Origin of the sequence: Vibrio sp. SCSIO 43086 (assembly GCF_051132235.1) — a bacterium.
Taxonomy (GTDB): Bacteria; Pseudomonadota; Gammaproteobacteria; order Enterobacterales; family Vibrionaceae; genus Vibrio; species Vibrio diabolicus.
Map to the genome: position 1 here is coordinate 173015 of NZ_CP072678.1, position 115343 is coordinate 288357.

102 protein-coding genes and 1 pseudogene (2 of these 103 running past the window's edge) are annotated in these 115343 nt (G+C 43.8%); 54 read left to right on the forward strand and 49 right to left on the reverse strand.

Annotated features, from left to right (window positions below; genetic code table 11):
* Window positions 1-657 carry the 5' end (the start) of an anaerobic C4-dicarboxylate transporter gene (locus tag J8Z23_RS17035; RefSeq protein ID WP_301606502.1) on the reverse strand. It extends 675 nt beyond the left edge of the window, so only the first 657 of its 1332 coding nucleotides appear in the window; the start codon lies at window positions 655-657; its stop codon lies beyond the left edge, outside the window.
* Window positions 658-1077: 420 nt separating this feature from the next.
* On the opposite strand from J8Z23_RS17035, the gene J8Z23_RS17040 reads away from it, so the two are divergent.
* Window positions 1078-1815: a siderophore ferric iron reductase gene (locus tag J8Z23_RS17040; RefSeq protein WP_164665658.1), complete on the forward strand. Its 738-nt coding sequence runs from the start codon at window positions 1078-1080 to the stop codon at window positions 1813-1815.
* Between the two features lie 89 nt (window positions 1816-1904).
* A complete protein-coding gene (locus J8Z23_RS17045) occupies window positions 1905-4076 on the forward strand; it encodes a TonB-dependent receptor (protein WP_258459933.1) in 2172 nt (723 codons plus the stop codon).
* 54 nt (window positions 4077-4130) lie between these two features.
* Here the strand turns inward: J8Z23_RS17045 and J8Z23_RS17050 are convergent, their stop codons facing one another.
* Entirely contained in the window at window positions 4131-4322 is a 192-nt protein-coding gene (locus J8Z23_RS17050; RefSeq protein ID WP_012842232.1) for a DUF2986 domain-containing protein, read from the reverse strand.
* A gap of 136 nt (window positions 4323-4458) precedes the next feature.
* Here J8Z23_RS17050 and J8Z23_RS17055 point away from each other — a divergent pair, with 136 nt between their 5' ends.
* Both J8Z23_RS17055 and J8Z23_RS17060 read left to right on the forward strand, forming a co-directional pair.
* The gene (locus tag J8Z23_RS17055; protein ID WP_301609994.1) at window positions 4459-4968 is read left to right on the forward strand and encodes a GNAT family N-acetyltransferase; all 510 of its coding nucleotides are present in this window, start codon (window positions 4459-4461) and stop codon (window positions 4966-4968) included.
* A 13-nt stretch (window positions 4969-4981) separates the two neighbouring features.
* Complete coding sequence (locus J8Z23_RS17060) at window positions 4982-5371, forward strand: nitrous oxide-stimulated promoter family protein (protein ID WP_109170309.1); 390 nt, start codon at window positions 4982-4984, stop codon at window positions 5369-5371.
* Window positions 5372-5419: 48 nt separating this feature from the next.
* On the opposite strand, the gene J8Z23_RS17065 is transcribed toward J8Z23_RS17060, so the two are convergent.
* Entirely contained in the window at window positions 5420-6580 is a 1161-nt protein-coding gene (locus J8Z23_RS17065; RefSeq protein ID WP_256952979.1) for an MFS transporter, read from the reverse strand.
* A gap of 176 nt (window positions 6581-6756) precedes the next feature.
* A complete protein-coding gene (gene trxC, locus J8Z23_RS17070) occupies window positions 6757-7191 on the reverse strand; it encodes a thioredoxin TrxC (protein ID WP_104972630.1) in 435 nt (144 codons plus the stop codon).
* 162 nt (window positions 7192-7353) lie between these two features.
* Between trxC and J8Z23_RS17075 the strand changes: the two genes are divergently transcribed.
* Window positions 7354-8448 carry a ketoacyl-ACP synthase III gene (locus J8Z23_RS17075; RefSeq protein ID WP_170902529.1) on the forward strand — a complete coding sequence of 365 codons (1095 nt, stop codon included), beginning with the start codon at window positions 7354-7356 and terminating at the stop codon, window positions 8446-8448.
* Between the two features lie 86 nt (window positions 8449-8534).
* Here the strand turns inward: J8Z23_RS17075 and J8Z23_RS17080 are convergent, their stop codons facing one another.
* From J8Z23_RS17080 to J8Z23_RS17125, 10 genes are all read right to left on the reverse strand, one after another.
* Complete coding sequence (locus J8Z23_RS17080; protein ID WP_434635592.1) at window positions 8535-9860, reverse strand: DUF1501 domain-containing protein; 1326 nt, start codon at window positions 9858-9860, stop codon at window positions 8535-8537.
* Between the two features lie 9 nt (window positions 9861-9869).
* Window positions 9870-11438 (reverse strand): DUF1800 domain-containing protein, encoded by a 1569-nt coding sequence (locus J8Z23_RS17085; protein WP_434635594.1) that lies wholly within the window; start codon window positions 11436-11438, stop codon window positions 9870-9872.
* A 406-nt stretch (window positions 11439-11844) separates the two neighbouring features.
* Entirely contained in the window at window positions 11845-13107 is a 1263-nt protein-coding gene (locus J8Z23_RS17090; protein WP_432609345.1) for a hydroxymethylglutaryl-CoA reductase, read from the reverse strand.
* 350 nt (window positions 13108-13457) lie between these two features.
* Window positions 13458-14675 carry a mannose-6-phosphate isomerase, class I gene (gene manA / locus J8Z23_RS17095; RefSeq protein WP_434635595.1) on the reverse strand — a complete coding sequence of 406 codons (1218 nt, stop codon included), beginning with the start codon at window positions 14673-14675 and terminating at the stop codon, window positions 13458-13460.
* Window positions 14676-14799: 124 nt separating this feature from the next.
* The gene (locus tag J8Z23_RS17100; protein ID WP_005480243.1) at window positions 14800-16140 is read right to left on the reverse strand and encodes an MFS transporter; all 1341 of its coding nucleotides are present in this window, start codon (window positions 16138-16140) and stop codon (window positions 14800-14802) included.
* Window positions 16141-16146: 6 nt separating this feature from the next.
* Window positions 16147-17649, reverse strand: coding sequence for a signal transduction histidine-protein kinase/phosphatase UhpB (gene uhpB / locus J8Z23_RS17105; protein WP_434635596.1), 1503 nt, complete (start codon window positions 17647-17649; stop codon window positions 16147-16149).
* On the reverse strand, window positions 17649-18257 hold the full coding sequence (uhpA, locus tag J8Z23_RS17110) for a transcriptional regulator UhpA (protein WP_104970830.1): 609 nt from the start codon (window positions 18255-18257) through the stop codon (window positions 17649-17651). The genes uhpB and uhpA overlap by 1 nt, the downstream gene beginning before the upstream one ends.
* 138 nt (window positions 18258-18395) lie before the next feature.
* Window positions 18396-19790, reverse strand: a complete 1395-nt coding sequence (gene uhpT, locus J8Z23_RS17115) for a hexose-6-phosphate:phosphate antiporter (protein WP_104970731.1) — start codon at window positions 19788-19790, stop codon at window positions 18396-18398.
* Window positions 19791-20195: 405 nt separating this feature from the next.
* On the reverse strand, window positions 20196-21026 hold the full coding sequence (gene fdhD / locus J8Z23_RS17120) for a formate dehydrogenase accessory sulfurtransferase FdhD (protein ID WP_434635597.1): 831 nt from the start codon (window positions 21024-21026) through the stop codon (window positions 20196-20198).
* Window positions 21027-21079: 53 nt separating this feature from the next.
* Window positions 21080-21964 carry a LysR family transcriptional regulator gene (locus J8Z23_RS17125; protein ID WP_005460961.1) on the reverse strand — a complete coding sequence of 295 codons (885 nt, stop codon included), beginning with the start codon at window positions 21962-21964 and terminating at the stop codon, window positions 21080-21082.
* A 667-nt stretch (window positions 21965-22631) separates the two neighbouring features.
* On the opposite strand from J8Z23_RS17125, the gene J8Z23_RS17130 reads away from it, so the two are divergent.
* The 4 genes and pseudogenes from J8Z23_RS17130 to J8Z23_RS17145 all read left to right on the forward strand — a co-directional run bounded on the left by J8Z23_RS17130 (window position 22632) and on the right by J8Z23_RS17145 (window position 27514).
* A complete protein-coding gene (locus tag J8Z23_RS17130) occupies window positions 22632-24956 on the forward strand; it encodes an FdhF/YdeP family oxidoreductase (protein ID WP_434635599.1) in 2325 nt (774 codons plus the stop codon).
* 297 nt (window positions 24957-25253) lie between these two features.
* Complete coding sequence (locus J8Z23_RS17135; protein ID WP_434635600.1) at window positions 25254-25730, forward strand: DM13 domain-containing protein; 477 nt, start codon at window positions 25254-25256, stop codon at window positions 25728-25730.
* A 141-nt stretch (window positions 25731-25871) separates the two neighbouring features.
* Window positions 25872-26673: pseudogene (locus tag J8Z23_RS17140) on the forward strand (PhzF family phenazine biosynthesis protein).
* Between the two features lie 145 nt (window positions 26674-26818).
* Window positions 26819-27514 carry an aspartate/glutamate racemase family protein gene (locus J8Z23_RS17145; protein WP_434635602.1) on the forward strand — a complete coding sequence of 232 codons (696 nt, stop codon included), beginning with the start codon at window positions 26819-26821 and terminating at the stop codon, window positions 27512-27514.
* A 76-nt stretch (window positions 27515-27590) separates the two neighbouring features.
* On the opposite strand, the gene J8Z23_RS17150 is transcribed toward J8Z23_RS17145, so the two are convergent.
* Both J8Z23_RS17150 and J8Z23_RS17155 read right to left on the reverse strand, forming a co-directional pair.
* Window positions 27591-29294, reverse strand: a complete 1704-nt coding sequence (locus tag J8Z23_RS17150) for an FAD-dependent oxidoreductase (RefSeq protein WP_434635604.1) — start codon at window positions 29292-29294, stop codon at window positions 27591-27593.
* Between the two features lie 71 nt (window positions 29295-29365).
* Window positions 29366-29551, reverse strand: a complete 186-nt coding sequence (locus J8Z23_RS17155) for a YgaP family membrane protein (protein WP_012842250.1) — start codon at window positions 29549-29551, stop codon at window positions 29366-29368.
* A 178-nt stretch (window positions 29552-29729) separates the two neighbouring features.
* On the opposite strand from J8Z23_RS17155, the gene J8Z23_RS17160 reads away from it, so the two are divergent.
* Genes J8Z23_RS17160 through J8Z23_RS17180 form a run of 5 tightly spaced genes read left to right on the forward strand, consistent with a single transcriptional unit; the run spans window position 29730 to window position 35344 of the window.
* Window positions 29730-30038 (forward strand): ArsR/SmtB family transcription factor, encoded by a 309-nt coding sequence (locus J8Z23_RS17160; protein ID WP_012842251.1) that lies wholly within the window; start codon window positions 29730-29732, stop codon window positions 30036-30038.
* Window positions 30039-30066: 28 nt separating this feature from the next.
* On the forward strand, window positions 30067-30486 hold the full coding sequence (locus tag J8Z23_RS17165) for a YeeE/YedE family protein (protein WP_434635606.1): 420 nt from the start codon (window positions 30067-30069) through the stop codon (window positions 30484-30486).
* Between the two features lie 10 nt (window positions 30487-30496).
* Window positions 30497-30955 carry a YeeE/YedE family protein gene (locus J8Z23_RS17170; RefSeq protein WP_046875443.1) on the forward strand — a complete coding sequence of 153 codons (459 nt, stop codon included), beginning with the start codon at window positions 30497-30499 and terminating at the stop codon, window positions 30953-30955.
* Between the two features lie 28 nt (window positions 30956-30983).
* Window positions 30984-34292 carry an efflux RND transporter permease subunit gene (locus J8Z23_RS17175; protein WP_434635607.1) on the forward strand — a complete coding sequence of 1103 codons (3309 nt, stop codon included), beginning with the start codon at window positions 30984-30986 and terminating at the stop codon, window positions 34290-34292.
* Complete coding sequence (locus tag J8Z23_RS17180; RefSeq protein WP_021454455.1) at window positions 34289-35344, forward strand: efflux RND transporter periplasmic adaptor subunit; 1056 nt, start codon at window positions 34289-34291, stop codon at window positions 35342-35344. The genes J8Z23_RS17175 and J8Z23_RS17180 overlap by 4 nt, the downstream gene beginning before the upstream one ends.
* An 88-nt stretch (window positions 35345-35432) precedes the next feature.
* Here J8Z23_RS17180 and J8Z23_RS17185 read toward each other — a convergent pair whose 3' ends face one another.
* Window positions 35433-36299, reverse strand: a complete 867-nt coding sequence (locus J8Z23_RS17185; RefSeq protein ID WP_301659106.1) for an endonuclease/exonuclease/phosphatase family protein — start codon at window positions 36297-36299, stop codon at window positions 35433-35435.
* A 309-nt stretch (window positions 36300-36608) separates the two neighbouring features.
* Here J8Z23_RS17185 and nrdD point away from each other — a divergent pair, with 309 nt between their 5' ends.
* Complete coding sequence (gene nrdD, locus J8Z23_RS17190) at window positions 36609-38729, forward strand: anaerobic ribonucleoside-triphosphate reductase (protein ID WP_301659105.1); 2121 nt, start codon at window positions 36609-36611, stop codon at window positions 38727-38729.
* Between the two features lie 84 nt (window positions 38730-38813).
* Entirely contained in the window at window positions 38814-39284 is a 471-nt protein-coding gene (gene nrdG, locus J8Z23_RS17195; protein WP_005394529.1) for an anaerobic ribonucleoside-triphosphate reductase-activating protein, read from the forward strand.
* An 84-nt stretch (window positions 39285-39368) separates the two neighbouring features.
* Here the strand turns inward: nrdG and J8Z23_RS17200 are convergent, their stop codons facing one another.
* A complete protein-coding gene (locus tag J8Z23_RS17200) occupies window positions 39369-40754 on the reverse strand; it encodes an MATE family efflux transporter (RefSeq protein ID WP_434635609.1) in 1386 nt (461 codons plus the stop codon).
* A 120-nt stretch (window positions 40755-40874) separates the two neighbouring features.
* Between J8Z23_RS17200 and J8Z23_RS17205 the strand changes: the two genes are divergently transcribed.
* From J8Z23_RS17205 to J8Z23_RS17215, 3 genes are all read left to right on the forward strand, one after another.
* A complete protein-coding gene (locus J8Z23_RS17205) occupies window positions 40875-41732 on the forward strand; it encodes an AraC family transcriptional regulator (RefSeq protein ID WP_029802109.1) in 858 nt (285 codons plus the stop codon).
* A gap of 155 nt (window positions 41733-41887) precedes the next feature.
* The gene (locus tag J8Z23_RS17210) at window positions 41888-43075 is read left to right on the forward strand and encodes an aromatic amino acid transaminase (protein WP_301659103.1); all 1188 of its coding nucleotides are present in this window, start codon (window positions 41888-41890) and stop codon (window positions 43073-43075) included.
* An 11-nt stretch (window positions 43076-43086) separates the two neighbouring features.
* Window positions 43087-43770 carry an ATP-dependent zinc protease family protein gene (locus tag J8Z23_RS17215; RefSeq protein WP_054867620.1) on the forward strand — a complete coding sequence of 228 codons (684 nt, stop codon included), beginning with the start codon at window positions 43087-43089 and terminating at the stop codon, window positions 43768-43770.
* Window positions 43771-43883: 113 nt separating this feature from the next.
* On the opposite strand, the gene J8Z23_RS17220 is transcribed toward J8Z23_RS17215, so the two are convergent.
* Complete coding sequence (locus J8Z23_RS17220) at window positions 43884-44420, reverse strand: hypothetical protein (protein WP_005394515.1); 537 nt, start codon at window positions 44418-44420, stop codon at window positions 43884-43886.
* 153 nt (window positions 44421-44573) lie between these two features.
* Window positions 44574-44948, reverse strand: coding sequence for a YgiW/YdeI family stress tolerance OB fold protein (locus J8Z23_RS17225; protein ID WP_085343791.1), 375 nt, complete (start codon window positions 44946-44948; stop codon window positions 44574-44576).
* 155 nt (window positions 44949-45103) lie between these two features.
* Here J8Z23_RS17225 and J8Z23_RS17230 point away from each other — a divergent pair, with 155 nt between their 5' ends.
* The 4 genes from J8Z23_RS17230 (at window position 45104) to modC (ending at window position 49200) form a co-directional block, all read left to right on the forward strand.
* Window positions 45104-46555: a cobyric acid synthase gene (locus tag J8Z23_RS17230; RefSeq protein WP_074190172.1), complete on the forward strand. Its 1452-nt coding sequence runs from the start codon at window positions 45104-45106 to the stop codon at window positions 46553-46555.
* 69 nt (window positions 46556-46624) lie between these two features.
* A complete protein-coding gene (modA, locus tag J8Z23_RS17235) occupies window positions 46625-47380 on the forward strand; it encodes a molybdate ABC transporter substrate-binding protein (protein ID WP_301659102.1) in 756 nt (251 codons plus the stop codon).
* A gap of 27 nt (window positions 47381-47407) precedes the next feature.
* Entirely contained in the window at window positions 47408-48094 is a 687-nt protein-coding gene (gene modB / locus J8Z23_RS17240) for a molybdate ABC transporter permease subunit (RefSeq protein WP_005394498.1), read from the forward strand.
* Window positions 48094-49200: a molybdenum ABC transporter ATP-binding protein ModC gene (modC, locus tag J8Z23_RS17245; RefSeq protein WP_104970716.1), complete on the forward strand. Its 1107-nt coding sequence runs from the start codon at window positions 48094-48096 to the stop codon at window positions 49198-49200. Before modB ends, modC begins: the two co-directional genes overlap by 1 nt.
* Window positions 49201-49271: 71 nt before the next feature.
* Here the strand turns inward: modC and J8Z23_RS17250 are convergent, their stop codons facing one another.
* A complete protein-coding gene (locus tag J8Z23_RS17250) occupies window positions 49272-49709 on the reverse strand; it encodes a DUF3069 domain-containing protein (protein ID WP_005394495.1) in 438 nt (145 codons plus the stop codon).
* Between the two features lie 273 nt (window positions 49710-49982).
* Here J8Z23_RS17250 and J8Z23_RS17255 point away from each other — a divergent pair, with 273 nt between their 5' ends.
* Together J8Z23_RS17255 and J8Z23_RS17260 are read left to right on the forward strand one after the other, a co-directional pair.
* Window positions 49983-50942: a GGDEF domain-containing response regulator gene (locus tag J8Z23_RS17255; RefSeq protein ID WP_046875455.1), complete on the forward strand. Its 960-nt coding sequence runs from the start codon at window positions 49983-49985 to the stop codon at window positions 50940-50942.
* The gene (locus J8Z23_RS17260) at window positions 50939-51931 is read left to right on the forward strand and encodes a Solitary outer membrane autotransporter beta-barrel domain (RefSeq protein WP_047009190.1); all 993 of its coding nucleotides are present in this window, start codon (window positions 50939-50941) and stop codon (window positions 51929-51931) included. The genes J8Z23_RS17255 and J8Z23_RS17260 overlap by 4 nt, the downstream gene beginning before the upstream one ends.
* 24 nt (window positions 51932-51955) lie before the next feature.
* Here J8Z23_RS17260 and J8Z23_RS17265 read toward each other — a convergent pair whose 3' ends face one another.
* Window positions 51956-53194 (reverse strand): GGDEF domain-containing protein, encoded by a 1239-nt coding sequence (locus tag J8Z23_RS17265; protein WP_048625059.1) that lies wholly within the window; start codon window positions 53192-53194, stop codon window positions 51956-51958.
* Window positions 53195-53448: 254 nt separating this feature from the next.
* Here J8Z23_RS17265 and J8Z23_RS17270 point away from each other — a divergent pair, with 254 nt between their 5' ends.
* The 10 genes from J8Z23_RS17270 (at window position 53449) to J8Z23_RS17315 (ending at window position 63401) form a co-directional block, all read left to right on the forward strand.
* Window positions 53449-53817 (forward strand): late competence development ComFB family protein, encoded by a 369-nt coding sequence (locus J8Z23_RS17270; RefSeq protein ID WP_048625058.1) that lies wholly within the window; start codon window positions 53449-53451, stop codon window positions 53815-53817.
* 41 nt (window positions 53818-53858) lie between these two features.
* Window positions 53859-54140 carry an HlyU family transcriptional regulator gene (locus tag J8Z23_RS17275; RefSeq protein WP_005394488.1) on the forward strand — a complete coding sequence of 94 codons (282 nt, stop codon included), beginning with the start codon at window positions 53859-53861 and terminating at the stop codon, window positions 54138-54140.
* Between the two features lie 435 nt (window positions 54141-54575).
* The gene (locus J8Z23_RS17280; protein WP_005394487.1) at window positions 54576-56132 is read left to right on the forward strand and encodes a Re/Si-specific NAD(P)(+) transhydrogenase subunit alpha; all 1557 of its coding nucleotides are present in this window, start codon (window positions 54576-54578) and stop codon (window positions 56130-56132) included.
* An 8-nt stretch (window positions 56133-56140) separates the two neighbouring features.
* Window positions 56141-57517, forward strand: a complete 1377-nt coding sequence (gene pntB, locus J8Z23_RS17285) for a Re/Si-specific NAD(P)(+) transhydrogenase subunit beta (protein ID WP_005394484.1) — start codon at window positions 56141-56143, stop codon at window positions 57515-57517.
* Window positions 57518-57672: 155 nt separating this feature from the next.
* The gene (gene vxrA, locus J8Z23_RS17290; RefSeq protein WP_005394482.1) at window positions 57673-59127 is read left to right on the forward strand and encodes a sensor histidine kinase VxrA; all 1455 of its coding nucleotides are present in this window, start codon (window positions 57673-57675) and stop codon (window positions 59125-59127) included.
* Window positions 59102-59764, forward strand: a complete 663-nt coding sequence (gene vxrB / locus J8Z23_RS17295) for a response regulator transcription factor VxrB (protein WP_005394480.1) — start codon at window positions 59102-59104, stop codon at window positions 59762-59764. Before vxrA ends, vxrB begins: the two co-directional genes overlap by 26 nt.
* A gap of 6 nt (window positions 59765-59770) precedes the next feature.
* Window positions 59771-60652, forward strand: a complete 882-nt coding sequence (locus J8Z23_RS17300) for a DUF2861 family protein (protein ID WP_005394478.1) — start codon at window positions 59771-59773, stop codon at window positions 60650-60652.
* Between the two features lie 60 nt (window positions 60653-60712).
* Complete coding sequence (locus J8Z23_RS17305) at window positions 60713-61834, forward strand: conjugal transfer protein TraF (RefSeq protein ID WP_301659099.1); 1122 nt, start codon at window positions 60713-60715, stop codon at window positions 61832-61834.
* Between the two features lie 42 nt (window positions 61835-61876).
* A complete protein-coding gene (locus J8Z23_RS17310; RefSeq protein ID WP_005394474.1) occupies window positions 61877-62038 on the forward strand; it encodes a YoaH family protein in 162 nt (53 codons plus the stop codon).
* 973 nt (window positions 62039-63011) lie between these two features.
* The gene (locus J8Z23_RS17315; protein ID WP_301659098.1) at window positions 63012-63401 is read left to right on the forward strand and encodes a universal stress protein; all 390 of its coding nucleotides are present in this window, start codon (window positions 63012-63014) and stop codon (window positions 63399-63401) included.
* A gap of 102 nt (window positions 63402-63503) precedes the next feature.
* On the opposite strand, the gene J8Z23_RS17320 is transcribed toward J8Z23_RS17315, so the two are convergent.
* On the reverse strand, window positions 63504-63716 hold the full coding sequence (locus J8Z23_RS17320) for a hypothetical protein (RefSeq protein WP_012842272.1): 213 nt from the start codon (window positions 63714-63716) through the stop codon (window positions 63504-63506).
* 306 nt (window positions 63717-64022) lie between these two features.
* Window positions 64023-64862, reverse strand: a complete 840-nt coding sequence (locus J8Z23_RS17325; RefSeq protein WP_048625053.1) for a LysR family transcriptional regulator — start codon at window positions 64860-64862, stop codon at window positions 64023-64025.
* An 81-nt stretch (window positions 64863-64943) separates the two neighbouring features.
* Here J8Z23_RS17325 and J8Z23_RS17330 point away from each other — a divergent pair, with 81 nt between their 5' ends.
* Window positions 64944-65300, forward strand: a complete 357-nt coding sequence (locus J8Z23_RS17330; protein ID WP_434635613.1) for a hypothetical protein — start codon at window positions 64944-64946, stop codon at window positions 65298-65300.
* Between the two features lie 452 nt (window positions 65301-65752).
* Entirely contained in the window at window positions 65753-66013 is a 261-nt protein-coding gene (locus J8Z23_RS17335) for a hypothetical protein (RefSeq protein ID WP_301659096.1), read from the forward strand.
* Between the two features lie 262 nt (window positions 66014-66275).
* On the opposite strand, the gene yciH is transcribed toward J8Z23_RS17335, so the two are convergent.
* From yciH to J8Z23_RS17355, 4 genes are all read right to left on the reverse strand, one after another.
* A complete protein-coding gene (yciH, locus tag J8Z23_RS17340; protein WP_012842285.1) occupies window positions 66276-66587 on the reverse strand; it encodes a stress response translation initiation inhibitor YciH in 312 nt (103 codons plus the stop codon).
* A gap of 1 nt (window position 66588) precedes the next feature.
* Window positions 66589-66975, reverse strand: a complete 387-nt coding sequence (locus J8Z23_RS17345) for a DUF3319 domain-containing protein (RefSeq protein WP_005395460.1) — start codon at window positions 66973-66975, stop codon at window positions 66589-66591.
* A gap of 128 nt (window positions 66976-67103) precedes the next feature.
* Window positions 67104-68093 carry a D-alanine--D-alanine ligase gene (locus tag J8Z23_RS17350; protein ID WP_301658993.1) on the reverse strand — a complete coding sequence of 330 codons (990 nt, stop codon included), beginning with the start codon at window positions 68091-68093 and terminating at the stop codon, window positions 67104-67106.
* 149 nt (window positions 68094-68242) lie between these two features.
* Window positions 68243-68812, reverse strand: coding sequence for an SPOR domain-containing protein (locus tag J8Z23_RS17355; RefSeq protein WP_258639570.1), 570 nt, complete (start codon window positions 68810-68812; stop codon window positions 68243-68245).
* Between the two features lie 236 nt (window positions 68813-69048).
* Here J8Z23_RS17355 and J8Z23_RS17360 point away from each other — a divergent pair, with 236 nt between their 5' ends.
* Window positions 69049-71682 (forward strand): bifunctional acetate--CoA ligase family protein/GNAT family N-acetyltransferase, encoded by a 2634-nt coding sequence (locus J8Z23_RS17360; RefSeq protein WP_301658994.1) that lies wholly within the window; start codon window positions 69049-69051, stop codon window positions 71680-71682.
* Window positions 71683-71758: 76 nt separating this feature from the next.
* Here J8Z23_RS17360 and J8Z23_RS17365 read toward each other — a convergent pair whose 3' ends face one another.
* Complete coding sequence (locus tag J8Z23_RS17365; protein WP_005395465.1) at window positions 71759-72646, reverse strand: LysR family transcriptional regulator; 888 nt, start codon at window positions 72644-72646, stop codon at window positions 71759-71761.
* Window positions 72647-72878: 232 nt separating this feature from the next.
* Here J8Z23_RS17365 and J8Z23_RS17370 point away from each other — a divergent pair, with 232 nt between their 5' ends.
* Window positions 72879-75017, forward strand: coding sequence for a TonB-dependent hemoglobin/transferrin/lactoferrin family receptor (locus tag J8Z23_RS17370; RefSeq protein WP_301658995.1), 2139 nt, complete (start codon window positions 72879-72881; stop codon window positions 75015-75017).
* A 335-nt stretch (window positions 75018-75352) separates the two neighbouring features.
* Here the strand turns inward: J8Z23_RS17370 and galE are convergent, their stop codons facing one another.
* The gene (gene galE / locus J8Z23_RS17375) at window positions 75353-76369 is read right to left on the reverse strand and encodes a UDP-glucose 4-epimerase GalE (RefSeq protein ID WP_170901688.1); all 1017 of its coding nucleotides are present in this window, start codon (window positions 76367-76369) and stop codon (window positions 75353-75355) included.
* Window positions 76370-76423: 54 nt separating this feature from the next.
* A complete protein-coding gene (locus J8Z23_RS17380; RefSeq protein ID WP_434635615.1) occupies window positions 76424-78382 on the reverse strand; it encodes a diguanylate cyclase domain-containing protein in 1959 nt (652 codons plus the stop codon).
* 319 nt (window positions 78383-78701) lie between these two features.
* Here J8Z23_RS17380 and J8Z23_RS17385 point away from each other — a divergent pair, with 319 nt between their 5' ends.
* Genes J8Z23_RS17385 through J8Z23_RS17395 form a run of 3 tightly spaced genes read left to right on the forward strand, consistent with a single transcriptional unit; the run spans window position 78702 to window position 81072 of the window.
* Window positions 78702-79457: a 5-oxoprolinase subunit PxpA gene (locus J8Z23_RS17385; RefSeq protein ID WP_258652252.1), complete on the forward strand. Its 756-nt coding sequence runs from the start codon at window positions 78702-78704 to the stop codon at window positions 79455-79457.
* Window positions 79457-80140: a 5-oxoprolinase subunit B family protein gene (locus J8Z23_RS17390; protein WP_047010395.1), complete on the forward strand. Its 684-nt coding sequence runs from the start codon at window positions 79457-79459 to the stop codon at window positions 80138-80140. Before J8Z23_RS17385 ends, J8Z23_RS17390 begins: the two co-directional genes overlap by 1 nt.
* Window positions 80137-81072, forward strand: coding sequence for a biotin-dependent carboxyltransferase family protein (locus J8Z23_RS17395; protein ID WP_258505199.1), 936 nt, complete (start codon window positions 80137-80139; stop codon window positions 81070-81072). The genes J8Z23_RS17390 and J8Z23_RS17395 overlap by 4 nt, the downstream gene beginning before the upstream one ends.
* A gap of 27 nt (window positions 81073-81099) precedes the next feature.
* On the opposite strand, the gene J8Z23_RS17400 is transcribed toward J8Z23_RS17395, so the two are convergent.
* The 3 genes from J8Z23_RS17400 to J8Z23_RS17410 form a co-directional block, all read right to left on the reverse strand.
* Window positions 81100-82539, reverse strand: coding sequence for an FAD-dependent oxidoreductase (locus J8Z23_RS17400; protein ID WP_434635616.1), 1440 nt, complete (start codon window positions 82537-82539; stop codon window positions 81100-81102).
* Between the two features lie 353 nt (window positions 82540-82892).
* Window positions 82893-85349, reverse strand: a complete 2457-nt coding sequence (locus J8Z23_RS17405) for an ABC transporter permease (protein ID WP_301578139.1) — start codon at window positions 85347-85349, stop codon at window positions 82893-82895.
* Window positions 85349-86041, reverse strand: a complete 693-nt coding sequence (locus J8Z23_RS17410; RefSeq protein ID WP_005395482.1) for an ABC transporter ATP-binding protein — start codon at window positions 86039-86041, stop codon at window positions 85349-85351. Before J8Z23_RS17410 ends, J8Z23_RS17405 begins: the two co-directional genes overlap by 1 nt.
* Between J8Z23_RS17410 and tesA the strand changes: the two genes are divergently transcribed.
* The 4 genes from tesA to J8Z23_RS17430 all read left to right on the forward strand — a co-directional run bounded on the left by tesA (window position 86040) and on the right by J8Z23_RS17430 (window position 91742).
* Entirely contained in the window at window positions 86040-86642 is a 603-nt protein-coding gene (gene tesA / locus J8Z23_RS17415; RefSeq protein WP_005395483.1) for a multifunctional acyl-CoA thioesterase I/protease I/lysophospholipase L1, read from the forward strand. The genes J8Z23_RS17410 and tesA overlap by 2 nt on opposite strands.
* An 82-nt stretch (window positions 86643-86724) precedes the next feature.
* On the forward strand, window positions 86725-87924 hold the full coding sequence (gene fabV, locus J8Z23_RS17420) for an enoyl-ACP reductase FabV (protein WP_012842298.1): 1200 nt from the start codon (window positions 86725-86727) through the stop codon (window positions 87922-87924).
* Window positions 87925-88104: 180 nt separating this feature from the next.
* Window positions 88105-90015 carry a bifunctional diguanylate cyclase/phosphodiesterase gene (locus tag J8Z23_RS17425; RefSeq protein ID WP_053808423.1) on the forward strand — a complete coding sequence of 637 codons (1911 nt, stop codon included), beginning with the start codon at window positions 88105-88107 and terminating at the stop codon, window positions 90013-90015.
* A gap of 71 nt (window positions 90016-90086) precedes the next feature.
* Window positions 90087-91742, forward strand: a complete 1656-nt coding sequence (locus tag J8Z23_RS17430) for a P-loop domain-containing protein (protein ID WP_434635618.1) — start codon at window positions 90087-90089, stop codon at window positions 91740-91742.
* Window positions 91743-91828: 86 nt separating this feature from the next.
* Here J8Z23_RS17430 and J8Z23_RS17435 read toward each other — a convergent pair whose 3' ends face one another.
* Complete coding sequence (locus tag J8Z23_RS17435) at window positions 91829-92449, reverse strand: DNA-J related domain-containing protein (RefSeq protein WP_012842300.1); 621 nt, start codon at window positions 92447-92449, stop codon at window positions 91829-91831.
* 203 nt (window positions 92450-92652) lie between these two features.
* On the reverse strand, window positions 92653-93492 hold the full coding sequence (locus tag J8Z23_RS17440; RefSeq protein ID WP_005376329.1) for an isopenicillin N synthase family dioxygenase: 840 nt from the start codon (window positions 93490-93492) through the stop codon (window positions 92653-92655).
* 242 nt (window positions 93493-93734) lie between these two features.
* On the opposite strand from J8Z23_RS17440, the gene J8Z23_RS17445 reads away from it, so the two are divergent.
* Entirely contained in the window at window positions 93735-94331 is a 597-nt protein-coding gene (locus J8Z23_RS17445; protein WP_005395495.1) for a DUF2238 domain-containing protein, read from the forward strand.
* On the opposite strand, the gene cutA is transcribed toward J8Z23_RS17445, so the two are convergent.
* The 5 genes from cutA to J8Z23_RS17470 all read right to left on the reverse strand — a co-directional run bounded on the left by cutA (window position 94293) and on the right by J8Z23_RS17470 (window position 97338).
* Window positions 94293-94625 carry a divalent-cation tolerance protein CutA gene (cutA, locus tag J8Z23_RS17450; protein WP_253644493.1) on the reverse strand — a complete coding sequence of 111 codons (333 nt, stop codon included), beginning with the start codon at window positions 94623-94625 and terminating at the stop codon, window positions 94293-94295. The genes J8Z23_RS17445 and cutA overlap by 39 nt on opposite strands.
* 14 nt (window positions 94626-94639) lie before the next feature.
* Complete coding sequence (locus J8Z23_RS17455; RefSeq protein ID WP_434635853.1) at window positions 94640-94849, reverse strand: hypothetical protein; 210 nt, start codon at window positions 94847-94849, stop codon at window positions 94640-94642.
* 25 nt (window positions 94850-94874) lie between these two features.
* Window positions 94875-96584: an SgrR family transcriptional regulator gene (locus J8Z23_RS17460; protein ID WP_256898635.1), complete on the reverse strand. Its 1710-nt coding sequence runs from the start codon at window positions 96582-96584 to the stop codon at window positions 94875-94877.
* Between the two features lie 79 nt (window positions 96585-96663).
* Complete coding sequence (locus tag J8Z23_RS17465) at window positions 96664-96897, reverse strand: DUF3389 domain-containing protein (protein ID WP_054867596.1); 234 nt, start codon at window positions 96895-96897, stop codon at window positions 96664-96666.
* A gap of 6 nt (window positions 96898-96903) precedes the next feature.
* Window positions 96904-97338 (reverse strand): hotdog fold thioesterase, encoded by a 435-nt coding sequence (locus J8Z23_RS17470; RefSeq protein ID WP_012842307.1) that lies wholly within the window; start codon window positions 97336-97338, stop codon window positions 96904-96906.
* Between the two features lie 203 nt (window positions 97339-97541).
* Here J8Z23_RS17470 and J8Z23_RS17475 point away from each other — a divergent pair, with 203 nt between their 5' ends.
* A complete protein-coding gene (locus tag J8Z23_RS17475) occupies window positions 97542-98330 on the forward strand; it encodes a M48 family metallopeptidase (protein WP_237285079.1) in 789 nt (262 codons plus the stop codon).
* A gap of 74 nt (window positions 98331-98404) precedes the next feature.
* On the opposite strand, the gene J8Z23_RS17480 is transcribed toward J8Z23_RS17475, so the two are convergent.
* The gene (locus J8Z23_RS17480) at window positions 98405-99433 is read right to left on the reverse strand and encodes a site-2 protease family protein (RefSeq protein WP_047010406.1); all 1029 of its coding nucleotides are present in this window, start codon (window positions 99431-99433) and stop codon (window positions 98405-98407) included.
* Between the two features lie 423 nt (window positions 99434-99856).
* Here J8Z23_RS17480 and J8Z23_RS17485 point away from each other — a divergent pair, with 423 nt between their 5' ends.
* The 4 genes from J8Z23_RS17485 to J8Z23_RS17500 all read left to right on the forward strand — a co-directional run bounded on the left by J8Z23_RS17485 (window position 99857) and on the right by J8Z23_RS17500 (window position 104722).
* Window positions 99857-101101 carry an outer membrane protein transport protein gene (locus tag J8Z23_RS17485; protein ID WP_005395507.1) on the forward strand — a complete coding sequence of 415 codons (1245 nt, stop codon included), beginning with the start codon at window positions 99857-99859 and terminating at the stop codon, window positions 101099-101101.
* 20 nt (window positions 101102-101121) lie between these two features.
* On the forward strand, window positions 101122-103530 hold the full coding sequence (locus J8Z23_RS17490) for a VolA/Pla-1 family phospholipase (RefSeq protein WP_193447292.1): 2409 nt from the start codon (window positions 101122-101124) through the stop codon (window positions 103528-103530).
* A gap of 135 nt (window positions 103531-103665) precedes the next feature.
* A complete protein-coding gene (locus J8Z23_RS17495; protein WP_301659001.1) occupies window positions 103666-103875 on the forward strand; it encodes a YgdI/YgdR family lipoprotein in 210 nt (69 codons plus the stop codon).
* Window positions 103876-104164: 289 nt separating this feature from the next.
* A complete protein-coding gene (locus J8Z23_RS17500) occupies window positions 104165-104722 on the forward strand; it encodes a PhnA domain-containing protein (protein WP_005395511.1) in 558 nt (185 codons plus the stop codon).
* A gap of 191 nt (window positions 104723-104913) precedes the next feature.
* Here J8Z23_RS17500 and J8Z23_RS17505 read toward each other — a convergent pair whose 3' ends face one another.
* From J8Z23_RS17505 to J8Z23_RS17515, 3 genes are all read right to left on the reverse strand, one after another.
* Window positions 104914-105105, reverse strand: coding sequence for a hypothetical protein (locus tag J8Z23_RS17505; protein ID WP_005376351.1), 192 nt, complete (start codon window positions 105103-105105; stop codon window positions 104914-104916).
* A gap of 278 nt (window positions 105106-105383) precedes the next feature.
* Window positions 105384-106403, reverse strand: coding sequence for a TerC family protein (locus J8Z23_RS17510; RefSeq protein WP_301659002.1), 1020 nt, complete (start codon window positions 106401-106403; stop codon window positions 105384-105386).
* A 626-nt stretch (window positions 106404-107029) separates the two neighbouring features.
* Window positions 107030-108772, reverse strand: a complete 1743-nt coding sequence (locus J8Z23_RS17515; RefSeq protein ID WP_434635619.1) for a bifunctional metallophosphatase/5'-nucleotidase — start codon at window positions 108770-108772, stop codon at window positions 107030-107032.
* 271 nt (window positions 108773-109043) lie between these two features.
* Here J8Z23_RS17515 and J8Z23_RS17520 point away from each other — a divergent pair, with 271 nt between their 5' ends.
* Window positions 109044-110678, forward strand: a complete 1635-nt coding sequence (locus tag J8Z23_RS17520; protein WP_237309301.1) for an ATP-dependent endonuclease — start codon at window positions 109044-109046, stop codon at window positions 110676-110678.
* A 151-nt stretch (window positions 110679-110829) separates the two neighbouring features.
* On the opposite strand, the gene J8Z23_RS17525 is transcribed toward J8Z23_RS17520, so the two are convergent.
* A complete protein-coding gene (locus J8Z23_RS17525; protein ID WP_005395520.1) occupies window positions 110830-111312 on the reverse strand; it encodes a DUF1097 domain-containing protein in 483 nt (160 codons plus the stop codon).
* Between the two features lie 442 nt (window positions 111313-111754).
* On the reverse strand, window positions 111755-112660 hold the full coding sequence (locus J8Z23_RS17530; RefSeq protein WP_005395522.1) for a LysR substrate-binding domain-containing protein: 906 nt from the start codon (window positions 112658-112660) through the stop codon (window positions 111755-111757).
* 304 nt (window positions 112661-112964) lie between these two features.
* Between J8Z23_RS17530 and focA the strand changes: the two genes are divergently transcribed.
* On the forward strand, window positions 112965-114416 hold the full coding sequence (gene focA, locus J8Z23_RS17535) for a formate transporter FocA (RefSeq protein WP_203347438.1): 1452 nt from the start codon (window positions 112965-112967) through the stop codon (window positions 114414-114416).
* 138 nt (window positions 114417-114554) lie between these two features.
* Here focA and J8Z23_RS17540 read toward each other — a convergent pair whose 3' ends face one another.
* Window positions 114555-115124 (reverse strand): YceI family protein, encoded by a 570-nt coding sequence (locus J8Z23_RS17540; protein ID WP_005395526.1) that lies wholly within the window; start codon window positions 115122-115124, stop codon window positions 114555-114557.
* Window positions 115121-115343, reverse strand: partial view of a cytochrome b gene (locus J8Z23_RS17545; protein WP_048625024.1) — the 3' end only. The gene runs 317 nt beyond the window's last position; 223 of the gene's 540 nt are visible here — the last part of the coding sequence; the start codon falls outside the window, past its right edge; the stop codon is at window positions 115121-115123. Before J8Z23_RS17545 ends, J8Z23_RS17540 begins: the two co-directional genes overlap by 4 nt.

Genomic DNA, 115343 nt, shown 5'->3' on the forward strand with positions numbered 1-115343 from the left:
AGTGGTGTTGAGGATCTTGTCACGCCACACCGGATCTTTTAAACGCTCTTGGTATTCTTCATCATCTTCCAGTTCTTTACCGCGTTTTAGGCTGTAAAGTGACATCAGCAACGTACCGAATAGCGTCGCTGGAACAGTAACGAGCAAAATAGAAAGCAGAGTGATCTCGTGCTGAATATCAGAGAGTTGTGCCAAGTAGTAAACCACTGCCGCTGAAATTGGAGAGGCCGTAATCGCGATTTGCGAAGCGACGGAAGCGGCTGCCATTGGACGTTCCGGACGAATGCCGTTTTTCAGTGCAACGTCGCCAATGATTGGCATGATGGAGTAAACCGCGTGACCTGTACCGAGCAAGAAGGTCATAAAGTAAGTAACAAAAGGAGCGATCAGGGTGACGCGTTTTGGGTTTTTACGAAGCACACGTTCGGCAACTTGCAGCATGTATTTCAAACCACCAGCCGCTTCAAGAATGGATGCACATGTTACCACTGCTAGGATGATCAACATAACGGTGACAGGAGGGGAGGTTGGCGGCATCTTAAAGATGAAGACTTCAATCACCAAACCAATACCAGATACGACCCCAAGGCCTATACCACCATAACGTGAGCCGATATACAGCATCACGAGCAAAAATAGAAACTCAAGATACAACATGTGGATTTCCTTATTCAAAACAGGGGGCTATATAGCCAAATTACTTAATTACATTGTCCCGATATTCAGAAAGAAAATACTTCATGTTGTTCACACTCCTTTGGATAAGAAACAGCAATATTCAATTATTGGCAATAACTCACGCTACACAGGGAAACTGTTAACACAGTTTTATCAGGGTGTTTTTATGCTGTGTATTTTTGCGATCATGTCAGCGCTAAATGCGAAGAGGTTTAAGAGTTTGTTGCTATTCATCGCATACGTAACCAGACCTTACGGGCGCAAAGAGCTTGAAAATAGAGGCAGAGACCACAGATGAGAATAGGCTTTTGTTATGTGAACACAAAGGATAATAGTTTGCATTGCGATTAGTGCTTGGGTATAAAGGTGTCAGAATGACTACACCAACAATAAACCATCATGTCTGAGCAATTTTTCCCGCAACTATTTCAAACTTCGAGTGAGATTACGCCTTACCTTCACGGTGATATTGGCGAAATAGGGCAAGAAGTTATTCATATCGAAAATGATATAAATCCGATCATTCAAGGCCTTTACCAACAGTTGTCTGAGGCTCATCCGGAAGCGGGAAAAGCGTATTGGTTGACGAGAACGTGGGATTTGTTGTGTTGGCAGCCTGTTTATGTTGCGTTCATTTCTATCTACGGTTTCCACACGTTGCCAAACATTCGTGAGATGGCGCAGCACCTCAAGCCTTGTTTTGTGTCTGGATATCGATTCGCTGACGAAACACATATACATGGTAAGCCAGAAGAATTAATAAAAGAGGCCGGACGTCAAATTCGAGAGTTGTTCGATTTCTACCAACAAGAAATGAGTCAATGGACGCGCATTCGCCCAGGCTTCACTCATCAATTGATGTCGGATGGGATCATGGCTTGTTTGATTCGTCTTCAACAGCGTTTTCCGCAAATGACCAACACAACATTACGTGAGCATGCCATCTTGTGGTTACAGGCATTGGGTTTAGATGCCAACAATAGTCATTCACTTTATGAGACGTCACTGGATCAGCCGCTAAAATTGGTCAGAAAAAGCTGTTGTTTAGTCTATAAGTGTGAAGGCAGAAAGCTTTGTGAAGATTGTCCTCGTTTAGAAAAAAATCGACAGCTTATGAGCAAGCATAATCCTAATTAACATTTGGTTAACTTATGTAACAGTGCTCGATTTGAGAGTGAGAATAAGTATCATTGCATGCTCTTGTTGACAACAAAAAGATAAATACAATGATAAAAAGGACGTTTTCTCTTAATCTCATCGTACTTGCGATGAGCAGTGGATACGCAGTTAGCTCAATAGCTGCGGAAGAACTTCAACAAACATCAACACCAAGTGATGAACAAATGGTGGTCGTGGGCAGTGTGATGCCGAAATCGATCTCTGATATTCCAGGAACGGTTTGGTTTGTAGGGCAAGAGGAAATTGCCCAACAATATCGCGCGGGTAAGACACTTGGTGACATTCTTTCTGCGACCATTCCTTCGTTAGACGTTGGTACGGGTGGTCGAACTAACTACGGCCAGAACCTGCGTGGCAGAGCGATGTTGGTGATGATTGATGGTGTCTCACTGCAGTCTTCTCGCCCAATTAGTCGTCAGCTTGATGCGATTGACCCATTCAACATCGAGCGAATTGAAGTACTATCTGGTGCAACTTCCATTTATGGTGCAGGCGCTACTGGTGGTGTTATTAACATTATCACCAAGAAAGCTTACTCGGATGATTTGTCGTTTGAATCCTACGTGAGTGGCACTACAGGTTTTAACAGCAGCGATGACTTTGATTATAAACTAGCGCAGTCTATCTCAGGTGGTAATGAGCGAATTGCCGCTAGGGGTTCGGTTGTGTACACCGAGACACAAGGTGCATTTGACGCAAATGGCGACATTGTCACGCCAGATATTTCCCAAGGTTCTCTGCAATACAACTCGACGCTTGATGTGATGGGATCGACAGAGATTCAAATCTCCGATGCCAGCAAGTTAAACCTTCTCGCACAATACTATGACAGCCAGCAAGATTCGCCATACGGCTTGTACATTGTTAACAATAAATTTGTTGATGTACGAGAGGGATTCGATTCCGATCGTGAACACGGTACAGAGCGAGTTCTCTTAAGTGCGAACTACGCTCACGACAGCGTATTCGGCCATCAACTGATTGGCGAGTTGTCTTACCGAAGTGAAGACCAAACGTTTACTCCTTATTACCAAGGTGCTTCTCAGCAAAAGACAGAGGTTTTTGCTGGACGTTTGGCACTGGCAAAAAACTGGGAATCATTCAATCTTGTTTATGGTGTTGATACGTATTTAGACCGTTTTGAGAGCAATCAAGCTCTATTCGATCCAAGCATTGCAAACAACTCTGGAAACTTGATTAATAAAACGTACGCCGAAGTTGGTCGTTACCCAGGTGTAGATGTAACGTCTTACGCAATGTTTGTTCAAGGTGACTATCAAATTAATCAAGATTGGTCCGTTCAAGCAGGTTACCGCTATCAATACATGGACAATAAGATTGATGACTTTGTTGCCTATAGCGTACAAAAGAAGATTGCCTCGGGTAAGGGGGTGTCAGCGGATGCGGTACCAGGTGGCAGCACCGACTACTCTGTAAGTCTGTTTAATTTGGGCACCATTTATCAGCTTAATGATGAATCTCAACTTTGGGCAAACTTCTCCCAAGGTTTCGAACTTGCTGACCCTGCGAAGTACTATGGTCAAGGCAGCTATGATGCTGTGGATGCAAACGGTCATTATGCGTTGAACAACAGCATTAATGTGTCTGACTCAAAAATGTCAGGTATTAAAACGGACAGCTATGAGATCGGTTACCGTCTTGATACCAACTCTCTTGCGCTTCAGGCGGCAGGCTATTACTCGCTTTCAGACAACTCCATCAAGTATGATAGAAAAACGTTGTTGATTACGAATGTTGACGACGAGCAGCGTGTTTACGGTGCAGAAGCAAACATCAATTACTGGGTGACCCGCGATATCCTGTTAGGGGCATCAGGACACTACGTAGTTTCTGAGCTGAAAACCGATGGTAAATGGGAAGATTTGAGCGCAGGTAAAGCCAGTACGTCTAAGGCTAATGCATGGGCTGCATACTACCAAGATTCGTACTCGATTCGTCTACAAAGTCAGACGATGTTTGATTACGAAGATGACGCCAACAATAAGTTGGAGGGCTACACCACGTTTGATCTTCTGGGTAATGTAACACTACCTGTTGGGCAGTTAGGCTTTGGTATTCAAAACCTATTTGACGAAGACTACACAACCGCTTGGGGTCAACGTGCGCAGATTCTTTACGCGGCACACTACGATGCAGCAGCTTACGACTACAAAGGAAGAGGTCGCACATTCACACTGAACTACAGTGTTGAATATTAAAGTCAATTCTCCTCGTACAACAAACAAAAAAAGCCGCATAAAGCGGCTTTTATTTTAAGCTTGATCTGTCGGCACTGTGTCTACAACATTTTCCGTGCTTTCCGAGGCTTGGTTTTGCTCTTCAGCTTCCATTTTTGCACGTTCAGCTTTGGAGATATAACGCGGCTTATTGCTCTTATGTAGCTTAGCGTTATGCTTCTTCTGCTTCGCTTTTAAGATCTGATTGATTTTCTTCTTGCGGTTCATGGTGGTGGTCCTTTAATTTAGCGGGGCAGGATAGTTATTTTTTTATCAAGTTACAACTAAATAAGCCCTTACGTCGGTCGCAAGATTCAAGTACGTTTCTATGTCCAATCATCTCTCGCGTTTTAATGGAGTCCAAATGAAAACACTGATCACTGAACGTTTGATATTACGTCTTGTGAGTGTAGATGATGCACCATTCATATTAGAACTTTATAACCACCCAGACTTTTACCGTTTTGTCGGAGATAAACAAATTCGTACTGAGTATGAAGCGGCGCGTTATATAAAAGAAAACATGCTACGCATGCAAAAAGTTAAAGGTGTGAGTTTACTCGTAGTAGAGAAAAAAGACGATGGACAACCGATTGGTATTTGTGGGCTAGTTAAGCGTGACACATTGCAACACTACGATCTCGGGTATGGTTTTTTACCTTCCGCTTATGGTTGCGGCTACGGAGTCGAGTCGGCAACCGCGGTGCTGGAATATGCTCGAGGGGAAATGAAACTCGATAAGTTGGCTGCCATCACCAACAATGACAATATTCGTAGTATAAGTTTGCTCAAAAAACTGGGCTTTGAGTTTGAACGAGTTGAGCAGCAATACGATAATGGTCGAATGTTAGAACTTTACACAATGACGTTGTGATTTTTGGAAGCTCATGAGCGATATTTTACTTGGCAAGCTCGCCACTGAATTTAAGACGGTAAAAGCCATGGTAGAGGTTTACTGTCACGATCACCATGGAAAAAAAAGTGACTTGTGCTCAGAATGTCGTGAGCTGCTTGAATACGCAGAAGTTCGTCTTGACCGCTGTCCTTATGGAGAGAATAAACCTACGTGTAACAAGTGTCCGATTCACTGTTATAAACCGGATCCGAAAGAGCAAATGCGTTTGGTCATGCGTTACTCTGGCCCCAGAATGCTACTGAAACATCCCATCTTGGCGGTTCGTCATTTACTTCATGAAAAGCGCGCGGTACCGGAAAAACCTGCAGCGAACGCGTCAAACCGTCACAAACGTTTATCTAAACAAAAAAGCGAAGAATAAAAAACGAGGGCGACATGCCCTCGTTTTCGTTGAGTAGAAGTTGCGTGGTTAGAGGCCAGCGGCCATACGCTGCTTAGTTTTGCTCGCTGCAAGTAGCATGTATACGCCAGTCGCAACCAAAGCGGCAAACAAGTAGCCTAGTAAGCCATGTTCTTGGCCCATAAATTTATCAGCCACAACCGGGCCAGCAACAGAGCCAATGCTGTAGCTGAACAGCATGACTTGTGTGGCAGAGACAATAAAGCGCTCATCAAGTCCTTCGCAACCTAAGTTGATCGCAATTGGGTACAAGGCAAAAGTAGCTGCACCTAAAAAGAATAATGCAGCAGCTAATACCACGGCTGACGATGAAATAAAGGTCAAACCGATCGAAAAAATACCCAAAATACAAAAGAACGCCATTAGCACTGTGCGGCTCATGTATTTGTTCAATGTGGTCACCATTGGTTGAACCAACATGCCACCTAGGATCACTAGTGCCATCAATGTACCAATGTCTTGATGGTTGATTTTACGGTTAGTGAGCTCAACAGGCATTAATCCGTAGATCGCGCCTAAGGTCAAACCTGATACAACACAACCAATAATTGCAGCATGGTTTAGCTTGGCAATTTGCTTAAATGACAAAGCGGTTGATTCATGGCTGTTTGGTTGTTCACACTCAATAAACATCAGCACCAACATCGCCATTAGGATCAGCGTTGTGATTGCAATGAACGGAACACCGCCACTTACGCCAAGTACACCAATGCCAAATTGGCCTAATGCAGAACCGCCATAAAGCGATAGCATGTACAAGCTCAAACGTTTTGCACGTGATGCTTCGTCGCCAGACATTAGCCAAGATTCAACAATGACAAAAACGCCCGCAACGGCAATACCTGCGATAAAACGAGCAGCAAGCCACACTAACCCATTAGCCAAAACGGGTAGCGTGACAATCGTTAGCGAAAATGCCGCTAAGCAGCCAATAAACGCTTTACGGTGACCCACTTGACGCACGACACGTTCAATAAACATCGCGCCGACCAATAAGCCGCCATAAAAAACACTCGCCAACCAACTCGCATAATCTGCTGAGATGTTGTATTCACCGAGCATGAGAGGGATCAAGCTCATTAAATAGCCCGAAGCCACCGCATAAAGAGACAGTGCGACGACTGGAACTGTAACTCGTGGTGATGCTGCAGGAACGACTGTGTTTTCCACTGTTTTGCGCCTATAAGTTAAATGAAATCTATGGGTTATTCGGCGCGAATATGAGGCTAATAGTTAGGCAAGTAAAATGATTAATTTAAGTCGTTTCGACAAATAATATTTGTTAAATAGATAGGTCGATAAGTTGCATAAAAACGCCAACCTACCAGTGAGGTTGGCGTGGAGGATTACTTATTAAGTGCTTGATTTAACCATTGATCAAACTGACTTTTAGGTAGCGCACCATTGATCATATCAACACGTTGACCGTTCTTGAAAACCATGATGGTAGGAATGCTTCGAATGCCAAATTGTGCAGCGAGCGCTTGCTGTGCTTCTGTATCAATCTTTACAAAACGAGCCGTTCCTGCTTGTTCATGAGCGACATCCGAGAAAATAGGAGCAAAACCGACGCACGGATTACACCAAGGGGCCCAAAAGTCGACGACAACAGGCGTATCACTTTGTAATAGGGCAGAAAAGTTATCTTGCGTTCCTTCGATAGGCGCGCCATCAAAAAGTGCACTTTTACATTTACCGCAAGTTGCAGACTCTGCAACACGCTCATTAGGGACACGATTCAGACCGCCGCATGAAGGGCAGCGAGTTTTAAACGATGACATGACTTCTTCCTTTATTACGTATTGATGAAAACATGACTTACCAGTCAGCCTCATTATTTGTATACTTATTTTTTAACCTGCCGAGATAACGCAGAGCAGGTTTGTATTTGAGCCTAAGGTTCTAAGAAATTTTATTAAAATACAACAATAAATAGGTCTGCGATGACAAATTACTACGCTGAAATTACAGGTTGGGGGAAATGTGTTCCTCCTGCCGTGCTCTCTAACGATGATCTTAGCACTTTCCTTGATACTTCAGATGAGTGGATTCGTACCCGTACCGGTATCGAAAACCGCCGTATTAGCCATGTAAATACTTCAGACATGGCAACCGTTGCTGCCAAACACGCATTGGCGCGCGCGGGCGTTGACGCCAGCGACGTTGATTTAATCATTGTGGCGACTTGTTCTCCGGATTCACTTATTCCAAACATCGCATCTAAAATACAGCAGAACTTGGGCATTCGCTCTGCGGCGGCCTTTGATTTAAATGCCGCATGTACGGGATTTGTCTACGGCCTTGAAACGGGCACACGTTTGATTCAATCAGGTAACTATCGCAACGCGATCATTATTGGCGCGGAAAGATTGTCTTTCTACATCGATTGGGCCATGCGAGATACCGCTGTTCTATTTGGTGATGGCGCGGGCGCCGTTGTGTTATCAAGAACAGAAAAAGAAACGGGTCTATTGCAATCTCAAATTGGTTGTGACGCTAAAGGTCGCGATATTCTTTCCGTACCAAAGTTTGGTACTTGTATGGACCGTTTTGCGGAAGACAACGGTTACTGGGATTTCAACTTCGTAGGACAAGAAATTTTCAAACGTGCGGTAAAAGGCATGGGGCTAGCTGCGAAAACCGTGCTTAAAGCATCACAGTTAACTACCGACCAAGTCGACGTTGTTATTCCTCATCAAGCGAATATTCGTATTATTCAAACCCTATGTGACCTATCTGGGATCCCACACGACAAAGCGTTTGTGAACATCCAAAACTACGGCAATACTTCTGCAGCGACGGTGCCAATTGCATTGTGTGAAGCGGTAGAGCAAGGCCGAGTTAACCCAGGTGATAACATGCTTCTTGCTGCATTTGGTGCAGGTTTGACATGGGGTGCGGCGGTATTGAAATGGGGTGACCGCGTAACGCCAATTGGTGAAAGTGATGCGGTTCTGCCTGAATGTGAGCAATCCGCGCTAGAATTGCTTGAGCGTGCCATTAAGCTGTGTAACGAGCGCCGTCGCGACGAAGCGTAACGGACACTCAGCGGAAATGATATTGAAAAGGGAGCGTAAATGCTCCCTTTTTCATAACAAGTTAATTAAGAGCTCATTAAAGCAGCTTAAGCCATAAAGCCAAGGTTTGAATTAGCGAAGTTGCGGATATTCGGGAACACGTATTCCAATGCCGCGTTATCACTCACGCCCATCCATTGCGCGAGAGTTGAGCCCACCTGATCTGCTGCAATTTGGGGTATGAGTCGACCTTGAGAATAGTCATCGTTTCCACCCAATACTAGTTCAGGCCATGTGCCGATAGCTCGCTGACCATTCACCGCGCCCCCAATCAATAGTTGATGACCACCCCAACCGTGATCGGTGCCGTTACCGTTGCTTGTCATCCGTCGACCAAAGTCAGACATTGTAAAAGAGGTGACTTGCTTGTTTAGCCCCAACCGCGCAATCGCACGATACATTGCTAAGAGGTTAGTTGCTAGATCTTCGAGTAGTATGGGGTGTCGAACTAATTGAGAATCGTGTAGGTCGTAGCCAGAGTGTTTAACGAAGAAGACTTGTCGTTGTTGCTTTAACACATCTTGGCTTGCGATCAATTTGTAGACGGTTTGCATCTGCTTGCCGAGCGTTGATGAGGTGAACAGCGGCGCGTCATCAATATGATTGAGTTGCTCGCTTAGCACGCGGCTCATCATCATCGACTCATCAACCATCAAATTAAAGTGACCACTAAACGGATTCTCTGTTTGATGAGAAAGCAGTTGGTCATAGATCCCCTTGTATAGCGGGTTATCAATCGCGGTAAGCTGAACCGCACGGTCTTTTTTCAGCACGGTTTGGCGGTGTTCCATCGCGCGTAACCAAAGCGAGTTCCCGTGCACACTGTATAGTGGGGTTATTTCTGATTCAGAAGTTAATACGTCCAACATTCTTCCTGCCCAACCCAAGTTGCTAGATTCTTGCATACCACCAAGTAACCAAGCGTCAGTTTGTGAATTGTGGGAAAACAGTTGCTCGGGAAGTGACGCTTCACCTAGCTCAATCGCTTGTTTTGTAACGGGATGGTTGAGAATGCCGCTATTGAGCACGATATTGGCATCGCCTTGTTCGAAAATTGAAGACAGCGCCTTTAGTTTGGGGTGTAAGCCAAGTTCTACCAGATTATCCGAGCTATCGGCGGTACGCAAATTGATAGGGAGTATGTCGTCTTTGGCGACAGAAAGAGTACCTCTGACTTTGGCATATTGGTTATAGTGCGCGTCAGACAACGGCAGTATGGTGTTGAACGCATCATTTCCACCTGCTAAATAGACACATATTAATGCTCGAAAGTCATTAGATGGCACCGCGAGAGAATAACCCGGTAGACCAAGCGAAGCTAAAGCGCCCATCGATGCAGTGCTTTTTATAAAATGTCGTCTTGAAATATCCATAATCCACTCCTAATCCTGAATATAGAATTCATCGCCGGAAATGGCGGTAAAAATCACCAAGGCGAGCTTTGTTGTTGGCACATAGTCCTCACGATATTCATCTAACACGGTGAGCATGAGTTTTTTTAATTCCGCCGAGGCCGTTCCTGCAAAGAAGCGTTCGTTAACCAGCTCGACTAAGGCATCGTGATCATCCAAAAGAAGATAAAACTCGCCGAGATCGAGTGTGTAGGAATCACCGCCGCCTCTGCGAGTGCTGGTCAACATATAGTTGACCAAATCGGTATAAACAGACCAGTTCAGTAGCTCATACTCCGGAGAGCTAATACCAGACTCCGTAAACTCGTTAGATGGTTGGTAATCAGGAGAGTAAAAATTAAATACGGAAGGAGAACGAAGAGGTCCTTGATTGGCGATATTCATCATCGTAGTGGCGTCTTCGTAACGTGTAGATTTGATTGTAAAACCCGCGGCTCGATGAAAATTAGTTAGGACTAGTATTGGCTCTTTCACTTTTATTGGAGGGGTATCTGTCATGCCTAGAGCCTCAGAATCGAGCAAGATGGCATGAATGACCGCGTTTAAATCTCCTTTTTCTCCTTCGCCATTGTTATTGAATACCGAAGCAACACGTGCGATGTACTCCGGACTTGGATTCGAAGTTACAAAACGTTGGATAAGTAGCTTAGAAACAAACGGCGCCATGTTTGGATGAGACATCAAAATATCGATCACTTTTGAAAGCTCTTCTTGCGCAGTTAAACCAGCAGGAATTGTGTTACCAAGCAATCGTTTCTCGCCATCATCGTGTCGGTGGCTGATGACTCGCATCGGTTCGACAAACGCTAAATCGGCATTTTTCCACCCAGTTAATGCTCGAGCGAGCTCTTGAATATCCGTTTGGGTATATGTGGGGATAGGCTTACCCGTTGTACGATCAAGCTTTTTACTGCCATCGATATTCAGTTCATACAAGCCTAGGGTGAACAACTGCATCAACTCTCGAGCGAAGTTCTCATCAGGTAATGCACCCGTCGTGTTGTTCTCTTTTGCGCTACCGAGCATGGACAAATAGCTGCCCATAACAGGATGAATGGAAACGTCATATAATAAATCTCGGTAGTTGCCAAAAGCGTTAGCAATCAATACATCATAGTAGTCGACTAGACCAGTGGGCTTACTGGAAAGGACACCGCCATAGCGAGAGACCACTAAGATCTGGCTTAATGCATACGCCATGCGCTGTCTGAGTTGATCATCAGCGGTAATAACAATTTGATACCAAGCGTTTTCTCGATTGGATTGTGCGCCTTTGGAAAAAGGTGTCCGATAGAGCGGTTGATGATAGGTGGCAGGAAGGTAGATTTGTTGAGATATCCAACTTTCCATCCCGACTTCTTCTACCTCATCAATTAATGTTGGTGTTGGCCCAAAAGTGCTCTGATAGAGGAAACGCGCAACGGTTTGATCGGAGGGCGTTAGTTCCATTTCTGCTGGTACTGAAGGGACGTAACTTAGTAATAAGATAATCAACCCTAGTACCCAACAAGAGATTTCATTCTGTTTCTGACGTCTCATAGTTAACTCGCTTACCCGAGGGAACGACTTAAATCCATTTAACGGGAGTGATTAAGCTCATTTGAGCTAAATAATAAATTTAGAAAAATCAAGCAGCTGCAGGAACGAGTATAGTCTCTATAAGTGACTAACAAAAAACTCAATCTATGAATTTGGTACTTTAGTGCTAGATGTTTTTGATACTTATTTAGGTAACGTACTGATATTTAATATCGCGTGAGAATAGGGTCAAACAGTGATATAGCGAGGAATGTGTGGTGATACTGCAATAATGCGGTCAACGTGAGAGTGATGCAATTATTAAGTCTGCAATATAACTTAAACTAATTTGTGAGCTAATAAATAAAGTTGTTTTATTGGCACAAGAGAAAACCGCATGGGTGTTCTCTTGTACAAAGTAAAAGGATTATTTTCTAGCAAGTTTATGGTGAGCCCGGGAGAAGTGATCGGCACAAAATGCGCCCACAATCGAGAGTTCGCCAGCCAGACAAAGCGCGGCCGCGACTTCGGCTAAGGCTTTCGCATTGCCGTTGCCGTGCAAACCCAAAATATCCAAACATGCCTTTTGCGTTGGAAGGCCAGTGCCCCCACCAACCGTGCCAACCATGATGTTTGGCAAGGTCACGCACGCGTACAAGTTGCCTTGAGCGTCCACATCCATACGAGTGATGCCAATGGCAGACTCTGCAACGCAAGCGGCATCTTGACCACAAGCAATGTAAAGCGCGGCAAGGGCGTTTGCGTAATGCGCGTTGACACCAATTGTCCCGCTGAGTAAACCACCCACCGTGGTCATTTTGCCAAATTGAACCATAGACTCTGGCGTGGTATGCAGATATTTTTCCACCAACTCAGCAGGAATGGTGACTTCGGCGGATACTTTCTTACCGCGTACCGAGCGCAGTGTGTGCGCGTTTGGTTTTTTGTCGCCTGATAAGTTGCCATCCAAGAAGGCTTGAGTTGGTTTGATTGGGCTGGTCGCCAAAATATGATGGAACACTTCGTTTGTTGCGATGGTCACCATGTTTTGTCCGGAAGCGTCACCAGTCACGTATTCAAAGACCAAATAAACGTGGTTTCCTTCGATATTTACATTGATGTCTTTGAGTTTGCCATGTGAGGTGGTGGATTCCGCTATTTGACGAAATACGTCAAATTGGGTCACAACCCAACTGACGAACTGGCCAGCGTTTGCAAGGTTATTAAAGGCGAACACTGGTGTTCGGCTCACTCCTTCACTTAGTAACAATGCGCTCGCGCCACCAGCGGCGGTAATAAGATTTGCGCCACGGTTGTAGGAAGCGACTAACGCGGCTTCTGTCGTTGCGAGCGGAACCAAAAAGTCATCGTTCGCATACAAACCGTTGACGCGTAAAGGGCCTGCGATGCCGACCGGCACATTGACAGTACCAATGAAGTGCTCGATGTTGTTGGAGTAAGCGTCGCAATGTGACTGCGTGAAAGGATCAAGAAGATGATCTTTATTGGTCACGTGTTCCAATACTTGCCAACGGCGCGCCAAATGCTTATCCGATAGGCCAGGGCTTAAGCAGAGACGTTTGTCTGGCTTGTGAAACTTCGGTTCTAATGCCGATTGAATCTTACTGCTGGTTTCGATATCGGAAAGGGCGGAGCTTTGAACAGGGTTATCTTGGTTTAACTTCGGCATACAAACGTTAACTGAAAAATCGAACCAGAGATTGTAGTGATTGGGGCTTTGATTACAACGTTGATTATACGTTTTGCAACAAATACCACTGTGTGAGCGCCTTTGTTATCCAAGTAATTTGATATTGGAGCGGAGGATTTACCGGAAATAAATGGGTTTTGACAATGAGTGCTGTAGTGAAAAGAAGAATCGGGGGTAGAGAACTTAGATGGCTTAGGCCGCTGCGGATTTGAGTCGAAAAAGTGTAAGCATGAGTACCTTAAAAGCGGACTGGCTCAATCTATGAAAGGAATAAATTGTCTAACCCAGTCCCTTGGGTCAGACGCTAGTTTGAATCAGTTGTTCAAAAACTAGTTGAAGGCGCGAGCCACACGTCCCGCACTTTGAATACGGTAATGGCCAACGTAAGCAGGAACAAATACAGATTGTCCTTTCGCGGCGGTTAACGTCTCACCGTTATCACTGATGAGTGTCAGGTCGGCATCAATCGCCATCAAAATCTCTGCGCTGTTTGCCTCAACCACTTCATTGCTCGGTTGGTTAAGAATGCTGAAACTAAAGTCTGCCACTGGAACGGGGTAAAGGCTCTGGCAACCATTTGCATTGGGTTCAAGAACAAGGCTGTTAAACGGCTTAGGCACAAAGTCTGTGCATTTAACCAGTTCTTTAACATCCATGTGTTTCGGCGTGAGTCCTGCACGCAAAACGTTATCTGAGTTCGCCATGATCTCTAATCCCGTACCTTTAATGTAAGCGTGTGGCGTTCTTGCGCTCAGGAACATCGCTTCGCCAGGTTGCAGCGTGATGACATTCAACAGTAATGGCGCAAACAAGCCGACATCGCCGGGGTATTGAGTGGATAGATCCAAGATGAGCTGGAAAACGTCGCTGTCAGTGCCTTGCTCCGATTGACGTGAAGCGTGGGCAAGAAGCTGTTTCAGTGCTCGCTCTTTTGTTTCTCCTTCCATGGTCAGAATGTGCACAAAGAAATCTCGCAAACCTTGTGAGTTGATTTCGCGTTTGAATGCATCTAATGGCGCGCGTAGCTCATCGATATCACAAAGGCTAAATGCCTCAATAATCTCGCCATACGAGCGAAAACCGTTCATGGCTTGGTAACTTGTCAGTGCGTATACCAACTCAGGTTTGTGGTTTGGATCCTTGTAGTTACGATGGCTCGCGTTTAGTGGGATGCCAGCACTTTGCTCTTTTTCGAAACCTATTTCAGCATCTTGTTTACTTGGGTGAACTTGAATCGACAGCGCGTGTTCGGCCGCTAAGATCTTAAACAGAAAGGGCAGGTCGCCAAATTTCGCTGCGGTTTCTGCTGATAAGTAAGCGGGTTGGTTTTGTTTGATCAGTTCAGACAAAGGCAGCGTGTTTTGCTCCACCTGAACTTCAGAGCAGCCGTTTGGGTGAGTACCCATCCATACTTCTGCTTGAGGCTCATTCGTTTCGTTAGAAAAGCCAAACAAATCGTGAATAGAAGAGGTGCTTCCCCAAGCGTAGTTTTGGATTTTGTTGTTCATTTGAAAGAAGCTATGCGATGAAATAGTGTTCAAATTCATGAATTTTTCCCATAGTTAACCCTCCGAACTGAATCGGAAGAAAAATTGAGCAGAGATACGTTAAATAAGGAGGGCGAGCGCGGTTAGGTCACTCGCCAATTTGCCCTAAGGGCGATAAGTCGATTTACAACCGAGGTTTTGGTTCGAGTGGTTTTCGTGATGGTTGCGCTTGCAAAAATGGCAGCAACAAAAGGCCAATGACGGCTGCACAAACTGAAATAGTGATGAAGAAACCCGTCCAATGATATTCTTCAAGAATTAACGCCAGTGGATAACCAGACAATGCTGCGCCCATGTAGGCGAACAAGCCCACGAATCCTGTCGCCGCGCCGGCAGAATCTTTGTGAGAGCACTCCGCCGCCGCCATACCGATCAGCATTTGTGGCCCAAAGACAAAGAAGCCGATGGAGAACAATCCCGCCGCTTGGAATGCAAAGTTGGTCAGGGGCATCAGCCAAAGCGCAGAGACAGATAAGAAAATCCCAATCGCGAACAGCAAGTTCATTGGCCCACGGTTACCGCCAAAGAGTTTGTCTGAGCCCCAACCTGCAACCAATGAACCAACAAAACCGCCGATTTCAAACATAGAAAGGGCAGCGTTGGCGTTAATCAGGCTATAGTGATGCTGCTCGGTCAAGTACAGGTTTCCCCAGTCATTGATTGCGGTTCGGACGATGTAAACCAACACATAACTGAACGCGAGCAGCCAGATGTATTTGTTGTTAAATACGTACGATTTCAGAATTTCGCGGTAGGTGAGGCCACGTCCGTAATTTTCTTGCGCAAGTTCTAGTGCGTCGTTGCGCCATTGTCCGACACTTGGTAAGCCCATTGTTGTGGGTTTGTCGCGCAATCGCCAACAAACGAATAGACCGAGTAATACCCCGATGATGCCGGGTAGAATAAAGCCTTCACGCCAGCTGTAGTGCAACGTTAAATAGCCCACCAAAATAGGGATCAGCGCGCCACCAACGTTGTGTGCGGTGTTCCAAATCGCCCATAAGAAGCCACGCTCGGAGCGTGAATACCAAGTGGTTAACAGCTTGGAGCATGAAGGCCAGCCCCAGCCTTGGAACCACGCGTTTAAGATCCATAGAGTAATGAAAGCCGCGAGTGAGCTAGAAAAACCGAACGCGATATTGACCAGACCTGTCGCAATCAATCCTAATCCCATGAAATAACGAGGGTTAGAGCGATCTGAAATCGTACCGGAAATAAATTTCGAGCAGCCGTAAGTAATGTAGAAAAGCGTACCGATAAGACCCAAATCGCCTTTATCTAAGCCAAGATCGGTAATCATCGCTGGTGCGGCGTAGTTAAAGGTCTTACGGGTAAAGTAGAAACCTGCGTAGCCGATGTACATCCCCAACATAATGTGCAAACGCCAATGGCGGTAACGCTGGTCGATTTGCTCGTTGCTCAGACTCGGTTGAGTAAATTTAGGTGAACGTAAAAATCCAAACATCTTGAGTTACACCTTAGGTAAAGTAATGCTGATTTGTGTGCCGATCACTTGATCGTTGGTGGAGTAGATAACCATTTTCCCACCCAATGCGTGCACACGCTCTTGCATGCCGCGAACGCCCATGCCTTTCATGCTGTCCTGAACTTTGAAACCGACACCATCATCGTGAATCCTCAGTGACACCGCCGTTTCTCCAATTGTCAGTTCAATATTGATCAACTGCGCTTCTGCGTACTTGGCTGCGTTATTTAATGACTCTTGGCATAAACGGAATAGGGTGACTTTGAGTGTGTCACTCAGGCTTGTGTAATCGCCCTGCCAGTTCAGTTGAACAGTCGTTCCGTGATTGGCGAATTCCATCTCTCGCGTCAGTTGCTCGACGGATTCTTTTAAGTCCAAATCATCCAGCATTTTGGGTCTTAGCTTGCTTAACAGTCGCTTAGTGGTGTCGTACACGTTGAGGGAAAGCCCTTCGATGGTGTCGGCGCAACCGACGCTTGTTTCTGCGTTATTTACCCGCTTGATGATGTTGGCTTGTGTGCGGATCGCCGTGATGTTCTGGCCGATTTCGTCATGTAGCTCGCGCGCAATATCGCGTCTTACGGATTCTTCCGCTTTGATAAGCTGGCGAGACAAATTCTGATTGCGTGCAAGTTCGCCGCGCAGTTTGTGATTGAGGTCTTTTTGTTTCTGAACCCCTAAGCCGAGCATAATGCCAGTGATGGTTTGCGCTGAGAGAGATAATAACAAATCGGTTATTTCTAGATTCGATACGCCGCTACGAGCCGCAATCAGCGCAATGCTGTTGAGCATGGTGGCGAGCAGGGCACCTTGCCAGCCGTAACGCAGAGCAAGCACGATGATTGGAATCGCCATACAAAATGGCGCAAATCGTTTTAGCTCTTCAGGCAAACTGGTTTGCACCAAAATACTGCCGATCAAAAGCAGCGCATAAAGCACGATATGACGCACCTGAAATACAACGGTATTACTAAGTAGGAGAGAGCTAAGCGGAGACCAACGACTTTGGAACAAATAACTCCATAACAAGTAGCACATAGGCACCACGAGCAAGCCTCCAGAAATGCTAGCCAGCCATACCATGTAAACCGAAGGAACGTGAAAACCAACGGCCATCACATTAATAAACGCGCTAATGATAATGACTGCGCTCATCACGGCTAAATGGCGGTTTTGGTCTCCGTAGTAGTATTTTTTCGCAATCAGAGTGACCGGGATACTGGCAATGCTCGCAATCAGCACGGTAAGCCACTGCGGTTGACCCAGTAACATCGCAAGTGCGATGGAAAGCCCCCACTCTGAAAGATAAATCGTTGGCCAATAAGCGGTGCGAGTGTGTAGGGCGACACCTAATCGTAAAGCGAAAGGAAACAATAAGATCGCCAGCTCGGGATCATTGACAAAGTAATAGGCAATCACCCACAAGCAAAACCAAGCGCAAGCCATAACAAATAGTCCGCAAATGGTAGTAACAGCGTAAGCTCGCATTAAAAGGACTCTTGAGAAAATAGTTTGGCGAGCTCAACGTTGTTTTTCACGCCGAGTTTGTCGATGGCATTTGCACGATGCACATGCACGGTCTTGTGGCTCAAGCCAAGCTCTGCAGCGACAGACTTTACATCCAACCCGGTCGCAAGTAGCTGACAGACCTCGTTTTCACGTTTTGTCAGTTGGCATAGAGAGGTGGTGTTGTCGCTAGGCGTTGCAAGTTTAAGTGCAATATCTGATGTGAGGTAACAGCCGCCAGAAGCACTGGTTCTCACGGCTTGAATAAGTTCGTCTGGGCTACAGCGTTTACTAAGATAGCCTTTTGCACCTAGCTTTAGTGATTTTTCTACCATCGCAGGGGAGTCATGCACGCTAAGCATCACGCAGGCAATGCCAGTTGGTATTTCGCTAAGAAAGTTTAAGCCGCTTTCATCTGGCATGGAAATATCTAGGATGACGACGTGTGGGTGTACCGAAGGCAAGCCTGTGCGTGCTTCTGCGACAGAGCCGAACTCACCAACAACGGTAATATCACTTTCTAAATTTAATAATTGTGCGAAACCCGAACGCACGATGACGTGATCATCAACTAGAGCAACATGAATCATTATTACAACCAAATAGAGCAGACGACTAACAACAACAAGCTCCAACAGGAGCCAATAGAAAAATCTTTAATGATACTGAATTGAACCATGCTTTTTAATGATCTTGCGCGCTTTACCGAAGTAAAGCGCGCAGAGAAGTTAGGCTTGGTCTTGTGCAAGTTGAAGCTTCTTCGCGTGTCGAATCTTCTTCTCTTCCGCGATAGCGACGAAAGCAAGCAAAACAATACAAATCATGGCGGAGGTATCTAGGGCTGCGAAGGTACCTTTCCAACCTGTTAAGCCGAAGATAGGTGTACCGTCTGCAATCATACCCAAGCCTAGTTTTGCAAAGCTATCGCCGATTAGGTAAGCGAAAGTACCTTTTACGCCGTCAGCCACACTGATTGCTTTTTTAGGGACAAAACCAACCGCGGCAACACCGATAAGAAGTTGCGGACCAAACACCAAGAAGCCCAATACAAATAGAGAGGCCAAGTACATGAACTCGCTAGTGGCGTGCTGGTAGAACTCAAGCGATACGATGATCAAACCAAGAGACACACAAGCAACCAATGCGCGGCGACCGTTTGCTAGGTCAGACAGGTAACCCCACATCAACGTACCCACAAGTGCACCGACTTCGAACAGAGTAAAGCCAGAGATTGCCGTTTCTTTTGACAGACCAAGCTCTTGGTACGCGTATACCGTTGACCATTGGTCGATACCGATACGAACGATGTAAAGGAAGATGTTGGCAAAGCAAAGTAGCCAGATAACTTTGTTTTTAAGAACGTATTCAACAAAGATTTCTTTTTTGGTCATCTGGTTTTCTTCTGCGGCGGTGTCTTCTTCACTCACTGCTTCATCGAAAAGTTCTTCTACTTTACCTAGACCATAAGCTTCTGGAGAGTCGCTACCAAAGCGCATACCGATAAAGCCAACGATGATCGCGATGATAGAAGGAAACACGAACATGCCGATTACGTGGCCGTCGAATAGGTAGTTAGCACCGAAAAGAGCAACACCCGCTGCGCCAGCACCACCAACGTTGTGTGACATGTTCCACAAGCCTAGGTAAGAGCCGCGTTTGTTACGAGGTGTCCATTTTGTAATGGTTGAGTAACTAGAAGGGCCACCAGTACTTTGGAAGAAACCACTCAGAGCGTAGAAAGCCACCATCAAGAACAGGCTTGCACTACCGCCGCCCATGCTGAAGCTGAAACCAAGCATTGCAAGACCAGAAAGGATCAGCATAAAAGGGAGGAATTGCTTGGTGTTCTTACCGTCAGCGTAGTAAGACACAACGGTTTTACCGATGCCGTATGTGATGGAGAAGCCAAGGCCAATAAGACCTAGGTCTGTCATGCTCAAACCGTAAGTTGAGATCATGTCGTTTTGCGCGACATTGAAGTTCTTACGAATCAAGTACATGGTTAGGTAGCCGATGAATACGACCAAGTAAGATTGGATGAACGGTTTAAACCACATCTTTCTTCTAACTTCGACAGGAAGATCGAGGGTCGGCTTCCGCACCTGTTCGAGGAATTTTAACATGATGAACTCTCTTGTAATTGTTTTAGAAACACAACGGAGACCGTTATGCGCTCTTGTTACCTTTGACTGAGCGGAATTCTAGAGAGTGGTTTTGTGAGGCACATGAGATGGTTGCCTAGATCGGCTAGGAAAAATTCCTAGAAATGCCTAAGAAGGCGGAAAAGCGTGAAAAGAGTCACACAAAGCCCTTACTAATATATGGGTTTTTGACTGAGTTTTTATCGATTGGAAAGCGTTCAAATGCAAACGGATTAATATGCGTAAGCTTAGTGGTGACAAGGGGTGAGCACGTTTGGTTGGAGAGAATAGTGTCTTGTCGCTAAGTATCAATTGGGAGTGAGAAGCAAACAAAAGAGACCCAGAGGTCTCCGTTAGAAATATTAGGAATTCGGTTAGGTCGACGTGTTAAGGCGCAGGGCTGTATAGACGCGGCGAGCCGTGTTTTGGCAAGTGAATTAGGTTCAAATGGTTTCTTCTTGCCCATTCGACGGTTAACGCTGTAGGTGCAGATAAGCAAACCAGTGTGGGGATGCGCGCGCGAACGGCTTTGTGGATCAACTCTAAGCTGCAACGGCTTGTCATGATTGCGAAGCCACTTTGAGGTGCGATGTGATTGTTGGCCAATGCGCCAATCAACTTATCTAGCGCGTTGTGACGGCCGATGTCCTCTCGGCACAACTTGATGTTGCCTTGTAAATCTGCAAATAAAGCGGCGTGTAACGCACCAGATTCACGTGCGGCTTCTTGATGCTGTGCGACTTTGTCTCGCAGCCCTTCGAATACATCGGAGCGCGGAGGAAGAGACAGTGTTAGCGGCGCCAAATCAGGCAAAGCTTGTTCCAGAGCCTCGACACCACAAATGCCGCATCCGGTTGTGCCGGCAAGATTTCGGCGCTGTGTTTTTAACGCCCAGAAAGCTCGGTTGCTGATTTCCACTTCCGCATAGTGAGATTCGTGATCGCCACCAATTTCAATGTCTTTGATCTCTTTGAAGTCGTGGACGATGCCTGTGCTTAGGCTAAATCCTTTCACGAAGTCTTCCAGATGGCCTGGCGTCACCATCATGACCGCTTGGCTAATGCCGTTATAGCTGATAGCTAAGGCGGATTCACTCGCCAGCGACATTTGTTGCACTGGGCGGCCATCAATCAATTCTCGGTAATTGAACGCACTTGGTTGAGGTGGTGCTTGATTGAAATCGGACAGTTCAAAATAAGATTGAGTAGTACATCTCATGAAATCACCTCATAAGCCGTTATGTATGCCAAAAATTGACGTGTGGATTCTTGTTATCGATTGAATATGTTTTTTGCTTCTGCAAAGCACTGATCGGTTAGCGCGGAGAAGGGTTCTTGTTTTCTCTTTAACAAACCTAGCGGGGCGTGAACGGCGGCTTCTTCGATAGGGATAATGCGAAGCGTATCGTTCAGCTCTTCTAATCCACAATTCAGCGGCATAATGGCGCAACAAAGGCCACTGGTTACTGCTTGGATCAAGTGAAAGGTGGAGTTACTTTCAATGACGGTTTGTGGAACTAGCCCTTTACTCACAAAGCTAAGATCAATCGAGTGGCGATAGTGCATGCCCTTCGAAAGCAGCCCTAGCGGAATGTTATTGAGTGACTCCCACAACACTTCAGATTCGGCAAAATCAAAATGACGCTCATCGAATAAAACGCCAAGTTTTGTCGAATCTAGCTCGATAACATCGAAGTAAGCGGTGTTAACTTGATCGACATAACACATGCCCAAATCAAGCTGATTGCGATTGAGTTGGTCTATGATCTGTTCGGTCGTCATGGAGAGTATTTGAAAGCGTAACTCAGGGAACTGTTGAGCTAATGGTTTGAGCAATTGCATCGGGTTTTGGCTGGCGAGTGGCACCATTCCAAGCCGAAGTGAACCGACCAACTGACCACGGCAGTTAGCAGCCTCGGCTTGCAATCCATCATGAGCGGCTAAGACGGTTTTCGCCCAAGCTAAAATGCGTTCTCCGGCTTCAGTAAATCCTTCAAATCGTTGACTTCTTTGGATTAATTCGAGGTCGAGTTCTTCCTCTAAGCTTCGGATTCTCATGGACAAGGTAGGCTGCGTAATGTGGCACAATGCGGCGGCTTGACCAAAGTGTTTGGTCTGTTCAAGTGCGATGAGATATTTAAGTTGTTTGATATCCATAATGGCTTGTTAACCTTGCGTTGTGAGTCACATGTACGGGGGACCTCCCTAAATAAGGGCACAGCACTACCGTACTTTTTAAGCGCTGGAGCGTTTTAACTGGGAAATGTAAAACCAAAACCAAGTCAAGAATAAAACCACACTCAAAATTGATCTGAATCAAGGCTATTCCTGATATTAATTAGGGTCAAATTTAAAGTATCTATAGTGTGATAGATACTATCTATTATCAAGAATGCCGATTTTATTGAGTTCGTTAAGCTAACTAGGTGGAATCGAATGGGAAAACGATTAACCTCATAAACTGTATTGATTAAAAATGTGATGAGCGTCAGTAGAAAAATTCGTCATAGATTTTGTTTATCACTCGGTCAGGATTATCAATTGGACGCATATTGAATAACGACTTAATCTTTGATTTAGATCAAGGCGCAACAATGCGAATTGAATCTAACAGTCTTAGAAACAGTAGGCGGGTATCCGATATCAAGAATCTAGATAAGTAAACGCTCGGACAAGCGAGAGCATGTTGAGTAGTTACTTATTTGGATTAAAAAATACATGGATTAGAAACTAAGCCCTTCAATACTTCCGCATTATCTCAATAAATAACGCGCTTGTTTTCACGGGCACCCTGCTTGCTGGTATATCTGCGAGGAGTAAAGTCGTGAGCCAAAAAGAACAAATAAAAGCATACAAAGGTCCTGCTGGTGGTTGGGGGGCATTGAAAGCCGTAACCAGAAGTTGGTGGGGCAGTGAAAATGCAGTGAAGAACATTCGCACTATGCTCAAAACCAACCAAAATGGCGGTTTCGACTGCCCGGGATGCGCATGGGGTGAGTCGCCAGATAGTGGTAAAGTCAATTTCTGTGAGAATGGCGCGAAAGCGGTAAACTGGGAGGCGACCAATCGTCTGGTTGATCCTGAGTTTTTTGCCAATCACAGCGTTTCATCTCTCTCAACGCAAACCGATTACTGGTTGGAATACCAAGGCCGTATCACGCACCCAATGCGATACGATGCCGAGTCCGACCACTATGTGCCTGTCTCTTGGGATGAGGCTTTTTCTCTTGTGGCGAAACATCTCAATCAATTGGATTCACCGCACCAAGCGGAGTTTTATACCTCTGGTCGTGCAAGCAACGAAGCGGCGTTTTTGTATCAGCTATTTGTGCGCGCATTCGGTACCAACAACTTCCCAGATTGTTCCAACATGTGTCACGAAGCCAGTGCAATCGGGATGAAAGACACCATTGGTGTTGGTAAAGGCACAGTGATCTTTGATGATTTTGAAGAAGCTGATGCGATTTTCGTGATTGGTCAAAACCCGGGCACGAATCACCCACGAATGCTCGAACCTCTGCGCGAAGCGGTAAAACGTGGTGCACAGGTTATCTGCCTAAACCCGCTGAAAGAGCGCGGATTAGAGCGTTTCCAAAATCCACAAATGCCGATTGAGATGTTGAGTAACGGCTCAGAGCCTACAAACACGGCGTACCTACGTCCTGCTTTAGGCGGAGACATGGCAGTGTTTCGTGGCATCGCGAAGTTCTTGCTGCAATGGGAACGCGAGGCATTGCAAAACGGTGGCAAAGCGGTATTTGACCGTGAATTCATTAAGCAACACACGATAGGTATTGATGAGTATTTGGCTGAAGTGGACGCAACCTCTTGGGAACACATCGCGGAACAATCGGGTCTTGATTTAAGTGAAATCGAGATGGTGGCGAGCATGTATCGACGTGCAGAACGTGTGATCATGTGTTGGGCAATGGGGTTGACTCAGCATCGTCACTCTGTGCCAACCATTAAAGAAGTCGCAAACGTGCAAATGTTACGAGGTAACGTTGGTAAGCCGGGTGCGGGTCTTTCACCAGTGCGTGGTCACAGTAACGTTCAGGGCGATCGTACGATGGGCATTGATGAAAAACCTTCAGATCTGTTGTTGGATCGCATTGAAAGTCGATTTAACTTTGCCGTCCCGCGTGGTGAAGGCCACAACACTGTGCAAGCCATTAAAGCGATGGAAGAAGGGCAAGCGAAAGTATTTATCGGTTTGGGCGGTAACTTTGCACAAGCAACGCCAGACACAGAACGTACGCACAACGCGATGCGAAACTGTAATTTAACCGTACACATTTCGACGAAGTTAAATCGTTCTCACCTTGTCACAGGTAAAGATGCGCTTATTCTTCCGTGCTTAGGCCGTACCGAGATTGATCAGCAAGCGACTGGCCCACAAGGTGTGACGGTTGAAGATACTTTCAGCATGGTACATATCTCATTTGGTCAGCTAAAACCGCGTTCGGAGCATTTGCGTTCAGAACCAGCGATTATTGCCGGTATTGCTAATGCCACACTCGGGGTAAAACCAATTGATTGGTTGTGGGCGATTGAAGATTACGACCGTATTCGCGATTTGATTGCCGACACGATTCCGGGCTTTACCGACTTTAACCATAAGCTTAAACACCCGGGTGGATTCCACTTGGTAAACCCAGCTGCCGAGCGTCGATGGAATACACCAAGCGGCAAAGCACAGTTCAGCTCTAGCGAGTTGCCGAAGCAGTTGATCAGCGAAGCGATACTCGAAAAAGGCCAAAAGCCAGATTTGATCTTGCAAACCATGCGCTCACACGACCAATACAATACGACACTTTACGGCTTGAATGACCGTTATCGTGGAGTATTTGGTATGCGCGAAGTGCTGTTTATCAATGAAGCGGATATTCGTAAACTCGGTTTTGAACCGGGAGACAAAGTGGACATGGTGTCATTATGGGAAGATGGCGTAGAGCGTCGCGTGAGCGGATTTACGCTTGTTGCCTATGACGTACCAACAGGTCAGGCGGCGGCTTACTATCCAGAAACGAACCCATTGGTTCCTTTAGATAGTTATGGGGATAGAACGTTTACGCCAACCTCTAAGTTTATTGCGATCAAATTGGAAAAATCGACATCCGATAAGATCGCTTTGGTGGAAGCAGAATAGTTCCCAAACCAGCACAACGACATTCCAGATAAGCAAACGGCTGATATCAATTATCAGCCGTTTTTAATTGCTCACTTTGCCTTTAGATCATTTCGTCGAAGGAGTGTAGGGGGCTGAATTAAAATAGTTATTTTCGTTAATAACGGGGTTATTGGATAGCACTCTAAAAGGCAGCAATTAAGGCGCATTGGTCCAGCTTGTGTATAATATTAATGAAATTAGGCTATTGGACGTATAACCTGACGGATGTCTGTATTTGAGCCGAAATCTAAGCTGATGAAACTAACAAGAAGATAGATGACCTTGAAAAGTATAATTAAATTAACGTTAAGCCACTTAGTGGCTGTTGCGATTGGTATTGCGATAGGTATCTATACTTTACCGATTCTTATTGCACCGCCTGCGCCGACCGATGAGCAAGTTTCTGAGCGCATGCAAGGTGCAGAATACAATGCAGTTGTCACGAGGGACCTCAAAGATAGCGATGCTTTTCATTGGGGAGAAGGTGAAATTCATTTGAGTTCCCAAGCTATTACGCTGGTAGGAAAGCTCGCTCCCGGGCCTGACTATAAACTCTATTTATCTCCTAAATTTGTCGAGACTGAACAAGCGTTTAATGACCTTAAATCTGAGATGAGCTTGGTTGGTGATGTCAAAACATTCAATAACTTCGTTGTTGAGGTTCCTCAAGGGATTTCCATTTCTGAATACAATACTGTTGTTGTTTGGTGTGAAACATTCGGTGAGTTCATTACTTCGGCAAAATACCAATAAATCCCATCAGAAGAAAAAGTGGTTTCTTCTTAGTTAATAAAGGTTTACTGCTCAAAGAACTGGTGCAATACATTACGTGGTACAAATGCACTAAGTGCTGCTAATGGTTCTACAGTGGTTGATAGAACTTAAGGATATTTTGTGGAAGTTAAAATTTTTCAGGTCGACTCGTTTACATCAGATGTGTTCAAAGGCAATCCTGCAGGTGTGTGTATCACAGAATCAAGCCTTGATGAGGAAATGATGTTGGCCATAGCGGCAGAGATGTCACTATCTGAAACCGCGTTTCTGTCATTAAACACAATGCAACTTCGTTGGTTTACACCTGAAACGGAAGTCGCTTTGTGTGGACATGGCACATTGGCCACGGCGCACGTGCTGAGAGAGCAAGGGTTATATAGTACAGGGGATACCATTGAGTTTGGCACGCTATCCGGCGTTTTAACTGCACAACTTGATCATGACGACATTCATTTGGTGTTTCCTGCTCCTATTTTAGATATGCGAGCAAGTATTAACACAGACTTGCTTTACGGCTTAGGGCTCGATGTGGCTGATGTAAACGCTTATGGTCAGTTTGATAATAAGCAGTTGATCGTCATCAATGATGAGTCTTTGATAGAGCAACTCGAACCTGATTTTAGTTGCGTTACTTAAACAAAAAGGTCGTGGAGTTGTTATCACTGCTCAATCAAGCACTGACGCTGATTTTGTCTCTCGCTATTTTGCCCCTTGGGTGGGTGTTGATGAGGACCCAGTAACAGGTTCTGCTCATTGCGCTTTATGTGTTTACTGGGCCAAAGAGCTCGGTAAAGCGCAATTAAAAGGCTTCCAAGCATCCAAGAGAAGTGGAGTTGTTTATACAGAACTATTGAGTCCGGAATACGTTAAGCTTTCTGGAAGTGCGGTAACAATGTTGCGAGGAGATATGAGAATCGCGTAGTCGTCCTTTTTGGTTCTCGTTTTTTCTGATTGCAGGTTTATCCAGTTTTCACTAGTAAAAAAGCTAGAAGGCTGTCTATTCACGTAGTTGATTTTGTTTGTAAAAACACCCCTGCCACGGTGGTGTATAACGATTGGAGAGTTATATGAAAACTATCGGTCTTCTAGGCGGCATGAGCTGGGAGTCGACGCTTAGTTATTACAAATTGATCAACGAAGGAGTCAAAGAGGCGTTAGGCGGCCTAAATTCCGCAAAAATTTGTATGTATAGCGTGAATTTTTCAGAGATAGAGAAACTTCAACACCAAGGTAAATGGGAAGAAACGGCAAGTATTCTATCTGATGCTGCATCTTCAATAGAAAAAGGGGGCGCTGATTTTATTCTTATTTGTACGAACACAATGCACAAAGTTGCTCCTCAAATTGAAGCCAGCATTAATATCCCCATACTACATATCGCAGACGCGACTGCTGAGTTACTTCGTGAGAAAGGGGTTCAAAAGATCGGACTCCTTGGTACTCAATTCACAATGGAGCAAGACTTTTACAAAGGACGGCTTTCCGACCTCTATGGGCTGGATGTCATAATTCCCGCTCAAGATGATCGCTCTATAGTGCATAACATTATTTATAAAGAGTTATGCCAAGGTGAAATCAAAGAAGAATCGAGAACGATATACCTGCAAATTATTGAAAAACTAAAAGAGCAGGGAGCTGAAGCCGTGATTCTCGGGTGCACTGAAATTGCCTTACTTGTAAACCAAAGTCACACAGATGTTACGCTACTTGATACCACTTCTATCCATGCTCAAGCAGCAGTCCGTTTGGCGATAGAAGGTTAATGAGTTAGATTTGAGTCCATGTAAATAAACAAAAGAGAAAACCAATTCCTCGGTTTTCTCTGTTTTTATTATCCCGTTATAAGCGCGAGAATTTGAGTGTTCTGTATCCACCAATCAAGTTACGAGCTTTGTAACCATTGTTGACCAGTTGACGGTATGCCACGTTACCGCGCAAGCCTACTTGACAGTAAATCACAATCTCTTTGTCTTTTGGTAGTTCACCCATACGATGGCGTAACTGGTCAACCGGAATGTTGATTGCCCCTTCAAGATAACCAACAGACTCCAATTCACCCTGGTTACGGACGTCGAGGAGAATTTGATCTTCAGTCAGGTTGTCGATTTCATCGTAATGAATCGCCGCTGCGTCACCTTTGATGATGTTATTTGCCACAAACGCCGCTTGGTTGATCACATCTTTTGCACTGCCGTAAGGTGGCGCGTAAGTCAGTTCAAGATGCTGTAGTTGTTCAACCGTCATGCCAGCACGTTGTGCAACAGCCATAACGTCAATACGTTTGTCGATACCGTCTTTACCAACTGCTTGAGCACCTAAAATCTTGCCTGATTTTGGATCGAACAACATTTTGAACGACACGACTTCAGCGCCAGGGTAGTAACTCGCGTGGCTTGCGGTATGCACGTACACTTTGTCGTATGCGATACCAGCGCGTTTTAGTTGCTTCTCGTTTTTACCGGTAGAAGCCACTGCAAGGTCAAAGATCTTACAAATCGCTGTCCCTTGTGTACCTTGGTAGGTTTCTTTGCGGCCGAGCATATTGTCCGCTGCCATACGGCCTTGACGGTTTGCCGGGCCTGCAAGTGGCACTAGAGTTTGCTCGCCAGTCACGAAGTCTTTCTCTTCTATCGCGTCGCCGACAGCGTAGATCGAAGGATCGCTGGTTTGCATGTATTCGTTCGTGTAAATACCGCCTAGCGCACCAATTTGAAGGCCAGCTTCTTGCGCCAGTTTTGTCTCAGGACGTACACCGATTGCCATGATCAGAATATCGGTAGTGAGTTTTTCACCGTTGTTCAGTGTTAACTCCAATTCACCTTCTAGGTGTTGGTGTTTCTCACTCTCACCAGAGTCGAAACTTGCAACGTGCTCGTTAGGTACGAATTTCACAGATTCAAGCGCGACGCCAAGTTTTAGGTCGATACCTTTGTCACGAATTTCTGCATGAGCAAAGCCTGCCATTTCACGGTCTACTGGCGTCATGACTTGGTCTGCCATTTCGATCAGAGAGGTTTTAATGCCAAGTTGGTGGAAGGCTTCCATCATTTCTAAACCGATGAAACCGCCGCCAACAACCGTCGCATGCTCTGGCTTGTTCATTTGGATCGTTTCGATGATGCGATCCATATCTGGAATGTTACGTAGCGAGTGGGTGAGCGGGTTATCGAGACCTGGAATTGGCGGAACAATAGGGCCGGCACCTGGGCTAAGCAGCAGAAAATCGTACGATTCTACGTATTCAGACTCATCTAACAGGTTTTTGATCGTAACGGTCTTGTCCTGTCGGTTAATAGAAACCACTTCATTCATCACGCGAACATCAACGTTAAAGCGTGCTAAAAAGCTTTCTGGCGTTTGTAGTAGTAACTTACTGCGTTCTTGGATATCGCCGCCGATGTGATAAGGCAAGCCACAGTTGGCAAATGAAACGAATGGGCCACGTTCAAACATGATGATTTCGGCATCTTCGCTTAGACGACGAGCACGCGCCGCCGCAGATGCACCACCTGCAACACCACCGACGATTAAGATCTTAGTCATTTTTAACTCCAAGTTTTAGGGCGAACTGACCTTTCACGAATAGCCAGTGTGAAAGGTCACTACGCTCTAGATTATCTAAAACCAAATTTCTTTAAAAAATAAGCAGCAGGGCAGATTCCCGTGTAAGCACTTTGAATAAGATTAACGCCGATAAACACGGTGAACCAAATGAAGTTACTGTGAACGAACACGGTTAGTATGACCGAGATCAATACCATCGTGCCTGCAAAAATTCGTACTGCATTTTCTAACGTCATAACTCTTCTCCTTCGTACTCTCAAACTGAGAACGCCATCCTTTGATATTCATCACTATAATTATCTAAATTAGAAATGTCTAATGTTAATTTGTCTAAATTCATAATTGCTAATTTAGCGTTGACTAAATGCTTTGTTTTAGTAATATCTAATTTAGTTTTTAATGTAGAGGTTAGTCATGAGCTATACAGATATGGATGTAGCAGCAATGAAAGGCAATGCCAATGAAGCTGCTGATCTCCTAAAAGTAATGGCACATCCGGAAAGGCTAATGGTGTTGTGCCAACTGACCCAAGGTGAGGTTGGTGTTGGGGAGCTGCAAAAGAACTCGTTCCTTAGCCAATCCGCCTTTTCACAGCACTTGACGGTGCTTCGCAAACACAAATTGATCAAGGCTCGTAAGGCATCACAGCAAGTGTTTTATTCGTTGTCAGAACCGAGAGTTGAGTCATTAATCAAGGCGCTTCATAGCGTTTTCTGTAACTAATTCGTAGCTAAGATTTTAGAGGTAAATAATGTTAAACGTTATTCCATGGGAATCGTTGTTTGGTGGCATTTTGTTAGGGATCTCCGCCACTATATTGTTGTTGGTTAACGGGAAAATTGCCGGATTCAGTGGAATTATGAATGGCATTATGTCACCGAAAAAAGGCGATTATTCGTGGCGATTGCTTTTTGCGGTTGGAATGATAGCTGGTGGCTTGATTAGCGTTCTGATGTTGGGCGTTGCGGTTCCTAGTACCGCGAACCTTTCTTTAGGGATGGTGATTGCCGCTGGTTTATTGGTAGGAATCGGAACCAGACTGGGTAACGGATGTACTAGTGGGCACGGCATTTGTGGCATGGGCCGTTTGTCTAAGCGCTCTATTGTGGCGACCTGTGTATTTATGGCTGTCGCTGGCCTAACGGTATTCGTTCGACTTCACCTAGTTTAAGAGAGATTCCATGAACAAGACTATTTTTCGTTTTTCTGCTCTTTTGAGCGGTGTGTTATTCGGTATGGGCATGGCGGTGTCTGGTATGATCGACCCAGCTAAAGTCATTGGATTTTTAGATATTTCTGGCAGTTGGGATCCAAGTTTGGCTTTTGTGATGGGCGGCGCACTCGCGGTATTTATGCCAAGCTATTTTTTAATCATCAAGCCGAGAAAACAATCAGTTAGCGGTGAAGCGTTTTGCACACCAACCAATAAGAACATCGACGGACGTTTGTTATCTGGTGCGGCCATCTTTGGTTTAGGTTGGGGTTTGGCAGGTATTTGCCCTGGCCCTGCGGTTGCGAGTCTGGCATTAGGCAACGTGAGCATTGTGGTGTTCTTCCTTGCGATGTTAGTTGGATCTCTGTTCGCGAAGGCGATCATTACTTACCGTAACGCGAAGAAGATGAAAACCGCGAACGCGTAAACAATCAATCTGATATGGAGGGGAAAGGATGCCCGACAAACTAAAGCGAAGTTTTGTTCAGTCCGTGATGAACAGCTTTTTCCCTCCGATCATGATTTTACTCGCGCTTATGGTCGGTGCCGCGGCTTTGTGGCTGACCCCGAAAGAGGAAGACCCGCAAATCGTTGTGCCGATGGCGGATGTATTGGTTTCGGCTCCCGGACTAAGCGCTTCTCAAGTCGAAAATCAAATCACTGAACCATTAGAAAAGCTTGTTAGCCAAATTGACGGTGTGGAATACGTTTATTCTTCGTCAATGGAAGGTGCTGCGCAAGTCATCGTTCGTTTCTATGTCGGCGAAAACCGCGAAGATGCTCTGGTTAAGCTTTACAACAAACTCTACTCCAACCAAGACAAAGTTCCTCCTTCTGTCACTAACTGGCTTGTAAAGCCTGTTGAAATCGATGATGTACCCATTGTTGTTGCCGCAATTTATTCCACCGATCCAGACATTCTCGATCGCCATCAGTTGAGACGTATTGCAGACCAAGCCACGTTAGGCATTAAATCATTGGATGCCACCAACAAGGTGGAAGTGATTGGCGGTGAGCCGAGAAAAATCCAGATAGAGCTTGATTCCGTTGCGATGGCAAACTTCAAAGTAACCATCGATGACCTCGAACAGGCCATTCAGCTCAGTAATAGCAAAACCCAAGGCAAGAACGTTCGCGTAAACGGGCAAAATTACACATTGGAGTCGGGACGGTTTCTGACTAACGCCGAAGAGGTTGGCGATCTTGTTATCGCGGTGCTCAATGGCAAACCCGTTTATTTGAAAGATGTCGCGCGTATTTACGACGGTGAAGGTGAGGCAACATCCGATACTTGGTATCGCGATAAAAACCACGATGAAGCATACCCATCGGTGTTCATTTCTGTCGCTAAACAAAAAGGCTCGAACGCGGTTAACGTCGCTCAGTCTGTTCGGGATAAACTGGCGGCGCTTCAATCCGAGCAGTTTCCTCCACAAGTTCAAGTTGCAGTCATTCGTGACTATGGCGAAACGGCGAATGCGAAAGTAAACAACTTGGTATCAAGCCTTGGCATCTCTATTCTAACGGTCGTGGTGTTTGTCGGTTTGTTTTTGAACTGGCGAAGCGCATTGGTGGTTGGTATCGCGATTCCGATTAGCTATGGTGCCGCGCTCGGGATGGACTTGGCATTTGGCTATTCCATCAACCGAGTCACGCTCTTTGCATTGATTTTGGCGCTAGGTTTGATCGTGGACGATCCGATCGCGAGTATCGACAACATTGAACGCTACCTCAAACGCAAAAATCTAACACGAACCAACGCGATTGTTCTCGCCATGGCAGAAATTCGTAGCGCCTTGTTAATGTCGACGGTCGCAATCGTGATCGTGTTTACGCCGATGTTTTTTATCACTGGGATGATGGGGCCTTACATGGCGCCACTGGCGTTCAACGTTCCGATCAGCGTTATCTTTAGTACCGTTGTCGCGTTTATGATCACGCCTTGGCTTGCCAAGAAGCTACTCAAAGGTGCTGAGAAAAACGGCCACTATGACATCCAATCGTCGCCGATGTATCGTTTGTATCGTGGTGTGTTGATTCCGCTACTTGAAAGCCGCAAGAAAGCATGGCTTTTCCTTGGTTTGGTTGCCTTGTTGTTCGTCTTGGCAGCATTGTTGCCAGCACTTCGCTTAGTTCCACTCAAGTTGCTGCCTTATGACAATAAGAACGAGTTCCAATTGGTATTAAACATGCCAGAGTCTTCAAGCTTTGTGGATACCTCCAACGCGCTGTCGAACTTTACGGACTATTTAATGACGGTGCCGGAAGTGACAAGTGTGTCGGGCTTTGCAGGCACCACTTCCCCAATGGATTTCAACGGCATGGTGCGCCACTACTTTATGCGCAGCGAACCATACCAAGGCGAGCTTCGAGTCGTTCTTGCAGAGAAGAATCGCCGCGCAATGCAATCACACGAATTGGTGACACGACTCAGGGCGGATTTAGAGCAGATTGCAGATAAGTTTGATGCTGATGTGCAGCTAGTCGAAGTGCCGCCAGGCCCGCCTGTTATCGCCACCATTACGGCAGAAGTTTACGGTGATGAAGCGACATCTTATGAAGATCTGATGATTCAAGCAGAGAAAGTCGCGGATAGGCTTCGCAAAGAACAGTTGGTTTCTGAGGTGGATACCAGCATCCAAGGTGATTTAGAAACGTGGCAATTCATCGTTGATCAAGAAAAAGCGGCGCTGTCTGGCGTTTCTGTTGCTGATATCAATAACACGCTTATTACCGCCGCGAACGCCAAAGTGCTCGGTTATATAGCCGATCCAAGAGAAGTGGATCCACTACCTATCGAAGTGCAGCTCCGGCGTGAAGACAGAGATAACCTGAATCAACTAGAGCAGCTTTATGTGCGAGGCCGTCCTGGCATTGCAAAAGTAGAATCCAATGGGGCGGTTGTGGATGCTCCTCAGCCTATCGTGCAGTTGTCTGAAGTCGGTCATTTTGTGAAACGTGCAGCGGACAAACCGATTTTCCATAAGAACCTCAAGCCTGTTGTGTATGTCTACGCCGAGATAGTTGGGCGTGTTCCGGGTGAAGTGATTGCCGATGTGATGGCTGACCAAGATACAACTCACGCGGAAGATGTGCATCGTCACTGGCAAGATCGCACGTACTTGAGCAATGGAGCTGGTGTCACTTGGAGCGTGCCAGACAACATCGAAGTAGTTTGGAGTGGTGAGGGGGAATGGAAAATCACAGTAGACGTATTCCGCGATTTAGGCATTGCTTATGGCGCTGCGCTGCTTGGCGTATTTGTGGTGATGTTGATTCAAACAGGTTTACCTGCGGTATCGGGCATCATCATGCTGGCGATACCTCTGACCGTGATTGGGATTATGCCGGGGTTCTGGATTTTGAATGTGTTAAGCAGTGATATCGGTAATTACCCGAACCCGGCTCTGTTCACGGCGACCGCGATGATCGGCATGATTGCGCTAGCAGGGATTGTGGTGCGTAACTCACTCGTTTTGATTGAATTTGTTCAGCAATCGCTGGCTGAAGGTCGTAGCCTACATGATGCGTTGATTGAATCTGGTGTTGTTCGTATGAGACCAATATTACTGACCGCGGGTACAACGTTACTGGGTAACGTCGTGATTACGTTAGACCCAATTTTTAACGGTTTGGCTTGGGCAATCATATTCGGAATTACCGCCTCGACCATCTTTACGTTGCTTGTGGTTCCGGTGGTTTACAACCTTGCATACCAAAACACCAAAGGACATGGATTACCTCAGATGGAGGAAGAGCAATGAAATTAGATACCAAATGGTTAGGCGTGATTCTGTTTGCCATACTCGCGCTTCTTTTTCTCTATATGGCTGGATTTTTTACAGAAAAATTGCCGACAGAACATGACGCGAAAACCAACCAGATTGATGTAAATAACGCAGAGACACATCAACTGATGTTAACCAGCGAACCGGTTGTTCGAGAATTTCCGGGCGTCGTCGTTGCAGAGCAGCACGCCGATATCGCGGCACGGTTAACGGCATCGGTGATGGAGGTATTGGTGAAGGTTGGCGATAGAGTGAGGCAAGGAGACGTGTTGGCGCGGCTAGAAAGCGATGATCTCGACGCGCGAGTTCGTCAAAGTGAGCAGGCTTTATCCTCTGCACAAGCGCAGCTTAACGCGGCGAGAAAGGAGTTTTCTCGTGTCAGAGCGCTTTTAAACAAAAAACTGATCCCTCAATCGCAATTTGACCAAGCGGAAAGTGCGTTGCAAACCGCACAAGCCAACTTTAATAAAGCGCAGGCGGCGGTCTCTGAGGCGGAAACGACCTTTGGCTACAGCATCATTACTGCACCGTTTGATGGTTTGATCACGCAAAAGCCCATCAACAAAGGTGATACCGCGACGCCGGGGGCTTTGCTTTTATCAATGTACAATCCAAACTCGTTGGAAATAGAGGTGAACTTTGCTGAGTCTGTCATGCCTTATGTGACTTACGATAAAGAAGTGGACGTTGTTTTTCCGTCTTACAACCTCAACGCGCAAGCGGCAGTAAAAGAAGTGACGCCGTCGGCAGATGCCAACTCGCGTAGTTATACCGTAAAGCTTCAATTCGAGCCGCCAACGGCTATCTATCCAGGTACATACGCCAAAGTCGCGTTGACCTTGACCGACGATGTTGTACTTCGCGTGCCAAAAGAGGCGGTTTACCAAGTTGGCCAATTGGACTACGTAAAAGTGGTGCAAGACAGCGGTGAGGTAGAAACTCGGCTTATTCAGCTTGGAGAGTTGGGGAGAGTGCGAACGGGGTTGAAGCAGGGTGACGTCGTACTGCTGAATCCAAGAGCGCTTTGATAGAACGGTTTCTTTTGTTAACTAGTTAAACGTCTATCTAACAAAGAACATAAAACAGCCCAGCATGATGCTGGGCTATTTTGTTCGTTCAGTTAAGCGTTACCGTTGCGTTTACAGGACAATGGTCGCTCAGTTTGTAATCCAAAACATCTTGTGAGCTGAACAGCGTTTGATGTGCGTTTTTCGCTTTTATTTGCGGGCTAACAATAATGTGATCAATCAAAGATCGGAATTGGTGTGTTTTTCTTGGGTTCTTATTTGAGCGAACCTTGCAATCCGCTTTGGTATCTCGCGTTACCAATTGTGCATCGTTACCAAGCGTCATGATCGCCCACAGCCAATCACGTTGATACGACAAGTTGTGATTGAAATCGCCCATTACGGCGTACTGCTCTTTTTTCTTTTCTCTCTCGCTCATCCATTTCGCAAGTGCTTCTCCTTGTTGACTCAGTGTCTGGCAATCACGACTGTTTTTGTACGCTCCGCTGCATCCTGCTTTTAGATGCACAGAGAGCAGGTGAAGCTCGTCCTTTTGGCTTGGGTTAACGACGATGTAACTGGCAAAGCGCAACTTGCTATTACCACGCGTGATTGAGAAGTCTGCTGGGTCAGACACTTCAATGTCTTTGCGCACAGCAAAACCGGTGTACTGGTTGGTATCAGAAAACTGAAGGTGCTTATTGTTTGATTGAGCTCGATCAGAGAGGTAAATCGCGTAGCCATCGCCTACGGCTTTTTGAACGGCGGCTTTGGAGTCGACCTCTTGAAAGGCGATGATGTCGGCTTGAGTTTTATCCACATATTGATTGAGTTTGACGAAATCTTCACTGGTTCTAGAAACCTTACCTCCATTTATAGACAGCCATTCTATATTCCAACTGGTTAAGTTGATGGAGTTTTGAGCAAGTGACGTTGAACTAAAAATTAATAAGGCAGTAACAAATAGTGATCGCATATTGGCTTGTTTCACTCCTGGATTTTAGCGTATTCCTTTCCAACCTTTATCCTATAAGCGCTCTAAAAAAAGCAAGTAGATTTCGTACCAATTTTGCAATTTTCATGGTTTTCTTCTCAACTGAGATCAGTACCAATAAGATCGATTTGTTCTTGTCCGCTAGCCGATCTTTATTGATCAAAATCAATGTTTTCAAGTGGTGCTTTTCGTTAAATACGCCACAATATATTGTGTTAGCAGAATAAAAAATAACCCCATATAGTGTGTTTGTGGATAACTCTGTGAGTATGCTGGGGTAAGGAGAAGAAAGTGAAACCAATCGTAATCAAGCGTGACGGCTCAAGAGCTCCGTTCAACAGGGATCGTATCCAAGCAGCAGTTGAAGCGGCAGCGGAAAACAAAGATAAAGATGTCGCCATTTATGCTCTTAATGTCGCTCTTGCTGTCGAGTTACAGCTAAAAGATCACGATGAAGTTCACATCCATGAGATTCAAAACTTAGTTGAGAATGAGCTCATGCAAGGTCCTTACAAAGCCCTAGCACGTTCTTATATTGAATATCGCCATGACCGCGACATCGCGCGTGAAAAGCAAAGTGCACTAACTCGTGAAATCGAGGGTTTGATTGAAGAAAGTAACCTTGATTTGATCAACGAAAACGCGAACAAAGACGGCAAAGTTATCCCAACTCAGCGTGACTTGTTGGCTGGTATCGTGGCGAAGCACTACGCGAAAACGCACATCCTGCCTCGTGATGTGGTTCAAGCACACGAAGTGGGTGACATTCACTACCACGATCTGGATTACGCACCATTCTTCCCGATGTTTAACTGTATGCTTATCGATTTGAAAGGCATGCTAACGCACGGCTTCAAAATGGGTAATGCAGAAATCGATACGCCTAAATCGATTTCAACTGCGACCGCAGTAACAGCGCAAATTATTGCTCAAGTGGCTAGCCATATTTATGGCGGTACAACCATCAACCGTATCGACGAAGTGTTAGAACCTTACGTCATCACGAGCTATGAAAAGCATTTAGAAATCGCGAATGAGTGGAACATTGCTGAGCCAGAAGAGTTCGCTAAAGCTCGCACTGAGAAAGAGTGTTACGACGCATTCCAATCGCTAGAGTACGAAGTAAACACACTACACACGGCAAATGGTCAAACGCCATTCGTTACGTTTGGTTTTGGGCTTGGTACAAGCTGGGCGTCTCGTCTTATTCAGCAATCGATTTTGAAAAACCGTATCGCTGGTCTTGGCAAAAACCGTAAAACCGCCGTATTCCCTAAATTGGTGTTCGGTATTAAAGACGGCCTAAACCACAAGGCAGAAGATCCTAACTACGATATTAAGAAGCTTGCACTTGAGTGTGCTTCAAAACGTATGTACCCAGACATTCTTAACTACGACAAAGTCGTGGAAGTAACGGGTTCATTCAAAACACCTATGGGCTGTCGTAGCTTCCTAGGTACTTACGAAGAGGATGGCGAACTTATCCATGAAGGTCGTAACAACCTTGGTGTAGTTAGCTTGAACTTGCCACGTATCGCGCTTCGCGCAAAAGGCAGCGAAGCGAAGTTCTATGAACTGCTTGATGATCGTCTACGTCTTGCTCGTAAAGCACTAGAAACGCGTATTTCTCGTCTAGAGAACGTAAAAGCGCGCGTTGCCCCAATTCTATATATGGAAGGTGCATGTGGTGTGCGCTTGAAAGCGGACGATTCGATTGCAGAAATCTTCAAAAACGGCCGTGCGTCAATTTCTCTAGGCTACATTGGCGTGCATGAAACTATCAACGCGTTGTTTGGTACTGAAGCGCACGTTTACGATGATGCCGTATTGCGTGAAAAAGCGGTCGCGATCATCAAACATCTAAAAGATGCGGTGAATCAATGGGCTGACGAAACTGGCTATGGCTTTAGCTTGTACGCAACACCAAGTGAAAACCTATGTAGTCGTTTCTGCCGCATCGACACCAAAGAGTTTGGTTTGATTGAAGGCGTAACAGACAAAGGTTACTACACCAACAGCTTCCACTTGGATGTTGAGAAGAAGGTTAACCCTTACGACAAGATCGACTTCGAGATGCCTTACCCAGAAATCTCAAGCGGTGGCTTCATCTGTTACGGTGAGTTCCCGAACATGCAACGTAACGTAGAAGCGCTAGAAAACGTGTGGGACTACAGTTACACCCGCGTTCCTTACTACGGAACCAACACTCCGATTGATGAGTGTTACGAATGTGGTTACACCGGCGAGTTTGAATGTACAAGCAAAGGCTTTACTTGCCCAAGTTGTGGCAACCACGATTCAACCAAAGTATCGGTGACACGTCGCGTATGTGGCTACTTGGGCAGCCCAGATGCACGTCCGTTTAACTTCGGCAAACAAGAAGAAGTTAAACGTCGAGTGAAACACCTATAAGGTTAATTACCACTCGATTCAACACTTTGAAAATCAACCTGCTTTAGGTTGATTTTCTTTTTCGCGATAACAAAGAGACGCATTATGAACTACCACCAATATTATCCAATTGACGTTGTTAACGGACCGGGTACGCGCTGCACATTGTTTGTGTCGGGCTGTGTACATCAGTGTCGTGGCTGTTATAACCAGTCGACGCAACGCTTGGATTCGGGAGTGTTGTTCACGCAAGAAGCGGAAGACAAGATCATCAATGACTTGAATGACACGCGCATTAAGCGTCGCGGTTTGTCGTTGTCTGGCGGAGATCCGCTTCATCCTGCTAATGTGCCTCATATTTTAAAGATCGTGAAAAGGGTGAGAGAAGAGTGTCCCGGTAAAGACATCTGGGTTTGGACAGGCTACACGCTGGCTGAACTGGATGACGCGCAAAGAGAAGTGGTGCAATACATCGATGTTTTGATTGATGGTAAGTTTGAACAAGACAAGAAAGATCTCAATCTCGAATGGCGTGGCAGTTCAAACCAAATCATTCATCGCTTTACGGATATTTAATCAAGCATTCTCCAAACATAAAAAGGGCTCACGCGTGCATAACGGGTGAGCCCTTTTGGTGTGAGTTCGTTAGTGTATTTTCAGTTACGCTGTCACCGTTTGGTCATCCTCGACCATATTATTTATCCAACGTTTAGATTGGATACGATAAGTCGTCAGTACGCCTTTCACAAATTCTTCAGCTAGCAGAGACATCAAGACAAAATGCAAAGGCAACCCGAGTACCATACCAGTGTAATAGGTAAGGGGAATACCAATAGCCCACTGACCGAACGTATCAATAAAAATGCTGTAGCGAATATCTGCGCCACTCTTTAGTACGCCGCCAATCCCTACCATGTTAAACACTCTCAAAATCATACCCAGCGCCATGACTAAGCATACGTTAAGTGCCATTTCTGCATCGGTTAATGGGCTCAGTACCAATAGATGATGAATCAGAGGCGAGCTCAACCACACTAGGAAAAACAATAAGGTGGCTAAGATTGCGCTGGTTAACACATACCACCACGCCGTTATTTCGACCCGATCATAACGTTTTGCGCCAATATCATTCCCAAGAAGAACGGATGCAGCGACCGCAAATCCCATAAAGGTTGAAATCAGTACGCCTTCAATCGGGGATAAGAATGAGATGATCGCAAGTTCTGAAACACCCAATTGACCATAGATGATGCTGTAAACGATCAGCCCACCAGTCCAGAGCGCATCGTGGACCAACATGGGTAGAGAAACCTTAAAGTATTTTTGACGATACTGCTTTAAACGGCCTTGCGCCCAATCGAATTTGGTCGGAATCAGGTACGCATAGCGTTTACAGAAAAAGTAAATCAACACTGCCGTTTGGAAAAATCGAGAAACAAAGCTGCCTACGGCTGCTCCAAATACGCCCCATTGAGGGAAGCCGAATAAACCGAAAATCAAAACATAATTAAGCACGACATTCACGACAATCGCGGAGATACTAACGTTGGTTGCCAGTTTGGTTTGGCCTACGGAGCGCAATACCGCTTCAATCGGTACCACTATCGCCGTTGCAATAAGACTAAAGCCCGTAACCACAAGATAATCACGTGCATAAGTGACGTATTCAGGATCGTCTGACATGAAAGAGACGATCTCTTTATCAAAAATCGCATAAAGAACAATAAACGGCAGCGTCACTAAAATGGAAATAAACCAAGATTGCGCCAATGTTCTACGGATTCCTGCCATATTCCCTGAACCGTAATATTGAGAAGCCAGCACCGTTACTGCACCGCAAAGACCGAAAATGACTGCAAGGTTAAAGAAAAAGATGCGGTTTCCGACACCGACTGCAGCCGTTGCGGATTCGCCGAGTTGGCTCACCATGAAAATATCCACGACGCCGAGTAACGCAAAAAGCATGGATTGAAGTGAAACAGGAAGGCCAATCGCAATCAGCTTTTGCCAAAATGCTTTATCGATGTATTCGCGTGTTAAGAGCATCGCATTTCTCCTTAAAGATTAATGCGAGTAGTTTATCCCTATGATTTGGCGGTGTATTTTTCAAAGGCATCCAAAACCTTTGTAAAACTCTCCACTAGTGTATATGTGAGCCAATAAATCATGGAAGATAAACAAGAACGCTACGCGATTTCAGAAAAAACCTATCAAGAGTTTATTGATCACAGTCGAGTACTGGCATTGGAGGAGAGAGGCATTGTGCAGTGCGGAATTGCAACCTGTCGTGACTTCTTCTCTGTTTATCGTAAAAACCAAAAAAAACACATGCTGCTTTACACCGTGCGCGGTAAAGGTTGGTTAGAAAGTGGGGCGTGTCGATATGATTTGGAGCCTGGCTCGTTGATCACGGTGCCAGCAGGTGTTGAAAACGGTTTTGGTATGGAAGAGGAACTCTGGCAGATCGCATGGCTTTTTCTTGCTCCTGATAGAGCATGGCCAATGATAGAGAGTAATATTAGTTACCAGCTCACATCTGCACCTGAGGTGATGTATGCGTGTATCCAAACGTTGTTACGCAGTATTAATCTTCCTATTGATTATGGTGGTGCGGTTGGTGCACATAGCGTGGCTCAGTTAGAGCTGATGTTAAACATGCCGCCCTCAGAGTCGATATCACGCAGCCAATTGAGGCTTCGGCGCGTATTCGATCTTGTCCAGCGTCAGCTGCATAAGGATTGGAGTGTCGAGCAAGTGGCAGCTTTATATCCATGTTCGGAGCCACATTTGCACCGTCTGACTCAAAAGCAGTTTGGTCGAAGCCCGATGGCACATTTAACACGTATGCGCATGGAATACGCTGCTAGGTTACTTCGTTCAACAGAATGGCCGATTCAACATATTGGAGAGATAGTCGGATATCCAACTAGTGCCAACTTTAGTACACGTTTTAAAGCGTGGTCGAGCATGACGCCAAGAGAATTTAGGAAAAACGGAAGAGTGGATTGGTATATTGAGGAGTGAATCGTTCTTTTTATAACCGATAGAGCGCACAAAACTTATCGTAACCCAGAATTTTGTTCTCTAATTGATGAAATAAGTGAAAAATCATTTCGCCATTTTTTGCGATGGTGTTAACGTGAGGTTCGGTACTTGAATTTCAAAGGGTTATGACTTTCATGTTTTCTAATCTCCCAACTCCCGTATTAGATCCTATTTTATCTCTATCCGTTGCATACCGTAACGATGACCGTCCAAACAAGGTTGACCTTGGTATTGGCGTCTATAAGAACAGCGCAGGCGAAACGCCGATCATGAAAGCCATTCAAATGGCGCAGGATGTCGTTGTTGAAACTCAAAAAACCAAATCTTACGTTGGTCTTGCGGGTTGCGAAGAATTTAATAAAAGCATGATCGATTTGCTACTGACGGGAACGTCAGCAATGGATCGTGTTGCTGCCATTCAAACACCAGGTGCAAGTGGTGCGCTGCGTATGTTAGGTGACCTAATGAAGGTCGCACAGCCAGATACGACGGTTTGGATTTCAAACCCTAGCTACGTAAACCATAAACCAGTGATGGAAGCGGCAGGTCTTAAAGTTAAGTTCTACGATTACTTTTCTCCAGAAACGAAACAAGTAGACACAGCAAAAATGATGGATGATCTTGCGAAAGCAGGGCCTTCCGATGTTGTATTGCTGCATGGTTGCTGTCACAACCCAACAGGCGCAGATATCGATTTTTCTGCTTGGCAAGCCATTACGGAATTGTCACAGAAGAACGGTTTCACCCCATTTGTTGATATTGCCTACCAAGGCTTTGGTGATGGCCTAGAGGAAGACGCAAAAGGGCTTCGCTTCATGGCAGATAACGTTGAAGAGATGTTAATAACGACGTCATGTTCGAAGAACTTTGGCCTATATCGCGAGCGCACAGGTGCGGCGATTGTCGTTGGTAAGAACATGCAAGACGTGACGAATGCAAAAGGCAAGTTACTGACGTTAGCGCGTTCTACTTACACGATGCCACCCGATCATGGAGCGGCTTTGGTTAAGACGATTCTTCAAGATGACAACCTGACTTCCGTTTGGAAGCAAGAGTTGAGTGAAATGCAACATCGTTTGGTTAGTCTTCGTCAAAGTTTGTGTAACGAATTGAGAAACAACCATAATACCGATCAATTTGACTTCATTGAGGGTCACAAAGGCATGTTTACTGTGCTAGGCTTTAGTGAAAACCAAATGGCGCAACTGCGTGAAGATTATGGCATTTATGGTGTTGGCGATGGTCGAATTAACATCGCTGGACTTACCGAAACTCATATTCCATACGTAGCGGACGCAATTAAGAAAGTATCTCAAGCTTAATTGGAGTGTGGATGAAAAACTGGAAACTGATTCTGCCGCTTATGATGAGCGGCAGTTTAATTGCTTGTACGTCAACTCAAACGACGCAGGAACCTGTTGAGCCTGAGTCGCCGAAGGTCGAAGAACCTGTCAAAGTAGAGCCAGAAGTGAAACCAGAGGTTGATCCAACGCCTGAGGTTGAGCCTAAGCCTGAAGTAAAACCTGAGAAAAAGCCCGAGCCAAAACCGACAAAACCAGCCAAAGTGACAAAGACACCAGACGGCATGTTGATTCTTGGTTCTGAAGAGTGGGTTTACGTTCCTGAAATTGATCAAACCTTCAAAGCTAGGGTTGATACAGGGGCGACAACATCATCAATTAGCGCGACAGACATTGTTCCGTTTGAGCGTGATGGTAAAGATTGGGTTCAGTTTAAGATCGACTTGGGCGATAAAGAAACTAAAGAGTTTAAAGTACCTGTAGAGCGCTGGGCTAAAATCAAGCAGTCATCGTCAGAAGAGGTGGATAAACGAGCGGTAGTAAAAGCGTATATTACCGTCGGTGACCACAAAGAAAAGACAGAGTTTACGTTAGCTGAGCGTGGGCATATGAAGTTTCCAATTTTACTTGGTCGAAGCTTTTTTAGAGATATCGCCGTTGTGGATGTATCGAAAAAGTATGTCCAAGATAAACCTAAAAAATCCGGCAAAAATTAAAGCCTTGTTACTAGTTCCTGCTAACAATCGGTACTTAACAAAAATGGCCTCCGAAACCGGAGGCCATTTTTATTGAATCACACACTTATTAATGCAACTGCTTAGTTACTTAATTAAAATGCAAAACGAGCAGACATCACAATTTGTTGGCCATAGACACCATTATTTTTGAAATCCGCGCCAAGTGATAGTTGCTGAGTAGAGTGGAATCTTGCGCCAAAATTATAAACGGTATTGGAATCGTCGTTATCCATTATTTGACCGATACGGGCATGTAGCTCAACATTTTGCATGAACCAAATACGAGTACCAATATTCACCTCAGTGCGCCACTCGTCACCCACTTTATCACTGCCGTTTTCTTTAATGTTGTGTACTAACATTTGGCCATAAATATCTGCAAATTGGCCTGCTGGGCCGTTAAAGCCAATACCACCAGCAATGTCCCAGTCTCCGCTGAATTCACTGTCTGCGCGAGCAATGAAGTGGGTGTTTTCCGTAAAGTAGGTATTGAACTCGCCACCAAATGTACCAGGGCTAGTGCCCATGCGAAATTCCATCGTGTTGTAGTTGAAATTATTTGCATGTGCGGAAAGTGGCAAAACAGCGCACAAACCAAAGGCTGCAACCTTTAGAGCTTTACCTAGCATGGTGTCTCCGGGCAAGATGATTAAAATGAACAAAAAAATGGTCTGCAAAAAGCAGACCAAGATTGATAAAGCTATCATTTTAAGTGCTTGCCGTCACCATTTAGCTGTAATGGTCACCACATCATGCTGATATCCAAAGCCATCGGGGTTGTTTTACATGATCACCAGTTGCTCGACTTCAATTTCTGGCTTATTTCCGCCTTCAAATTCGCCAAACAGACGGACTTTAGTCGTGTGATCAATCGGAGTGTTTAGCTGAATATCGTCATCGAATTCCACCATCACTTCACCGGAACCGTCGCTAAAGACAAACTTATCCGCGCGAACTTGACGTAATAAGTTACCTTCAACGACTACATCTTTTTCAGTAAACATATTGGAGTCGTTTAGCAAGGCGTCCAATTTTTCCACAGTGACAGGACCATTAAACTGCAAGTTTGATTGGTTTTGAGCGTGATCTTTCGCGAACGCGATAGAAGGAGCAATAACTAAGGCGGCGATTGTTGCGATAATTGTATTCTTTTTCATGTTACATCCTCATCGGTTTGTTTTGATGGGTTCATTAAAACAGAGCTTGTTTGAACCAATGATGATTTCAACATTCATATTCTATTCATTTGCTTGAGTAAGTGGGGACGATGACGTTATGATTGTTCATCTTCCTCTATTCTTTACAAATGTTCATGAAATCAGCGATCCCATCTTTAATGGTTCAAGGCACCACTTCGGATGCCGGAAAAAGTGTCCTTGTGGCAGGTTTATGCCGTGTATTAGCGAGAAAAGGGATAAACGTTGCCCCATTTAAGCCACAAAACATGGCACTAAATAGTGCGGTAACCAAAGATGGCGGTGAAATAGGTCGAGCTCAGGCAGTTCAGGCACAGGCGTGTAATATTGAGCCAACCGTGCATATGAATCCGGTTTTGATTAAACCTAACAGTGATACAGGTGCTCAGATCATTTTGCAGGGCAAGGCGCTTTCAAATATGGATGCGGCTGGCTTTCATGATTACAAGAAAGTTGCGATGGATACGGTGTTAGATTCCTTCTCTCGTCTGACTCAAGAATTTGATTCGATCATGATCGAGGGTGCAGGGAGTCCTGCTGAAATCAATTTACGTGAAGGCGATATCGCGAACATGGGTTTTGCGGAGGCCGCTGATGTTCCGGTGATCATTGTTGCTGATATTGATCGTGGTGGTGTATTTGCGCATTTGTACGGAACACTCGCGTTACTTTCTGAATCTGAACAAGCGCGAGTAAAAGGATTTGTTATCAACCGTTTTCGAGGTGATATTCGTTTATTGCAATCGGGCCTCGACTGGCTAGAAGAAAAAACAGGCAAACCTGTACTCGGCGTGCTTCCTTTTCTTCATGGTTTGAATTTAGAAGCAGAAGACGCGATCACCGCGCAGCAAGAGTTGCACTCTGAGGTAAAACTGAATGTCGTTGTGCCTGTTTTAACCCGGATTAGTAATCATACTGATTTTGATGTGTTGCGATTGAATCCCGACATCAATCTACGTTATGTAGGCAAAGGCGAGAAAATAGATAAAGCCGACCTTGTTATTTTGCCTGGGACCAAATCAGTTAGAGACGACTTAGAGTATCTAAGAAGCCAAGGGTGGGATAAAGATATCTTACGTCATATTCGTCTTGGTGGAAAAGTGATTGGTATCTGCGGTGGCTACCAGATGCTTGGAAGCTTGATTGATGATCCAAATGGCGTCGAAGGCCAGCCGGGTCAAAGCGAAGGGCTTGGCTTACTAGACATCACCACGACGCTAACTAACAGCAAACAGCTTACAAATACGCAAGCACAGCTTTCTCTTAATGGCAAAACAGCCAATGTAAAGGGTTATGAAATCCACGTAGGACAAAGTGAAGTGCAGGGCATTCAACCTCTTACATTGAGTACTGGTGAAGCAGAGGGGGCTATCAGCAAGTGTGGCCAAATCATGGGAACCTACCTTCACGGGTTCTTTGATGAGGCAGATGTCTTAAGCCTGGTGTCAGAGTGGGTAAACGGCACTCAAATCAAACAACAAGACTTTGAAGAGTTAAAGGAACAAGGAATTAATCGTATTGCAGATGCGATAGAACAACATATGAACCTTGATTTTTTGTTTAAATAGCACATTAACTGATTGAACTTTCAACCCAAATAACCAGTTCTTTCGCTTGCCTTGTATTGGAGTTTCTCTATGAAAGCATGGAAAACGCATGCTTGCCTCGCGGCAATATTAAGCATTTCATTTTCAGCTAACGCAGCTACGGACCTCAAAGTGTATGCGGCGTCTTCAATGACGAATGCGATCGACGAAATCACACAAAACTTTGAAGAAAAGTATGACGTTTCTATCACTCCCGTTTATGGTGGTTCTTCTTCTATCGCTCGACAAATTATCAACGGCGCACCAGCGGATATATTTATTTCTGCGAATACAAAATGGATGGATTATTTGGTCGATAAAGACGTTATTTCTCGTGACAATGTCACAAGCTTGGTGCGCAATAGCTTAGTGTTGATTGCGCCTCAGTCTTCAGAATTAACCTCATTTAACTTCTCTGATGCAACAGCATGGGAAAAGGCATTGCATGGAAATCGCCTTGCGTTAGGCAATCCGACGTCAGTGCCTGCTGGTATGTACGCGAAAGAATCACTGACTACACTGGGTGTATGGAAAGAGATTCAAAATCAAATCGCACCAGCAAAGAATGTGCGCCTAGCTTTGGCGTTGGTTGAACGTGGGGAAGCACCTTTAGGCGTGGTCTACAAAACCGATGCGCAGTTAACCGACAAAGTCAAAATTGTCGGTGAATTTACGAGTGATACGCATGCGGCTATTGTTTATCCGGCTGCGGTTGTGAATGATTCTACTGAGTCTGAGCAGTTCTTCCAGTACCTAAAATCGGACGAAGCCGCACGCGTTTTTGCTCAATATGGCTTTCAGCAATAAACCGGCTTTCAATCATAGGGACGAAGCGTGACAGAACTGGAATACCAAGCCTTAATGTTAAGCCTCAAAGTGGGCGCGTACGCAGTACTTTGGCTCATTCCTCTCGGCGTTTTTCTTGCTTGGCTACTTTCTCGAAAAACGTTCTTCGGTAAATCGATTCTAGATAGCTTAATTCATTTACCACTGGTATTGCCGCCGGTGGTTATCGGCTATTTGTTGTTGATTTCTCTTGGGCGGCAAGGGTTTCTTGGCAAGTGGCTCTATGAACATGTAGGGCTAGTCTTTAGCTTTAATTGGAAAGGAGCAGTAGTCGCTTGTATTGTGGTGGCCTTGCCTTTGATGGTTCGGTCTGTGCGGTTAAGTTTAGAGAACGTTGACCCTAAACTGGAACATGCCGCGTCAACGTTAGGCGCTTCTCCTTTAAAAGTTTTTCTCACCATTACGTTACCACTGACCATTCCCGGAATTATTACTGGGACGATGCTGTCCTTTGCTCGTAGTCTTGGTGAATTCGGGGCGACGATCAGTTTCGTCTCTAACATTCCGGGAGAAACCCAAACGATTCCACTGGCAATGTACAACTTTATTGAAACGCCAGGCGCGGAAATGCAGGCGGCTCGCCTATGTATCATTTCTATCGCGCTAGCTTTGTCTACATTAATGATCTCTGAATGGCTAAATCGCAAAGCGGCAAGTCGGTTGGGTGCAAAGTAATGACGATTAAAGTTCAATTTAAACAAATGCTTGGTGATACTGATTTCGATATCAAACTTGAGTTACCTTGTAACGGAATTAGCGCTTTGTTTGGGCGATCTGGTGCGGGAAAAACCACGTTAATTAATATTATCAGCGGATTAGTTGCACCAAAACAGGGACATGTTGCGATTGGTGATCACGTTTTGTTTGATAGTGAAAAGGGGATCAACTTACCAACACACAAGCGCGGTATTGGTTACGTGTTTCAGGATTCACGTTTATTTCCTCACTATTCGGTTCAAGGCAATTTGTTGTATGGCGTTAAAGAAAAAGATGACGAGTACTTTGATGCAGTCACCGAACTCTTGTCTATCAAACCGTTACTAAAGCGCTTCCCGATCTCACTGTCTGGTGGTGAAAAGCAACGTGTTGCGATTGCGCGCGCATTACTATCAAAACCCAACTTGCTTTTGATGGATGAACCACTTGCGTCGCTTGATATGCCGAGAAAACGTGAGGTGATGCCATTTCTGGAGGAATTGTCGGATAAGGTTAATATTCCGATTATCTATGTCACGCATAGCCTGCAGGAGATCTTAAGACTCGCTCAACACCTCGCTATTATCGATCAAGGTAAAATTACGAGTTCAGGTAAGCTTGAAGAAGTGTGGGCTTCTCATGCGATGCGTCCATGGCAGTCTTTCTCGGATCAAAGCAGCTTATTTGAAGGCCGAATTGCTGAACATCATGAGCGTTATGCGCTGACTTGTGTCAGCCTTGCACCTAATGCATCACTATGGGTGCAAAAGATTGATGGTGAGCCAGAGACGCCAATTCGCTTACAAGTGCGTGCCAACGACGTTTCTATTACGCTAGAGCAACCTAAGGCGACTTCTATTCGAAATATCCTGCCTGCGACGGTCGATTCAATCGAGGTGTTTAACGCGGCTGATGATAAACAGAGTATTAATGTATCGCTAAAGCTAGATGAGGGATGTTATTTGTGGGCAACGATAACACCTTGGGCGCTTGATGATCTCGACTTAAAGGCAGGTGATAGTGTATTCGCACAAATTAAAGGTGTCAGTGTCACGCAAAAAGACGTGGCGTTAGCGCCGCATTAATCGTTTAAAGCTACGCACGCTTAATGATCAAAAAAGGCCGCAAACGCGGCCTTTATTTTGTCGGAAAAACGTTATTTTGCGAACACTTCTTTGAATTCGCGTTTAAGAAGTGGGTCGCGACGTGCTTTCTTAAGTTGCTTAACCATGTCTTTCACGCAGTTGTGAAGCACATTATCAAGTAATTGAGCGCGGTATTCTTCTTTATCTTCATCTGTCATGTTTTCTGGCAGATTAAGAGTAGGGAATTCTTCCATCACGTTGATACCAGCAAATGCTTGGCCAACAGAAACTAGAGCATGAAATTGCTCGAAGTTATCTAGAATGTTCTGAGCACTTGCAGGCATTTCGTCCCAAGACTCACGCACTGCTTCTTCAGACACTTCATGGATAGAGGTAACCATTTCGAACATTTGCTCTGGAACTTCGTCAAACTCAATAACTTTACGTAGTTCAGGAGAAATGGTTGCTAGATCGATTTTTTTGCTTTCGCTGTTAGTTGCTTCTGACATGGTGTGTCTCTCATTACAAAAAGGCGGGAATATTAATACCAAATGCATCAAATAGCTATACCCATGTGTCCGTAAGATGACCAGAACACGTGAGTTTATTGAACTAACGTTCGTTGGTCATGTTTTGGTAGGGCAATTCTCAGTGTAATCGTTATAGACAATTGATTCCGTGATATTTAAACAAAAATATAGCACTTAATTATGAGTCGAATGCAACAACTCTATGAGTATGGTATATGTTTAATAAAGACAAAATAAGAAATGGAACGCGTTATGCAACCGACAGGGACATCAATGCGAATCCTCCTGGTTGACGATGTTCAGCTAGACAGGATGCAGTTGGCTATTCGTCTTAAGCAACTTGGACATATTGTAAAAGCGGTGGGGAGTGGGCTAGAAGCACTAAACACCTACGAGAGTTTTGATCCTGAACTGGTATTACTCGATATATCGATGCCAGATATGAACGGTTTTGAAGTCTCTCTTCATATCAGAGAAACCTTTCCCGACTGGATCCCAATAATTTTCCTGAGCAGTCACGAAGAGCCAGAAATGATTGCAAAAGCCATAGAGGCCGGCGGTGATGATTATTTAATTAAACCCGTAGATAAACTCGTACTGAACTCTAAGCTTATCGCAATGCAGCGTATTGCCCATATGAGACGAGAGCTTAAACAAGCGACAGCTCAATTGGAGAAAGTGAATCAACTTTTGACCCAGCAAGCGAATGAAGATGGCTTAACCAAACTCTATAACCGTCGTTATATCGATCATAAGTTAGAATCGATGGTTGCATGGCATGGCCGTCACAACATGCCAATGGCTTTGATTTTATTAGACGTCGATTTTTTCAAACCGTTTAATGATAATTACGGTCATATAGAAGGAGATCGTTGCTTGCAAGCCATTGCGAACCAACTTAAAGCAACATTTTGTCGCTCTGGTGAATACGTAGGGCGTTATGGCGGAGAAGAGTTTGTGGTGTTACTGGGTTGCACAGACGCCCAAACCGCAGAAAGAGAAGCAGAACGTATACAAGAGGCCATGTATTTTCTGGATTACCCACATGAGTATTCTAGTGTGTCTAATAGGGTGACAGTGTCACAAGGTGTTTTTGTTTTTCAACCAACGGGAAAAGAGCTGCAGTCTGATTTGTATGCGACGGTGGATAGAGCGTTGTATACCTCAAAATCTTTAGGAAGAAATACACATACGGTGGTAAATGCAAGTTGAAACAAGCTGTTATCAATAGTTACGCCTTAGCTACACTGTCACTTTTTTCATTATGTTCTAAGGCTAATTCGATTCAAGATCAGATACAAAAAGAGTATGAAAGGAATTTTGCTATTGGGATCGTTCTGTCAGATAGCGATGTCTTTACGGTAGGATTTCATGATTTCGATCCGAACGAATATTTCAACATAGATAACGAAGACATTGGTACTCAAGATTCGGTTGATCTCAGAAAGAAGATCGCTGTATCAACGCTACCATTTAGTTTTGATTTGTTTGAACAAGAGGGAATACAAACTCACTACCTATTAAATGGCCGAGTTTATGCCTTAAGTACAGAGCAAGATGTGTATGTAGACCAAAAAGGACAGATTCCAGATAAAAGTAAAGAGTTAGTCATGGGCGGATATATTGAGTTTGCTGGAGAAAAACACCTCACAGACAAACTAACGCTTAGTGGCGCAATCGGCTCACACTTAATGTACTATCAAAACGATTATAGTTATCGTAGTAATGCACTGAATGACCTAAAACCATTTCTAGAAGGTGTATACCTAAACACCAGTGCTTGGGCCGTTGTTGGAGAAGTCAACACAAAGCTCAAATACCTAGAGCATGAATCGTGGGGGAAATGGTACCTCTGGTCGGCTCCTCACTATTTTTATGGCACTGGCTGGGGTAAAGCAAATAATGGTGATATTGGCAATCCGGAAGGCTGGTATTGGGTCAATGGAATAAAGGTGTTTTATGATTTTACCCACATCGGAGATACTGTGCAGTCAGTGTATTCGAGCTTCAATCGAGTTGATATTGGTGGTGATACAAGAAAACCCATGAATACTGTACACTACTACGAAGCCAGTGTTGGATGGTTAATGACACCACCATTTGACTCCGATTGGATAGATAATATCGGGATCGGATTAACGATCAATTATGGCAGTGCGTTAAAAGGAGGAAGCTTAGTCTTGTTCTTTAATCAAGATTAGTCAACTAACTTTCGTTCAGGGGTATTAATGAAGCCTCACGCAATTGCGTCCAGCTTTTTTCGCTTTGTAAAGCGCTTCGTCCGCTAACTTAATCACGTCCTGAGGTGCTTGCCCGTTTTTGCTGTCGGCCGCTCCGAAACTTGCGGTAACAAAGACCGACTTTCTCCTCGAACTGTCGTTACCACGCTTTTTTTGACCTTGTTTATGGTTATCAGGGCGGGATTCTTCATCACGTAAAATCATCTCATACTCTGCAATGGATTTACGTGCTTCTTCTAAAAACTCTTTACACTCATCTGCGTACTTGCCTTTAAAGACGATGGTAAATTCTTCTCCGCCAAATCGATATACTTTTGCGCCACCGGGAGTTTTAGTTAGACGCGAAGCGACCATTTTTAATACGTCATCACCCGTATCGTGACCGTAGGTATCGTTAAACTTTTTAAAGTGGTCAACATCAAGCATTGCGATCGTGAACTTTTTGCCCATGTGTTTTAAGTCAAGGTCGAGTGCGCGCCTACTCGGGATCCGCGTTAAGCTATCTGTGAAAGCCAATTGATGGCTGGCAGAGGCAGCATAAATAATGATAAGCAATCCCGTTAGGGTAAACATGGTGCTAGATATGTATTGCACATCAAAGAAAATGAACGTCGCGGACGCCAGCACCATTGCAGAGTAGGTCATCGCATGGATGATTTCATTCTTCTTTAAAACAAGAATTCCGAGGAAGCAGACAATACCCACACAATATAAAACTAGAATAAAAGGCAGTTTAGAAACCGTAGGTACGATAAATAAAATGCCGCTTGTCCATTGTTCAAACCCACCTTCAACGTAATACGCTAACGTAAGGTAAGACCAAAGAACGAACATCGTTAACATCAAGAGGTAAGTAAACATGGCTCTTGAGTCGAAACCGTCTTTACTAAACAAAAATACCGCAAGAAAAGAAACAGGAAGTAGCGTGGCTAAAATGGTCAACTCAAGTAAGGCTGTACCACTTTGAAGTGGGACTTGTAGCCTGTGCTGTATCACGAAATAGGCCAGTAACATCGCTAAGCACACCATTGACTCCCGACCTTGCTTAAATGAATAGCAAAGGAGCAGTGCACAGCCTAACAGTATGTACGGCAAATTTGCGGCAATACCCCAGTTTGACTGAGTCATCTGAATGATGTTGTTCATGCTCGAACTCACTAATCCCAGCAACATAAATGGGAAAAGGAATCGAAAGCCTGATGAAGTCATTGATGATGAGGACATCTATTACAAATTGCCTGAAAATAGTTGATTATATAATTGGTTAGGTTAAGCGTTTCATCAATATAGATATTAATCTGCTATCGATTTTCATGCTTCGAGAACTAGCAAGAATACGTCTATTTGCTCATTTTCCCAAGTATTTTGGGAGACATTACGACAAAAAGAGAGAGATTGATTAAATTAAGAGCAATCAATAAGTTGTTATAAACAAGTCGTTGCTATACTTGTTTTCATAGAACAAGGGAGATTTGCCAATGCAGATAAGTTCAGATGTGCATAACTACATGGAAACACTTGTTGGACAAGTGCTCAGTTTGCCTCAGTTTGTAGAGCAGTATAACAACGAGCAGCTCGCAGATATTGCGTGCCTTGCACTTATTCAGCTTAAACCTGTCTATATTCGTCATGATATTGATTTTCTATCTTCGCTTCCGGAACAAAAGCTCACCCAATTTAAGCAAAGTGCAGATATCGCGGTGAAAAACGCGGCAGAAATGGTGAAAGAAGACCGGCGTAAAAACCGAGATCATGATGTACCTGTAATTTTTACCCATACCAGTTATGATGAAGACAAAGAATTGGACTGGTATGAAAAACCAATCCTCAATGTCAATATTAAGTGATACAAGCTTAATCTATCGATGAGCTTACCCAAGGAGGAACCGTGGGATTTTTTTCGCGTTTGTTTGGTGGTAGTGAAAAAACTGCTGAAGTAAAAACTGTGGAACCAGTTGAGTACAAAGGTTTCCTTATTTACCAAGAGAGCCTTTCAGAGGGTGGGCAATACCGCATTGCCGGTCGAATAGAAAAGCAATACGACGATGAAGTGAAAACTCATCGATTTATTCGTTCAGATTTGCTCGGCTCGGAACAAGATGCCAATGAACTTATGTTGAAGAAATCTCAAATGTTTATCGATCAAATGGGCGATAAAATCTTCGACTAACAATTCACCGCAACTTGATTCCAATCATCTTAAAAAGAGCCATTAGTGTATATGCTGATGGCTCTTTCTTTTTTAGAGCTTAAATGTTTGTTAAGTCAGCATTTAATTATGATCTGGTTAGACCTCAGTCTAGTAAGGCATGGCGTTGTTATTTTTCGTGCTCAGAGCGACAATCATTCATTACTTAGCGTTATATGTAATGAAATTTAGTATTTAAATTACAAAACACTTGAAGTAATGAGACGCGTTCGATACAAACAGAATAATAACAGGGCTGTTAGTCAAGGTGTTATTGTGCAAATGGGTGGCCCCAAACACCATCTTTCGTTTGCAATTGTCTTGCGTGGTAAACAGATAGAAATAAAAAAGAGTTAGAGTAGAGCGACGCTCTGTTTTGGGACTAATTTATTGATATGTATACAAGGAGTATGCGTTTTGCAAATCGGTGTACCTAAAGAGATACTTGCGGGTGAATCGCGAGTAGCTGCATCGCCGAAGTCGGTTGAGCAGTTAATAAAGTTGGGATTCGATATCGCGATTGAATCCCAAGCGGGGGTGCTTGCGAGTTTCGATGATGCTGCTTATGAAGCTGCTGGTGCGAAAATCGTTTCTAGTGAAGAAGTTTGGGCATCTGGTCTTATTCTAAAAGTTAATGCGCCAATCGTAGATGAAGAACAAGGCATTGACGAAATCGCACTACTACAAGATGGTGCAACACTTGTTAGCTTTATTTGGCCTGCTCAAAACGCAGAGTTGATGGAACAACTTTCAAGTAAGAACATTAACGTTCTTGCCATGGATTCTGTTCCTCGTATCTCTCGTGCACAAGCCTTAGACGCGCTCTCTTCGATGGCTAACATCGCTGGGTATCGTGCGGTTGTTGAAGCAGCTCATGAGTTTGGTCGTTTCTTTACAGGTCAAATCACGGCTGCCGGTAAAGTACCACCAGCGAAAGTATTGGTCGCTGGTGCGGGTGTGGCTGGTTTGGCTGCAATCGGTGCTGCGGGTAGCCTAGGGGCTATTGTTCGTGCATTTGACGTTCGCCCAGAAGTAAAAGAACAAGTTGAGTCCATGGGAGCAGAGTTCCTGACCGTGGATTTCCAAGAAGACTCTGGTTCTGGTGACGGCTACGCAAAAGAAATGTCCGATGACTTCAACAAAAAAGCGGCAGAGTTATACGCAGAGCAAGCTAAAGATGTTGATATCATTATTACGACCGCGCTCATCCCTGGTAAACCTGCGCCGAAGTTGATCACCAAAGAAATGGTCGACAGCATGAAAGCGGGCAGTGTAATTGTTGACTTGGCAGCCGCTAATGGCGGTAACTGTGAATACACAGTGAAAGACCAAGTTATCATGACAGATAATGGCGTAAAAATTGTTGGTTACACTGACATGGTCGGCCGTTTGCCAACGCAATCTTCTCAACTTTACGCGACAAACCTTGTTAACCTTCTAAAACTGCTGTGTAAAGAAAAAGACGGTAACATCAATATTGATTTCGAAGATGTTGTTATCCGTGGTGTCACCGTGGTTAAAGAAGGTGAAATTACATGGCCTGCGCCACCAATCCAGGTTTCAGCGCAGCCGCAAGTGAAACAAGAGCAACCTGCGAAACCAGAGCCTAAAGTAGAAGAACCTACCTCTCCAACGAAGAAAATTATTGGTGTAGCCGCGGCAGTAGGTGCTTTTGCTTGGATTGCATCGGTTGCGCCGGCAGCGTTCCTTTCTCACTTTACTGTATTTGTTTTAGCTTGTGTTGTCGGCTACTACGTGGTTTGGAATGTTACCCATGCACTTCATACTCCGCTGATGTCGGTAACGAATGCTATCTCCGGCATTATTGTGGTTGGTGCATTACTGCAAATTGGGCAAGGTAATGGGGTCGTTTCATTCCTATCCTTTATTGCTGTATTGATCGCCAGCATCAATATCTTCGGTGGTTTCACCGTCACCAAGCGTATGCTTGAAATGTTCCGCAAAGATAAATAGGAGTTACAATGTCTGCAGGATTAGTACAAGCAGCTTACATTGTTGCTGCATTATTTTTCATCATGAGTTTGGCGGGGCTTTCAAAGCAAGAGTCCGCTCGTAATGGTAACTACTATGGTATCGCAGGTATGACGATCGCGCTGATCGCGACGATCTTCAGCCCTGATGCTCAAGGCTTTGGGTGGATCATTATTGCGATGGCGATAGGTGGGGCGATCGGTATTTTCTATGCGAAGAAAGTAGAAATGACCGAAATGCCAGAACTGGTTGCGATACTGCACAGCTTTGTAGGTTTAGCTGCGGTTTTAGTTGGCTACAACAGTTACCTTGATGCGCCAGAAGCAGCAACTCATGCTGAACATGTTATCCACCTTGTAGAAGTATTCTTGGGTGTCTTCATTGGTGCCGTAACATTCACGGGTTCAATTGTTGCATTTGGTAAGTTACGTGGTGTGATTTCTTCTTCGCCGCTTAACCTTCCCCACAAGCACAAAATGAACCTTGCAGCGGTTGTGATTTCTACGCTTCTTATGATCTACTTCGTAAAAGCAGATGGCAGCATGTTCGCTCTGATTGTGATGACACTGATTGCGTTCGCGTTCGGTTACCACTTAGTTGCTTCAATTGGTGGTGCTGATATGCCAGTTGTCGTTTCAATGCTGAACTCATATTCAGGTTGGGCAGCAGCAGCAGCAGGTTTCATGCTCGCAAATGATCTATTAATCGTAACAGGTGCGTTGGTTGGTTCTTCAGGTGCGATTCTTTCTTACATCATGTGTAAAGCCATGAACCGTTCGTTTATCAGTGTTATTGCTGGTGGCTTTGGTCAAGAGATTGTAATTTCAGGTGACGAAGAGCAGGGCGAACATCGCGAAACAACGGCAGAAGAAGTCGCTGAAATGCTGAAGAACTCAAAATCAGTAATCATCACTCCAGGATACGGTATGGCTGTAGCGCAAGCGCAGTATCCAGTGCATGAAATTACTGACGTACTTCGTTCAAAAGGTATTGAGGTTCGCTTTGGTATTCACCCAGTAGCAGGTCGTCTTCCGGGACATATGAACGTGTTACTTGCTGAAGCGAAAGTACCGTATGATATCGTTCTTGAAATGGATGAAATCAATGATGACTTCGCTGAAACCGATACCGTACTGGTTATCGGCGCTAACGATACGGTAAACCCAGCAGCTCTTGAAGATCCGAACAGCCCGATTGCTGGTATGCCTGTACTGGAGGTTTGGAACGCGAAAAATGTAGTGGTATTCAAGCGTTCAATGAATACTGGTTACGCAGGTGTACAGAACCCACTGTTCTTCAAAGAAAATACATCAATGCTATTTGGTGATGCGAAGGAAAGTGTTGAGTCTATTTTTAAAGCACTCTAACCATTCTTGATTTAAAACTATACAGGGTCAGCAATCGCTGGCCCTTTTTTGTTCCGTTTCAATGTTATAGTAATGCAAATCCTTCTGTTAGCAGATGTCAATTGCTTGTAGATTGATGTATAGTTTTGGCTAATGTAACAAGTGACGGTAACAGTTTGATTAAAAAGTTTTTGCTCGGTTTTGCAACTGTATTGCCGCTTTTTTCGGCACCTGCATTTTCCGATTCACTACCAGAAAGAATAGATACGTTTACAGAGCTATTTAATTATGAAGTAGCTCTTAAATCGTATGATATTCGTATTCTGCAATCAAATTATCCTACCAAGTTACTTGCGCCAGATTCGCTTCTGCCGCAAACGTCTGACTATCCGTTAAAAGATATACAACAGCTTTACAGCTTAGCGAATACTTGTCGTGGTAAATTGCCACTAAGTCCTTTAATTACTGAGCCGTTAGTATTTACAAGAGCTATCTGTAAAGGGACGCAACTTACACCACGTTGGTTCTCGCGTAGTGGCCTCATTCACCCTGGTGGTGGGACTTATGCTGCACGCTATGTGGATAAGTATCCAGAACTCAAACCCAAGCTTGCTCAATACATGCATATTAAAGAGCGTGACAATGAGGAAGGGGATGAGTTGTTAGAAAGCTTGAAAAACATGGACGACGACGCCATTAATGCTTTGATTGCAGGCGCGAGCATGTTTATCGAAGGTAACGAACTTTGGTTACGACGTGGTGACCGTTACTTTGTTTTCGAGAAAGATATCTGGGAAGAAAACGTCGCTAATGCGGGTTTATCGTACGCTCTAGCGTCTCAAAGCAAAAGTTGCTTTGTTAAACGAGGCAATATTTGTTGGGATGTAGAAGATCACTCACAAGTTTTGCGGATCAGTATGATCATACTGGTAATCGCAAACATTCTTCTAGTGATTGGTTGGGCTGTATACCGCTGGAATAGTAAGCGAGAAGAGCTCCGTAGTAGAATGCTTGTGTTGCAAATTTTAACGCATGAGCTCAGAACACCGATTGCATCTCTATCACTGACGGTTGAGGGCTTTCGCCGAGAGTTCGAGCACCTACCTGAAAGCGTATATGACGAGTTTCGCAGATTGTGTGAAGATACACGTCGTTTGCGTCAATTGGCAGAAGCGAGTAAAGATTATTTGCAATCTGATAACCAAATGCTTGCAACAGACTGGGTTCCGTCTGTCGCAGACTGGTTAGAATTTAAGATCGAAGAAGAATTTGATAGTGCCGTGCTTTTCAACATCAATGAAGATGTGGCTGCTAAAGTTAATGTGTACTGGTTAGGAACTTGTATCGATAACTTGCTTCGTAATGCGCTTAAGTACGGTATTGCACCAGTTGAATTGGATGTTTCAACTAGTGAAGAAAAAATAGTATTCCAAGTCCGAGATGCTGGTGGCCTAACGGCTAAAGATTGGGCAAATTTGAAGAAACCGTTCGTCAGTAAGAGCGGGTTAGGACTTGGGTTAACAATCGTTGAATCTATGGTAGGCCGCATGGGCGGAAAAATGTCCCTGATGGGACCACCTACAACCTTTATATTGGAGATACCTTGTGAAACAGACACTGCTTCTCGTTGAGGACGATAAAAACTTGGCTGATGGCCTGTTAGTAAGCCTGGAACAAGCAGGATATGAGTGTTTACATGTGGAACGTATTGCAGACGTAGAACCACAATGGAAAAAAGCTGACTTGGTTATTCTCGATCGCCAACTCCCAGATGGTGACTCTGTACAATGTCTCCCAGAATGGAAACAGATTAAAGACGTACCAGTTATCTTGCTAACGGCACTTGTTACCGTAAAAGATAAAGTTGCAGGCCTTGATTCCGGCGCGAACGACTACTTAACGAAGCCTTTTGCTGAAGCGGAACTCTTTGCGAGAATCCGTGCACAGCTACGAGCACCGGATTCAGCAGAGCAAAGCAGCGCTGATAAAGTGATCACAAAAGACTTAGAAATTGATCGTTCAACTCGTGAAGTTACCTATAAAGATGAGCTAATTACGTTAACTCGTACAGAGTTTGATCTACTGCTATTTTTAGCGTCGAACTTAGGTCGCGTGTTTACTCGTGATGAGCTACTTGACCACGTTTGGGGTTATAATCACTTCCCAACAACACGTACTGTGGATACGCACGTATTGCAGCTTCGTCAAAAACTGCCCGGACTGGAAATTGAAACACTTCGCGGTGTTGGCTACAAGATGAAAGCATAAGTCATAATGAAAACACTACTCCCCGTAGTTCTCTCATTAGCGTTAGTGAAACCAGTCCATGCAATGGACTGGTTTCAAACCAACACGCCTTTAACGCAGGCACATCAACACTTACTTGAAGATGATCTTGCCGGTATGTTCAACTCTCTTGTTGAACTGTGGCAAACGGAACCAAGCAAAGATTTGACTCCTCATCTCAATGATCTTCTTGGTCAGTCACTATCTAAAAACTGTGGCAAGTCTCTCACTGGTGTAACGCTGCCTGAATGGATAAGTGGCGTGAACGTTATTCGTCAGACCATCCAAAGCCCTGGGCGAGATACATTTAGGTTAGTGATCAAGCTAAGAGCTACAACTGACATCGAAAATATTTCATTTAATAGATGGGTGGATGATTCTATATCCGCAGACAGTTCATTCAGTTATGAAGAACAGCCGAGCGGTACGGAATTAGCCAATGAGCGTAGTTATTCGAAACGCTATAACCTCACGGGTAAGCTTGAAGCAGGCTTGTATCACTTAACTATTGTTTCTAAAGATAAACAAGAGTATCGAACTTGGGTAATATTAGGAGATTCCAATTCTTCGCAATATGTTCGTTGGACATCTAAAGAGAATTGGAAAGTAGAAAAGAGCGCACTTCGTAATCCCCATTGTCCATTACCGCAACTTGAGGTTGGTTTATATGACTACATTGATGGTCAATACGAGCAAATGTGGAAAAAGACGTACGAGTCTAACTATCCCAATTCACTAGAGCTTGCGGGCGTCCCAAATGATAGATACGTGCTAGCAGTGAGTATCAACAGTCGTCGTTGGCAGGGCGATATAATTGTTGAGCAAGCTCAAACTATTAGCCGAACCTATGATCTTTCCCAAGAAGAATAGTTAAAGAAATACCATTTGTGCCGATAAAGTTTCAGGAAGAACCAAAATCACAAGTGTAGTATGAAAAACAAATATAAAATTCTAGCCACCTCTGTTGCCACCACACTTTTCGCAAACGTTGCTTCGGCTGCCACTTATGCGATAGAAGCTCGTAGCGATGCGATGGGTGGTGTTGGTACGGTATCAGCAACTTATCTGACTGCTCCTTTTTTCAACCCCGCACTTACTGCAATTTATCGCCGAAACGACGACGCAGGAATGATCGTGCCAAGTTTTGGTGGTAACTACGATGATCAATATGATCTTGTCGATGAAATCGAACGCATCAGCAAATTGACCGATGTCGATGAAATCAAAAAATCGATGAATGCCATAGATGGAAAAAAAACTGACTTTGATCTTGGTGGCGTTGTCGCTATAGGTATTCCTAATAAATTTTTATCTGCAACTGCATACGGTAAGTTATACACTGAATCATTCGTACAACCAAAAGTAGATACGTCAGGTACTAATCCGTTAGATGATAGCTACGTACAAGGTGTTTCTATTGGTGTTGCTGAAGCAGGTGTATCACTTGCTAAATACACCAACTTTATGAATCAACACCTTTCATTTGGTGTTACGCCTAAACTTCAGCGTATTTATACGTACTCTTACGCCACGAGTTTTCAGAATTTCGATACCAAAGACTTACGTGAACATGAGACAGCGGAAACGATGTTTAACTTGGATGCGGGCGCGCTTTGGTTCTTTGGCCCATACCGTGTCGGTATTTCAGCAAAAAACTTGATCGGAAGAGACGTTAAAACAAAATCGTTCATGTATGGCAGTGATACGATTAAATCATACGAATACAGCATGCGTCCCGTATATACGGTCGGGGCAGGGATTGTTGCCGATTACTTTACTATGAGTGTCGACTACGATCTTAATGAAGAAAAACGTTTTTCATCCTTTGATGATAATACGCAAATGATTCGAGCTGGTATTGAATTTGATATCTTGCGTCAACTGGCATTGCGAGCGGGTTATATGAAAAACTTAGCTCGAAGTAGCGACGAAGGTACCATTACTGCGGGTATTGGACTGTCTCCACTTAAGTTGATCGAATTAGATATTGCTGCTCAGTACACGAACGAGAACGCAATGGGGGCATCCATTAATTTCCTTGCGACCTATTAATTGAATCGTTATAGTCTGCTCCTCAAAATGAGGAGCTTTTTTATGTTTGACGATTTACCCCCTCTATCTCACCAAGAGCAACAACAAGCTGTAGAGAAAATTCAAGAATTGATGGCGAAGGGCACAAGTACAGCAGAAGCCATCAAAATTGTTGCCGAACAGATTCGATCTGAGTACGCAGAAAAACAACAGCAACAAAACTAATTAATTCATATCAGGGCTTTGGCCCTGTTTTTTTTGGTCTCATATTATCCTCAAATATTTTCACACCTTAACGTAGTTACGTCGTAACGTTATTTCTATACCTTTCAATTTATTCAACTTCCTCTATTCCGTACTAAGCAATTGGTAAAATTTTACTTATTCAACTTCCTCTATTCCGTACTAAGCAATTGGTAAAATTTTACTTATTCAAGTTAACCTTGATGCGTTCTGGCTTGAACGAATGTGGGGTGAAATGCTATCTTTTAAATTAAAATTAATAAATTCAGTAACTTGTGTTGGTCTTTTTATCTTGCGGTTATGTTTTAAACATCTTTTGGTGTAATTAAGTTACAAGATGATGATTGGGTATGTTTTCAAGTAGAGGATTATGCTGCAAAGATAAAAAAGACACGTTGTAACAGAAAAATAAAATCTGAATATAGTTATATAGTGACGTTATATAGACAGTAAGTGCTCGCAGACGTATGTCGGTTTTAAGTTGAACATAGGAGTGTTGGACTCTGTTTTAACTCTAAATCTTGTCTTTAATTCAGTGTTGTCTATGAAATAACTCTTAATCTTGATCGATGGATTACACGAAAAAATTACTTATTGCCAAGTGGTTTTACTAAACTAGGCGACGTTGTAATTAGGAATATAAAACAAGCTGCAATAGAAATTGACAGGGTTTAGAAGCGTAGTGACGGCGTAACGTGGGCTTGTTTGCTTTAGTTACATAGTTATGTACATCTTAAGGAGGAGAACAAAATGGGCCACATATCAATAACTGGTTCCTAAGTCACTAGTTGACTTCACGAGCCTTCAATGGCTATTAGATAGCTGATCGCTCGGCTGTTTCCACATTCTTATATCAAACTCCCATATTTTCATGAAATATGAGTTTAGACATTGCATTCGCTCTTAGTGAACTAGACTTACTATAAGCACATGAAAACTAACTAGGAGAGAAAGAATGAGTTACAAGCACGTTTTAGTCGCTGTTGATTTATCTCAATCTAGCCAAGTCGTTATCGAAAAAGCAATAACTCAAGCAAAGAACTCGAACGCCAAACTTTCATTCGTTTATGTGGATGTTGATCGTGTGATCATGGAGCCGAAAGAAGAACAAAAGTTGCAAAAGGAGCTACAAGAACTCGCTGATAAATGCCTATATCCAGTACACGAGACGATGGCAGTTATCGGCGACCTGCATATCAAATTGTCGGGAATCGTAAAAAAAGAAAAAATAGACCTCGTAGTCTGCGGTCATCATCATAATTTATTGAGCCGTTTCTTTTCATCGGTACCAAAGGTAGCGAATGAGGTTGAAGCGGATTTATTGATTGTTTACTTGGATGAGTAACAGTAACGCAGGTTTGTGCCACATCTTATGTAATCCCGTTTTTCGTATATTAAAAAGCCGAACGTTTGTGTTCGGCTTTACGCATGATTGACGACAAAGTAATTAACCAGGAATGGCAGAAGCTTCTTGGGATAAAATAGATGCAGACTCTGCGTTTGACTGCAAATCAAAATGCACGTTAACTTGCACACCTTCTCGCTCAAAAGTGACATCATCAAAATCGGTCATAGCGATTTTGAATCCATTTCTAGCAAAAAAGCCAGTCACCATAGTTCGCTGCTTAATTTCTAGTGCAGACGCGAGTAGCTTATCCATGGCATTCTCCTTGGTTATTGTGGGGATATGGGTAGAAGATACACGCAGAAAGGTATGAAATCAATTTAATATAAAGCTGCTTTCGATTAAATTTTTAATGTAAGTCAATCTATCGTTTAACCCACGTGATTTATTCCACGCAAAGCCTTGATAATGAAACGGTATAGCATCTCATGTTGTGATAACAAGCATAAAGATGGGGATTTTCATAAATGCCTAACGAGACTCTTTGAAACAATACGTTACAAAGCTTCTCGCTAGACCTCATGAGTTATCAAAGGAAAATTATAAACTTGAAAAGCCATCCTAAAGTGATTCATTTTTCAATATTTTTGATAACTCAGACCTAATAAAAGTAGATATTTCAGCTAGCTTTCTTGGTAGAGGGTTTTGATAAGGGTAGGCGATATACATGGAGCGTTCTATATCAAAATTTTGTGAAATTTGGATATTGTTATCTATATGGTTACCTTTTACAAGATAGTTTGGAATGACGCCAACCCCAACCCCCTCAGAGACAAAGTTTATTAAAATAGAGGTATTATCAACTTCGATAACGTCAGTGTACTGCTTTTTAATTGATTCCTTATTCGAGTGATTCTTGTAGATTAATAGCGTGTTGTTATTGGCATTGTTAACTGTAGATATTAAAACATCGTTATAATTACCAATTTTATGTGCAATCAGAGTGTCATCAATAATGTTATTAAGCCTAATCGCTAAATCTACATTGCTTTCTAATAAATTCTCAACATTGTTACTTGATGATATTTCAAAGTTCACTGCTGGATATCGTTCTTGTAAGCCTTTAAGAACAGAGCCAAAAATAGAAGAGGCTATAGAGTTGGGCATTGTAATTTTAAACTTTCCATTAATGCATTCACTCAACGAGCTAGCTCTGTAATTCAACTCCTGCAAGCTCTCTAACGTTTTGATGGCTAGCTCTCTAATGCTTTCGCCATGATCAGTTAAAACGAGTTTTCTTGTTGTCCTGTGGACGAGTGTTACACCAAGTTGTTTTTCTAATGCCGCTAGCTGCCTGCTGACTTGAGCTTTCGACTTTCCAAGTTCTTTTGATGCCTCTGTAAGAGAGAGGTGTTTACAAATGGCTGCAAAGCAGACCAGCTCATTGTTCATCAATTCCATGATTGTTACCTTTTTGCAACTCTGAGTCACGTTGTCTTTTAAGGGGAGGGAAAGTATAACTTGCATCAACGGAGGGGGACAATGATATTTAAAAGCCGTCATGAAATAATGGCAGACTACTATCTTAATAAAACCATATTGGATATTAAGTTAAACAAATATCCTGAAGAATTTAACTCAATCGACTTAAATAACGAAACGGAAAATTTAAAAATAAAAATTCTCTCTCGTGAAATTACTAAGTTAGATTCAGGTGATTTAATTGTCGATTGCGCATCAGTGATAATGACTCATTCAATATCGACAAAAGTAATAATAAAGATCGAACTTGAAAATAATTCTTTAAATTATAAAGTTAAAAATGTGAGAATATTTAAATATGAAGACTGCAATACAAAATTCGAAAAGATCTGTTTATCAGAAAGGTACATTGTATAGAATAATAAATAATATTAGTGCTTTGTATACAAAATCATTAGTAAAATTATTTGGTGAAGAGTTGAGAATCCATCATTGCAAACATAAAATTAATGTAAGAACCACTAGCGAGTTGAGTGAACATATGAAGAAAGATCTAGGTATAGATTGAAAAGTAGAGAGTTTACATCTAATGGATGCCTTGTTCCTGTAAAGCTAATGTAATACTTACACTTTTGGGATGAACAATATGTGGCCATAAGTGAGAACATTGAATTTTCTCATCCTTTCGATAACTTAAAACATAAGTTATCGAAAGGATATAATGAGATTTGAAGACAAAGGCTTTAAGCAATCGTTAGGTTGCTTATCTGATATAACTTAAACACTAGCTCATGCCCAGCAGAGTTAGTATCAGAACTTCAAGAACGCCAGCAAAAGATCTTGTTAACTCAGAAAGTTGCAGAGAAATAATGGAATATCCAATCCAACTGTTCGTCTACTTGAATGAGCAAGATGCAGAACAAACGCGTATAGTGTCGAACGTAATCAAAGATACAGTGCAGGAACTTAATCAGCTACACGGTTTTAAAGTTGATGACTGGTTCTTATCAAGTGGCCGCTGCGGTGAAATCGAAGTTCATGGTCCATACAATACAGCCGATGAAGCCTGCAAGGCCGAAAAAGCCAAATACGGTGTAACTAAGCTGACATCGCCACTGCTAATCTTCTAACTCCAAAGTGCGTATTATGTATATTATGTTAAATTTTATATAATCGTACGCCAAATGTTGCCAATGAGCGCTCCTATTCCCCCTGTGAATTTGAAATTTAAAGACTTTAATGTGAGTATTAAACATAATGGCTATTTACCATAAAATAGCTAATATCGATCTATCAATCTGCGATTGCTTGTTCTTCAATTAGCGTATTACTTACTAAAATAAAAAATGGCGTCTATTTTTAGACGCCATTCTGAGTTTCCCTGAATGTAAATTAGCCACCGGCTAATTTGACTGTCATGCCTTTCTTTTCAAGATGCGCTTTGATCTTGTCTCTAGCATCACCTTGAATTTCGATATTGCCATCTTTTACCGAGCCACCACAGCCGCAGACTTTTTTGAGTTCTGCAGCTAATAATTTTAAAGGTGCATCATCCAAGTCTAAACCTGTAACGATGCATACACCTTTACCTTTACGTCCTTTCGTTTGGCGCTGAATTCGTACAATACCGTCGCCTTTGGGGCGAGATGTTTTTTCTTCTTCCGGCTTAATTCGACCGGTTTCTGTTGAATATACCAGAGTCATTCTATTGTTTCTTTTGTTGTTGAGCTTGCATCGCTTTTTGCTTTGCAACTAAATAAGCTTCGATATGACGTTGAATAGCAGTTTTACTACCCTTAATCAGTTTACCATTAAACATACAGTACCAAGAGTTGGGCTGACCTGTATCATTTTGAATCGTATAACCGTTAAAGACTTCTGATTTTGCACCACCAACTTGCTGCGCTCTTTGTCCAAGGGCGGCAAACTCTTTGGGATCAATAATTGATGCGGTGTCGCACCACCAATCAATGCTTTTCTTTACCGCCGTCAAACTGCCTTGTAAGACGTGGTTTTTGATTTTAACCTTCCAAATACTGCCATCTGGTCCGCCTGACTGCAGGTTAAAACCTCTATAGTTTGAAATCGCCATACCACTGAGTCATCTGTTTAATGCGTTGATATAATCATAATTGCTACTGAGCAATATTCAAATACGGCTTGAATAAACCTTGCTCTAGAAAACAATTTCTATCATAAAACGCGCCTTGATAACGTTAATCACTTTGCACTGTTTATACAATCTTCCAAGAACTCATGGAATTTGTGCCCGTTATTGTGAAGCATTTTAGGGAACATCGAGATCGGAGTCATACCTGGGAATGTGTTTACTTCGTTTAAGTAAATCTCATCATCTTCCGTTAAGAAAAAGTCGATACGAGACAAATGGCGAAGATTCATTTGCTTAAATACCCTCTCAGATGCGTGCTGAATTGCATCTAATTGTGCTTGGGTTAGATTCTTCGCTTCAACTTCAGTGAGCGAGTGACTTGAACTGCTGTACTTTTCATCGTACGAGTAAAAAGCACCGTCAGGTGCAATAACCTCGCCTGGTTTGGTTATGTGCAGCTGGCCATTCATCTCATATGCAGCAACTTCAAGCTCTCGTGGTTTTACTGATTTTTCAACCAACACTTGGTCAGAAAACCCAAACGCATCATTTACTGCATTGGAAAGTTTATCTTTTTCTGTGACGCTGTAACATCCAACAGATGACCCTTGACGAGCGGCTTTGACAAAGACTTTTCCCCACTTTTCAAATGCTTTATGAGCTTGAGTATGAGCTTCTTCATCGTTGCGCGTTAAGAATAAGTATGGCGTATTGGGAATACCGATAGCGTCGTACCAAAGCTTAGATGTGATTTTATTGAAACTATTGCTACTCGCTTCTGGCCCGCAGCCAAGATAAGGAATACCTGCGATTTCAAACAGAGATTGAATGTCGCCTGTCTCGCCTGGAAAACCATGTATACAAGGCACAATGAAATTGATGGTTTGATTAGATTCACTTGAGCACAACTGCTTGGTATTGAGATCCAAGTAAACCAACTCACCTTGGTTGGTCATCCAACCTTCGTTTTTTATTTCTACGCGTGTAACGTGAACGTCTTCAATAAGATTTAATTGTTGTTCGACAAAGTTTGCAGACAATAATGAAATCTCGTGCTCAGAAGAGCCGCCGCCGCATAGTAGAAGAATATTTTTAATCATGAATCAATCTTTCCGTGACCTACAAAAGATACTATTTATTATGATAAACCTTTGAAGTGTGACGTACAGTAATTTTAGTGTGAGGAATTTTGTTCGAGTAGGATTTGAACAAATAAATAAGGGAGCTATTCGCTCCCTTATTTGATGTGTTAGTTTAATTTGTTAAGCGTTGGGTAAGCTGAGTTTTTAATGGCGTCAATGCTTTTAACAAATGGTCTTAACTGCTGAAATTGAGCAGGCAAAGTCGAAATCGCATGCTTGGCTTCCGCGCTTGTTGCGTAGTCTCCGTATAAAACTGAGAACCATTTAGTACCGTTGACGACTTTGTAGTTTTCCCAAATTGGCTGACCGTTCTGTGGCAGCTTATTTGCAAACTGATCGACTTTCGCTTGGCTACCCACAGCCGCGACTTGAATGGTATAGCCGAATCGTTGAATACCTGCTTGCTTTTTACTCGGTGGTACGATCTTAACTGGCTTCGCCTGCTCTTTTGGCGTTAGCTTGACTACTTTCTTCTCTTCAGGCTTTGCCGTCATTTTCACAACAGTTGGTTGTACGTCTTTTTCTACTACAGCGTTTTCAGACGCCATAATTGGCTTAGAGATACGATCTGATTTGTAGTCCTCTCGATAACTTTCAGAAGTTACGTCTGTGATGTAAGTTTCAGATGCACAAGCAGAAAGCAGGACTGACAAGCCGATGATTGCGATTTTTTTCATGAAGTAACAAATGCTCTGGATAAATATTACGATAAATCATGCCGATAGCAGGGCCGTTTATCAAGCATCAAATACAATAATCTGTGATTTTGATGTGATGAATAACACAAACTCCATAAGCATCGCCCACATTTTATGCAATGTCTGGTCTGAAGGCGTTTTATCAATAAATTATTCGTTTATGATTGATATGAAACCGATAGGCAAACGTTACTAGCAAACGGCTAGGAGTCAGCATGAATAAACTACATAAACTCTTTAAACCCAACTCTGTGGCCGTTATTGGTGCATCTCAAAAAGCATTGCGAGCAGGGCATGTCGTTATGCGTAACCTTCTACAAAGCGGATTTGGTGGCGCGATTATGCCAGTAACGCCGCGATACAAAGCGGTATCCGGAGTTATAGCCTACCCTGATGTGGCTTCCCTACCCTATACGCCAGATATTGCGATTTTATGCACGAACGTTTCACGCAACGAGCAACTGCTTAAAGAGTTAGATGAGAGAGGCACACCGTTTGCGATTGTTATCTCTGATGACGCTCAGCCTTTAAATATTTCATCATTGAATATTCGAGTTTTAGGACCGAACAGCTTAGGTATTATCTTGCCTTGGCACAAATTTAACTGCACGTTTTCTCCTGTTGCGGCCAAGCCCGGAAAAATTGCGTTCATCTCACAATCTGCGGCGGTTTGTACCACAGTGTTAGACTGGGCAAATGATAAGAATATTGGCTTTTCTTCGTTCATTTCGATTGGACGCGGACAGGATATCGATTTTGCAGATTTGCTTGATTACTTAAGTATGGATGGGAATACGGAAGCTATTCTGCTTTATGTGGATAACATCCAAGATGCTCGACGATTTATGTCTGCTGCGCGAGCTGCTTCACGTAACCGCCGTATATTGGTATTAAAAGCTGGCCGCTCTAAAGAGATGAATACTTTCGAACAGCAAGATGGTGATACGCTCGATGTAATTTACGATTCTGCCATCCGTCGAACTGGTATGTTACGAGTCAGCAATACGCATGAGCTCTTCGCTGCGGTAGAAACACTCACGCATTCTGTTCCACTTCGTGGGGAGCGTTTAGCGATCGTCACCAATGGCGGCGGCCCTGCAGTTATGTCCGTTGATACTTTGATTGAACGTGGTGGCCAGCTCGCAACGCTTGATGACGCTTCCATTGAGCAATTACAAACTGTACTCCCGTCCAACTGGCGCGCTCGAAATCCGATTGATCTGTCTGGTGACGCAACAAAAAAACGCTACATTGACACCATTAACGCACTGATGAATAACGACTGTGCAGATGCGATCTTGATTATGCATAGTCCTTCTGCGGTTTCCGACCCTCTTGAAACTGCTCAAGCTGTCATTGAGGCGATCAAGGCTCACCCTCGGCATAAGCATTTTAATATCTTGACCAACTGGTCAGGAGAACAAACGTCGAGAGAGGCACGACTGGCATTTACTCAAGCTGGCATTCCAACCTATCGAACGCCGGAAAGTGCGGTCGTTGCATACATGCACTTGGTTGAATATAGACGAAACCAGAAGCAATTAATGGAAACGCCAACGACGGCTGAGCCATTGCACTCTGGAAGTGTGAGTTCTGCAAAAGAATGGGTAAATGAACGACTACTGGATAAAAACACAGTTACCTTGGATACGCATCAAACCAGCCCATTATTTAAGCTGTTCGGGTTTAATGTTCTGCCAACATGGATTGCATCTGACGAAATTGAAGCCGTGCATATGGCAGAAAATATCGGATACCCTGTTGCGGTTAAGTTGCGATCTCCAGACATTCCTCATAAATCGGATGTACACGGTGTCGCCCTGAATTTAAGAAACAGTCGAGAAGTTTCCAACGCAGCGCTATCCATTCTAGATACCGTAAAGCTAAGTTACCCTTCTGCCAATGTACACGGTCTGTTGGTACAAGGTATGGCAAAGCTCGGCAGCGCTGAAGAGCTACGGATTAGTATTGCAGTAGATAAGGTCTTTGGACCTGTGATTTTGCTTGGTCAAGGCGGCTCGGAGTGGAATATCGCCCAAGATGCCGTCGCTGCACTTCCTCCTTTGAACATGACGCTTGCACGCTACCTTGTCGTTGTGGCTTTAAAGTCTGGAAAGATTCGCCTGCAGAAACACAAAGATGCGCTCGATATTAGTGAGTTGTCGAAATTCTTAGTTCGTATCTCCCAAATGGCGGTTGAGTTGCCAGAAATACAAAGACTGGATATCCATCCAGTATTAGTGTCGGGAAGCGATTTAACTATCCTCGATGCGGACATCACACTGTGTAAATACGAGGGAGATGCGCAAAAACGTCTGGCGATTCGTCCTTTTCCGGCAGAATTTGTCGAAACTGTAACGCTTCGAGATGGCCAACCTATCCTGCTTCGCCCTATCCTGCCTGAAGATGAGCCGCTGCATGCTCAATTCATTAATAGCGTATCGAAAGAAGATCTCTATAAGCGTTTCTTTTCTGAGGTTGGTGAGTTCAACCATGAGGCTTTGGCAAACTTCACTCAAATCGACTATGACCGCGAAATGGCGTTTGTTGCGGTAGCGTTTAATACCGACGGACCGTCTATCATAGGCGTAGCCCGCGCATTGATTACACCAGATAATAGTGATGCTGAGTTTGCTATTTTGGTTCGTTCAGATTTGAAAGGAAAAGGCTTAGGTAAAGTGCTGATGCAGAAAATTATCAGCTATTGCAAGATTAAAGGCACAAAGCAAATGTCTGGAATGACCATGCCTACAAACAGAGGGATGTTGATGTTAGCTCAAAATCTGGGATTTGAAGTCGATGTTCAGTTTGCCGATGGTACGGCAGATATGGTGCTCCCTTTAAATTGAAAAATAAAGCATTAGCGATAACTTTACTTCTTAGATTCGATAAGCAATGGGAACCTAAGAAGTAAAAGTTACGTTGTTACTTTAGTTTCCAGTTCTTTTTCAAGTATTGAATACACCAGGATTTCGCCTCACCCATGGTATTTCGGCGCCATGCTAAGATAATATCCATCGGCTGCTCTTCTGTACCTTCGATTCGCTTCAATACGCCACTATCAATCAAAGGTTGTGCAATTTGGCTTGGTAACGTACCAATGCCTAAACCTGCAGTGAGCGCATCTACTTTTGCCGTAAAGTTGGTGACGGTCAAGCGAGGCTGTTTTTGAATGATATTAATTGAGAGCGCAGGTTGTTCGCGTGCAGTGTCTGCAATGGCAATGATTCGGTACTTTTCTCGCGCCGCCTCATCAAACTTACCACTACGCTTGTGAACATAGTGATCAGCTGCCGCTACCCAAAACATGCTCATTTTACCAATTTTTTCTGATTTGACTTCTTGAGGAAGTGTATCCAGTGATGGGCAAATCAGTAAATCTGCTCTACCTGTATTCAGCGATTCCCAGCTACCAGCCAAGATCTCTTCTTGCAGTCTGACTCGTGTTGAGCTTACTTCAGCCAATGCATCAACCATAGGGAAGAAATTGGATATAGGAATAATGCCATCAAAGGCAATGGTAATATCCAGTTCCCAGCCATTCGCCAATAACGTTGCATCATTCACTAACTTTTCACTGGCTTGTAAAATGGCTCGTCCTCTTTCAAGGATGAGCTTTCCTGCTTCAGTAAAATGGGCTTTGTGACCAGAGCGATCGAAGATAATGATGTCTAAGTCTTGCTCGAGTTTCTGGATCTGATAACTCAGTGATGACGGGGCTCTATCTAACTCATTCGCAGCAGCTGCAAAACTCCCTCTTCGGTCAATGGCATCCAGAATATGGAGCGCTTCTAACGTAATTGGACTCTGCACATGGCCTCTCTTAATGTGACTTTTGTCACATTGATTGTATTTGGATGATCTTACCAAGAACTAACGTTAAACAATATAACACACTGATAACTAAAGACTAGAAATGCTCATAACCTAAGAGTTCTACTCAAGATAAAACTACAAATGACAATGGTAATGATAGTAATTACCATTTAGATCCATTAGTATCCCGTTTGTTGTTACCTATTATGGATCTAAGGTATTGAAGCCAATGTATAAAAAATCAATTTTGTCAGCCTCTATTCTGATTGCCCTTTCCCAGACTGCTTATGCGGAAGAAGTTTCTAAGTTTGAAGAAGTCGTTGTGTCGGCAACCCGTACCAACCAAACCATGGATACGGTTGCTGCGTCTGTTGCCGTTATTTCTGAGAAAGAAATCGAAGAAAACATGGTAAAGGACTTGAATGATCTATTCGAGTATACGCCAGGAGTTACTGTTAATGGCACTCAACGCCAAGGCGTTCAAAGTATTAACATTCGCGGGACGGAAGGTAAACGAGTTAAAATCTTAGTAGACGGTGCATCTCAACCAGGTGTATTCAGCGGTGGACCATATTCGTTTATCAATTCTAGTGCCGTTACTGTTGACCCTGATATGCTAAAGAGTGTCGAAATTGTTAAAGGTGCAGCTTCTAGTCTACATGGTAGTGATGCAATTGGGGGTGTTGTCGCATTCGAAACAAAAGATCCGAAGGATTTCCTCAAAGATGGTAAAGACTTTGGTGGTCAAGCAAAACTTTCTTATTCATCGGAAGATAACTCTTTTAGTGAGCACGTAGCTTTAGCAAAGCGTTTCGGTAATACAGAAGCACTTGTTGCCTTTACACGACGTGATGGTGCAGAGCTACAAAATTTCTCTAAGACACCTTACGATAACTATTCTGTGGACAACCAAGATTATTACAAAAACGATCTATTGGTAAAACTTCAATCTCAATTGAATGACGCTCATCGCTTGGAGTTCTTGGGAGAAGTTATTTACAACGAGACTGACTCAGAGATCGCACATAAAAGTTACAAAAATTTCAACGCTGAAGACACAACCAAGCAAAATCGCATTGGGCTCAAGCACATTTGGTTTGCTGATGCAGCTATCTCGGATACGATCACGTCCAAGCTTACATGGATTGGTAAAGAAGAAAACGGCGTGTCTAATCGCTTTATCGAAGCCAGCCCAGGTTATCCACCTTACGTACCGCCTAGTGGTGACAACCAACAGAAAAAAGATTACGAATATACTGAAGACAAATTTGAATTCGAAACTCAGTTAGATAAAGAGATTCTAAATCACTATATTGTTTACGGAATATCGTATAAACATAGTGACATCAGTAATACCAATCGCGAGTTGAATTCCGATCCCGGCACGCCAGATACCGTTTACGTTTACACTCCGGATGCAAAAGAAGAAAGCTTTGGTTTATTCTTGCAAGATGAAATTTCACTTCTTAATGACAAGCTAATTCTGACTCCAGGTGTGCGTTACGATTACTTCTCTACTAATCCTTCCAATACCTCTGAAGAGTCATTCGAGAAGTTTAGCGACTCTGCATTAACTGGTCGTTTAGGAGCAACTTACTCTATATCGCAACCTGGCACGATCTTCGCGCAAGTGAGCCAAGGGTTTCGAGCGCCATCGTTCGACGAGCTTTATTACACCTACGATAATCCGTCTCATGGCTATATTAACCGCCCTAACCCAAATTTAGGCTCTGAAAAGAGTGTATCTTATGAGCTTGGTTACCGTCATAACACTGTAGCGTCGGTAACTGAAGTGGCGTTCTACTACAGCGATTACAGTGACTTTATTGAGCAAACTTCATCAAATAATGGTGGTTTAACTGAATTCACAAATATCAATATTAATGAAGCAAATATTAAAGGGGTTGAGCTCTCTAACCGTCTTGATTGGCATGCTATTGCCGGTCTTCCATCAGGCGTGACAACTCGTTTTGTTGCAGCATACACAGAAGGTGAAGATGGTGATGGTAACCCATTGAACAGCGTCAACCCATGGAATGCAGTGGCAGCGGTAAATTACGATTCACCAAATGCACTTTGGGGGACAAGCCTAAAAGTAAACTACACGGCTAAGAAATCGAACAGTGATATCAACTCTGATGGTGATAAAGGCGGAATCAAAGACCAAGTTGCTTTGCCGTCTGCGACAGTCGTTGACTTAACGGCGTACTACAAACCAATGAAAGATATAACCATTCATGCTGGTGTTATGAATCTGACGAATGAAGAATACCATCTTTGGAACGATGTTCGCGGTAAGACTGAGTTAAGTCGAGATAAAACGCAAGCTGAGCGTAATTACAACATTAGTGTTAAATACGAGTTCTAAACCTTAAAAACACAAAAGCCAGCGTAATGCTGGCTTTTTTTTATGGCTTTCATTTCAAAAATGTAAAGAAAAGTATGAAAAATGAAAGTTTACTGTTTTGCCATCTCTTTTTTCACCATTACTGCTGCTGCAATGATAAAAGTGATGATCAGACCGAGTTCCATGAACTACCCCAATAGCTATGAGAAAATTTATAACCCAAATTAAGAGTCGGACATAGTTTAACAGCTCTATATAGACTTGCTACCTTTTAACCAGTAATTTACGATTTTTTCCGATTTGGATCAAAAAAGACGCAATTACGCGTCTTTTTGTTATTATTGTGTAAATCAAAATTAGGCGTCTGGATAACCTTGAGGGTTGTTAGATTGCCAACGCCATGTATCACCCGTCATTTCTTCTAGAGTGCGAGACGCTTTCCAACCTAACTCATTCATTGCTTTTGATGGATCAGCCCAGCACTCCGCAATATCGCCTGGACGACGTTCAACAAGTTGGTATGGAACATCTTTACCACTTGCCGCTTCAAATGCTTTCACCATTTCAAGCACACTGTAGCCATTGCCAGTGCCAAGGTTATAGACATGAAGGCCAGCTTTGTTGCCTACTTTTTCCAAAGCAGCGACGTGACCATCGGATAAGTCCATCACATGAATGTAGTCACGCACGCCGGTGCCATCTTTCGTTGGGTAGTCGCTACCGAATACAGAGAGGAACTCTCGGCGGCCCACTGCAACTTGAGAAACAAACGGCATTAGGTTATTTGGAATACCTTGAGGATCTTCACCTAACTCACCAGTTGGATGTGAACCTACAGGGTTAAAGTAACGAAGAAGTGTGATGCTCCAATCTGGATTCGCCTTTTGGAAGTCTGTTAAACACTCTTCCACCATTAATTTACTGCGTCCGTAAGGGTTAGTTGCGCTAGTTGGAAAGTCTTCTGTGATTGGAACAGATGCAGGATCGCCATAGACAGTTGCTGAGGAGCTAAATACCAACGATTTAACTCCAGCTTCGCGCATTGCATCAACCAATACCAAAGTGCCATTCACATTGTTGTCATAATACTCTAGGGGTTTTGCTACGGACTCACCGACGGCCTTTAAACCTGCAAAATGGATAACCGCTTCGATATCGTGCGATTTTAGAACCTCTACCATTGTCGATTTATCTCTGATGTCGGCTTGAATGAAGGTTGGCTTTACGCCACATACCTTTTCAATGCGATCTAAGACCGTAGACTTACTGTTGTACAGGTTATCTAGAATCACTGGCGTCATACCAGCTTCGATCATTTGAATACATGTATGGCTACCAATATAGCCCATACCACCCGTAACAAGTACTTTCATTTTATCATTCCTTCTGACGCGAATGGGTTTAGTTTAAAGCTTTGACGTTACGATTTAAACTGTCTCCTGCAATTCGCATCCCATTAATATTGCTTGGCCTTTTCCGGCTTTTTTAGCTTGATACATTGCAGTATCTGCACTTTTTAAGACTCGAGTGGCATCTCGCTCATTAACACCGACCAATTTTACGCCGATGCTAACGCCAACCTTGAGCGAGTTACCTTTGTACTCGATCGGTGTGCATACGCTTTCGAGCAGTTGTTCTGCAATTCGGGTGACGACTTTTTGGTTGGCAGGATTAACCAACATGACAAATTCATCACCCGAAAGTCTTGCGATTAAATCACTATGTCGAGTCGCAGATGTTAGACGCTCGGCTACTTTTTTCAGAACTTCATCACCTGCGTCATGGCCATAGGTATCATTAACCTCTTTAAAACCATCGAGATCGAGGTAAAGCACCGCAAATTCGTCACGTAAGTATCCCGACCGTTGTACTAATTCTTCCAACTCTAAATGGAACTTGGAGCGATTCGCTAACCCCGTTAGTGCATCGTGATGAGCTAAGTACTCAAGTCGTTCCATCTCTTTTGCACCAGAAAGATCGGTAAGAACAATGACTAGGTCGTAGAACCCATTGTCTTCACACTTAACGATACGATTAACCCTTGCAAACATCGGCACAAACTGGCCAAGATGGTTCTGTTCAATAACTTCCCCTTGCCATACCCCGTAGTTTTCTATCGATTCAATGATGCTAGGCATCATTTCCTGCAACTTGCGCCACTTAAGTGTTTGGATAAATGACTTCCCAATAAGCTGCTCCATCTCTAGCCCAACTAACTTAGTGACCGCAGGGTTAGCCATTGTGATAACACCTCGATGATTAAGAACGATGAGGCCATCTTGGCTGCTCTCAAACACACGCCCCGCAACACGCTGCCTGCTCATGGCCTCTTCAATTTCGGTGATATCTTGAATCGAAAACAATAAGTGTCCATGTGTGGACAAACGACGACTGGTTAAACTCAATTGCTGTTCGTTATCTGCATTTTTGAGGTGAATATCATCGCATTCTAACCCCCTACTTAGGATTTGGCTCAGCTCATTCGGTGTTTTCGTTTTAATTAGATCACGGATATTGGCATGGTCAAGTTCCTCTGACTTTTTTTGAAATATTTGCCGAGTCGCAGTATTACAGTAAATAACACGCCCGAAGTTGTCGGTAATAACTAATGCGTGTTGAACAGATTCAATGACTTCTTCTGAAAACGCCCGCTTTTGTTCTAACACTTCTAATGAATGTTGCCGCTGTTTCTCGCGTGTTGTTAACTTGTTCATCATTTGATTGAAGGAATGTGCGAGTTCTCCAATTTCATCCTTGGAGTAATAGTGAACTTGAGTATCCGTATTTTGTCCGTGTGTCACACTCTCTATCGTATGACTCAGTTCTATAACAGGTTTGAGAACAAGCCTATCGATACTTATGTAAAAGATAGTGCCACCAGCGAACAGCAACAGAAGAAGTACAGCACCATCTCGAAGTAAAGATTGTTGGGCTTCTATGATTGGACGATGGGAAAGCGTAACCCTCATACTACCAATGACACGACCATCGTGAATAATCGGCTCTAGAACATAAAGAAATTTGGCTGATAAGGCATAACCTAGCGCGTGTAACTTGCTTCTTTCAGTTTGATTAGGGACGGGAGCTGATACCCCACTTCCTTCAAGAACAACGAAAGGTTGATCATCTTGGTCGTAAAGTTTGACCCGCGTAACATTTGGCTGGTTTAAAAAGTTGATGAGAGTAGTTTGAGCTTTTTGCTTGTTCTTTGTCGTTAGCGCATCTTTAATTGAGAAAGAAACATTGTTAATCAACTTTCTCGTTTGTTCGACCAACTCATGCTTAGACGATTGGTATGCAGTATACGAGGTATAACCTTTTGAGATAACAAAGATAGCCGTTATAAAGACCAAAATTGGCCAAATAAGCTTTGCTCGTAATGACATATGTATTCCTGTCGCAGACAACCACTAAAAATGACAGAAGCGTTGTTATGCAATCTATTACCCATTAAGGGCGACAAGATTAACACGATGCCAATGCAAAATAACCTTAAATTCTCAAAAATTGGATGGAAAAGGAACGAAATACCTTAAAATTCGGATCAACTCAAATAACGGCAACATCTTTATGGACTAAAGTGATCTTTTTCGTCAGCCATCAGATCATAAACCTCGCTTTCATGATAGAAGAATGAAGTGAGTCACTGAACCTAGATGCATTTTCCTGCATCGTGAACCCATTGCTTGTGTAGAAATAAAACGTATGACATTGAATAAACAGCAACTTACATTGAACTGTGACATGGGTGAGAGCTTTGGCTCTTGGATTATGGGGGCAGACGAAGATGTTATGCCTCATGTTGATATGGCAAACATCGCGTGCGGTTTTCATGCTTCCGATCCTAATGTCATGCACGACACTATCACTCTCGCCAACGACAACGATGTTGATATTGGAGCACACCCGGGCTACGCCGACCTCCAAGGCTTTGGCAGGCGCAGTATAAACATGACGGGTGATGAAATTACTAACATGGTTATATACCAAGTAGGCGCTTTACAGGCACTTTGTCGGGCTCAATACACAGATATCAGCTATATAAAGCCTCATGGCGCGTTATACAACGACATGATGAAAAGTGATGCGATATTTAGATCAGTCGTAAAGGCGGCAGCTTTGTTCAAAGTGCCGTTAATGATTCTAGCGTCACAGGAAAACGAAAAATACTTAGAAATCGCAGATGATTATGACGTTCCCTTGCTGTTTGAAGCATTTGCAGACCGTTTGTATCAAGATGACGGATTACTTACACCTAGGACACAGCCTAATGCCGTATTAAAGAGTGAGCATGCGATACTTGAGCAAGTCCGTACGTTAGCAGACTCTGGGCGTGTCAAAACCGCTTCTGGCGGCTACATTTTACTGGAAGCCGATACGATTTGTGTTCATGGTGACAATGAAGAGTCGATCGCGCTGATCCAAAAGATCCGTCAAAGCCTATACGCGGGAGGAAATTAATGCATAAAGAGAAATTTAGTATCTCTTTGATCTCTGAGTGCAGTATTTTCATTAAGTTTGACGAGAATATCTCTGAAAATGCGGTCGGAGAACTTGCTCGAAACATCAAAGACACTTTAGCGTCAATCATTATGAACGTGGTCCCCTCCTATCAAACCATCCTCATTGATTACTTGCCTTTTCGAATCAATGAAAAAGATTTAGTGCATAAACTGCATCAAATGATCAGTAAGTTTGATACTCAATCGCTCAGCCTTGTTCAACCTAACCACATCACTATTCCCGTATACTACTCCGAAGAAACCGCGCTAGATTTGCCCCGCTTTCAAGATCGTGGACTATCATTAGACGCGCTCATTTCCTTACATACTCAAGCCGAGTATGCGGTTTCAGCGATTGGTTTTGCTCCAGGTTTTGCATTCCTCTCCGATGTCGATACTCAATTACATATGCCAAGGTTAGCTACACCAAGAACGCGAGTACCAGCCGGAAGCGTGGGAATCGCAGACTCTAAAACGGCCGTCTATCCATCAGATAGTCCTGGCGGATGGAACATTATCGGTAGAAGCCCGCTTCCCCTTTTCTCTGATACGCCACCTTTTATACCGTTTGAAGTAGGTGATAAGGTCACGTTTAATGCCATTTCCAAACAAAAGTTTATCGAGTTAGGAGGTGTTCTATGAGTTACGCTGGATTGCTGGTGGAAAAGTCAGGGCCACTTTCTTTGATTCAAGACTTTGGTCGTTTTGGATTAGCGCATATTGGCGTGACTCAAGGTGGCCCCGTAGATGATTACGCCTACAGTTGGGCAAACCATTTACTTGGTAACGTAGTCAATTGTGCTGCGATTGAAATTACTTTGGGTAACGCTTGCTTTGTCGCACTACATAACTGCCATCTTGCAATATGTGGTGGTGATTTGAATGCAAAAATAGATGGTGAGCCTATCTCAAATTGGTCTGACTTTACATTGAAGAAGGGGCAGAAGCTGCAGTTCGGAGTCGCAAAAAATGGACTTCGATCCTATCTTGCGGTTAAAGGTGGGTTCGATATTGCTCAGCACTTAGGAAGTGCCTCTACCGTCACGAGAGAATCTCTTGGTGGTTATGACTCAAATGGTGGCGCTTTAAAAGCAGGCGATATTCTTCCCTTTTTTCCTCATAACTTACCGAAACACAAACCAAGGCTGATGACATTTCGCTTTAAGCCGGATTACAACTTACCTATCAAGCTGAGAGTGATTGAAGGCTATCAAAATGAGGACTTTGATGAAGACGCTCGCCAAGCCTTTTATAGCAACGCATTCACCATATCCCCTGATTCAAATCGAATGGGCTATCGTCTTGAGGGAAACAAAATCAAACCGCCTTACGAAGGCGTACTGTCGGAAGGAATTGCGCTAGGATCGATTCAAGTTCCTAACGATGGTAATCCTATTGTGTTGCTCAACGATCACCAAACCATCGGTGGCTATCCTAAGTTTGGCTGTGTAGCACGTATTGACCTGCCAAGGTTGGCACAGGCGAAACCCGGGCAAAAAGTGAATTTTGTGAAAGGAGATAGACAAGGCTTGCAAGAAGTATGGTGCCAATGGGCTCAGTTTTTTGGATATTAATACAACCTCTGAGCCCATACGTAACTGTTATGCCGGCATCCCATAACGCTCAGCTAACGCTTGCGGATAGTCTCGCTCTTGCGCGAGTTTAATCGCGTACTGCTCAATTTCTTGTTCAGACCAATGCACAGCGACAGGATGCTGGGATTCCACGTTTTGGTTAGGTTCGATATCAAACCAGAACTGAAGCATTTTTTGCGCTGCGAGTAGTGTTGATGACGCTTTTACCACTTCTATTCGTGCGTAATGGTTGTCTTCAAAGGTCACGTCGGCTGCCCTGAGTACCGGATCCGTTCCAGGAATTTGCTGGGCACCAAACAGGGCTTTTCCCCCTTTGATAGCAGAGTGATAGTCGGGAATGAACTGCGCCATGTGTTTGATAGCATTATTGGTTCGTTCTTCTAAGACTTCTTCTCGCCAACCGTTACGTATCTTTGAGAGTAAAGGAACTGGCAGTTCGGGCTGAGCTGAGGACGGCGTACTCTCAACTAAGCCATCTTCAAATAGCGTAATGCCTTTCGTCATGCCGTGAAGCTGAAAATAACCATCACCATAGGGGGTCAGTTGAGCCATTCCTTTATCAGTTCCACGCGGTCCATGGAAAATAACTTCTGGCCACAGTTGTTGGCAGTCTGCCCACTTGGTTACATAAGCGGCTTTAAACTCAACTAACCTATCACGCTTGGCACCGATGGTATTGTCAATGGATCCTGTTTCAAAACCACATGCATTGACCAAGTAGTCACATGTCATAAGATAATCAATACCATCTCGTTCGTAACCAAGTTGCCAGTGATTACCCATCCAGTCCGCTTGTTTGAGCGTTGCTTGTGTGCATACTGAGGCGTTTGGCAGAGCGTTCAACGTTAAGTTGGCAATTGCGGCAAGGCGAAAAACACTCCAGCCATATTCCTGAACCGCCACAACTGGGTACTTTAGCGCTTCTAGATCAACATGTTGAGCAAAAGGAATACACCACTCATCGAAGGTTGCAGGGTGACTTGGTTGAGTGCGTTGTGCGAGTGCTTCTAGATCCTCTTTTGAATACAATTTGTAGTATTCACTTGGTTCACCAAGCACTTTGTTGCTTTGATCTTTATCAACGAGCGTTTTATACGCATTTTTCACCACCTCTAGTCGAGGAATAAGTGCGGATGGGTCTCCACCATCAGAATAAGGAACTGCAATGATCGTCGGGCGAATATTCAGTGAAAGCGGATATAGGCGAACGGTATCAATGGATTGTGCTAACAAATCTAAACATTGTTGCTCAGAAATCTCTCGATATAAGTTGCCACCTGCATGTAAATGGCAAATGGGCGGACCATTTACCAGTGATACGCCCTTCTCTATTACGGAAACTTTAAAACCCAGCTCCGCAAAATGAATTGCTGCTGTTGCACCTGCGACACCGCCACCAACAACAGCGATGTGCTTATCTTTGTAATTTGGAAACTCAGACTTCATTGCTTCACTAAAAATTTTATAAGGAAAATTCTTTACTAACGGTGGATTCTACTCGTGTTTGGGCTTGATTAAAATCACAAAAAGTTCATGGGTTTGCGAAATATCCAACTGCGCCTTTATGGTGCGTTAAAGTAGAAAAAAATTGCAAAAAAAGTACTTGACGACATGGTTAGGAAGACACTTTTTTATGCCTATGTGAATAACAATTTCACTGTAAGACCCATGGCGCAAAGCCTGCAGAAACACCCCACTTTTTACCCCATTTAGTTATCCCAAAAGTTATCCACTGTTTTTGTGGATAACTAAAATAAAAGTGTCATGGAGTGTTCCACATTTAATAACATTTGCAGTGATTAAGTGTTTACTGGCGTTAACAATCTTTTCAACAAACTCATTACGACAAGTGCCAACGTAACAAATGTTGCCAGTGGTAAAGCTATCCACAATTCGGGGTGAATTTGTGCGTTCAGATCGAAGCCATATGTCATTACCGCGGCCACACAAACTTCCGCAGCGAATACCGCAACACCGCTAGCTATCAACGCCATAATGCCGTATTCGGCCCACAGAGTCGTATTGATCCGTTTTTTACTTGAGCCTAATGTGCGATACAAACGGATCTCCTGCTGACGTTGGGATAAGCTTAATCTCAATAGCGTAAAGATAAGTAGCAACCCCGCAACCACGCCTAAAAGAGCAAGAATAGTGATTGCCGATACGATTTGTTGAATCAAGTCCTGGATTTTTTCGCCCATGGTACGAATATCTAAAACAGATACCGTTGGGTGAGATCGAGACATAGACGTTAATAGTGCTTCGTTCCCTTCATCAATTCTATAACTGATGAGGTAAGAACCCGGTAGATTAGCCATAACGTCGGATGAGAAAATAAAGTAAAAGTTAGGCTTCATATCACGCCATTCAACATAACGAATGGTATCTACTACCGCATCGTAGTTCTGGCTATTAATAACAAAGCGCAGTTTGTCACCAAGTTCGATGCCCAAGTCATTTGCTACATCGGCTTCTACGGAGACACTCCCCTTATTTGTCCATTCACCCGCAAGCACATCATTATACTCTGGCAGTCTGTCTCCCCACGTAAGGTTCAATTCACGACGTATTGCGTCAGAGCCTTCTCCTTCATATTCAATCTCTTTGACGTTTTGACCATTAATCTCTGTCAATCGACCACGAATAATTGGATAAGCTTGTGACCGTGTAACCCCATTTTTATCTAAGGTTTCTAGGTAGCTATCGAGTTCGTAATCACCAATATTTAATGCGAAGACATTTGGCGCGTCTGCAGGTAAGGTTTTCTCCCAATCCGCGAGAATATCGCTGCGCACAAGCCAGATAATAGATAGCAGCATCAAAGACAACGCCAAAGCACCAAACTGCAGGCCACTGGTTACTGGCGTGCGGTTGATACGACTCAACGCAAGCTTCATGGCAGGTTGTGTTGAAATACGCGCAAACAATTTTGTGAGTGCGACGCTCACTGCAGCAAGCACTACAAAAAGTACTGCAATACCAATAAGAACAATCCAAACTAAGGTATTATCAGCATAAAGCAAAAGTAATGGGACGACGGGAACTAGAACAAGCAACATTCGCTTCCAAGAACGTTGAGCTTTGCCCTGCTGTAGCACTTCTAAGGCTGGAGTTTTAATCAAACCTAGCAATGGTATGCCAAGGGCAGGAACGGTGATCAGGACTGCTGAGATAAACGACACTAGATAAGGAGTGACGCCGTAACTAGGTAGTGGCTCTGGTAATAAGTCTTTGAGTGGAATGCGCAATAAGTACTCCAGCCCACTCCCCAACAATAACCCAACGACACTGGCGCTAATGAGCAGGATTGTGACTTGAATAAACAGCCATTTTTCAATCCATCGTCGACTTGCGCCAAGGCTTTTTAGCATCGCAATGGTTTGTGTTCGACTATTCACATAGTTTTGGCAAGTAAGAACCAATGTTGTCGCCGCCATAATGATGACAATCGCTACGGTCAACGACAGATACTGCGTCGTACGTTCAAAAACCTCATTGCTACGACTGGCAGTATCTTGCGTGCGCCAGCGATCACTAGGAGAAAGAACAGTATCTTCTTGCAGGCCTTTTAGCGTTTTATCATCGGCTTGTAAAAACAGACGGTATTGAACTCGACTCCCGACTTGAATCGCTCCCGTTTTCTCAACGTCTTTTTGATGAATGTATGCAGAAGGCATTTGCTGAAATGGGTTAAAGCTTAATCCAGGTTCCATCAGCACTGCACCTGAAACCGTAAAATCGGCATCGCCTATAGTGACGCTGTCACCCGACTTGACGTCTAGTTGAGCCATAATCCGCTCATCAAGCCAGAGTTGGTTCTCTTTAACGCGACCGGATGGGTTGTTGTTTAGTACCAGTTCTCCCATTAAAGGGTAATTGTCGTCCACTGCCCTTACGGAAATCAACTGCATACCATTGTCGCTAAATGCCATCGTGGCAAATCGTGTCATCGTCGAACGTTCTAGGTTTTCAGTCGAGGATAACAACGTGTCAGGTATAGGATTAGCAGACACAAACACCGCATCCGCTGTCAATGCATCCTTCCCCTGTTTGACGATCACCTGCTCCATTCGCTCCGCTAATGCAGAAAGCGCAAAGATGCTCGCAATCACAAGAATAAGAGCAACGCTAATAGGCCAAAGGTTCCCCTGTCTTATTTCGCCGAAACTCCAACGTATTAGGCTTTTGTTTGACGAGTGTTTTATTGCACTGCTTCTTTCTGTCGATGTTGCTTCGCTTGATGATACTGCAGACATTACACCTCCTCCTTAAGCTCACCCGCCTCCATACGATAAATACGGTCACATCGACTTGCTAGATGACCATCGTGTGTAACTAATATCAGCGTTGTTCCATGCTGCTCATTAAGATCGAATAGCAGCTCAATCACTTTGTCTGCGGTTTGATGGTCAAGATTGCCGGTAGGCTCGTCTGCGAATAACAATTCAGGCTGTGTCATAAAGGCACGTGCTAGCGCGACACGTTGTTGTTCACCACCAGATAATTGACTTGGAAGATGATCGACACGTTTTTCCAATCCAACAGCGGTTAATAATTCCGCTGCTCTTGCTTCATCTTCGGCTTCACCACGTAAAAGACAAGGAAGCGTGACATTGCGTAATGCACTCAAGCTCGGGATTAATAAGAAACTTTGGAAAACAAAACCCAGAGAGTCAGCGCGAATTTTTGCGCGAGCTTCATCGTCAAGTTTTGATAACTCATGACCTAACAAGGTAATTTCACCTGATGTTGGTGTATCAAGGCCAGCTAACAACGTCATCAACGTTGACTTACCCGCACCGGAAGTACCGACGATGGCGATTTTTTCTCCTTTCCTGATGTCAACATTTACATCTTTGAGGATTGTTAATTGCTCTTGATTAGTAGAGACTTGTTTAGAAACCAAATTGGCTTGAACAATAGGTGCATTAAGTACAGGTGTTTGCATGATTCGTATACTTTCCTTAGTTCTATTTTTTTGTTTTTCCGCTACTGCACATGCGAGCGAAAAGCTACTTGTCTTAGGTGATAGCCTGAGCGCGGGCTATCAGATGCCGATCGAAAAGAGTTGGCCTAGCTTACTCCCTGATGCCTTGTCAGAACATGGTCAAGATGTAACAGTTATTAATGCCAGCATTTCTGGCGATACCACAGGCAACGGCTTAGCTCGATTACCACAGCTGCTAACCCAGCACAGCCCTGATATGGTGCTCATTGAGTTAGGTGCCAACGATGGCCTAAGAGGTTTCCCTCCTAAACTTATTACGTCGAATCTCTCAAAAATGATTACCATGATAAAAGATTCAGGTGCGGACGTTGTCATGATGCAAATTCGAGTGCCACCTAATTATGGTAAGCGCTATAGCGATATGTTTTACGATATCTACCCTAAGCTTGCACAACATCAACAAGTTACCCTGATGCCATTCTTCTTGGAGCATGTGGTCATCAAACCCGAGTGGATGATGGATGATGGCCTTCACCCAAAGCCTGATGCACAGCCTTGGATTGCTGACTTTGTTGCTCAAGAATTAATTAAACATCTCTAATTTTAATGGTCTAGCTCAATAAGTTTTACTTAACTTTACGTTAATCTATTTTCAATTCCACTCATCGAGGATAGATAACAACATGCGAATAGATCCTTTAATTCAAGGTGTTGTTGCTCGCTCTGCTCACCCATACGGGTGTCATGCATCCATTAAAGAGCAAATTGAATACGTAAAACACGCCCCGCAGATCAAAAGCGGTCCAAAACGGGTTTTGATTATTGGTGCTTCCTCTGGTTTCGGGTTAGCGGCTCGTATTGCCCTCACCTTCGGAGGTGCTAAAGCTGATACCATTGGTGTCTCCTTTGAGCGCGGGCCTTCAGATAAAGGCGTTGGAAGTGCGGGTTGGTATAACAACATCTTTTTTAAACAAGAAGCAAATCACGCGGGGCGTACCGCCATCAATATTGTTGGTGACGCATTCTCTGACTCTGTCCGCAATCAAGTGATTGAAGCCATTGAAACGTACTTTGAAGGTGAAGTTGATTTAGTCATCTATAGCTTAGCGACGGGTGTTCGACCTAAACCAGAATCTGATGAGTTTTGGCGTAGCGTCATTAAGCCTATTGGTGAGCCTGTCACTGGCGCTTCAATTATGCTGGAAAACGATCAGTGGGTAGAAACCACTTTAACTCCCGCAACAGAGGAAGAGGCCGAAGCCACTATCAAAGTGATGGGCGGTGAAGACTGGGAAAGCTGGATTGATACACTGATTAATAACGACTCGATTGCACAAGGCTGCAAAACCATCGCGTTTTCTTACATGGGACCAGACGTTACGCACCCTATCTATCTCGATGGTACGTTAGGTCGAGCGAAAATCGATTTACACCAAACAAGTCACTCGTTGAATCTAAAACTTGCCAACTTTGACGGCGGTGCTTACGCAACAGTGTGTAAGGCGTTGGTGACGAAAGCCAGTGTGTTCATTCCTGCGCTAAGTCCCTACCTTTTAGCACTGTATCGAGTGATGAAGGAAAAAGGTACTCACGAACGTTGTATTGAACAAATGCAGCGACTGTTTACCACTAAATTGTACGATCAAGATAAAGTGCCTGTTGACGGCGAACGCTTAATCCGAATAGACGACTTAGAGCTTGACCCGCAAGTACAACAAGAAGTCCATGCTCTTTTAGAGCAAATGAACGCGAATAACTTTAAAGAGATTGGTGATTACCAAGGCTTTAAAGATGAGTTTATGAAGCTAAATGGCTTTAACTTTGAAGACGTCGACTATTCGCAAGACATTTCTATTGAGTCGCTAAAATCGCTTAAACCTTAATGCTTGTTATCTGTTTCAAGTATGAGATATGTGATAACTATTCCTAGTCCTGAACACTTTTCAGGACTTTTTTTTGTTTCAAGCCCCAGCCACCCTATACTTAATTAAAAACCGAGAACAAGATAGAGCAGTCTACATTTTAAATTCACAGGAAGTGAAACCACGTAAAGGATGACCTATATGGGGAGATTGCAAACATTAGATTATGAAATCCCTGAGTCTATGCAAAAAAGTTGGCAGGAAATCGTCAACTTACTGGCTCAAATAACACATGTACCCACCACATTAATCATGCGTATCCATCCAGATCGTATTGAAGTCAACACATCCAGTGAAACTCAAGGTAACCCCTATCGTACCGGCGATGCTGAACTGCTCGGCAACGGTTTATATTGTGAGCATGTCATTGAGCATAAGAGCGAACTCATGGTTCCTAATGCGCTCGAGGATGAAGAATGGTGCAATAACCCTGACATCAAACTAGGCATGATATCTTATTGCGGTTTACCGTTATTCTGGCCAAACGGAGAGACGTTTGGAACCATCTGCATGCTTGATTCCAAGAAGAATGAATACAGCGACACTTACCGCCAATTGCTCGGAACTTTCAAAGACTCAATCGAAGCGCAGCTCTCCGTCGTGTATCAGCAACACAAACTCCAGCGTCTTAATAATGAACTCAAAAATCGAGTTGAGAACCGTACTACGGACTTAGCGCAGTTGAGTTACTCCCTAACAAAAGAGATTGATCGTCGTAAGGCCGCAGAAAAACAAGTGAGCTACCAAAAAACACACGATCAGGGAACCGGATTCTTAAACCGCGCAGCACTGGAAAGTGTTGTCGGAGAAACGCTCGGAACGTTGGATCATAGTCAGCAATCACTGCTCGTGATAAACATTGGCTTTAGTAATGCTCGCAGTATCCAAACCCGTTATGGCTTTGAGGCCTTTGACGAGATATTAAAAGAATTTCGGTATCGCCTTGGTAAACGAGAATCGAGTTATTTTGTTACCGGGAGGCCGAGCTCGAATGACCTTGTATTACTCATTTGGGGCAACGATATTGATATGAAATTGCGTAAGCTACTGGATGATATCACCAATATTGGCTTGGGAAGCTTTTATATAAAAGACACAGAGGTTCACCTCAACTCTTATATTGGTGTTGTACAAGCCCACCAAACCAGCAATGCCAAACAACTTCTTCAAAATGCATGCTATGCCATGCTGCTGTGTAAAGAGTCTGGCGAAGCGTATAGTTATTTTTGTGAAAGTCATTCGAATGAGCTAAACAACCACAATCAATTAGAAAGCTACTTATTGCAAGCGGTAAGAAATGACGACCTGATGCTGTACTTTCAGCCCAAAGTTCATCCCCATACCCACAAATGGATTGGCGCAGAAGCATTGCTGCGCTGGAGACACCCAATACTGGGAGACGTCTCTAACGAAGCATTAATACATATGGCTGAACAAAACGGACTTATTTTTGAAGTTGGCTCTTTTGTTCTTCGTACCGCGATAGACAAAGCTAAACAGTGGTCGGAGTTAATTGATAATTTCAAAATTGCCGTTAACGTCTCTCCAATTCAATTACAAAACGTGAACTTTGCGGAGCAAGTGCAACACCTACTCGAATCCTTCCATTTACCAGCACATTTTCTCGAACTCGAGGTGACCGAGAGCGCTTTAATTGCCGATGAAATAGTAGCACGCACAACGCTAAACAAATTGCATGAACTAGGTGTGACATTGTCACTTGATGACTTTGGTACAGGGTACGCCTCTTTCAGCTATTTGAAGAAATACCCATTTGATGCCATAAAGATTGATAAGAGCTTTGTCCAGCAAATGGAAAAGTCGGACGATGATCGTGCGATCATTTGCTCTATCATACACATAGCTAAAAAACTGGACCTCCAAGTGGTTATTGAGGGCATTGAATCACCCCAACAAGAGCAGTTTCTTATTGGTGAGGGTTGTGATATTGGGCAAGGCTTTCTCTATGGTAAACCGATGCCTTGTAATGAATTTGAGCAAAGTTTGTTTAATCAGCGTCTTTCAGGCGGACAATACGCCTACTCTTCCTAAGCATTCTCTTTACTAAGGTGGCGGTGGTTTCTATAATCGCCGCCCGCTTCTATTAAAAGGCCAATATCTTCATGGATCAGTTGACTGCCACGCTTAAGAAAATTGAAAAGCAGAACTACCGCGCTTATCAGCAAATCAAAGGTCAATACGACTTCACTGATTTCACTTTGTTCGTCGATCACGTACAAGGAGATCCGTATGCTTCCGCGTCACGTTTTCGTGCAACTCGCGCCTGGTCCTTGACTGGTCTGGAATGGTTAAAAGACGAGTCCCCTGCTTTTCAACGAGCAGCACGTGACTTTATTGCGCGCAGTTTTGAGCAGTTTGCTAAACAAGAAAACTCCGTATCCATTTCATTGAATGGCCAAACTGTGTTGGATAGCACCGCAGTATTGTTTACCGAGGAAGGTATTGAACTGCGTTTTCGAGTTAACTTGCCTGCTGAAGGTCGTTCAGTGTTGGGGAAAAAAGCCAACAACATACTGACTTTCCATTTGCCTAAGTTTATCCGTCGAGCTACCTTAGAACGTGAACTCGACAAAGCAGCATTGATTGAGCATTGCCAAGTTGTTGAAGACCAAGATGCCCTGCGTGCACAGTTGGAAGCCAATAACCTAGTTGCGTTTGTCGCAAATGGCAGCATTCTCCCTCGAATTGCTGGCAACTGTGATCTCCCAATGAAAGAGGCGGTTGAGTTCAAGGCCCCTGAATCGCTGCAAGTGACTTTACATGCACCAAACAAAGGCCATGTCACGGGATTAGGGATTCCAAAGGGCATTACGCTAATCGTTGGTGGCGGTTTCCACGGTAAATCTACCTTACTGAATGCGATTGAGCGTTCGATTTACGACCATATTCCAGGAGATGGTCGTGAATACATCGTAGCTGATGACAAGGCAATGAAGATCCGCGCCGAAGATGGTCGATGCGTGCATCATTTGAACCTGTCGAATTACATCAACCATTTGCCAATGGGTAAAGATACAGCGGACTTTTCGACTCAAGATGCATCAGGCTCAACATCACAAGCCGCTTGGCTTCAAGAGTCTATTGAAGCGGGTGCGAGCACGTTATTGATTGATGAAGACACCTCTGCGACGAACTTCATGATTCGAGATGAGCGTATGCAGGCATTGGTGGCAAAAGGTGATGAACCAATTACCCCTCTTGTCGATCGCATTGGTCAATTGCGAGATGATCTCGATATCTCTACCATTATCGTTATGGGTGGTTCAGGCGACTACTTAGACGTTGCCGACACAGTCATTCAGATGCACGACTACCAAGCGGTTGATGTGACAGAAAAAGCGAAAGAAGTGATCGCTCAGCACCCTACTCAACGTCATAACGAATCGGAAGAACGTTTACAAACCTTCCCGCCTCGCGCCCTGAATCGCGTTGCTTTGATGAATATTCTCACTGACGGTAAATTTCGTGTGAATGCGAAAGGCAAAGAGTCACTTCGATTTGGCAAAGAGTTTACTGACCTTAGCGCTTTGGAACAGATTGAGTCCGCTGATGAAGTCAACACGATTGGCTGGTTGTGGTTCCAAATCGCTCAGCTTCCAGGCTGGTGTAATCATCCAGCGAAGGAAATTGAAGAAATGCTGTCTGGTGAGTGGCATGCATCGCTTCCTAAGCAAGGGGACTTAGCCAAACCACGCACACTAGACGTAATGGCTGCGCTTAACCGCATGAGAAAATCTCAGTTTAAGCCATCATGCTAGTTTTGATACGCTGATTGAGACAATCCAATGAAAAAAGGCAGCTAATAGTTAGCTGCCTTCCTTCCTTTATCTTTATTCATACCGAATCATTCGTTTCTCAGTACATTCCACGCTTCACAAAGAATTCTAAACCTTTCTGCATCACCATTCTCTCTATCTGGGTGCCAACGAAGCGCGAGCTTTCGCCACTGCTTTCTAATTTCTGCTGGTGTTGCATCAGGGTTAAGCTCAAACAGTGAGAGTGCTTTTGTTTTATCCACACTGACTGTAGACGAACCACCAATGAATTTTTGATAAGTGGTCCAAAATTCATTCAACAATCGACGCACTTCATCTTCGTCCGCTTCGTAGTTGCGCCAATCCAGATAATATTCACGCAAAGGATCGTTAATATCAACGATATGCCTCGAAGCTTCTAACGAAGACATCAGCTGGATATTCATCGCTTCAACTTGAAGCCAGGCATCTGGGTAAAGCGTTTCTTGCAGTTGGTATAGCGCGTTCATGATTAAGAAATTTCGTTTGAATAAATCCTTATCAGGAGAATCATCCAATTTCGAAATGTAGCCCTGTTCACTCAACTTGCTTGCTAAGGTGTGAACTTTCCAATCGGAAGGCTGCTTTCTAAGAATTTCTAGCATTGGCCAAAGCAACGGGTTTTCTATTGCGTGAGTCTCAATACTACTGACCGTGCGTTGTCCTTCCATTCATCCTCTCTGTTTTTAATATTGAAGCATCACACTAATCTCAGAGAAAGCTGCTCATCTGTACTGGTAAAAATGCTTGCTGACGCATATTTCAGGCCTAATTTCTGTGGCACCGAATGAAGCGTGGGTATCATTTTGTACCATAAACAACAAAAGGCCGATAGTCATCAACCATCGGCCTTTGTAAGGAGATCACGTAAAGGTTAAATAACCCCTAGTTCACGTAAACGTTCCATAAGGTAGCTATGTGCGGTGTAGCGCTCAGACAAAACCACTTCTGGCTTTGGATGCAAGAACAACGGCAATGAAATACGCGACTTTTCTTGACGGCCACCCGTTGGGTTGATTACACGGTGAGTCGTTGAAGGAAAGTAACCGCCTGACGCTTCTTGAAGCATATCACCAATGTTGATAATTAAGTTACCAAAGTCACAGGGTACATCAATCCAATCACCTTCTTTGCTCTTTACTTGCAGTCCAGGCTCATTAGCGGCTGGCAGAACCGTTAGCAGGTTAATGTCTTCATGCGCGGCAGCACGTATAGCGCCTGGCTCCTCTTCCCCTGTCATTGGCGGGTAGTGAAGAACGCGTAGTAATGTTTTGTCGCTGTTATTGATCATTTCTGACAACGCGATAGAAAACTTCTCTTGAACGTCTTTAGGTGCGTACGCTTCAACCCAGCCTAATAGCTCCTGAGCAAATGCATTCGCCCGCTCATAGTACTCTAAGATTTCAGCTTTAAGTTGCTCTGGGATCTGACCCCAAGGGTAAACATGAAAGTACTCTTTGATGTCTTTCACTTTGTGCCCTTTCGCTACTTCAGACACAGAAGGTGGAAAGTAGCCATCTTGGGTGTCTACGTTAAAGTGAAAATCATTCTTTTGATCTGAACAGAAAAACTCATGCCAGTTTTTGTAAATTGACTCTACAAGCTCTTGTGGAATCGGGTGGTTTTTCAACACACCGAACCCTGTTTCGCGCAGAGAGGTAACGAACTGTTGAGCAGCATCGTCAGCAAGATAATCGACAGTTTCCAGTTTCATGGCTTTACTTCTTTTTTATTAGACTGAATCACGGATTCTATGGATGGCCATGTTGTAAATCAAACTTTAATGAAAGGTGCACGCGCAAACGTTTTAATGTTGAGCAGTTTGGCAATAAATCAACATTTTCAGTGATCAAAAACACCATCAAAATAACAATTGCACACCGTTCAATTAAGTGTAATCATTACCCAAGTCTATGGAGTCCCACTGTAAGATAAATTGAAGGATCAAGTAACTCTATGAAAAGTACCTCGACACTCTTAGGATTGACGATTTTTTATGCCATCGTGTTTTTATTTTCTGCGTTAGAACCTAACTCACGTGCCGTTTGGTTTGCGGAGATTATCCCAGCAATTGGTATTCTTGTTGCTATTTGGGCAATCTCGATTCGCTATCAATTCAGTAATACGGCTTACTTTTTAATGTTCATCTGGCTCTGTTTGCACACTATCGGAGCGAAATATACGTTTTCCGAAGTACCATTTGACTGGTTTAACGACATGATTGGTTCAGATAGAAACAACTTTGATCGCGTTGCGCACTTTTCGATTGGCCTTTATGCGTATCCGATAGCTGAATACTTGATACACAAGAACAAGTTCAACAAAACGTTCTCTTGCTGGTTTGCTTTGTTTGCGATCATGTCGCTTGCAGCAGGCTATGAGATTATCGAATGGTGGTATGCAGAATTGGCTGGCGGCGATGAAGGAATCGCCTTTCTGGGCTCGCAAGGTGACATATGGGACGCCCAGAAAGATATGTTGTGCGACACCGTTGGTGCAGCGTTGTCGCTGTTTTTAATGTCGGCTCAGCGTCGATTCTCTCAGCCACTCTAAATAAGGGTTAAACCCATCAACAATTGGAACCTGTACGATCTGTGCTACTTCATATTCGTGCAGGTTTTCTATTTTCTCTTCCACCAATTCATAGAGCTCTCGGCGAGTTTTGATTACCAGCAACCATTCGTTGTCAGTACAAATCTCCCCTTTCCACACATAGTGACTTTCAATAGGCATCGTTTGAATACACGCGGCTAATTGGGCATCTAGCAAACCTTTAATGATCTGATCTCGATTTTTTTCGTTGCAGGTTGTGCTTAACACCATGCAGTAGTCATGTTTTATACTCATTTTCTAGCCCTTCATTATTTCATTGTCACTTTGCCGCCAATCATTTTGTAAGCGGGCGTTCCTCTCACTAGGGTATCTCTTGCAAACTCTTGCCCGCAACTGGGACAGATGCATGGGGTTTGTGTGAAATCGTCAACAATGCGCTCTTTGAAGCATTTGACCAGTGCGCCTTTTCCGCCTTTACGGTACTTGAATAGTTGAGTTTTACACTTTGAGCAATAGATATCGACAGTTTTCGTCGGCTATTTCTTATTCGGTTTCGCCATGATTATTTTCTATATCAGGTTTTACCCATACGTTATTAAAGTCAAACCAACCTAAGGCATTACACTTTGCATTTTGTAAGGCACCGCTGTGGTCTTTATTGACACCCAACCAGCAGTGAAACATCGGAATCACCTGACAACTTTTTACCAACTGACGTCCTAACTCACGTGCAGGGAAGTCTGGATAAACACCAGCACGCCACTGATCAACGAGCTTAGCCCATTCGCTAAAATCGTAACCAGAACTGAATTTCTCAATATCACTGTAATCCAGAAGCCAGCCCGCTAACGCGTCATTTCGGTTCGTTGCAATGCCCATGGCTTTCACCCAAATATCCACTTCCTCCGGTGCGGGCGGTTGAGAGTCATAACGAATAAACTCGACCTCTATACCGTGCGGTTTTAAGAGTGTCTTGATGGCCTTGGCAACTACTGGAAACATCGGATGCTTTTTCTGATACGCCACGGAAATCACCTTATCAGCCTGCGGCACGGTTCCCGCCTCTGCTGGCCTAAGGTCAATCCAACCTGGCTTAAGGCCAAAGGCTTGCAATACTCCCAGTTCCATCACTTTATCCTGAGGAACATGAGCATAAATTTGGTGACTGTTGAGAGTTTGTGATAGGAATTCTGCCCAGCGAGGGTCTTTTGCAATCCCGGTGTTTTTGTTTAGTAATAGAAATGTACAGCCAGGATCAAGCTCGACCTCATCAGATGAACCTTGTTTATCCATCTTTGGCTTAGACAAGCTTGGATAGACCATTGAAGAGTACGCTTCATCAATTACCCACACCTCAACTTGGTCCAGCAAGGGACGAAAGCCAAAGTAGCCATCAAAAGCAGTCAAAATGAGACGCTTATCATCATTCATTTTAACTTGGAACGGCCCTGTCCCAATCGGTTGTCTATCGAAGTTTTCTGAACGCAAAGCGCTTGGTAGCAAAATTTTTGCTTGCGACTCACTCAGCGCCAAAGGCAGGTAGCGATCAGGACGGACGAGCTCAATATCAACGGTCCATTCCTGTGGTGAAGATACCTTTTTTATATGAGAAAACAGGTTCAGGCTACTTAGTGCAAGCACACTTTCAAGTACACAACTGGTTGATAAGGGTTCACCATTATGAAAACGCACCCCACGACGAAGATAAAAACGCCAGTGCGTATCAGAAATGGCTTCCCATGTGTGGGCTAAATCTGGCTGAAGTTGTTCATTTTCATCAAGGCGAGTTAGCCCGCTAAAAATTTGTCTGGCGATGTGTTGCTCAGAACGCCGCATCGGTTTCTGTGGGTTTAACATCGCCAATGGTCGGTAATATGGCAAACGTACCACCTGTTCGCCCTGCCGATGCTGAAGCCCTAAATAACCCTGAATAACCTGCGTTAATCGAGCCGCGTCGTTATCAAGCGCATCTAGAGCCTGGCCAATTTTCCCTTCGTCGAGATAACGTCTGGCGAGGTTTTCACTGACATCGCTACGGTTACGTTTGAAAACGAGTTTTGAGAGTTTTCCTCGACCCGCCGCTGGATGCCATTCAATCCAGCCCTCCTCTTCTAATTTATTGAGAACAATACGGGCATTGCGACGTGTACAAAACAGCGCTTCGGTAATGTCTTCTAGCTGAACGTCCGTATCGTGACCGGCGAATTTTTCAAACAGTGTTTCGAACTGAACACGTAAACGAGGGCTACTCATAAAGAGGAAATTCTTATCTTATTGTTGATAAGCTAAGTTTCCTCATTTTTATCAAAAAGTGCAAACGTCACGCAGTAAATTATTGAATATCGATGCCAATTTCTCGTGCAAGACCGACAAGTTGTTCCTCATTATCCAGCTTGATAGACCATTTACACTCTGCACCATGAGATAAAACAACGTTCGCTCCTCTACCCAGTAACTGGATAGAATCGGTTTGCGCTTGTAAGGTTACCATTGCACTGCCGGAGAGCTTAATCACGATTTCACGCTGGGTAGCAATGATTTTTCCTAATGAAAACTCAATCACCATCTTGCTTTATACCGACTTCGTTTTATGTTGCTTCACTGCGATAGTTAAGCGACTGGTACACACTAATCGGCCTCGTTCATCAGTTATGTCGATTTGCCACACTTGTGTTGAAACGCCAAGGTGTACGGGTTTTGCCGTACCAATCACATGACCACTTCGCATTGCACGTACATGGTTCGCGTTGATATCCAAACCGACACAGTAACTCCCCTCATCAACAGAGAAATTTGCAGCTAAAGAGCCTAATGTTTCTGCGAGTACAACAGAAGCGCCACCATGAAGCATTCCTAAAGGTTGATGAGTAAAACTACATACAGGCATGGTCGCTGTAAGGGAGTCATCCGTGAAATCTGTGTATTCAATTTGTAGATGCTCGATCAGGGTATTTTTTGATGTAGCATTCAGAATCTCTATGCTAACGGGCTTTTTCCATATACTCATTGTTTTACTCTTAATTTCACAAATTGGTTTGTCGGATTGTAACGATTTATTAGAGAGCTAGCATAGACTTTACTTAAGTCTAACTTCAAGATGTAACATCTTGGCCTCTTTGCCAGTTGATGAATAATTTGATCCATGCATCATGTTACTATTTGGGTATATACTATTGCTTCAAAACAAAAATAATTTAGATGGAGCCTATTATGAAGGTATGGATGAAAGCCTCTGCTCTTTTAACTATCGCGGGCTTAACGGCATGTAGCGCATCACCGACCGGCCGTAATCAGATCCTGATGTTTTCAGATCAAGAAATGTCATCGCTTGGCGCCAAATCTTTCGAACAAATGAAGAAAGATATCCCAATCAGCAAAGATCGCAAAACGAATGCCTACGTACAATGCGTTGCCAAACACATCACTGACACCATCCCTGCGCAAGCTGGATTTAAAGATTGGGAGGTGGTTGTTTTTGATAGTGAACAAGTCAATGCGTTTGCCCTACCTGGTGGGAAGATCGGCGTTTACACAGGGCTTTTAGGTGTCGCGAAAAACCAAGATCAGTTGGCAACAGTCATTGGTCACGAAGTGGCTCACGTCCTTGCTGACCACAGTAATGAACGCCTTTCACAAAGCCAGTTAGCAAATGCGGGATTGTCTCTGGCAAACGTTGCTATAGGAGCTTCCGAGTACAAACAGTATCAGCAAATGACGATGGCGGCACTTGGTGTCGGTGTCCAATACGGTGTTATTTTACCATACGGTCGTACACAGGAATCCGAGGCTGATATTGTCGGGCTTGAGTTTATGGCAAAAGCAGGCTTCGACCCACGTCAAAGTGTCGATTTATGGAAAAATATGAGTGCTGCATCCGGCGGTTCTCAACCGCCTGAATTCTTCTCAACTCACCCATCGCACAGTACGCGTATTAAAGATTTACAAGCAACCATAAATAAGTTGCCTGCGTATAACACGAAAGCGCCAAAATGTGGCTAAACTTCTGCTACCAGTGTCTATTTTTCGCAAAAAAAGCTCCCTAAGGAGCTTTTTTAATGGGTATAAGGAATAGTTTAAGTACCCAGTATCTGTAGTGGCAAGCTCAATAGGCTATCTCCAAGGGTAGCAAAATACCAAATGATAGCGACAAAACCACCGACAGAAACCAAGTACCAAGCAAGTGAGAAGAGTTGTCCGTAACGGGTTAACGGCAATAAATGACTATGATGTCGACCTCTCCATTCCATGACCACTTCTAGCATCCCCATTAACAATAAAAACCCTAGCAACGTCAGCCCGAAAGAATAGCTGATAAAAATACCCAACAAGGCTGCTGCTATACTGCCGACTAATCCAACCCAAGTGTTCATCGAGAAGGTGATGCTTTTGAGTACATGACCACCATCTAGTGGCAGAATAGGCAACAGATTAAACAGGTTTAGTAACGCGTTAAACACTGCTAGGCCAGCGAAGAGCACCTCTCCAGTCATCCAATAAAGCAAAGTAAACGCGATGCTAAGAACTAAACCAAAAAATGGTCCCATAATCGAGATAACCACATCTTGCCAGCGTGTGTTGATCTTTTCATCACTCAGCGCTAAACCGCCAAGAAATGGAATCAAATAGATGCCCTTGGTCTTCATTCCAAAGTACTTCATCGCTCTAATATGGCCATACTCATGGAAAACTAAACAGGCGATCAAAGCTAACGCGAACTCGATAGAAAATAGCCAAGAATATGCAGCAAGACTTGCAGATGCTAGCGCCACTTTGATTACTTTCGCACTCTTGAGTGCTTTCATTCCAAGCGATACTAGCCCTATCACACTTAAACGCTTTTCCGTTGGCGGCTCAACTTCTGGTACTTGGCGTTCGATGTCTTTTTCATTTCGGCAACCTTCGCTAATAAGTTCATCGTTAATTGTGACCTTGTAACTCAATTCAAACGGTTGCCATGTTAATGAACACTCCAAATGGCATACCAGGACTTCCTCCCCTGCAGAGAGTCTAAACTGGTGAAGGCAAGTGTCTGCAACATTATCACTGGCATCTATTTGGGACACCAAGGTGTTATCCCAATATAACTGCTGCCAACCAGCCATCGATCCTTCGAGCCTTAACGAACGACCTAAAAATTCAACATTCAGTAATTCCAACACGATTCCTATTGCGTCTATTGAATAACAACAAAGCGAGGCGCGAATTATGCCTGCTAAGTACAGAAACGGCAAAGCCCGCTATCTCTCGGTTTGAATGCCATTTAACCATAAAGCCCGTAAAACAATTCTGGTCGTACCATTCTCTTAAAAAATATAACGATAATACATGCCCTTACGAATCACCGTTTGACCTATGCATCATATTTAAAACGCAAAATACGCTCAAACTTTGACAAGTTATTAAACATACAATTAACATTACATTTACATCACAGTTGTATTTCACGTATTAACAACTGGTGTAAGTATCACACAACAATTACAAGGACTTCGGTCCAACACTATGACACCCTAGGAGGGTCAAGGATGAACAAGAAGCACTGCTCTCTGCTTACAATTTCGATATTGTTTGCGTGTAATGCCCATTCAGCGGGCTTCCAGGTAGCTGAGCATTCAGCATCTGGTCTTGGTCGAGCATTTTCAGGTGAAGGAGCGGTCGCAGACAATGCCAGCGTTCTTGCACGAAACCCAGCAGCGATGACGCTTTTCAAAGAAGCTCAATTCTCGGGCGCGTTATCTATCATCGATCCTGAAGTCGATGTGTATGACACGGTTAACAAAGAACATGCGAAAGATGTTGCCCCTTTACAAGTCGTGCCAGCGGGTTATTACATCAGCCCTATCAACGATAACTGGGCTTGGGGTATCGGTATGTTCACAACATACGGTGTTGCTACTGATTATCCAGATGATATTTCTGCGGGTGACATGGCGGGTGACACTTCCCTACTTTCAGTAAACATCAACCCTAATGTCGCTTACCGTATCAACGAGTCTTTCAGTGTCGGTGGCGGTATCAACCTAGTGTACGCGGAAGCGGAGCTGACTCGTCATAAAGGCGCACTAGCCGGTATTTTAGGTGGTAATAAGTCCGATAACCTTGTCGGCATGGAAGGCGAAACTTTTGCTTGGGGTTGGAATATTGGCGCTTTGTACGAGCTAAATGAAAACAACCGTTTTGGCTTTGGTTACCGTTCTAAAGTTGATCTAGATTTTGACGACGGTGAGTTTAGTAGTTACGACTCAGGCCGAGCTCCATCACCAAAAGTGGATGGCCGTTTAAAAATCTCTCTCCCTTCAATTATCGAATTATCGGCTTTCCATCAACTGAATGAACAATGGGCAGTACATTACGGCTGGCAACAGACCGATTGGAGCACATTTAAAGAACTGAAAGCGACGAGTCCTCAATGTAATGATGGAACTGCTGGTCAATGTTTCTACAAACCAGAGAAATACGAAGACAACAACCGTTATTCTATTGGTGCAACTTACACCCTCAATGCGGATTGGACATTCCGTGCAGGCTTTGCATACGACGAACAAGCAGGTGAAGCCACATTGAGCATCCCTGACAGTGACCGTTTTTGGTACAGCGCGGGCCTGACTTACGCAATGAATGAGAATTTAACTTTCGATGCAGGCTTTGCACTTGTTAAGAGTAAATCAGGCTCTTTCACCGAGACGAACGCTCAGGATGAAGAGATCAAGTTCGACTCTGAAGGTACTGCTTACATCAGCGCGGTACAGATGAACTACACCTTCAAATAATGGGATTACGGAGTAAACCAATGAAACACACGTTTAAATTATCAATGCTTTGTTCTGCAATCCTTCTTGCTGGTTGTGGTGATAATACATCAAGCTCTGGTACTTCCGACAAAGTTCAATTTGAAGATGAAGTCCAAGCACTGCTCGACCGTGGAACATCTATCAGCTTTACGCTTCAAGGGGCGAATGCGGATGTACCTGCGCCCTCTTACTTATTAATGGACACAACAGATGGCACGCTTGGTCTGCCAACTGACGGTGATGATGCCTTAACCAACCCTAGAGCCTCGATGAATACGATGGATGGATGGTCAACGTCTATGCCAATCGTTCTGAACTTTAAAGGCGATGGTTTTGCAACGGGTATGCTGCCGTCTGGTATTAAAGTCATCAAGATTAATCAACGTTTGACCGAGTGGGATGGTAAGTCTAACCCAATCGAAGAAGCTCTCGTTCAGAACCAAGACTACGTTGTTCAAGCAAAAGGCAACTCTCTATATATCCAGTTCATGGATGCGCTTGATGAGTCAAGCGAGTACATTTTTGCAGTAACACAAGATGTTACTGACGTGAATGGTGAGCCAATCGGTACATCAGCCAGTTACGCGACAGGTAAATCTAAAGAAATCGTTTATGAAACTGGTGCTCTTGCTTCTATTCAAGCGGTGACACAAGCGGTGGAAGGCATTTTTGGTCTAGCTCAAGTTAACCCTGACGACATCGTTTACTCCTCCTGGTTCAGCACTCAGTCTGTAGGTGACACTTTGGCGGCGGTTAAAGGTGTAACTGCAACCGGTTTTTCAACGGGTGCAAATACATTAAACGCGGTTTACAAAAACGATGCGAACGAAGGTTCAGTAGATTTATCAACAGCCTACACAATGACACTTGGTGCAACCCAAGACTTTAGCACTGCGCTAGACTCTGACGATGACTTTAGTAAGTACGTTAGTGACCTAGACGCGGCAAAAACGGCAATTAAAGGCCTTTATGCGAAGTCAGGTGCCGATGTAAATGTGACTCAAGGTGTGGTCAGACTGCCTCATTATCTAGAAAAAGGGGCAAACTGGAACATGCAGCCAATGGTATCTGCGATGCCAAGCCTAGCGAAGCTAAGTGCAGCACTGGCGGATCCGAACGAGCAAGCGAACATGGTTCAGCAGCTATCAACCGGCGTTTTCGCAAATAACCCTGTTGACGTGACAAAGCTTGCAACCGATCCTACAGAGCAGCTAAAACTGGTGGGTGCTAAACTCACATTAAGCGATGGTACCCAACTCGACAGTGAACGTATTGTGACTCGCTACTCCCCAGTTCCAGTCGTTAAATCGGTAGAAGATGTCGAAGTACTTGTCTTCACACCTAAATCTGGTGTCGCGACCGACGTTGTGATTTATCAACACGGCATCACTTCAGCAAAAGAGAATGCGTACGCGTTCGCGTTCAATATGGTAAAAGCAGGTGTGGCTGTTATCGCAATTGACTTACCTATTCATGGCACACGTAGTTTAGATGAACAACGTTCCGCAAATGCAAATGTACTGGCTTACCTAAATCTTTCCAACTTAGCCGTTGCGCGTGACAATCTACGTCAAAGTGTACTGGATGTATTGGGTTTGCGCGCTAGCTTGGTAGTATCGGCGCAAGGCGGTCTTTTAGCTGGAGGTCCTCTGCAAGGCTTCAACCCAATGACGGGTTCAAAAGTCAAAATGCTAGGTCATTCACTTGGCGGTATTGTGGCTACATCTGCCGTCGCAGCAGCAAATAACACGCTAGGCAGCCCTACTGCGGATGCGCTGTACACCTTTAGCTCTGCATCAGTACAGAACTCTGGTGGTCAAATTGGTAATTTGTTACTAGGTTCAGACAATTACGGCCCTCAGATCAAACATAACCTCGCTTATGCAGCATCAAAAGACTATGCGAATTACGCTGATGCATCATGTGCGGATCTAGAAGATAAAACATGTTACGAAGCATTTGAGGCTGCGGCAACGGAAGCTCAAGTAGCAGCTTTAGAAGCAGGTTTCTCACAATTTATCTATGCAGCACAAACAACGCTAGATACAGTCGACCCGTTCACAAACGCCTCAGATTTGGTCGCTTCTGGTTCACTAACTACACCATTCTTGATGACCGAGGTTGAGGGTGATAGCACAGTGCCAAACAGCGTTCCAAATGCACCATTCGCGGGTACTGAACCGCTTGCTAATAAGCTAGGGTTGAAAACTGTGAACAGTACGGACACTACTGTGAATGCAACTGCGAGCTTTGTACAGTTTAATGCTGCTGCATCGCACAGTACTTTTGCTTCGCCAAATGGCACTCTGTCTGATATTGACCATCACGTTGAGATGCAAATGGAAAACACTGACTTCTTAATGGATGACACTTTAACGGGTGTGACTAATACTTCCGTTCTGAAGTAATCGTATCACCTCTCTTACCAAAGCCCAGTTTCGACTGGGCTTTTTCGTTCTCTATCATAAAAAACCGTCCCGTATATCCTTTGCTATAGTTAAATCGGTGTCGTACCTAACTTACTTGTTTGAAAGGAAAACTCTATGCGCATATTCACTATAATGGCCACTGCTTTACTTCTTGCTGCATGCGGAAGTAGCCAATATCTTATGTCGACAAATGAAGGAAAAATTATTACTTCTTACGGTAAACCAGACCTTAACGAAGAAACGGGTATGTACGAGTATGAAGACATAGATGGGAAAGAAATGAGCATTTCAAAAGATCAAATTGTGCAGATTATTGAACGCTAGCAACATGCCCTCTATGTATTTAGAGGGCTCTCCCCATACTTCTGAGCGCAGTTAATACTCCCAACGAACCTCTAACTTCCTCAAGAAATGAAGCAACCAATTCATCACCCAAAGCAATCAATGCATTTTCTTATATACAGGTATTATTTGTTTAGCGAATATTTTACATATTCACCCTAATCAGGTTGGAATATTGTAAAATCTCGGCTTTAATTCGCTAACACCCTTTTATTTCTCAGGATAAAGTGGATAATACCGCCACAAAATAACATTACTAAGGTGAGTCCTTATGTCTATTGAAGCTACTCTGCTTGCGCGCTGCGAGTCAAAATGTGAACTGTGTTCTTCTGAATCTCAACTAACAGCATACGCTGTCCCACCTCACGGTAACGTGACCGTTGATACTGCTATCATGGTTTGTGATAAGTGTCTGGGTGAGATCGATGAGCCAAAAGACATTAACCACTGGCGTTGTCTAAACGAAAGCATGTGGAGCCAGGTTCCTGCAGTACAAGTGACAGCATGGCGCCAACTCACTCGCCTAAACTCTGAAAGCTGGGCTCAAGATGCTCTTGACATGATGTACATGGAAGAAGAGCAAATGAACTGGGCGATGAAGGGTATGTCTGATGATGACAAAACGTTGGATTGCAACGGCACTGAACTTAAGAAAGGTGACGATGTAACGGTAATCAAAGACCTACCAGTTAAAGGCACTAACCAAGTAATCAAACAAGGCACAGTGATCCGTGGTATCAGCCTTGGTGATGATCCGAAACTAGTTTCGGGCAAGGCAAATGGCGGTCAGTCAATGTACGTGATCGCAGAATACTGCCGTAAGAAGTAATATCGTATTACTCTACAAGTCAAAACGGGGCACTATTAGTGCCCCGTTTTCATTGCTAATGAACACCAATTTGGAATAAGCTCCTCTACTCCGGTATTGACTCTGTATAGAGTTCTAGCTCCGTTATTCACGTTTGAGCAGCTAAAAAAATACCGGCTTATAGGCCGGTATTTTCATTCATTATTTCAAGATTAACGGTACATACCGATATCTTTTTGAATGTGAGCTGACAAATCTTCCGCATAGTAACTGCGTGGTGCAGTATTATCTACGAATAGAATGTCTAGTAAGTGAGCAATCAGTCCTTTGAAGTTAACCGCGTAGGTTTTCTTATCCATAGAGGTTGGTAAAGCTACATTTGTCATTTGCATTGCTTGTGCCATGATTGCCTCTCTTTAAAGCAGTAGTCTGTTTTGTTGGTTGTATATTAGTCAGTTTCTTATTGTTTAAGAAATGACAAATTTTACCTATTCGAATTAGATTATCTAATAAAACAAACCCATTACAAACATCAAAAATACAAATGAATAATAACAGCATAAATAGTCAGAATCTGTTTAATTATGTTGAATAACTTAACGTTACCTGCATAAGCTCACCTCAAGATACAACATATTTTTAACATTAAGTTTCGTTATTTATTTTATTTTTAGCGCTTTACTTATATTTTTTGATTAGTAATTTTAACGCTAGAGCGACTGTTCGACTTATTTTTGAGGAGCGATGCCACAACCGCTAATGTCATCACAACGATTAAGAATGTGAGTGACCACGTTGTCGGAATCTCATACTCTGTTCCCACCAATAACATCTTTACACCGATAAACATCATGATCACCGATAATGCTGGTTTTAAGTACACAAACTTGTCTAACATCGCTTGCAGAACAAAGTACAAAGATCGCAACCCCAACAGTGCAAACACGTTCGCGGCTAAGACTAAAAATGGCTCTCGTGTTACCGCGAATATGGCTGGTATAGAATCCAGTGCAAACATTACGTCCATCACTGCAATTACACCGACTACGATCAGCATTGGTGTTGCCACCCACTTACCAGCTTGCTTTAAGATTAAGTGATTTCCTTGGTAATCATCCGTAACTGGCAATATTTTGCGAATAAACTGCTCAGGGTATGGGTTAACTTCTTCTGCTTCACCTTTGTCGCGAGCAAGCTTAATACCTGTCCAAATAAGGAATGCGGCAAAGAGGTACAACACCCAGTGGTACTGCGCAAGTAACTGAGCACCAACCGCAATCATGATAGCCCGCAGAACCAACGCACCAATCACGCCCCAAAGCAGCGCTCGCGGACGCAAATGCTCCGGCACACTGTATTGTGCAAAGATGATGGCAAACACAAACAAGTTATCCACGCTTAGCGACTTCTCTAGTAAGTAGCCTGTTAAGAATGAAACCGTTGCTTTATCGTTCGTATAAGTGCTGTGCGGTGCGTAAAGGTCCCAGAATAAATAGATAGAACCTGCAAAAACAAAGGCAAGTAAGAACCAAAAAACACTCCAAAGGATGGCTTTTTTCATCGTTATTACGCCACCACGCGTTTGATAAATATCAAGCGCAACAAGAACAAGCGTAAAAAGACCAAAAGCGCCATACATCGCTAATGACTCTTGAAGTGGTGCCGACTGGCTCAATTGGGTGGTACTTTCGATAAGAGACATGCTTCCTCCCATGGCGGAAGGGCATGAGTTTGGTGACCTTCCGCAGACAATAACAACAAGCAGTCACATAGTAATCATGTGCTGCCAGTCAATGAATGCGTTGGTCTCGTTGAAGTGTCGGCGTGGATGAATCACGCAACACCTTTACTTACCGGATAAGCTGATGCTTAACGAGATGACGATAAGTAAACTTGCGCTAACTACTCCCCAAACGCCGCAATGATAACGCCGAATGTCACGCTTTCCAACAAAAAAACTTTGTCCAATCGAAATAAAATTCCTATTAAAAATCAGAAAGAAATATAAAAAGAAAGGAATTGATTCAACCACGTGAACTTTTGTTATTAGGTGTAAAGATCAGCAAGTGACTCAAGGTGATACATTTAAGAGTCAGAGCGATGTCTCTGAGAACATAGACACCAAAAAGGAGCATAACTGCTCCTTTCCTAACTTCCGTGTTATTAGCAATTCAAAAACCGCTCAAAGGTACAAAGTAAACTAACGTTGACCAAATTGCGACCCAAGCAACCACCACTGCCGTATCTGTCCAATCTTTATTCCACATACTGCCACCCTCATCATCGCATGTAGCAATTGAAGGACAGCAAAATCGATACCAATATCTACTATCTGTGTTGCTGTGTATAAAGTTTGTGACTTTGATTCAAGCAGTTTGGCTCATCGGTCAGAAGTTCAATAAAACAGTCTGCCATGGATAAGTTGGTTACACGCCCCTCGCCTTTCATCTCCAGTAGCGCATCGTAACCTTCTTTCCCTTTCATGGTATAAGCGGAGGAAGTGCCTCGATACCAGGTGTCGTCTTGAACGTCGACCCATTGTTGACCATCAAAAATTGCTAATGACTGAATTCTTTCACCTTTAGGGGCATCAGCTCGGTACTCAAAGTTTAAATTGTAAGTGTATGGATAACTGCCAGAGCCAGTACCTTCCACATCATTGTTGAGTGCATTGTTTATGGCGCCTTCAAGTGCTCGGCGAATAGCACTGCCTTTTACGTCGTAAAAGCCGATCGGAACGGCAAAAGGCAACAATCGTCCGGCAATATCTGCCACTGTGATGTTGCCAGGATTCAATGATGTTCGCACGCCACCCGCATTATGAATCGCAAATTGAACCTCATGCCCGCGTTTATTTAGGCTGTACAAAAATGAACGAGCAACAGAAGAAGCCAGCTCGCTCTCACCAAACTCATCTGGGATTCGCACATGACGCTTTTTGGTGTCAATACTGGCAATGACTTGTGACTGTAACTGCCTTACCCGAGGGATGTATTTATCACTTAGGATTGCTTGAGTCTCCGGGTGTTTCTTACAGACCACCACATTAGGTTGACCATGGATAAAGTCACACGCGGTTTCGAATACGCCTTGGTCAAGCTGTTGATTTAGTGTCGAGTCCCAAAAAATACGTCGGCCAAGTAACAGTTCATTTTGACCACTCAGCATGGTTGCTTTGCCGTTTTCATCAAATTCAATGACGCAGTGCCCCATGGTCAAAGCATGAAAGCCCGCTTGCACAACGTAGGTATCTTTTACTTTGATACCATAAGGGTCATCTTGCCCTAAACCTATTGATGAGAAATCGCCTTGCAGTCGGTGGCTATGTCCACCAACAATAATACCAATCCCCTCAACTTGTTCAGCTAACTCTAAATCACCTTCATAACCTAAGTGACTCAGAAGAATGATATTTTTAATGCCAGAGGAGTGAATTTGTTTTACGGTCGCCTTAGCGGTTTCAATTGCAGACTTAAATGGGGTATCTGCATCTGGGTTCGCGATATCGCTCATTTTATCAATGGATAATCCGAAAATCGCAACCTGCTCACCATGAAACTCTTTGACGATGTATTGTGCGCTTTGTGTATCCGTTTGATAGCTATACACGTTGTTGCTATCGCTGACTCGGTGAGGCTTTTGAAGCGATTCATTTGATAGATCCCAGTTACCAGCAAGCAATGGAAACTGAGTGCGTTGACAGAATAAGGCAACAGGTTCATTACCCATATCCAATTCATGGTTGCCTAACGCCATCGCATCAATCTTTAATGCATTCAACAAATCGGCGTTGGCTTTACCTTTAAATAATGAGAAATAAAGTGTGCCTTGGAAACAGTCTCCAGCATGGAGAAATAACATCCCATGCCCTTGACGTTGAGCGTCGTCTCGTAGCTGCTCTACTCGGGTTGCGATGCGAGAAAACCCGCCAGCACTCACGTATGGCTCTAACGTGAGTTCTTTGTTGATCTTAAGCTTTAACTGTAATGACGTTGGCTCAAAGTAGGAATGTGTGTCATTGATGTGTGCCAGTTTGATTCTCACTGGCTTATGATTGTTATTCATCTTCATCTTCTCTCTTTTCATTCCTTATAATAATAAGAAGTGAATCATGACAGAATCATGAATTTTATGAAACTGTGATTTTTTGATTTCATGTTTAAGTGATCACGATGCTATCTACACTACTTTTGAAAGCAAGCGTTGCTTGTTGCGGTCTCTATTCAGTAAGGGGCTCTCGTAATTTTGTGAACTGAGCTTAACTCCAATATTTCGAATTAATATATGCTTAGGAGTAGCAAAATAACTCTCTATAATTCAAATAATTGCAAGGAGGATTGAGATGAGACTAGAACGCATCGAAATCTCCGGGTTTAGAGGCATCAAACGCCTTTCACTCTCTTTTGACGAACTCACTACGCTCATCGGTGAGAACACGTGGGGCAAATCATCATTGCTCGATGCCCTTTCTATCGCGCTACCTGCTAATGGCTCATTGTATCAATTCGAATTAAAAGATTTTCACGTTGATTATTCAATTTCTCATCCACAAACCCAACACTTGCAGATCATTGTTTGCTTTAAAGCACAAGACAAGAACGAAGTAAAAGCTGGGCGTTATCGACGGATAAAACCTGCATGGTGCACAAACGAGGATGGTGAGCAGGTCATTTACTATCGAATTAGTGCGTCTCGCGACGAGTATGATATTAAAACTGAATACGCGTTTTTGGATCATCACGGCAAGCCGAAGAAACTGCACCACTCTGAGAAACTCGCTGTAGAGTTGATGACTCTTCACCCTGTTATCCGCCTACGAGACTCCCGACGCTTCCCAGATCTAAACCACGTAAACGGCGACAGCAAAAATGCTCGGATTGAAAAACGAATCAATAACACCTGTCGACGGCTATTGGCGATGCCTGGGCACGTAAACAAGGGTGAGATTCGCAGTAGTCTCGATTCAATGCAAACACTTGTCGAACACTATTTTGCGTTCCGCAGTGTCAGCAAAGGTAACCCACGAAAACCTCGTGATGGTCTTTTTTATACAAGCCCTTCCTCTGATAAAGGATTAAGTCAATTCCTTAAGGAAACAAATGATAAACAAAGCCGTTTGCTTTTAATGGGGCTTCTCAATGCTTACCTTCAAGCAAAAGGCCCTACCGATTTAAGACGCTGCGCAAGACCGATACTGATCATCGAGGACCCAGAAGGCCGACTACACCCAACTCATCTCGCTAGAGCGTGGTCATTATTGCAGTTGTTGCCAATGCAAAAGATTTTAACTACCAACAGCGGTACGTTACTTGGCTCGGTTCCACTTTATTCAATCCGGCGTTTGATTCGCTTGTCAGACCGAACCATTGCCAAGAGCTTAAACTCTGCCAAGTTTGGTAGAGATGAGTTACGCCGAATTGGTTTCCACATTCGTTTTCATCGCTCAGGGGCATTGTTTGCACGGTGTTGGTTACTCGTAGAGGGCGAAACTGAAGTTTGGTTATTTCATGAACTGGCTCGTCAATGCGGATATGACTTAGCTGCGGAAGGAGTTCAAATCGTTGAATTTGCGCAGTCAGGACTGAAGTCACTGATCAAAGTAGCAAAAGAGTTCGGTATCGACTGGCATGTTGTTACCGATGGTGACCCGGCAGGTAAAAAGTACGCGCATGCCGTGAGAGCGCAACTCGATCATGATCAGGAAAGGCATAGACTTACAGAGTTACCTGATCGAGACATCGAACATTTTCTATACAATCATGGGTTTGAACTTTTCTTTAAGGACATCATCAAAGTTCCTCATGATCACCCTATCCCAGCTAAAAAAGTCGTAAACCGTGTTTTGAAAAAGCATGCAAAACCGGACTTAGCTTTGGCCATTGTCTCTCACTGTGAAGAGCGAGGTATGGAATGCATTCCTGTACTTCTGCGTTGGACACTTAAGCGCGTTGTCACCATGGCAAACGGCAATACATGAGTTAGAGTATTTCACACTCACACCTTGCCTTGTAATACAAAAAAAGCACACCAAATTGGTGTGCTTGTATCAAACATCATTAATTTTGATTAAAGGTATTGAGAGGGATAAAACTCAATACACAGTGGATACAAATAAGATCGGGGGTTCACTACTGTGCTTGCTCAGCAAGCGTAGAAGAAGTAGTGCTTGATTTCGTATGCAACCAAAGTCCAGTCGCTTTCATTAGATAACCAAACACACCACCTAGCAGCAAAGATGGAATGACAAGTTGCCAGTTTCCATCAGCGGCAAATGTTGCGCAGGAACCAATAAAAGTGCCTGGAATGTACGCGAGCCAAGCCTGTTTCGCTTGAATACACATGAAAAATGCCACAATAGCGGTAATCACATAACCGATAATTTCCAAACCAACGTAAGTTGAACCGTGGATAATTACCATTGCCCAGAATACACCCGTCATATTAGTGATTAAGCTGATACCAAGTCCTTTCAATCCGCTAGTTGGCGCAGCAAAGTAGCTCGTGCAACCTAAAAAACCAGCCCAAGAAAGCAAACCTAAAGAAATGGCGATCCAACCCCATACGCCAGATAAAATTCCAGTAGTGATAGAGATAGCTAAAAGTGTCGTCATGGTAGTCGTACCTGCTTGGCTATTATCGTACCCATATGGCTCAATAACTGCCTTCATACATTGAAATCAAGGACACATGTTAGATACATCAGTCTTGTTTATCGGTGATAATGATCACAATAAGGTTATAACAATTTCATGACTTGCACTAAAAGTTTGACGCAACCGATAAATCAACAGATTTAGGGAATGAGTGTTTCTAATACTCGGTAAAAAAGGATGTGTGTAGGACAGTTCCAATAGGTCACTCCAGCAAGCTTTAACGTGACTGGAAGCTAATATCGGCGTGCAGAATCATGGTTCACCAAGTGAGTGCATAAAAGCTCCTGAATCACGCTTATTCTTCGAAGTTCAGTATACTGTACATAGAAATATGCCACTCCCAATTAAGCGAGTGGCATTGCTGTGCTTCTAGAGTTTATTGCGTGTATTGAGTAGTAACTTACAATACCGAAGGCTTACCTTTCATCATTCGCAGACCTTCTCGTTTAATGCAGTCGACTAGTGGGTTTTCTGCCATATCAGCTCGCCATATAAATGACAGTGTCCTTTCCATTTTTAGCTCGGGCACATTTAACGCAACAAGATGACCCGCTTCTATATATCGCTCTACATCTAAATACGGTAAACAAGTAAGGTACTGGCCGTTAGCAACTAAGCTGCGTAACACCGGAACATGCTCGTACTCTCGCCACACATCCAAATCTTCAATTAGATGATGAATAGAGCTATCAAATGTTTTTCGTGTGCCAGAGCCATGCTCTCTCAACACCCACTTCGCTTGTTCTAACTGCGCGAGGCTTACAGATTGATTGCGAGCAAAAGGATGATGAGATGCAGCGACAACAGTAAGATGGTCTCGGCACCAGACTTCTTGGTGCAAACGGTTATCGTCACAACGCCCCTCGATGATCCCTAAATCATATTTATAATCTAATACGCCATCAATAACCCCTTTTGTACTCTGCACACCAAGGGAAATACGCATTTCTGGAAAGTCATTATCAATGATACTGATAAGGTCTGGAACCAGATGCTCTGCCGGAGTTTGACTCGCGCCCATGCGAATCTCACCGCTTAACAAATGTTGCTCATAAAAGCCCATTTCAATCTGCAGTGCGTCTTGTAATAAGCGTTTTGCTTTTGGTCGTAACCACATACCCCAATGGGTTAACGCCATTTGCTTGCCCTGCCTCTCAAATAAAGGCCTGCCAAGCATTTTTTCTAATTGCGCAAGCGACATACTTGTCGCTGATTGTGTCAAAGCCAGTTTCTCTGCGGCCTGGCTTACACTGCCGGTATCTGCAACTGCGTCAAAAACCGCTAATTGCTTAAGTGAGTAGCGCAAAGTGTCCTCCATTATTGGTGAGTATTTTTCATACCCTCACAATCGTTAAAAACATGCCCCAATAAGCAATAGAGTTCATTTTACCTAGCCGCATAAAGTTATCAATTAATTTGATGAGGTTTCTAAATATTATCAATTTTACCTACCAAACCCTTCTCCTTATTCTGACTGTGCGGTTCGGGAACACCGCAAGCCTCAATGACTTTGAGACTGAAGTCATTGAGGCTTCTAAATAAAAACAACAATTTCATTTTTGAGTTAATAACCAAGGAATTTTTATGCGATTACAAATTAAGGAGTCAATATGGCGGTGACCAGCTCTCAAAATCACCAGTACTTTTCTCCAAAAGAAATGATGGCTGAAGCGGAAAAATTTGCGTTAAGTAAAGCAAACAAAACCAGCAGTATGACACTGAGTCTTGCCATCATGGCGGGCGCGTTCATTGGATTGGCGTTCTTGTTTTACATCACAGTGACTACTGGCAGCGCTGGCGCTGGTTGGGGCTTAAGCCGTCTTGCTGGCGGATTAGCATTTAGTATGGGCTTGATCCTCATCGTGATCTGCGGCGGTGAACTATTTACCAGCTCAGTTCTTTCCAGTATCTCATGGGCCAATAAGCAAATCTCGTTCGGAAAAATGCTTTCTATTTGGGGCAAGGTTTACGTTGGCAACTTCATTGGTGCGATGTTCCTACTTGCGCTAGTTACTGCAGCTGGTCTTTATCAAATGGATAGCGGTCAATGGGGGTTAAATGCGCTTAACATCGCGCAGCACAAGCTTCATCACACTCTCATTCAGGCGTTTGCGCTCGGCATCCTTTGTAACCTATTGGTCTGCCTCGCGATTTGGTTAACGTTTAGCTCTGCAAATGCAATGACAAAAGCAGCAATGACAATCATGCCTGTGGCCATGTTTGTCAGCAGTGGCTTTGAACACTGTGTCGCGAACATGTTTATGGTTCCACTTGGCATTGTTATCGCGAATTTTGCACCTGAGTCTTTTTGGGCCTCCGTCGGTGTGCCCGCTTCACAGTACGCAGACTTAAATATTGGCCACTTTATTACCGCTAACTTAATTCCTGTCACGCTTGGCAACATCGTCGGCGGAGCGGTTTTAGTTGGTCTTGCAAACTGGTGTATTTTTCGCCGACCAGAACTAAAAGCAGCGAATATCTCTTCTATCACAACGACTACAACACTCTCGTCAGTTAAGGATTTCACCATGAAAAACGCATCTTTTGTTAAAGACATTATGAACCCAAAACCAGTTACCATCAGTGCAGAAACCCCGATAGCAATCGCACTGGATGTGCTACTTGATAACAACGTAACTAGCGCACCTGTTGTAGACGTACAAAATCGATTGGTTGGCTTCTTCTCTGCTCACGATGTGATGGTAGAACTATGGTGTGAGGACTACATTCCGGTGAAAGACCAAAAAGTCGTCGACATCATGAGCCGCGATGTGGTCGCAATTGATGCTGGTGATCGTCTCGTTGATGTTGTCGAATTCCTATGTATCGATAAAGAGCAGCTGTACCCAACGAGCAACATGGGCATCGCCACTCGCATGACGTCTTTATCTTTAGAAGAACGCGCAAAAAGCATCAAAGTGAGCAAGCCACAAGTACTTCCTGTACTTGAAAATGGCCAGATGGTCGGTGTTGTTACTCGTACTGAAGTATTAAAAGCACTACGCCCGATTTTTGGTGAGCGTTTAAACCTAGTAGAAAAAAACGAGTTAGAAACAGCGTAATTCATTAAACGCTTGCAACGTCTGTTGGCTTTCAATCGCTGTCACTGACTGGCTTGCCAATGTTGTCGATTGTGATTGAGGTAATAAAAAAGCGCTCTTTCGTTGAAGAGCGCTTTTACTGTATCTAAAAGAAGTTCGTTACTTCTTAACGCCTTCGATATGAAGTTCCATATCAACATAGCTTGAAGCACCCATTACTGGGATATCAAAGTCAGCAAGCTCAAGGCGAGTGTTACCAACGAAGCCAGCGCGCTCACCACCCCATGGGTCACTACCTGCGCCAACGAATTCAGCTTCGATAGTAATAGGCTTAGTAACACCGTGTAGCGTTAGATCACCAGTTACATCTAGCTTGCCATTGCCTTTATCAACCACTTTTGTGCTTTTAAAGGTCGCTTCGCTGTATTTGCCAGCATCAATGAAATCACCACTACGAATGTGCTTGTCACGTTCAGCGTGGTTGGAGTCTAAGCTAGTTGTATCAACAACAACATTCACTTTTGAATCAGCAATGTTGTTCTCATCAAAAGAAAAGTCACCAGAAAATGTATTGAAACGACCTTTGATGAAGCTGTAACCCAAGTGACTAACTTTAAAGTTAATTGAAGCGTGAGCACCTTTGGTATCGATGACATAATCTGCAGCTTGCGCACCAAATGGTAGTGCCATAGCGATAGCTAATCCTGTAGCGAAGAGTGACTTTTTCATTTTGAAGCTCCTAACATTTTTCTTAATGTGTTGTCTTTATCGATAAAGTGGTGTTTTAGCGCAGCAATAGCGTGCAAACCTGCTATCAGGATGACGGCCCAAGCTGCGTAGAAGTGAATTTCACCCGCTATGTCTGATTGTCCTGGGAATAACTCTCCCGCTCCTGGCACGGTAAACCAATTAAACACTTCGATACCGCGTCCATCAGACGTTGAAATG

What these genes read in the sequence shown, in the direction of transcription:
- modC (WP_104970716.1), top strand. Translation starts at nt 48,094, where the DNA reads ATGACGATTAAAGTTCAATTTAAACAAATGCTTGGTGATACTGATTTC.
- uhpB (WP_434635596.1), bottom strand. Translation starts at nt 17,649, where the DNA reads ATGCGAGCTTACGCTGTTACTACCATTTGCGGACTATTTGTTATGGCT.
- J8Z23_RS17180 (WP_021454455.1), top strand. Translation starts at nt 34,289, where the DNA reads ATGAAATTAGATACCAAATGGTTAGGCGTGATTCTGTTTGCCATACTC.
- pntB (WP_005394484.1), top strand. Translation starts at nt 56,141, where the DNA reads ATGTCTGCAGGATTAGTACAAGCAGCTTACATTGTTGCTGCATTATTT.
- J8Z23_RS17440 (WP_005376329.1), bottom strand. Translation starts at nt 93,492, where the DNA reads ATGAAACTGGAAACTGTCGATTATCTTGCTGACGATGCTGCTCAACAG.
- J8Z23_RS17125 (WP_005460961.1), bottom strand. Translation starts at nt 21,964, where the DNA reads ATGGATATCAAACAACTTAAATATCTCATCGCACTTGAACAGACCAAA.
- J8Z23_RS17515 (WP_434635619.1), bottom strand. Translation starts at nt 108,772, where the DNA reads ATGAAGATGAATAACAATCATAAGCCAGTGAGAATCAAACTGGCACAC.
- J8Z23_RS17460 (WP_256898635.1), bottom strand. Translation starts at nt 96,584, where the DNA reads ATGAGTAGCCCTCGTTTACGTGTTCAGTTCGAAACACTGTTTGAAAAA.
- J8Z23_RS17305 (WP_301659099.1), top strand. Translation starts at nt 60,713, where the DNA reads ATGAAAAACAAATATAAAATTCTAGCCACCTCTGTTGCCACCACACTT.
- J8Z23_RS17050 (WP_012842232.1), bottom strand. Translation starts at nt 4,322, where the DNA reads ATGAACCGCAAGAAGAAAATCAATCAGATCTTAAAAGCGAAGCAGAAG.
- J8Z23_RS17100 (WP_005480243.1), bottom strand. Translation starts at nt 16,140, where the DNA reads ATGTTTGGATTTTTACGTTCACCTAAATTTACTCAACCGAGTCTGAGC.
- J8Z23_RS17205 (WP_029802109.1), top strand. Translation starts at nt 40,875, where the DNA reads ATGGAAGATAAACAAGAACGCTACGCGATTTCAGAAAAAACCTATCAA.
- J8Z23_RS17465 (WP_054867596.1), bottom strand. Translation starts at nt 96,897, where the DNA reads ATGGTGATTGAGTTTTCATTAGGAAAAATCATTGCTACCCAGCGTGAA.
- J8Z23_RS17045 (WP_258459933.1), top strand. Translation starts at nt 1,905, where the DNA reads ATGATAAAAAGGACGTTTTCTCTTAATCTCATCGTACTTGCGATGAGC.
- J8Z23_RS17175 (WP_434635607.1), top strand. Translation starts at nt 30,984, where the DNA reads ATGCCCGACAAACTAAAGCGAAGTTTTGTTCAGTCCGTGATGAACAGC.
- fdhD (WP_434635597.1), bottom strand. Translation starts at nt 21,026, where the DNA reads ATGAGATGTACTACTCAATCTTATTTTGAACTGTCCGATTTCAATCAA.
- J8Z23_RS17500 (WP_005395511.1), top strand. Translation starts at nt 104,165, where the DNA reads ATGTCTATTGAAGCTACTCTGCTTGCGCGCTGCGAGTCAAAATGTGAA.
- J8Z23_RS17325 (WP_048625053.1), bottom strand. Translation starts at nt 64,862, where the DNA reads ATGGAATTGATGAACAATGAGCTGGTCTGCTTTGCAGCCATTTGTAAA.
- fabV (WP_012842298.1), top strand. Translation starts at nt 86,725, where the DNA reads ATGCGAATAGATCCTTTAATTCAAGGTGTTGTTGCTCGCTCTGCTCAC.
- J8Z23_RS17430 (WP_434635618.1), top strand. Translation starts at nt 90,087, where the DNA reads ATGGATCAGTTGACTGCCACGCTTAAGAAAATTGAAAAGCAGAACTAC.
- J8Z23_RS17230 (WP_074190172.1), top strand. Translation starts at nt 45,104, where the DNA reads ATGAAATCAGCGATCCCATCTTTAATGGTTCAAGGCACCACTTCGGAT.
- J8Z23_RS17370 (WP_301658995.1), top strand. Translation starts at nt 72,879, where the DNA reads ATGTATAAAAAATCAATTTTGTCAGCCTCTATTCTGATTGCCCTTTCC.
- J8Z23_RS17495 (WP_301659001.1), top strand. Translation starts at nt 103,666, where the DNA reads ATGCGCATATTCACTATAATGGCCACTGCTTTACTTCTTGCTGCATGC.
- J8Z23_RS17320 (WP_012842272.1), bottom strand. Translation starts at nt 63,716, where the DNA reads ATGGATAAGCTACTCGCGTCTGCACTAGAAATTAAGCAGCGAACTATG.
- J8Z23_RS17270 (WP_048625058.1), top strand. Translation starts at nt 53,449, where the DNA reads ATGCAGATAAGTTCAGATGTGCATAACTACATGGAAACACTTGTTGGA.
- J8Z23_RS17505 (WP_005376351.1), bottom strand. Translation starts at nt 105,105, where the DNA reads ATGGCACAAGCAATGCAAATGACAAATGTAGCTTTACCAACCTCTATG.
- J8Z23_RS17155 (WP_012842250.1), bottom strand. Translation starts at nt 29,551, where the DNA reads ATGACGTTAGAAAATGCAGTACGAATTTTTGCAGGCACGATGGTATTG.
- J8Z23_RS17220 (WP_005394515.1), bottom strand. Translation starts at nt 44,420, where the DNA reads ATGCTAGGTAAAGCTCTAAAGGTTGCAGCCTTTGGTTTGTGCGCTGTT.
- J8Z23_RS17525 (WP_005395520.1), bottom strand. Translation starts at nt 111,312, where the DNA reads ATGACGACACTTTTAGCTATCTCTATCACTACTGGAATTTTATCTGGC.
- galE (WP_170901688.1), bottom strand. Translation starts at nt 76,369, where the DNA reads ATGAAAGTACTTGTTACGGGTGGTATGGGCTATATTGGTAGCCATACA.
- J8Z23_RS17160 (WP_012842251.1), top strand. Translation starts at nt 29,730, where the DNA reads ATGAGCTATACAGATATGGATGTAGCAGCAATGAAAGGCAATGCCAAT.
- J8Z23_RS17040 (WP_164665658.1), top strand. Translation starts at nt 1,078, where the DNA reads ATGTCTGAGCAATTTTTCCCGCAACTATTTCAAACTTCGAGTGAGATT.
- J8Z23_RS17060 (WP_109170309.1), top strand. Translation starts at nt 4,982, where the DNA reads ATGAGCGATATTTTACTTGGCAAGCTCGCCACTGAATTTAAGACGGTA.
- J8Z23_RS17520 (WP_237309301.1), top strand. Translation starts at nt 109,044, where the DNA reads ATGAGACTAGAACGCATCGAAATCTCCGGGTTTAGAGGCATCAAACGC.
- J8Z23_RS17360 (WP_301658994.1), top strand. Translation starts at nt 69,049, where the DNA reads ATGAATAAACTACATAAACTCTTTAAACCCAACTCTGTGGCCGTTATT.
- J8Z23_RS17330 (WP_434635613.1), top strand. Translation starts at nt 64,944, where the DNA reads ATGATATTTAAAAGCCGTCATGAAATAATGGCAGACTACTATCTTAAT.
- J8Z23_RS17165 (WP_434635606.1), top strand. Translation starts at nt 30,067, where the DNA reads ATGTTAAACGTTATTCCATGGGAATCGTTGTTTGGTGGCATTTTGTTA.
- yciH (WP_012842285.1), bottom strand. Translation starts at nt 66,587, where the DNA reads ATGACTCTGGTATATTCAACAGAAACCGGTCGAATTAAGCCGGAAGAA.
- J8Z23_RS17425 (WP_053808423.1), top strand. Translation starts at nt 88,105, where the DNA reads ATGGGGAGATTGCAAACATTAGATTATGAAATCCCTGAGTCTATGCAA.
- J8Z23_RS17225 (WP_085343791.1), bottom strand. Translation starts at nt 44,948, where the DNA reads ATGAAAAAGAATACAATTATCGCAACAATCGCCGCCTTAGTTATTGCT.
- J8Z23_RS17435 (WP_012842300.1), bottom strand. Translation starts at nt 92,449, where the DNA reads ATGGAAGGACAACGCACGGTCAGTAGTATTGAGACTCACGCAATAGAA.
- J8Z23_RS17445 (WP_005395495.1), top strand. Translation starts at nt 93,735, where the DNA reads ATGAAAAGTACCTCGACACTCTTAGGATTGACGATTTTTTATGCCATC.
- tesA (WP_005395483.1), top strand. Translation starts at nt 86,040, where the DNA reads ATGATTCGTATACTTTCCTTAGTTCTATTTTTTTGTTTTTCCGCTACT.
- focA (WP_203347438.1), top strand. Translation starts at nt 112,965, where the DNA reads ATGGCGGTGACCAGCTCTCAAAATCACCAGTACTTTTCTCCAAAAGAA.
- J8Z23_RS17075 (WP_170902529.1), top strand. Translation starts at nt 7,354, where the DNA reads ATGACAAATTACTACGCTGAAATTACAGGTTGGGGGAAATGTGTTCCT.
- J8Z23_RS17390 (WP_047010395.1), top strand. Translation starts at nt 79,457, where the DNA reads ATGCATAAAGAGAAATTTAGTATCTCTTTGATCTCTGAGTGCAGTATT.
- J8Z23_RS17510 (WP_301659002.1), bottom strand. Translation starts at nt 106,403, where the DNA reads ATGTCTCTTATCGAAAGTACCACCCAATTGAGCCAGTCGGCACCACTT.
- J8Z23_RS17480 (WP_047010406.1), bottom strand. Translation starts at nt 99,433, where the DNA reads ATGGCTGGTTGGCAGCAGTTATATTGGGATAACACCTTGGTGTCCCAA.
- J8Z23_RS17185 (WP_301659106.1), bottom strand. Translation starts at nt 36,299, where the DNA reads ATGCGATCACTATTTGTTACTGCCTTATTAATTTTTAGTTCAACGTCA.
- J8Z23_RS17395 (WP_258505199.1), top strand. Translation starts at nt 80,137, where the DNA reads ATGAGTTACGCTGGATTGCTGGTGGAAAAGTCAGGGCCACTTTCTTTG.
- manA (WP_434635595.1), bottom strand. Translation starts at nt 14,675, where the DNA reads ATGAATTTGAACACTATTTCATCGCATAGCTTCTTTCAAATGAACAAC.
- J8Z23_RS17355 (WP_258639570.1), bottom strand. Translation starts at nt 68,812, where the DNA reads ATGAAAAAAATCGCAATCATCGGCTTGTCAGTCCTGCTTTCTGCTTGT.
- J8Z23_RS17310 (WP_005394474.1), top strand. Translation starts at nt 61,877, where the DNA reads ATGTTTGACGATTTACCCCCTCTATCTCACCAAGAGCAACAACAAGCT.
- J8Z23_RS17485 (WP_005395507.1), top strand. Translation starts at nt 99,857, where the DNA reads ATGAACAAGAAGCACTGCTCTCTGCTTACAATTTCGATATTGTTTGCG.
- J8Z23_RS17410 (WP_005395482.1), bottom strand. Translation starts at nt 86,041, where the DNA reads ATGCAAACACCTGTACTTAATGCACCTATTGTTCAAGCCAATTTGGTT.
- J8Z23_RS17150 (WP_434635604.1), bottom strand. Translation starts at nt 29,294, where the DNA reads ATGACTAAGATCTTAATCGTCGGTGGTGTTGCAGGTGGTGCATCTGCG.
- J8Z23_RS17350 (WP_301658993.1), bottom strand. Translation starts at nt 68,093, where the DNA reads ATGATTAAAAATATTCTTCTACTATGCGGCGGCGGCTCTTCTGAGCAC.
- nrdG (WP_005394529.1), top strand. Translation starts at nt 38,814, where the DNA reads ATGAACTACCACCAATATTATCCAATTGACGTTGTTAACGGACCGGGT.
- J8Z23_RS17135 (WP_434635600.1), top strand. Translation starts at nt 25,254, where the DNA reads ATGACCTTGAAAAGTATAATTAAATTAACGTTAAGCCACTTAGTGGCT.
- J8Z23_RS17145 (WP_434635602.1), top strand. Translation starts at nt 26,819, where the DNA reads ATGAAAACTATCGGTCTTCTAGGCGGCATGAGCTGGGAGTCGACGCTT.
- J8Z23_RS17055 (WP_301609994.1), top strand. Translation starts at nt 4,459, where the DNA reads ATGAAAACACTGATCACTGAACGTTTGATATTACGTCTTGTGAGTGTA.
- uhpA (WP_104970830.1), bottom strand. Translation starts at nt 18,257, where the DNA reads ATGATTCATGTTGCTCTAGTTGATGATCACGTCATCGTGCGTTCGGGT.
- cutA (WP_253644493.1), bottom strand. Translation starts at nt 94,625, where the DNA reads ATGAGTATAAAACATGACTACTGCATGGTGTTAAGCACAACCTGCAAC.
- J8Z23_RS17080 (WP_434635592.1), bottom strand. Translation starts at nt 9,860, where the DNA reads ATGGATATTTCAAGACGACATTTTATAAAAAGCACTGCATCGATGGGC.
- trxC (WP_104972630.1), bottom strand. Translation starts at nt 7,191, where the DNA reads ATGTCATCGTTTAAAACTCGCTGCCCTTCATGCGGCGGTCTGAATCGT.
- J8Z23_RS17265 (WP_048625059.1), bottom strand. Translation starts at nt 53,194, where the DNA reads ATGTCCTCATCATCAATGACTTCATCAGGCTTTCGATTCCTTTTCCCA.
- J8Z23_RS17255 (WP_046875455.1), top strand. Translation starts at nt 49,983, where the DNA reads ATGCAACCGACAGGGACATCAATGCGAATCCTCCTGGTTGACGATGTT.
- J8Z23_RS17335 (WP_301659096.1), top strand. Translation starts at nt 65,753, where the DNA reads ATGGAATATCCAATCCAACTGTTCGTCTACTTGAATGAGCAAGATGCA.
- J8Z23_RS17250 (WP_005394495.1), bottom strand. Translation starts at nt 49,709, where the DNA reads ATGTCAGAAGCAACTAACAGCGAAAGCAAAAAAATCGATCTAGCAACC.
- J8Z23_RS17385 (WP_258652252.1), top strand. Translation starts at nt 78,702, where the DNA reads ATGACATTGAATAAACAGCAACTTACATTGAACTGTGACATGGGTGAG.
- J8Z23_RS17215 (WP_054867620.1), top strand. Translation starts at nt 43,087, where the DNA reads ATGAAAAACTGGAAACTGATTCTGCCGCTTATGATGAGCGGCAGTTTA.
- J8Z23_RS17345 (WP_005395460.1), bottom strand. Translation starts at nt 66,975, where the DNA reads ATGGCGATTTCAAACTATAGAGGTTTTAACCTGCAGTCAGGCGGACCA.
- J8Z23_RS17380 (WP_434635615.1), bottom strand. Translation starts at nt 78,382, where the DNA reads ATGTCATTACGAGCAAAGCTTATTTGGCCAATTTTGGTCTTTATAACG.
- J8Z23_RS17300 (WP_005394478.1), top strand. Translation starts at nt 59,771, where the DNA reads ATGAAAACACTACTCCCCGTAGTTCTCTCATTAGCGTTAGTGAAACCA.
- J8Z23_RS17475 (WP_237285079.1), top strand. Translation starts at nt 97,542, where the DNA reads ATGAAGGTATGGATGAAAGCCTCTGCTCTTTTAACTATCGCGGGCTTA.
- J8Z23_RS17085 (WP_434635594.1), bottom strand. Translation starts at nt 11,438, where the DNA reads ATGAGACGTCAGAAACAGAATGAAATCTCTTGTTGGGTACTAGGGTTG.
- J8Z23_RS17210 (WP_301659103.1), top strand. Translation starts at nt 41,888, where the DNA reads ATGTTTTCTAATCTCCCAACTCCCGTATTAGATCCTATTTTATCTCTA.
- uhpT (WP_104970731.1), bottom strand. Translation starts at nt 19,790, where the DNA reads ATGTTAAAATTCCTCGAACAGGTGCGGAAGCCGACCCTCGATCTTCCT.
- modA (WP_301659102.1), top strand. Translation starts at nt 46,625, where the DNA reads ATGAAAGCATGGAAAACGCATGCTTGCCTCGCGGCAATATTAAGCATT.
- J8Z23_RS17400 (WP_434635616.1), bottom strand. Translation starts at nt 82,539, where the DNA reads ATGAAGTCTGAGTTTCCAAATTACAAAGATAAGCACATCGCTGTTGTT.
- J8Z23_RS17540 (WP_005395526.1), bottom strand. Translation starts at nt 115,124, where the DNA reads ATGAAAAAGTCACTCTTCGCTACAGGATTAGCTATCGCTATGGCACTA.
- J8Z23_RS17315 (WP_301659098.1), top strand. Translation starts at nt 63,012, where the DNA reads ATGAGTTACAAGCACGTTTTAGTCGCTGTTGATTTATCTCAATCTAGC.
- J8Z23_RS17090 (WP_432609345.1), bottom strand. Translation starts at nt 13,107, where the DNA reads ATGCCGAAGTTAAACCAAGATAACCCTGTTCAAAGCTCCGCCCTTTCC.
- J8Z23_RS17200 (WP_434635609.1), bottom strand. Translation starts at nt 40,754, where the DNA reads ATGCTCTTAACACGCGAATACATCGATAAAGCATTTTGGCAAAAGCTG.
- J8Z23_RS17490 (WP_193447292.1), top strand. Translation starts at nt 101,122, where the DNA reads ATGAAACACACGTTTAAATTATCAATGCTTTGTTCTGCAATCCTTCTT.
- J8Z23_RS17405 (WP_301578139.1), bottom strand. Translation starts at nt 85,349, where the DNA reads ATGTCTGCAGTATCATCAAGCGAAGCAACATCGACAGAAAGAAGCAGT.
- J8Z23_RS17170 (WP_046875443.1), top strand. Translation starts at nt 30,497, where the DNA reads ATGAACAAGACTATTTTTCGTTTTTCTGCTCTTTTGAGCGGTGTGTTA.
- J8Z23_RS17470 (WP_012842307.1), bottom strand. Translation starts at nt 97,338, where the DNA reads ATGAGTATATGGAAAAAGCCCGTTAGCATAGAGATTCTGAATGCTACA.